The following is a 112,976-nucleotide window of genomic DNA, read 5'->3' on the forward strand; positions in this document are numbered from 1 at the left end:
CCAGTGGAGGTCGAGGCCGCCGAGCGTCAGCCAGACGACGTCCGTCTCGAACGCGATCGAGCCGCCCAGCAGGGCGTTCCCGCTCGCGTCGTACTGTGCCCACATCCAGAGGCTCCCGAGGATCGGGAGCGCGCTGAGTGCCGCCGCGAGTCGGCCGGCGTACTCGTCGGGGGCGACGAACACGACCAGCGCGGCGAGGAACGTGACTGCGATGAGCGCTTCGATTATCATACGAACCACCCTCCGAGAACTCCGAAGGCGAGAAGTAACGCGGTCAGGCCGAGCGTCAGGAGCGCCGCGTAGTTACTCACGACGCCGGTCTGGATCCGACGGACGCGCCCGCCGGTGAAGAGGCTGACACTCGAGACGCCGTTGACGACCCCGTCGACGATACCGCCGTCGAACTTGTTGGCCGCGCTGGCGACCGGTCGTGTGACGCCGTTGGCCAGCCAGACCTGGTACTCGTCCTGGTAGTAGTTGTTGTACAGCACCGTCTTGATGCGACCGAGCTCGTCGGTGTGCCGGACCGGCTCCGGGACGTTGTACAGCAGATACGCCAGTCCCGATCCGGCGAGCGCGAGCCCCAGCGAGAGCGCGGCTCCGACCGCCACCGTCGTCGCCTCAGAGCCGATGTACGACGAGCTGTACGGGATGAGGTCGGCGTAGTGGTGTGCGGTCAGTCCCTCGAAGCTGCCGTCGAGCCACTGGTGGAGGAAGTCGATTCCTCCGATCCCGAGGAGCTTCTCAATCGGAACCATATTGACGGCGCCGGCCACGGTGGCGAGGACCCCGAGGACCACGAGCGGTCCCTTGACGTTCCAGCGCACGCCGTGGGGATCTTCGGCCGTCTGCGTTCGGGGGTTCCCGTGGAACGTCAGGAAGACCATCCGGAAGGTGTAGAACCCGGTGAAGAAGACGGCGAGCAGCCCCATCGCGTACGCGCCGAACAGGAGCGGGCTTCCGCCGAGTCCGTGGATGAGCGTCTCGTAGAGCACCTCGTCTTTCGACCAGAAGCCGGCGAACGGGAAGATGCCCGCCAGCGCGAGCGACCCCGCGAGGAACGTGTAGTAAGTGACGGGCATCTTGTCTTTCAGCCCGCCCATATCCCACATATTCTCGTTGTGGTGCATCGCGATGATGACTGACCCCGCCCCCAGGAACAAGAGCGCCTTGAAGAAGGCGTGCGTCATCAGGTGGAAGGTCGCGGCGACGTAGCCGCCGCCGCCGAGGCCGAGCATCATATAGCCGTACTGGGAGATCGTCGAGTACGCGAGCACCTGCTTGATCTCGCGCTTGACGACGCCCATCGTCGCCGCGAACAGCGCCGTGAAGCCGCCGATGAACGCGATGATCGCGAGCGCGGTCGGCGAAATCGCGTAGAAGCCGTACATCCGCGCGACGAGGTAGACCCCTGCGGCGACCATCGTCGCGGCGTGGATGAGCGCCGAGACCGGCGTCGGGCCCTCCATCGCGTCCGGCAGCCACGTGTGCAGCGGGAACTGCGCGGACTTGCCGATCACGCCGCCCAGCACGAGGAGGCCGACGATCGTGAACCACGTCTGCGGCGCGAAGCCGAACGTGGTCACCGAGGCCTCACCGTTGAGCGCGGCCTCCGCGAGCGCGGGGAAGGACTCCGAGCCGGCGAACGCCGCCGTCCCGAACGTCGCGAAGACGGCGACGACGCCGACGAGGAAGAAGTAGTCCCCGAAGCGGGTGACGAGGAACGCCTTCTTCGCGGCGCTCGGCGGCCCCGGCTCCCGGAAGTGGAAGCCGATGAGTAGGTACGAGCAGAGCCCGACCAACTCGAAGAACATGAACGCCATCAGGAGGTTGTCGGCGACGACGAAACCGAGCATCGACGCCGTGAACAGCCCGAGACCGGCGTAGTAGCGCGGCAGGCCGGTCTCGCCCTCGTCGTTCATATAGCCGAGACTGAAGACGTGGACGAGGAAGGCGATCAGCGTGACGATGAGCAGCATCATCGCCGAGAGCGGGTCGATCAGGACGCCGAACGTCAGATCGACCGCCTCGAGTCCCTCCGCCCACGTGTAGACGGTCGCTTGGTACGTCTGTCCCCCGGCGACGGTCAGGACCGTCGCGATCGAGAGGACGAGTGAGCCCGCCGTCGCGGCGATGCCGGCGTACGCGCCGCCCTCCGGGAGGCGGTCGCCGACCGCGAGCGCGACGAGAAACGAGACGAACGGCAACAGTACGATCGCGGGTGCGAAGTCGAGTATCCCTGCCATCTTACCACCTCATCGTCGTCGCCTCGGTGACGTCGACGCCGTCGAAGTTGCGGTACAGCACCAGGATGATCCCGATACCGATCGCGACTTCGGCGGCGGCGAGCGCCATCACGAACAGCCCGAACGTCTGCCCCGTGACGTTCCCCCAGACGAAGGAGAACGCGACGAGGTTGATGTTCGCGGCGTTCAGCAACAGTTCGACCGACATCAGGAACAGCAGCGCGTTGCGCCGCGTCAGGATGCCGAACAGTCCGATACAGAAGACGGCCGCGGAGAGGAGCAGGTAGTACTCCGGCGGGACCATCACTCCTCACCTCCGCCGAACAGCGTGCGTTTGAGTTCACGACCGCCATCGGCGAGGAGCGTGCGTCCGTCGGCGTCCGCCTCGCGCGTCGCGAGGTGCACGGCGCCGTCGAGCGCGACGTCCAGCGTCACCGCGATCAGGAGGAAGGCGACGAGGAAGCTCTCCCCGGCGACGTCGCCCAGATCGAGGTTGAACATCGCGTAGCCGATACTGGCCGTGATGTTCGCGCCCTCGGCGAATCCCTGCGGTTCGGGGTACGACGCCGAGAGGATGGTCGCGGCCATCACGACGAACAGCGCCGCGGCGGCCAGACCGGGAACCAGGTGCGAACCCAGGTTCAGTTCCGGTTTCGTGGTCATGTGCTACTCACCTCCGGTTGTGTGCGCGTCAGCATCACGGCGAACGTGATGAGGATGAGAACCCCGCCGACGTAGACGAGGATCTGCATGGCGGCGAGAAACTCCGCCTGCAACATCACGTAGTGCACCGCGACGCTCAAGAGCGCGCCCCCGAGCAGGAGTGCGGAGTGCCAGATGTCCCGCACGAGGACGACGCCCAGGCTGCAGCCCACGGTCACGAGGGCGAACAGCGCGAACGCGATGGTCTCATAAACCATTGTATGTGTCTCCTTGAGGTATCCCTTTGAAGATTTCGAGAAGTCCCCGGCCGGATGCGCCCGGACCGAGCGGACTTTGATCGACTGTCTGTTCCGCGCTGTGAGGGATCACCTCACTGGTAGTCCACCTCGCCCTCTCCCTCGCCGATCCACGCGTCGCGATCGGGCTCTCTGGAGTTGAGCGGGTCGATGTCCTTGTACCACGGGACGTTCTTCAGCTGCTCTTTGTTGTACACGAAGTCGTCCTTCGTGTCGGCGGTGAACTCGAAGTTCTGCGTGAGCAGGATGGCGTCGACGGGACAGACCTCCTCGCAGAGCCGGCAGTAGATGCACTGCCCGATGTGGAGGTTGTACTGCTCGCCGTTGCGCTGGTCGTCCTGGACGATCTGGATCGTATCGTTCGGACAGACGTTCTCGCACTGTCGACACCAGATACAGCGCTCCTGGCTGAACTTGTGAACCCCGCGGAATCGCGGGCTCACTTCGGGCGCGACGTCCGGGTACTCGACCGTGAACGTCTCCCCGTCCAGTGCGTGTTTCATCGTCGTCGCCATCGATTTGAGTACGCCGATCATGCTATCACTCCCACGATTACGGCCGTGAGCACCAGGTTCGCGAAGGAGAGCACGAGCATCCCCTTCCAGCCGACGTCGAGGAACTGGTCGACGCGGAGGCGAGGGATCGCGGAACGCGCCCACTGGGTGAACAGGTAGAAGCCCCAGATCTTGATCAGGAACCACACGAAGCCCGGCAGGAACGGGCCGGCCGGGCCGCCGAGGAACAGCGTCGCCGCCAGCGCGCCGCCGAGGAAGATGTGGATGAACTCGCCGAGGTAGATGAGCACGAAGTACACCGAGGAGTACTCGGTCTGGTACCCGGCGACGATCTCGGTCGGCGCCTCGGGCACGTCGAATGGGTTCCGTCCGACTTCGGCGAGGTTCGCGATCACGAACAGCACGAACGCGAAGGGGTTGACGAACGCGAACCACTGCGGGATCGTGACGCCCGCGATCGACAGCAGCGGCTCGGTCTGCTGGGCGACGATCTCGCTCATCTGCAGCGTGCCGGTGAAGATGATCACCGACGCCGCGGTGACGATGAGCGGGATCTCGTAGGCGATGTTGGAGGCGATCGCCCGGAGGCCGCCGAGCAGCGAGTACTTGTTGTTCGACGCGTAGCCCATCATCACGAGGCCGAGCGAGGCGATCGACGAGGCCGCGAAGGCGAAGACGGCACCCGTCTCGGGGTCGGCGAGGTGGATGCCGTTACCCATCGGGATCACCGCGAACCCGAGCAGCGCCGAGAACGGCACCAGAAGCGGGCCGAGGTCGTACGCCGGTCGGTCGACGCCCTCGGGAATCACGAGTTCCTTCGAGAGCAGTCGGACGGCGTCGGTGACGATGGTGAGCAGTCCGAACGGGCCGATCCGGTTGACCGCGATGCGGTCAGTGAACGCCGCGGTGATCTTCCGCTTGGCCCACGGGCCGGCGACGGCCGTCTGGACGAGCAGCAGATTGGCGATCAGGAACGCGCCGAGCAGGCCGCCGACGATCTGGCCGACCGTTCCCGAGAGACCCAGGAGGCCGGCGATCCGCTCGGGCAGGAGGACCTGCGACTGCAGCGGTACCATCAGCGATCCACCTCGCCGAGCACGATGTCGAGGCTACCGAGCGACGCGACCATGTCCGGGATGTACTCGCCGGTGGACATCTCCGGCAGCGTCTGGAGGTTCGAGAAGCACGGACTGCGGATCTTGAACCGACCGGGCTTCTCGGTGCCGTCGGCGCGGATGTAGATACCGAGCTCGCCCTTGGCGGCCTCGACCGCGCGGTAGATTTCCGTGTCGTCGTCGGGGCGCAGCGTCCGCGGCACGTTCGCCTGGATGTTGCGCTCGTCCTCGGGCCAGTCTTCGAGCAGGTCGACGCACTGCTCGATGATCTTCGCGGACTCCTCGACCTCGCGAAGCCGAACGAGCAGGCGGCTGAAGTTGTCGCAGCCGTCCTCAGTGATGACGTCCCACTCGAGTTCCTCGTAGTAGCCGTAGGGGTCGTCGCGGCGCAGGTCGTAGTCGATGCCGGACCCGCGGGCGACGGGGCCCGTCGCGCCGTAGGACTTCGCGACCTCCGGCGGGAGCACGCCCGTGTCGATCGTCCGCGACTGCAGGATCTCGTTTCCGGTGATGAGGTCGTGGTACTCCTCGACGGCCTGCGGCAGCTCGTCGAGGTAGTCCCGGATCATCTCGAAGAAGTCCTCGCGCGGTTCGGGGAGGTCCCAGACCACGCCGCCGAGGCGGAAGTAGTTGAACATCATCCGCTGGCCGGTGAGTTCTTCGAGGACGCTCTGGACCTTCTCGCGGTCCCGCATCGCGTACATGAAGATCGCGGTGAAGTCGCCGTAGACGTCCAACGCGAACGTCCCGACGGCGAGCATATGCGAGGCGATGCGACAGAACTCCGCGCCCATCGTCCGGATGATTTGGGCATACTCCGGGACCTCGATGTCGTTCAGGTCCTCCGCCGCGCGGGCGTACGCCCACTCGTTGAGGAGGCCCGAAGAGGCGTAGTCCCAGCGGTCGGGGTACGGCATGATCTGGTGGCGGTACGTCTTCGTCTGACACATCTGCTCCTCGCAGCGGTGGAGGTAGCCGATGTCGGGGTCGACGTCCGCGACCTGCTCGCCGTCGAGCACCGTCTTGACGTGGAGGACGCCGTGCGTGGCGGGGTGGTGCGGCCCGATGTTGACGTACATCGTGTCGCCCTCCTCCTCGCGGTGGTCGTCGGCGAGGGGGTTCTCCCACTCTTTGAGCGTGACGATCTGCGGCCGGTCCTGGTCGTAGTTCTGCGAGAGCGGGTGTCCCTGCCACGTGTCCGGCAGGAGGATCCGACGCAGATCGGGATGGTCCTCGTAGTCGATGCCGATCAGGTCGTACGCCTCTCGCTCGTGCCAGTCGGCCGTCCGAAAGACCGGTTCGGCCGACTCGCTGACGGGGTCGTCCTTCGTCGTCGGCACGATGACGCTCACTTCGCGCTGTCGGTCGTCGAAGCTCGTGAGGTGGTAGATCGACTCGTAGCGGTCCTCGCGCTCCTCGGCGGTGACGCAGGAGAGGTGGTCGAAGCCGGCCTCGTCGCGGAGTCGACGCAGGGTCTCCTGGACCGTGTCCGGTCGGATGACGAACCCGGGCGCGTTGACGTGTTCCTCGCGGTCGACGACCAGGTCGCCGAGCAGTTCGGCGATCTCGTCGTCCGTCGTCGGCAGCACTTCGACGGCGCCCTCGTCCGGAGTCGGTTCTTCGAGGCTCATGGCGAATCAGCCCAGTTGTAGCGCATCACCAGATCGTCCTCGTCGATCTCCTCGGCGAGTTTCTCGACGATCTCGTCGCGTTCGAGGTCGTCGAACTGTTCGAGTTCGTACGGCTTGACCGTCACCGGACTCGACTCGCCCTCGGCGATGCGCTGCTGCAGCTTCGCGACGCCGTAGATGAGGGCTTCCGGACGCGGGGGACAGCCGGGGACGTGGATGTCCACGGGAATGACCTCCTCTGCGCCCTTGATGACGTTGTAGCCCTCTTGGAACGGGCCTCCGGAAATCGTACAGGAGCCCATCCCGACGACGAACTTCGGCTCGGGCATCTGGTCGTAGACGCGCTTCATCCGCGGGGCGAACTTCGAGACGATCGTCCCCGGGACGATGATGACGTCCGCCTGCCGCGGCGAGGCGCGCGGGACCCCGGCCGCGAAGCGGTCGAGGTCGTGTTTCACCGAGTAGGTGTGCATCATCTCGATGCTGCAGCAGGCGATTCCGAACTGCAGCATAAACATCGAGGAGCCGCGGACCCAGTTCATAAACTGGTCGAACTTGGTGAGGATGAACGGCGAGGAGCCGAACGCCTCCCGGAGTTTCGAGTTGAACCGGTTGTCCGCGCCGCCGCCCGTCATCCGGGCGTCTCGCGTCTCGGTCTGTACCTGCGTGTCGTCCGTGACAAATGGTGTGTCTCGTTCGCTGCTCATGCGTTTCTCTCCGTCTTCCGGCGGTTCGCCAGCGGGCTTTTGACCCACTTGACTGCGCCGTTGCGCCACGCCCAGACCAGTCCGACGACGAGGATGCCGACGAATGCGAGCATCGGCAGCAACACCGTCGAGAGGGCGACACCCTGGTCCAGCGCGGACCGGTAGATGACGGCCCACGGGAAGATGAGAACGGTTTCGACGTCGAACACGACGAACAGCAGCGCGACCATGTAGTACTGGATGTTGAACTGGACGCGCGCCGTGCCGGTCGGTACCTCACCGCTCTCGTAGGTGGCGCGTTTACCTTGTTCGGGTACCGACGGGCGAAGTAGCGCCGAGACGGCCATCATCCCCAGCGGGATGCCGACGGCGACGAGCCCAAGGGCCCCGATTGCGATCCATTCACTCATTCCGTAGTCTCCCTGACGTTCGAGGATTAGAAGCGCCCCCCCATAAGCGTTGATTTATACCGCGGCTGCGCCCTCGACGGCCCAGGCCGCTGTCAGTCGTCGTTTCGACTCTCGACGTAGGCGTCGACCCCCATATCGTGGAGGTCGCGGGAGTCGCGTGCGACCCCGCCGACGAGGCCCTCGTGGTACTCGACCAGACGCTCTCGAACCACGTCGTGCTCGCGCGAAAGTATCTGTGCGGCCGACAGCGCCGCGTTGAACGATTTGCCGGCGTCGACGGCGACGATGGGTGCGCCGGTCGGCATCCCGATCACCGAGTCGACGGATTTCTCCTGGACCGGGACGCCGACGACCGGGATCGGGTACGCGATGGAGGCGGTCATATTCGGCAGGTCGGCGGACTTCCCGCCCGCGCCCGCGATCAAGACGTCGAGGCCGCGCGCCTCGGCGGTCTCGCCGTAGGCGTACATCAGCTCGGGCGTTCGGTGCGCGGAGACGACGTACGTCTCGTAGGTGAAGCGCGCGTCGGGCGCGTCGCGGAAGTCGGTCTGTTCCGCGAAGCCGAGTTCCGCGAGCGCCTCGTGCGCGCCCGACATCGTCTCCAGATCCGAGTCCGACCCCATAATGATCCCCACGTCCGGCGTCGTCTCGGGATCCACGTCGGCGTCGGCCTCGTCGCGGAGTCGGTCGATCAGGTCCTGTACGGTCACGTCGGCGTCGTCGTCGGGCGTGTAGTCTGTCATCGTCGGTAATCCGGTCTCACTCGAACCGCAGCGCGTCCCGAACGTCTCTCGCGTGCGCGAGGAGGTCGTCCCCGTCGTGCTCCGCACCATCCGTTCCGTCGCCGGTCACCGTGACGTGGCCCATCTTCCGCAGCGGGCGCACCCGGTCCTTCCCGTACCAGTGCAGCGACGCGTCCGGGTCTTCGAGCACGGCTTCGACGTTGCCGAGCCTGGCTGGCCTGGGCTCCTCGACGGTCCCCAGGACGTTCGCCATCGCGGTCGGACAGCGCAGGCGGGTCGACCCCAGCGGCCACCCGAGCACCGCGCGGACGTGCTGTTCGAACTGGGAGGTCCGCGCGCCTTCGATAGTCCAGTGACCCGAGTTGTGCGGGCGCGGGGCGATCTCGTTGACCGAGATCTCGCCCTCGTCGGTCTCGAACAGTTCGATCCCGAAGACGCCGCGGCCCGAGAGCGTGTCGAGGACGTCGCGGGCGACCTCCTCAGCCCGGGCCAGCACCGCGTCGCTCGTGCGCGCCGGGAGCAGCGTCTCCCTGAGGATCTCCTCCTCGTGAACGTTCTCGCCGGCGGGGAACGTCCTGACTTCGCCGTCGCCCTGCACGGCGATCACCGAGAGTTCGCGCGCGAAGTCGACGAACGTCTCGGCCATCGCGGGGCCGCCGACGGCTGCCATCGCGTCTTCGGCGTCGGCGGGATCGGTCACGGGGACGTTGCCGCGGCCGTCGTAGCCGCCGGTGCGCGCCTTCAGCATCACGGAGCCGAACTCGTCGAGCGCGTCCCGGAGATCGTCGGCGTCGTCGACCCGTCGGAACGGCGGCACCGGGACGCCCGCGTCCGCCAGCGCGCGCTTCTGGACGAGTTTGTCCTCGATCATCGAAAGGGTCGCCGGGTCGGGGTTCACCGAGAGGTCGAACTCCTCGGCGACGTCGTCCAACAGCGTGGCGTCCGCGAGTTCGATCTCGAACGTCAGCGCGTCGACCTTCGAGGCCAGTTCGCGGAACGCCTCGGGGTCGTCGAAGTCGCCGACGATCTGTTCGCAGGCGACGGGCGAGGCGGGACACTCCGGCGTGGGATCGAGGACGATCATCTCGACGCCGAGCGGGGCGGCCGCCTCGGCGAGCATCCGGCCGAGTTGGCCGCCGCCGACGACGCCGAGCGTGGGTCCGGGTACGGTGACGGTCACGGGCGAGGATACCCGAGGATAGCGAATAAAGGTTGCCGAACGCGGCGGGACGTGTACGCGGGCGTGGCTATTCGGACGGAGAGGATTCGATCGCCACCCGACGCGGTTCGACGGCCGACCTCGGTTATTCGCCCGCCGCCCGCGTCTCGGAGACGCGATCGGGGGCGACGCGCTCTAAGTGGTCGTTCTCGACGAAGACCACGACGCTGTCGCCCCAGAGGCGGAACTCGTGCTCGAACGCGGAGTATCCCGAGAGCTCTCGGGAGACCGCGTTGCGGTCGTAGTCCTTCGCGATCACGACCGGCGGCGGGTCCGAGAGCGTCTCGCCCATATCGGCGTCGGGAGCGGAACTGGTCACGTTCGCTCCGTAGCGTTCGAGGTACCACGGGAGCGGCAGGCGGTCGTGCCACGAGGGGCCGCCCGGTGGAGCGGTCGACAGCGACGACTCGTTTCTGACGTAGAACACCTCGTCGTCGCCGCCCGGGGGTCTGCTGCCGACGAAGAGCACGTCCGGCCCGTCGTCGTTGGCGGCCGATACCTGGCCGACGACCTCTATCGTCGGTTTCAGGGAGTTGTCGGGTTGGGCCCACTGCAGCACCTGCTTGTCGGCCTCGTCGGTGGAGTTGAAGTACGCCGCGTTGGCGGCGAGCGCGCCGCTCAGGGCCGCGAGAACGACGAGCGCTGCGAGGCCGACGCTAACGGCGTCGCGGGCGCGGAGCGCCTCGCGAGCGGAGTCGATCACGAACGCGACGCCGACGGCCGCCGGGACGGCCAGCGGCACCACCACGTGGATTGCAGCCCACGGAGCCTGGATGTCCGTCGCGATCGGGTAGCCGAAGAGCGACGCGACGGCCCAGTACGTCGCGAACGTGACGATCTCGCGCGGCCCGTCGCCGCGAATGCCGTACCGGTCGACGACGAGGCCGACGAGGCCGAAGGCGATGACCGCCGGCGCACCGTACACGAGCGTCTCCGCGAGGTCACCGAGGTAGGGCAGATACGGGTGGTCCTGGTGACCCCCGCCGCCCCACGTGTCGAACAGTTTCTCGCCCGCGCCGACGGTCCCGGCGTCGACGACGCCCGGGAGCTGCGCGGGGTTCGCGAGTGCGCCCCAGAGGTCCGGCCGCGGCGCGTAGAAGAACACGGTGACGACGAGGAAGAGCGCGACCGCGCCGACGCCGGTGCCGAGCACGCGAGCCAGCGAGCCCTTCGGTGTCGGGCCGTGAGCGAGGAGCCGCTCCCGAATCGAGGCGCGCCACCGCGCGAGGACGGCGCGGCCGGACTCGCCGCGGGCCCGTGCGTCGAGCAGCCGGTGGTCCGCGAGCAGCGCGCCTGCGCCGAGGAAACAGAGCACGTAGAGCAGCGCGTTCGCCTTCGTCGTGAACGCGAGTGCGAGCGCGACCGTCGCGGGGAACGCGTAGCGGAGCCGACCGGTGTCGAATCCGCGGACGACGAATCCGAGCGCGACGACCGAGAACGCGGCCACGAGGACGTCGTTGCGCATAAACCGCGAGTAGTAGACGACCAGCGGGTTCAGCGCGAGCACCGCAGCGAGCGCGACCAGTTCGGTGTCGCGGAGTCGCTCGCGGAAGAGCCACGCGGCGAGCGGGAACAGGCCGCCGACGACCGCGACCGGCAGCCGCGCCGCGAAGTCCGAGATCGGCATCAGGGCGAACAGCCAGTCGTTGACGATCGGGAGGAAGGGACCGTGGACGATCGGTCGGTACGTGTGCACACCCGTCTCGTGGTACCGGAGGATCCAGTAGCCGACGCGTCCCTCGTCCCAGTGGAAGATCCGGCCGCCGAGCGCGACGAGGCGAAGGACGAGCGCGACGGCGGCGAATCCGACGACGCCCAGGAGTGCGTGCCGGCGAGCGCGACCTCGGGACGGATGAGGTTTCTCCGTCGAAAGCGTGTCTTCGTCGTCGGTGCGCGATCCCGGGGCCGGCTCTGCGGGCTCCTCGCCGGCGGCGCGTGAATCTGAAACCGAATTGGTGGGCTCCTCGCCGGCGACGCGCGCTCCGCTCGGGTCGCTATCGCTGGAATCGTCCGCGGCGTCGGCCGTCGGGTCGGCGTCGGGAGGGTCGGCAGCGCCGGGGTCGGGGGCCCCGTCTGTCTCACGCGGGCCCTCGTCAGGGCTCATTGGTGCTTTGTGTCCGCCAGGTGGTTACAACTCTTGTGTTTATCGACGAGGGGACCTCGTGCTGCCGCCGATCGTGTTGGGGAGCGGATATTTTATGCTTCGCCGCAGTGCCCCGTCGACGGGGGGCGTGCCGATACCTCTTTGACGCCGCCGCGGAACGGCTTCGGTATGGTAACGCTCGGATTAGTGGTGGCCGAATTCAACGCCTCGGTCACCGAACGGATGGCGTCGGCCGCGCGGGAGGCCGCCGCCGAACTGGACATCGAAATCGCAGCGGAACTGTCTGTCCCCGGCGCGTACGACTCGCCGCTGGCGGCCGACCGACTGGCACGACGGAGCGACGTCGACGCCGTCGCGGTCGTCGGCGCGATCGTCACGGGCGACACGGATCACGACCGCGTCATCGCCGACGCGACGGCGAAATCGCTCACCGAGGTCAGTCTCGATCGGGACGTTCCGGTGACGTTCGGCGTCTCAGGGCCGGGACAGAGCGGGGCCGAGGCGAGAGAGCGCATCGACAAAGGTGCGGAAGCGGTAAACGCCGCGGTCGATATGGTGGAGACGTTGGCATGAGTTTCGACTTCGCAGCCCGCGTCGAACGGGTGGAACCGAGCGCGACGCTGGCAATCAGCAACAAGGCGAGCGAACTGGAGGCGGAGGGCGTCGACGTCGTCGACCTCTCGGTCGGCGAACCCGACTTCCCGACGCCGGAGAACATCGTCGAGGCCGGACAGGACGCAATGGACGCCGGACACACCGGCTACACGTCCTCGAACGGAATCCCGGCGCTTCGCGAGGCGATCGCGAGCAAACTCCGCGACGACGGTATCGACGCCGCGAGCGAGGAAGTGATCGTCACCCCCGGCGGCAAGCAGGCGCTCTTCGAGACCTTCCAGACGCTGATCGACGACGGCGACGAGGTCGTCCTCCTCGATCCCGCGTGGGTCTCCTACGAGGCGATGGCGAAGCTCTCGGGCGGTTCGCTGAACCGCGTCGACCTCGCGCCCTACGACTTCCAGCTGGAGCCCGCTCTCGACGACCTTGCGGAAGCAGTCTCCGAGGACACCGAACTGCTCGTCGTCAACTCCCCGTCGAACCCGACGGGCGCGGTCTACTCGGACGAAGCCCTCGAAGGCGTCCGCGATCTAGCCGTCGAGCACGATATCACCGTCATCTCCGACGAGATCTACCAGCAGATCACCTACGGCGTCGAGCCGACGAGCCTCGCGACGCTCGACGGGATGGCCGAGCGAACGGTCACGATCAACGGCTTCTCGAAGGCGTACTCGATGACCGGCTGGCGGCTCGGCTACCTCCACGCCCCCGAGTCGCTGGTCTCGCAGGCGGCGAAACTGCACTCGCACTCGGTCTCCTGCGCCGTGAACTTCGTCCAGCACGCCGGCCTCGAAGCCATCCAGAACACCGACGAGGCCGTGGTCGAGATGCGGGACGCGTTCCGCGAGCGCCGCGATATGCTCGCGGACCTCTTCGAGGAGCACGGCGTCGACGTTCCGGTCGGCGACGGCGCGTTCTACATGATGCTTCCGGTCGCTGACGACGATCAGGAGTGGTGCGCCGGCGCGATCGAGGACGCCCACGTCGCGACCGTCCCCGGCTCGGCGTTCGGCTCGCCCGGCTACGCCCGGATCTCCTACGCCGCGAGCGAGGAGCGGCTCCGCGAGGCGGTCGACCGGCTCGCCGAGCACGACTACATCTGAGCGGCTGACCGCGCCGCTGTGCGCGGCTACATCTGAATCGGTCGACCGCGTCGCCACGGAGGGCTCCGTCCGAGAGCCGTCGACGGCGACGCATCGAACCGACGGAAACCTATTTCGTCCGGGCACGCGCAGGCCCAGTCGTTGCGCCTCCCACGTCGCGAACGCGTCCGCTCGGTCGGGAACCGAACGCTCGACCTCGGGTGGCCCGTCGCCGTCCAGCAGACGCTCAACACGTTGATGCGGACGGTCGACATCCTCGTCACCGGCTTCTTCTCCCCGGTCGCCGTCGCGGCGATCGGACTCGCGGACCTCTACTCGCGGATCCCGCTCCGGATCGGAATGGGCCTCGGCAGCGGGGCGATCTCCCTGTCCAGTCAGGAGACGGGCCGGGGATCGAGCGACACCCGCGATCGGGCCATCACCCAGGCGCTCCTCATCGGCCTCCTCTGTGGAATCCCGCTCATCGCCGTCGGCCTACTGTTCAGCGAGGCGCTGATCGGCCTGCTCGGCGCCAACGCCGCCGTCGCGCGGGAGGGCGGCCGCTATCTGGCGATCGTCTTCGCCGCCGCGCCGATGCGGATCGTCGGCTTCGTCGGCGCGCGGGCGCTGCAGGGAACCGGCGACACCCGCACGCCGATGGTGATCAACGGCGGGGCGACCGGACTGAACATCCTGCTCTCGATCGCGCTGGGACTGGGCGTCGCGGGCGCGCCCCGACTCGGAATCGTCGGCGTCGGCATCGCAACGGCGGTCGGTCGGACCGTCGAGGCGGTGCTCGTCGTCGTCGTGCTTCTCAGCGACCGCACGTCGCTGTCGCTCGCCCGACCGCGGGGGCTGCTCCTCACCCGGCAGTTGCTCGAAGTGAGCGTCCCCGACATCGTCGGGGGGCTGGGCACCGAAGTCGCGAACTTCCCGTTCAACTCGCTCGTGTTGCTGTTCGGCACCGAGGCGAACGCCGCCTACCACATCGGAAAGCGGATCTACCAGCAGTTCATGGCGCCGCTGTTCCGGGCGTTCCGGACCGTTTCGAGCATCCTGGTCGGGCAGGAGTTGGGAGCCGGGCAGCCGGACGACGCGCGCTCCACTGCCGGCGTCGTCGCCGGCATCAGTCTCACTACCCTGGGAGCCATCGGCGTCTTGCTCTTCGTCGCGGCCGAGCCGCTGGCGACGCTCTTCACCCGCGACGCGACAACGATCGGATTCGCGACCGAGTTCAACCGCGCGTTCGCCGTCGCGATGGTCTTCATCGGGATCTACTTCCCCCTCTCGGGCGCGCTGAAGGGTGCGGGCGACACGCGAACGCCGTTTTACGCCGGCATCGTCGGTTCGTACGTGTTTCTCATAGGGGCGTCGTACCTGCTCGCGGTCGTCCTCGACTTCGGGCTCACGGGCGTGTACGTCGGCATCGTCCTCTCGTACGTCTCGCGGGCCGCTATCGTCGGCGTCGCGATCCGGAGCGACGAGTGGACGGAACTGGCCGCGCGGATGATCGCCGGCCGGGAGTCGGCGGAGGAGTAGAACGCTCGGCCGGTCGGGACTGGCCTCGTCAGTCCGCGGCGGTGGACGTCGCGCCCGCTCCGACGTCGGGGACGACGCCGTCTTCGGTCCATCCGCGGGCCGCGTAGTAGTCGTCGAGCGCCGCTTCGAAGCCCTCGACCTCGTACGGGAGCCGATCGTCCGCCCGGTCGAAACCGCGTTGGTTGTTGAAGTGCCGCTCCAGTTCGACGACTCGCGAACCGACGTCGAGGAGGGCATCGTAGTCCGCGTCGAACAGCGCCTCGAAGCGGTCCGGCGTTATGAAGTCACGCGAGAACCGGCAGACGACCCCGCAGTCCTCTACCGCGCGCGTGTTCTCCAGTTCGACGAGTTTCTCGGCCTTCGCCGCGTCGAGACCCTCGGGGTCGAACGACTCCTGGCGGGGGACGAGCGGGTACTCGTAGGCGTAGAAGGTCGCGTACATATGGTCCGCACCGCGGTTGGCAGTCGCGAACGAGAGTCCCTGGCCGTTCAGCGCACGGCCGTCGTGCGCGGGGAACTCGAGTCCCTTGACGGTCCAGTTCTCGACCCCGAGTTCCTCGTGTGCGCGGTCGATCCCCTCCGCGAGCGTGTCGCCGACGCCCTCGCGCGCGGCGATCTTTTCGACGGTCTCGCGGACGAGGGCCGCGTCACCGAAGGCGTCCTCGCTGGCGAGGTAGCCGGCGACGGTGTCGCCGCAGGAGATCACGTCCAATCCGAGTCGGTCACACAGTTCGTTCGACCGCATCACGTCGACGATGTCGTCGACACCGCAGTTGCTGCCGAAGGACATCACCGTCTCGAACTCCGGGCCCTCCGTCTCGACGCCCGTGGCCTCGTCGCGGGTCGGGAGTTTGCAGGCGAACGCACACTGCGAGCAGGTCCCCTTCTTGTACTTTTTCTCCTCGACGCGGTCGCCGTTGATCCCCTCGGCACCCTCGAAGGACTGCTCGGCGAAGTAATAGGAGGGGAGGGCGTCGACCTCGTTGGCGAGGTCCGTCACCGACGTCGTCCCCTGTCGCTTCATAATGTGGTCGTCGGTCGCGGCCTCCCGGTGGACCTCCATCTGGACCGACGGGATCTCGACGCCCGGGTCGGCGTCGCCCTCGAACGTGAGGAGTTTGACGTTCTTCGCCCCCAACACCGCGCCGAGACCGCCGCGACCGAACGCGCGCGACTCGCTGGTCATAATCGACGCGAACCGGACCCGGTTCTCTCCCGCGGGGCCAATACAGGCCGTGTGTTCCGGTTCGAGTCCGTGTTCGTCGGCGGCGTAGGCGACGACCTCGGGGACCTCCGCCGCCGCCAGTTCCGGCACGTCCTCGAACTCGACGCCGTCCTCGCGGACGTGGACCGCCAGGAGTTCGTCGCTCTCGCCGGTCACTTCCACCGCCGCCTGCCCCGCGCCGACGAAGTTCCGCGAGAGGAAGCCGCCGGCGTTCGACGAGAAGAGCCCGTCGGTCAGCGGCGACACGCCCGTACAGTTCATCCGACCGGTGAACGACATCCGCGACGCCTGCATCGGGCCGGTCGTGAAAAACAGGCTGTTCTCGGGGCCGAACGGGTCCGCGTCGAACGGGATTCGGTCGTGTGCGAGCGCCGTCGCGACCCCCCGACCGCCGATGTACTCGGCGAGCGTCTCCTCGATCGGTTCGGTCGCGGTCTCGCGGGCGCCCACGTCGATCGTACGGAGCGGTCCCTGCGTGTGCAACATACGAAATTCAACTCGGGGCTCGGTAATAAAATGGTGGCATAGATATGCCGGCTTTTCAGACCACACCGACGGCCCTGACGGGAGCGCCGTCGCCGCCGAGCGCCAGGGGGTAGGCCCGGAGTTCGAAGCGGTCCTCGACCGCGCCGAGGCCGGTGAGGTTCTCCAGGACGAGGCAGTCGGCTTCGAGCAGCGCGTGGTGGGCGAGGAACCCCTCCGGTTCGTCGCCGTCGGCTGCCGGCGTCGGCGTCGGATCGGGGTTCAGCGTGTCGGAGGCGACGGCCAGCCCCTGATCGGCACACCGCTTCGCGGCCGCCGGCGAGAGGTAGGGGTGGTCGAGATAGCGATCGGAGCCCCAGTGGGCGTCCCAGCCGGTCCAGAGCACCAGACACTCCGCATCGGTCGTGGGAACGCGCTCCGCGGGGATTGCCTCGCGCGCGCCGAGGTCACGACAGTCGACGCGGACCGCGTCGAAGGCGAATCGGTCGAGCTGATAGTCGTCGAGCGTCTTCCCCTCCGGGACGACGTGCGACGGGGCATCGACGTGCGTTCCCGTGTGGCTGCCCAGATCGACGGCCGAGACGCGATAGCCGTCGGCGTCGTGCGACGCGTGAGCGCGCACCGTCACGTCCGGGTCCCCCGGATACGTCTGCATTCCCGTCTCGATCGGATGGGTGAGATCTGCGTGCATACGAGTCGCGGTTCGTGCTTCGGGTACGTAAGCCATGCCACTTGCCACCACAATTTTTATATGTGTCGTCTCACTCTGCTTCTCTTGATATGGTAATACATTACCACCATAGGTGTCGGACGGGCGATCGATTCTCCGGTCGGGGTGATCGGACGTGGTAACGCAACTCACTGGCGCCGGGCTGTTGGCAGCCTGGGGGCTCGCGATGATCGCGTTGAGCTACTACATCTTCCGGCGACAGTCGGTGAACGACACCGAGGAGTTCATCACTGCGGGCGGGCGGGCCCAGGTCGGCCTGACGACGGCTTCGTTCGCCGTGACCTGGATGTGGGCGGGCGACATCTTGGGCGTGCCCCAGTACGTCGGCATCACCGGCGTCGCGGGCACCTGGATGTACGCCGCCCCCGCCGTGCTCTCCTCGTTCGTGGTCATCCCCTTCGCGCTGCGGATGCGCAAACTCTTCCCGCAGGGGCTGACGTACAGCGAGTACTTCATCGAGCGATTCGGGAAGTGGGCCCATCTCGTCGTGATCTTCGTGATCCTGTACACGATGGTTCTCGGCGGGGTGATCCAGCTGTTCGTCGGTGGGACGGTCATCGGTGGACTGACCGGCATCGATCCTAACGTCGTGATGGCAGTCTTGATGGGCGTCATCGGGGTCTACATCCTCCTCGGCGGCCTCTGGGGGTCGATGACGACCGACTTCGTCCAGTTCGTCAGCGCACTGGTGTTGACCCTGGTCTTCGTCCCGCTGCTACTGTTCGAAACTGGCGGACCGGGGCAGGTGTACGAACAGATGGTCGCGAACCTCGGGTCGCAGGCGTCGTCGTTCCTCTCGATGGCGAACCTCAACGCCATCGAGGGGCTGTTCCTCCCCTACGCGCTCGGACTGGGGGTGTGGGGCGTCGTCTCGCTGGCAACCTGGCAGCGAGTGTTCGCGGTCCGCCGCGACAAGACCTCCCGGTTCCTCACGATCGGCGGCATCGGCGTGTTCACGACCATCGCGATGTACTCCGTCATCGGGTTCGTCGGCCTCGCGGCGTTCACCGACGTCGCACCGGGCAACCTCTCGATCGAGGCGCTCGGGCTGATGCCCGACTGGGCGGCGATCCTGTTCCTGCTCGTGGCGCTCATGGTCTTGGGGTCGTCCGTCGACTCGTATCTGACGGCGATCGCCAGCCTCACCTCGCGGGACATCTACTACCGGCACCTCAACACCGGGGCATCGGACGATCAGCAACTCCGGGTCGCCCGCGCCGCGTCGATCGGGTTCGCGGTCGTCATCTTCGTCGCCACGGTGTTCGCGCTCGGTTCGATCAGCTTCGTGCAACTCCTCCTCATCGGCGGCATCGGCGCGTCCGCACTCGTGGGTCCGTTCGCGCTCTCACTGTTTTGGAAGAAGACCTCGCAGGCCGGGTTCGTCTCCGGCGTCGTCGTCTCACAGCTCGTGACGGGGTACCTGCTCGCGGCGAGTTACGGCGTCGTGGTCAGCACGCCGGCGCTCAAACTGTGGGAGATAATGGCCGTCGGTCACCTGGTGTCGACGGGGCTCACGGCCGTTCTCAGCGCGGCCGCTCCCGACGACTTCCGGTTCGAGTCCATCGCGCAGGAGGGCTCGAAGATCGCCGCTGACGGAGGTGAGGAGCTATGATGAGCCAGGGCCTCTTCACCGGGATGATCGTCCTGTTCTGGGTGGCCGAGGCGCTCTTCGGCGCGCTCGTCGTGTACTGGTTCCTCACCCAGGGGTTCGACAGCGATCGAGACACCGCCGACACGGGACCGGTCGAACTCGAAGACAGCGCGGAGACGCTGCGATCGCTGGGGCTCTGGGCCGCGTTCTTCGGCGTGATCATCCTTGGGATCGTCGTCGGCGCGTAGTCACAGCCGTTCGCGGAGCGTCGGCGCCGGCTCGAACGCGGCCCGCGGTCGTACGCCGTCAAGCGATTCCCACTCTTGCAGCAAACCGTGTTCGTGCAACAGCGCGAACGCCGCCTCGCCGACGCCGCCGTACGTGAGCGAGGCGAACTCCCACCCGGACCGCCCGGCCGGTATCTGGCCGGTTTCCCGCGGGCGGCGGAAGTCGAGCACGCCGCCGAGTTGATCCCGCGCGGCCGTCGAGAGGTCCCGCGCCTCGTCGAACCGGGTCAGCGGGAACTCACGGCTGTCGACGATCAGAATGCCCTCGCGGTCGTCCAAGATCGCTCCGACGTCCGTCCGACCAGCCTCGACGAGCAGGCGTACGACGTCCATCGTCGACCCCTCCCCGCTGATGGCGTCGATGTAGCGATCGATTTCGCCGTCGTACTCGACGAGACCCCCGGTGACGAGCCGGGCGTTGATCCCGCGAGAGAGGAGGATCCCGTCCAGCGTGATACTCGACGGGACGGCGATTTCCACCTCGGAGTCGGAGTCGGTCTCGATCAGCGAGACGGGAACCGGACCGACGGACGACCGGTGGAGCGCGGTCAGCAACTCGAACGCGTCGTCGACCCGGTCGGCCGGCACCCGACCGGAGCCGAACACCACTTCGCCCCCGTCCTCGGCCGGGTCGTAGGTGACCTCGCTCGTCAGCGTCGCGATCCGTTCGCGGATCCGTTCGAACCGTCCGCTCACGTCCCCGCGCCGGAGTTCCTCGCGGCCCTCCGCCGTCAATCGCCGCCCCTTTCCGGTGACTTTCTCCGTGAGGTTCTCCTCGTCGAGTTCCGACAGCATCAGACGGATCGTCCGATCCTTGATCGAGTAGCCGCGCTGTTGCATCAAATCGACCAGCCGGATGCTCCCGATCGGTTCGTTCTCGCCGATGAGGCGGAGCAGATCGTACCGTCGCCTCTCTCCCCCGGTAGCCATTGCTTACCCGAAGCCACGACGGGCCCAAATAAAAAGCCTCGACAACCGCGCCGACAAGCGGCAATAAGTTACCATATCTCGATCCCATCAGTCTGCCACGTGGAGGCACGCCGAAAGTCGGTATTCAGATTCACTGCCCCTTTTTCAGGTGCGTTCGATCACCTCAAGATTTTTGAACGCATCGGTACAAGAGCCAATTAAGGTGGAATACGGGTTCCATATCCATTATGTCACAGCAAACAGACTCACCACCGTCGAACGAGCGGATCGAAGCGCAGTACGACGAGTATCTGATGCCCATCTGGAAGAATCTCAACGTCCCGATCAAGCGTGCCTCCGGGAGCACGGTCGAGGACTTCGAGGGCAACGAGTACCTCGACGTGTTCTCGGGAATCTCGGTGACCAACGCGGGCCACAACAACGAGGCCGTCGTCGAGGCGGCCAAGGCGCAGCTCGACGAGTTCGTCCACGGGTGCACGTACGTGCACCCGAACCAGCCGGCCGCGGCGCTGGCCGAGCGACTCGCGGAAGTCACGCCCGGCGACCTCCAGAAGACGTTCTTCTGTAACTCCGGCACGGAGGCGGTCGAGGGCGCGATCAAACTCGCACGGAAGTACACCGGCTCGAAGGAGGTGCTGGCTCTGGAGATGTCGTTCCACGGTCGCACCCTCGGGTCGCTGGCGCTGACCGGCAACAAGTCCTACAAGGCTGATATGGCCCCGACGATCAACGACGTCGCACACGTCGCGCCGCCGTACGCCTACCGCTGTCAGCTGTGCGACGGCGGGCCGTGTTCGTGCGCCTGCGCGGAGGACGTCGAACGCGTGATCGACACCCACACCGCCGGCGACCTGGCGGCGGTCGTCGTCGAGCCCGTGATGGGCGAGGGCGGAATCATCGTTCCGCCGGAGGGGTGGCTCTCTCGCGTCAAGGAGATCGCGCACGAGCACGGCGCGCTCCTCGTCGTCGACGAGGTGCAGGCCGGATACGGCCGGACCGGCGAGATGTGGGCCTCGGACCACTTCGACGTGGTCCCCGACATTATGCCGCAGGCGAAGGGCATCGCGAACGGCCTCCCGCTCGGCGCGTTCACGGCCAGCGCTGAGGTCGCTGACGCGTTCGAGGCCGGCGATCACCTGTCGACGTTCGGCGGGAACCCCGTCGCGTGCGCCGCGGCGCTGGCGACGATCGACGAACTCGAGGGCGGCTTGATCGAGAACGCGAGCGAGCAGGGCGCGTGGCTGAGCGACCGACTCGCGGAACTGGAGACGGAGTACGACGTCGTCGGCGACGCGCGGGGACTGGGGCTGATGCAGGGGATCGAACTGGTCGACCCCGACGAGACTGGGCCGATGGGCGTCGCGCCCGCCCCGGACGCCGAGCTGGCGAAGTCGGTCGGTACGCACCTCAGAGAACAGGGGATCATCATCGGCGTCGGCGGGTTCCACAAGAACGTGATGCGATTCCAGCCGCCGCTGTCGATCTCCCGCGACCAACTCGAACGCGCCGTCGAGGGGCTCCGGACGGCCATCGAGGCGGCTCGCGACGGGGGCGCGTGAGATGGAGCAAGCGCCGGGCACCAGCCGCGCCGCCGCGTTCCGCGAATCGAACCCGGGGAGCGCGGTCGAACTCCCGTACGAGGGCTTCGACACGTTCCTGAAGCGCGAGATCGCCGACGTCGAGGACGTCGCCGGCGCGGACGCCGCCGTCCTCGGCGCCCCGTACGACGGCGCGGTCAGCAACCGGCCGGGGACGCGCTACGGCCCCCGAGCCCTGCGCCGCGCCAGCGGGTGGCTGGCGTACCTCTCGGGGTACAAGGGCGGGTTGACGAACGTCCGGACCGGCCGCGAGGTCGACTTCGGCGCGCTCGAGCTGGTCGACTGCGGCGACGTCCCCGTCTTTCCGATGGACCGCGAGACGACGGCGGAGTCCATCTCCGCGCACGTCGCGACCGTGGCCGACCAGGGCGTGATGCCGGTCCTCCTCGGCGGCGACCACTACTGCACGTTCCCGTCGTTCAGGGGGTTCGCCGAGGGGAGCGACCACGAGACCGTCGGACTCGTCCAGATCGACGCCCACACCGATACGGTGGCCGAGAGCGCCGTCCTGGGCGAGCACTTCCACGGCTCTTCGACCCACCACATCGCCGAGTCGCCGCATACCGACTACGAGCACGTCTCGCAGGTCGGCATCCGCGGCTACGAGTCGCCCGGCTTCTTCGAGTTCGCCGAGGAGAGCGGGCTGTCGCTGTTCACCGTCCGCGACATCGAGACGCGCGGGATCCGGGACGTCGTCCGGGAGGCCATCACTGACGCGGCGGCCGACGCCGACGCCGTCTACGTCACCTTCGACATCGACTCGGTCGACCCGTCGGTCGCCCCGGGCACCGGCACCCCCGAACCCGGCGGACTGAGCGCGTCGCAGGCGCTGACCGTGATGGAAACTCTCGGCGAGCACGACTCGGTGGGGGCCGTCGATCTGATGGAAGTCTCCCCGCCGCTCGATCCGACCGATAACACCTCACGACTGGGCGCGTACCTGCTGACGACGCTGCTCGAACAGCAGTTCGCGTAGTCGGGCGCGACTTCCGATCCGTGCCACGCCGCGAGTTTTTATGTGATGACGGGCCCACTCGGAGGTGTGCACGTCAGCGACCTCCCCGTCCCCGCGGCCGTCCGCGAGCACTACCGCGCGTCGGGCATCGAGGAACTGTACCCGCCGCAGGCCGCCGCCGTCGACGCCGGGATCACCGAGGGCGAGAACGTAGTCGCCGCCATCCCGACGGCGTCGGGGAAGACGCTGATCGCCGAACTGGCGATGCTGACCGCCGACGGCCCGGCGCTGTACGCCGTCCCGCTCCGCGCGCTCGCTCGCGAGAAGTACGAGTCGTTCGCGGAGCTTCCGGGGGTGAGCGTCGGCATCTCGACGGGCGATTTCGACTCGCCGGACGAGGAACTCGGCGAGGCGGATGTCGTCGTCGCCACGGCCGAGAAGGTCGACTCCGCGATCCGGAACGGGGCGTCGTGGGTCGAAGACCTCGCCTGCGTCGTCGTCGACGAGGTCCACCTGCTCGGCCGGGAGCGCCGCGGCCCCACGCTGGAGGTCACGCTCGCGACGCTGCAGCGTCGCGCGCCGGGCGTCCAGATCGTCGCGCTGTCGGCGACGGTCGACAACCCCGAGGACGTGGCGTCGTGGCTCGACGCCGAGCTCGTCGAGTCGACGTGGCGGCCGGTGTCCCTCCGGACGGGCGTCTACGACGGCAGCGAGGTCCGCTTCGACGACGGATCGGCACTGGGCGTCGACGCCGAGGCGGCAGACCCCGCGGAGGAGCGAGCCACCGCGGTCACCGCCTCGCTGGTGGAGGGCGCGATCGACACGGGCGGACAGTGTCTCGCCTTCGTCCGCTCGCGCCGGGAGGCGGAGTCGCTGGCGACGCGACTCGCCGAGGCTGATCTGGCCCCCGACGGCGACGCCGCGGCCGACCTCGCCGACGAGATCCGGGCGGTCGACGGCACCGCGACGGCCCGACGGCTCGCCGACGCCGCCGAGTCGGGGATCGGATTCCACCACGCCGGGCTGGTCAACGAGCACCGCGCGCTCGTCGAGTCCGCGTTCCGGAGGCGCGAACTCGGCGTGATCTGCGCCACCCCGACGCTGGCGGCGGGCGTGAACGTCCCCGCGCGTCGCGTGGTCGTCCGCGACCTCGAACGCTACACCGGCGAAGAGATGTCGAAGCTCCCCGTCCTCGAAGTCCACCAGATGTGCGGCCGCGCGGGACGCCCCCATCTCGACCCCTACGGCGAGGCCGTGCTCGTCGGCGACGAACGCACGGCCGACGACCTCTGGGAGCGCTACGTCGACGCCGGCCCCGAGGCCGTCGAGTCGCAACTGGCCGCGCGGGAGGCGCTGCGTACCCACGTCCTCAGCGTGGTCGCCTCCGGGTTCGCCGACTCCACGGCGGGCGTGCTCGACCTGCTGGACGCGACGTTCTTCGCCCACCAGTCGCCCGACGTCGACCTCTCGGGGCTGCTCGCCACGGTCGCGGGCGAACTCGCGGAGATGGAACTGCTCGACGTGGGCGACGACGCTGGCGGCGTCGCGAGCGTCGACGCGACCCCGCATCGCGGGGCGGGTCCGGACGCCGCCGCGACCGCCTCGGACGCCCTGGCCGCGACGGATCTCGGCGAGACGGTGTCCCGACAGTACGTCCGCCCGGAGACGGGCGCACGCCTGATCGAGGGCATCCGAATCATCGAGAGGATGGCGGACGACGACGTCACCGCCCTCACGGCGCTGGGCGTCGTCTGCGCGACGCCGGACATGCGCGGGACGTACCTCGGGAACCGCGAGCGCGCCGACATCTACCGGTACGCGTCCAAGCACGCCGCGGAGTTCACGACCGCGCCCGACGAGGCCGAGGACTTCGAGTCGTGGCTCTGTGCGGTCAAACTGGCCCGCCTCGTCTTCGAGTGGAGCGAGGGCGCGTCCATCGAGGCGCTCGTCGATCGATACCGGATCGGGCCGGGGGACGTCGAGTCACACGTCGAGCGAGTGGTCTGGCTCCTCGGTGCCGGCGACGCCCTCGCGGCAACGCTCGACGCCGAGGTCGACGTCTTCGATCGGGTCCGACGGCGACTCGCCGACTCGGCCGACGAGTCGCCCGGCGGCGACGTGGAGCGACAACCGCGCTAGTCTCGGTCGCCGCCGTTCCGAGCGTCGAGGGGCTGCCGATCCGAACGACGACGGTCGACGCAGCGCGTGTCCGACGAACTTTATCACGATTCGGCGTGAAGCGCGTGTCCGACGAAACTTATCAGGGTTCGGCGTGAACTTCGACGGGTATGGCTGGAATCACCTACGAGGACTTCATCGACCTGTCGTTCGAGCCGGCCGACGCCGACCTGATCTGCACGTTCCGGATCGATCCCGCCGACGGGATGGACGTCGAATCGGCGGCCTCCCGCGTCGCCTCCGAGTCGTCGAACGGGACCTGGGCGGCGCTGCCGACGGGCGAGGGGTTCACCGATATGCGGGCGATGGCGTTCGAGATCGGCGAACTCGACGACGCTGCGGATGTGGACGGCACCGGCGACGCCGCCGAGATACGAGTGGCGTACCCGGAGGGGCTCTTCGAACCGGGAAGTATGCCGCAGATCCTCTCCTGCATCGCGGGCAACATCATGGGGATGAAGGCCGTCGACACGATCCGACTCGTCGACTGCGAGTGGCCCGAGGGGCTCGCGACCTCCTTCTCGGGCCCGCAGTTCGGGTCGGACGTGAGGAGCGAAATCTTCGACGTCGAGGACCGACCGATCCTCGCGACGGTCCCGAAGCCGAAAGTCGGCCTCTCGACCGAGCGGCACGCCGAGGTGGGCTACGAGGCCTGGACCGGAGGCGTCGACCTCCTGAAGGACGACGAGAACCTCACCGACCAGGATTTCAATCCGTTTCACGACCGTCTCGTCGAGAGCCTCGCGCAGCGCGATCGGGCCGAGGAGGAGACCGGCGAGCCGAAGTCGTACCTGATCAACGTCACTGCGGGCACGAACGAGATGCTCGAACGCGTCGACCAGGTGGCCGCCGAGGGCTGCGAGTACGTGATGGTCGACGTCATCACGACCGGGTGGGCCGCGGTGCAGACGGTCCGAGAGCGCTGCGAGGAACTGGGGCTCGCGATCCACGCCCACCGCGCGATGCACGCGGCGTTCGACCGCCTCCCCGAGCACGGCGTCTCGATGCGCGTGCTCGCGCAGATCGCCCGCCTCGTCGGCGTCGACCAGCTCCACACCGGGACCGCGGGCCTCGGGAAGCTGGCGAACGAGGACACCGTCGGTATCAACACGTGGCTCCGCGACGATCTCTACGGTCTCGGCGACGTCCTCCCGGTCGCCTCCGGCGGCCTGCACCCCGGACTGGTTCCGGATCTCCTGGACGCGACCGGCACCAACGTCTGCGTGCAGGCGGGGGGCGGCATCCACGGTCATCCCGACGGGACCCACGAGGGCGCGAAGGCGTTGCGCGCGGCCGTCGACGCCTACGCCGAAGATCGGTCGCTGGAGTCGAAGGCCGAGGAGAGTCCCGCGCTCCGGGCGGCGATCGACGAGTGGGGAACGGAGACGCCGCGGTAGGCGCGTGATCCGCGGCGCGACCGCGTGCGTGAGGGTCCGCCTCAGTCGGTGTCGGTCCCGACCGGGTCGCCGCCGGGATCGCCCGTCGTCGATTCCGACCGAACCCGACTCCGATAGACCGCTGTCGCGGCGGCGAACACGACCGCGCCGCTCGTGTTCAGAATGAGGTCGATTGCCGTGTCCTCGACGTAGAACTCCAGGGTCCAGTGGTGCCAGAAGGCCTTGAAGAGGAACTCGTAGACCTCGAAGCCCGCACCGATCGCGAGCACGGCCGGGACGAGCCAGAACGGTGACCGCAGCGTCGACCCGCGGAAGGTGAAGGCGAGAAGCGCCGCCACGCCGAGGCCGCCCATCGCGTGGGTCATCAGGTCCCACCACGGCATCGCGGTGTAGACGTTGTAGTAGACGCCGCCGAAGTGCAGCCCCGAGACGAGGACCGACCAGAGCGCGACCGCGACCCACGCGGCGGTGAGGTGGTCGCCGCGGGGGAGTTCGTCCCGCAGCCGTGACCCGAGCGTCTTTGGCCACGCGGGGAGCGACCGCTCAGAGGGGTAGCCCGACGTGCGCATCGTCGCCCACGTCGCGGCCAGCGTCAGGAGGAGGGAACCGATCCCCACGACGAGCTTCGGGGAGAGGTGCGGGGGAGTCGCCATCGCTCCCGGATCGCCGCCACGTCGATAAAACTCTTCTGTGGGAGATCCCCGTCGAGCCCGGAGGTTCGTCCGCGCGGGGCGACGAGCGTCGACAGTCGGCCTCGCAGGCGGCTCCTCGACAGCCCGGTCAGCGCTCCGCCCAGGGCTCCGTCGTGCTCTCGCCGAACAGCTCCCGCATCAGCGAGACGATGCTCTCGGGCGGGAACTGACCGCGTTCGGTAACGATGGCGTCGACGTACCGCGGCGGCGTCACGTCGAAGGCGGGGTTCAGCACTTCGGGATCGCCGATCTCGTCCGCGGTGTCGGCGTCGACCACCTCGCGCTCGTCGCGCATCTCGATGTCGACGGTGTGGCCGGTGAGGGTGTCGGGGTGGAGCTTGATCGTCTGTGCGGCGCAGACGATCGGGGTCCCCCGGTCGCGGGCGTTGACCGCGAGCCCGCTCGTGCCGATCTTGTTGATCACCGACCCGTCGGCGGCGATGCTGTCGGCTCCGACGAGGACGTGGTCGACGTCGTTGAGGTAGCGCCGCGCCGCGGAGTCGACGATCAGCGTCACGTCGACGCCCATCTCGTCGAGCGCCTCGGCGGTGATGTGGCCCTGATTCCTGGGTCGGGTCTCCTTGACGAACGCCGACAGCGACTTCCCCTGGTCGACGGCGGTCTCGACGCAGGCGAGGACGTCCGTCGAGTGGCAGTGCGTCATGATCGTGTCGCCGTCGCGGAGGCGGTTCGCGCCGACCCGCCCGAGGTCGTTCTGCGCCGTATCGAGCCGTCGACAGAACTCGGAGACGCTGGCGCGGACGCTGGTGCGCAGTCGTTCGACCGCCTCGCCCTCGACGTCGCGGAGGACGTACCGGAGCGCGTTCGGGAGGCTGACCGCCGTCGGACGGGTGTCGTAGAGCACGCGGGCGGCCGCTCGGAGTTCCGCGCGGAACGCCTCGGGGGAGTCGGCCTCGCTCGTCGCGGCCTGTTCGCCGAGCGCCTCCGCCGCTGCGGCGGCGATCGTCGCCGCACCGCGGATCTCCATCGAGCCGATGTCCTCGGCCGTTCGATGGACCGCCGGCGACACCTCGACGTCGGGTGTGGAATCGACCATAACGACCCTTCGCGACCCCGGCAGAAAAGCGCGCGCCCGGTTTCGCGCGACCCCACGTGTGGTCGGCCGCGACCGTGAGGCCCTAGCTGTACTGCTCGATCAGAGAGCGGAGCGTCGACTCGTCGCGGACGCCGACGACCTGTTCGACCGCCTGCCCGTCGCTGAACAGTTGGAGGGTCGGCACCCCGCGGACCTGATACTGCTGTGCCAGCTGCTGGTTTTGGTCGATGTCGACCTTTGCCACCGCGGCGTCCGTCGATTCGGCCAGCGACTCGACGGTCGGCTCAAGCATCTTGCACGGTCCGCACCAATCTGCGTAGAAGTCGACGAGGACGACATCGTACGTCGAAATCGCGTCCTGTAGCTCTTCGGATCCATTGACGTGGATCGGTTCAGCGGGTACAGTAGCCGCTTCGTCGGGTTCTTCGTCCGAATCGTCGTTCACTTGTGAAGCGAGTTCCTCGCGTTTCTGCGCGCGGATCTCGTCGATCTCGTTGGGAGATTCGCTCATCACCACCTCGTTGGAGCCCGTGGAATAAAATAGTTTTGCAAATACTGGACAATACAGATGGGTCGGGCGTGCGCCGACGGCGTCGGCTCGCGAGTCGCAATCACGGGAGAACGGTGGACACACCGACGGTCCGCATCGGGACCGTCGACAGGACGGCCGTCAGTCGGCGTACAGCGAGTAGGTGATGACCGCGAACCCGACGAAGGTGAGGATCGCGTCGATGAGGATCCCGGTGGCGAGGTTGACACCGAGGATGAAGTCCAACGTTCCACCCAGGAGCGCACCGAGTGTGATAATGCCGAACCCCATCGCGAGTGCTCGCAACGCTCTCGTGCCGGTCTTCCGATACGCCTTCAGCGAGAAGTACGTGATGAGGCCGCCGAGGATGAGTATCCCCGTCTTCACCACGATTATTCCGGTCGCGATGCTCGTCGTCGTCGTCGTGTGTACCATTATGTTTCCTCCCGTACTGCGGTCCAGATGTCCGCGAGCCGTTCTTCGGGCCCCTGTTCGAGCCGAGCGATCTCGACGTCCAGCTCCCGCGATTCGGTGAGCGCGATCCGAACTTCCTCGAACGCCACGGAGTACGTCGTCGTGTGGTGCCCGTCAGAGCGGATTTCGGTCCCCTCTTCGAGCAACTCCGCGTCGGTCAGCAGATCGAGCTTTCTGTACGTCGTCGACAGCGGGATGTCGCACTGTTCGGAGAGCTCGCTCGCCGTTCGCGGTTCGTCCAGCGCTCGGACGATAGCTCTCGCGTCCTCGTCGTCGAGCGCGTCGAGGACGGACTGCAGATCCGCCGACTCGTCCGCGGACGGCTCGCGCGCCATTATCAGATGCTGGAGTACCGGCCGTATTAATCCCTCGGGATAGGCCCGCCGTCGGGGTAGTCGAATCGTCTTCCAGGGCTGACACGAACCTACCTGGGACTATACGCCGTTCCCCCGAACGACCCACGTATGAGCGACCCGAAGCCGTTCAGATACGACACCGAGGTCCCGCCGGGGCAGACCCGACACCTCCGCTACGAGATCAGCGAGACGTACCTCGGCGACCCGGTCGAAATTCCGGTGACAATCATCAACGGCGAGCACGGCGGGCCCACGGCGTTTCTCTCGGCGGCGATCCACGGCGACGAACTCAACGGCGTGAAAGTCCTCCAGGAGGTGGCCGACCGGTACGATCCGGCCGCGGTCCACGGGACGGTCGTCTGCGTGCACGTCGCTAACGTGCCGGGCTACCTCGCACAGCAGCGGTACATCCCGATCTACGATCAGGATCTGAACCGCTCTTTCCCGGGCAACGCCCGCTCCAACACCGCCGAACGGATGGCGAACGTGATCTACGAGCGGTTCGTCCGCCCCTGCGACTTCGCGCTCGACTTCCACACCTCGACGCGCAACCGGACGACGATGTACCACGTGCGGGCGGACACGGCCAGACCGGAGGTCGACAGGCTCGCCCGCGCGTTCGGATCGAATCTCGTTCTCTCGGGCGAGGCCGAGGCGGGGTCGCTGCGCACCGTCGCGACGAACGACGGCATTCCGACGATCACCGTCGAAATGGGTCGAGCCCACCGGTTCCAGCCGGAATTGATCGACCGCGCGCTCGAGGGCGTCGAGAGCGTTTTCGCGGAGTACGGCCTGCTGCCCGACGCGGCCGTTCGCTGGCCGGGGTGGACCCGCGTCGTCGACGGCAACGGCGACAAGCGGTGGCTCCGCGCCGATACGGGCGGACTCGTCGAGATGCAGTACGGACCCGTCCCACTGGTGTACGAGGGCGATACGGTCTGTACTATTTCCGACCATTTCAAAGAGCGGGAGAAGCGCGTCGCTGCCCCCTTCACCGGCCTCATCATCGGCTCGTTGCAGAATCCCGTGGCGGCACCGGGACACCCGCTGTGTCACCTCGTCGGCGTCGACGACGCGACGCTCCGAGAGATCGAGCGCGAGATCGCGGCGGGAGAGTTCTCCGAACGGCCCTGGGTGTGAGGGGCAGGGCCGAGCCCCCGTCACCGCTCAGAACGCGAGATAGCCCGCGTTCGGGAGGAGTCCCGCGAGGTACAGCAGCGCGACGACGAACATCATCACGGCGATAGCCATCGCCGGCGGGTCGACGTGCGTCCCCGAGTGCGCGTAGAACACGCGCTGGGTCACCTCCCCCACGATTCCGGTGAGTCCGCCGACCGCGCCCGCGACGAGGAGGACCAGCGGATCGCTGCCGAGGACGGGGAGCGCGATCACCGCACCGACGCTGCCCAAGAGCGTGATGTGGTGGGTGACCGGGATCCGCTCGACGCCCAGATTGAGGAACAACAGGCTCATCGCCGAGACGGCGTAGCCCAGGAATATGCTCCCGGTTTCGAGCCAGATGTAGCCCGCGAGGACGCCGCCGACCAGTCCGATCGCCGTGACGCCGGTCCAGGTGTACTGGTGGGGGAGCCACGGCTCCGTCGCCGGTCGCCCCCCGATCGTCCCGCCGTCGGGTGCGGACCGCGACTCGTCGCGCTCGAACGGGGACATATCGAGGACGTTGCGGCCGGCGATCCGGCCGACGATCGGGTACCCGAAGGCGACGCGGGCGAGCAGTGCGGTCGCGACGACGGACAGCGCGATCGTGTCCGTCGGTGCCCCGAGACCGCTCGTGAGTCGGGTGATAAGCATCCCCAGGACGCCGAAGATTCCCCCGACCGCCAGGATGTCCGGTTTCGTCCCGAACGCGAAGCCGATGTTCTTCCCGAAGTGATAGCTCCAGCCGTCGGGCTCCATCTCGGGGTACCGCTTCGCGGCGTAGGCGGCCGCGGCGACGCCTCCCGCGAAGGAGACGTGCGGGCCGGTCACCATCCCGAAGCCGATCACGCTCGTCACCCCCGTTGCGAGGTCGCCCTGCGGGACGAGACCGACGGCCTCGATCTCCCGCTGGAGGATCCCGAGCCCCTCGCCGAGGAAGACGACGAACCCGGTGAAGATGAACGCCGGGAGCGCACCGAGCGCCGCACCGAACGCCCCGCCGGCGAGAGCAGCGATCACTAAGACGGCGAGCCCTTCGACGCCGATCCCGAGCAGCGGCACCTGAAGCGGCAGGTCCAGCACGGATCGCTACTCCTCTCTGGCCCAGTCGAGGGAGCGTTCGACGGCCTCACCCCATCGCCCGTAGCGTCGATCGGCGGTCGCGCTCGGCATCTCGGGGGCGAACTCCCTGTCGACCTGCCAGTTGTCGCGCAGTTCGTCGACGGTCTCCCAGTAGCCGACGGCCAACCCGGCGGCGTAGGCGGCCCCCAGCGCAGTCGTCTCGTCGACCTGCGGGCGAGCGATCTCGATCCCGAGGACGTCGGACTGGAGTTGGCACAGGAACGAGTTCTTGACCGCGCCGCCGTCGACGCGGAGCGAGGCGGTCTCGATCCCCGAGTCGGCCTCCATCGCTTCGGCGACGTCGCGCGTCTGATACGCGATCGATTCCAGGGCGGCGCGAACGATGTGCTCCTTTCTGGTCCCGCGGGTCATCCCCACGATGGTCCCACGGGCGCGGCCGTCCCAGTGCGGCGCGCCGAGCCCGGTGAACGCCGGGACCAGATACACGCCGTCTGTCGACTCCACGGACCGCGCGAGTTCTGCAGTCTGGGCGGCGTTGTTGATGAGATCCACGTCTTCGAGCCACTCGATCGCCGCGCCGGTGATGAAGATCGACCCTTCGAGCGCGTACTGGACGGGCTCACCGGACAGCTGGAACCCGATCGTCGTCAGCAGACCGTGATCCGAATCGACCGCTTCCGTGCCCGTGTTCATCAGGTAGAACGAGCCCGTTCCGTACGTGTTCTTCGCGTCGCCCTCGTCGAAGCAGGTCTGTCCGAACAGCGCGGCCTGCTGGTCGCCGAGCGCGCCCGCGACCGGGACCTCGGCACCCAGGAACCCGTCGCGGTCGGTGTGACCGTAGAGCGCCTCGTCGGAAGAGGGGCGTACTTCCGGGAGCATCGTCGCCGGTACGTCGAACTCCCCGAGGAGGTCCTCGTCCCACGTCAGATCGTGGATGTTGTACAGCATCGTCCGTGAGGCGTTCGTCACGTCTGTGACGTGGTTACCGGTGAGGTTGTAGATCAACCACGCGTCGATCGTCCCCATCAGCAGTTCGCCCGCCTCCGCTCGCGACCGGAGGTCGTCGTCGCGGACGCTCTGCATCTTCAGGGGTTCGGCGTTGTCGAGGAGCCACTCGGTCTTCGTCGCCGAGAAGTACGCGTCGGCTTCGAGGCCGGTCTTCCCGCGGATCCACTCGACCTTATCGGCTGACTCCAGTTCCTCGACGCGGTCGGTGGTGCGGCGGTCCTGCCACACCAGCGCGTTGTGGACCGGCCGTCCGCTTTCGGCGTCCCACACGACCGTCGTCTCGCGCTGGTTCGTGATTCCGAGGGCGTCCAGCTGCTCGGGAGCGATGCTCGCCTCCCGGAGGCCGCTTTCGACGACGGCTTGCGTGTTCTCCCAGATTTCGACGGCATCGTGTTCGACCCAGCCCGGTTCCGGGTAGATCTGTTCGTGCTTCTCGTAGGCGTTCGCGACGACCGTTCCGCTGTGATCGAACGCGATGAACCGCGTTCCGGTCGTCCCCTGATCGATCGAACCGACGTAGGTGTTCGTCATTGATAGCTCTCGGCCGGACGAGCGAGGTCGGCAGTTCCCGACTCTGTCCTACCCCATCGATGGTCCCCACCAGTATAATGATTGTCCGTCTAATTCCATCAGTTCAAATTATCTACGGAATCAGAAAAATTATACAATCAATCTCGGCGAAAAGTGATGTATTTGTCGGATATATTCACAGTCACGGATCCGAGATTGTATCAGCGGTCAGGCTCGGCCTGCGAGTGGGTGTGGTGGTAGAACCGGACTCGCGCCTCGCCGCCGACGAGGACGGGGTCGAAACAGACACGCCGGTACTGATCGTTGTCGAGGAGGTTCACCATCAACCCCGCGGCGTGTTCGGAGACCGAATCGTAGTCGGCGTCGCACACGGGACAGGTCGCCGGCGCATCGTCTGGAACGTTCATCGGTGGCAGTGGTCGCGCTTCACTCGCGAGTCGAACGGATCTCGTCGGCGACGCGCGAGACCGTCTCGTAGCCGGATCCGCTGTAGGCGATGAACCGGACGTCGCCGAGGGACCGGGGATCGTGCGCCTGAATCTCCTCGGCGATGATACGAGCGCCCTCGGCGAGGTCGAACCCGGCGACGCCGCAACCGAGCGCCGGGACCACGAGCGACTCGCAGTCGAGTTCCTCGGCGCGTTCGAGGCTGGCACGGGTCGCATCGCGGATGCTCTCGGCGGTCGCCTCGCCGTCGCCGTAGTGCGGCATCGCGGCCGCGTGGATCACGTATTCGGCGTCGAGGTCGTAGGCGTCGGTGACGGCGACGCCGCCGAGGTCGACCGGTCCCTTCCTCACGGCCGCCTGGTTCAATGCCTCGCCGCCGGCACGCCGGAGCGCGCCGGCGACTCCCGATCCCATCTGGAGGCTCGTCCCGGCGGCGTTGACCAGCGCGTCCGCCGACTGCTGTGCGATGTCCCCCTGTACGACGGTGAAGTCCATAGCGTCGGTTTGGTCGTCCGTCGACAAAAACCTCGGCCGCGAAGCCCTTGGGGGTCGATCGGCGAGGACCGACCCACATCGAACCGAACCGTTCTTTTCACGCACGACCTCTTTGGCGACTATGAACGCACGCTCCGTCGAGCCCCCGCTTCTGGAGGCGGTCGCCGCGCGAGCGGTCCGCGCGGGCGGCGACTACCTCGCCGACGCGTTCCGGGACGTCGATATCGAGGCCGAGTACGGGACCGACGACGTGAAGTCGGCGGCGGACCGGGTCGCCGAAGAACGCGCGCTCGCCGTGATCGAAGAGGCGTTCCCGGACCACGCCGTCCACGGCGAGGAGTCCGGCCGCGACGGCGACCACCGTTACGAGTGGGTCGTCGACCCCCTCGACGGGACGAACAACTTCGCCGCCGGCATCCCCGCGTTCGCGACGGCGGCGTGCGTCCTGGCGGACGGCCGCCCGCTCGTCTCGGCGATCTACGAACCGCTCCCGGACTCGCTGTATCTCGCGCGGCGCGGCGAGGGTGCGACCGCCGACGGCGAGTCGCTGGCCGCCGCGAGCGACCGCTCGCTGCCGCAGGGGACCGTCTCGTTCGTCGTCGGCCTCCCGGCGGTCCGAGACGACGACCACCGCGCGGTCGCCGGGACGATGGAGTCGGCCGTCGACGCCCGTTGCAAACGCGTCATCAACACCTGGTCGCCCTGCGTCGACTGGGGGCTCTTGGCCCGCGGCGGACTCGACGGACTCGTCGCCTACCGCCCGGACGTCTACGAGCAGTACGCCGGCGCGCTGCTTGCCGAGGAGAGCGGCGTGGTTCGTCGGGTGTTCGAGATCGACGGCGACGGCGACGACCTCACCGAAGTCACGGACGTGGGAGCGGCGACCGGCGTGGGCGGCCTCTACGTCGCGGCGCCGGACCGCCAGAAATGCGACCAGCTGGTCGAGGCGGCGAGCGAGGCGCTGTCGTAGGCGGCCGGTCGTATACGTAGACCAACTCCGATCGAAACCCGAGGCGGCCTCCGGACCCGTGCGGAGAAGTCGGAAGTGCCTCGGGGACTAAGGTTCTCCTATGGACGTCCTTCGAATGCGGTGGACCGACGCCCTGTTCGCACACTGGCCGGTCGACCCGGACGTCGTGTCGTCTCGGCTCCCCGATGACCTGCAGGTGGCGACCTACGACGGCGCGGCGTGGCTCGGCGTCGTCGGTTTCGTGATGGAAGACATCCGCCCCCGCGGGGCCCCGTTCGGCCTGTCGTTTCCGGAATTGAACCTGCGGACCTACGTGACACGACCGGATAGCGACGATCACGCGGTGTACTTTTTCAACCTCGACGCGGACGACCGGGTCGGCGTCGCCGTCGCTCGACGGCTCTTCCGACTCCCCTACTTCCGCGCCGAGATCAGCGTCCGCCGCGAGGACGACGCGGTGACGCTGCGGAGCCGACGGACCCATCCGGGGGCTCCGCCGGCGCGGTTCGCGGGGACGTACCGCCCGCGCGAGGAGCCGACGGCCCCCGAACCCGGGACGCTCGACCACTTCCTGACGGAGAATTACCGGTTCTACACCGCGGGGAACCGGCTGTACTACGGGGACATCTCTCACCCGCCGTGGCCGCTCGCAACGGCCGAGGTGGACATCGAGTCGAACACGCTGTTCGCGGCGAACGGGTTCGACCGCCCCGACGGCGACCCGATCGCCCACTACGCTCCCGGAACGGAAGTGACCGCGGGTCGACTCCGCCGCGTCCGATAGCGACGGGCGCGTCGGTCCGTTTCTGTTCGGCGTGCATCGGTTGGCATCCGTTGGACGTGCGTTGGTTCGTCTCTGCTCGGCCAGTCTCGGTCCGCACCTGATCCTCACGCGAATCCCACGACCGAACCGCGGGGTTTCAAGCGCCGTCGGTCCTTTCTGCCCGCTATGGTAGTCGACACAGTGATGACGACTCTACACGTCCTCCTGGGGGCGCTGTGGGTCGGCAGCGTCGTCTTCGTCGCCGGAGCGATTCTCCCCGCCGCAGTCGAGGGGGCGCTGGACGCCGCCCCGCTGGAAACGATCGCCGACCGGCTCGTCTATCTCTCCCGCGGCGCATCGGTCGTGATGTTGCTCACCGGCGGCCACCTCGCCGGCACGCGCTACACCGTCGAGAGCCTCACCGGCACCGGTCGCGGGCACCTCGTCCTCGCGATGCTCGCGCTCTGGCTGGTCCTCGCCGCGCTCGTCGAGGTCGGGCGGAGCCGCCTCGTCGACGGGCTGCAGGAGAAGCGCGTCCGGACGCCGGCGGCGGAGGTCACGACGATCTTCCGCGCGGCAGCCGTCGTCGGCATTCTCCTGCTGGTCGACGCGGGACTGCTCGCCTCGGGGCTCACGCTCTAGTGACCGATCAGATGAATCGACTCGATTCCCGCATCCGATGGCTCTGGATCGGCCGCGCCGTCCTGACGGCCGCGGTCCTCGCCGGCATCGTCTTCGGTGCCGGTCGCGTCGCCGACCCGGCGTGGCTCCCGGGGTGGGCACCCGCGGCCGTCTTCGTCGCGTTCGCCGGACTCGGGACGCTGTCCGCGGTGCTCCGGTACCGAGCGTGGCGCTTCGAGGTCCGCGAGGACTCGCTGTATCTCGAACGCGGCGTCCTCACGAAGGTCCGCACGGTCGTCCCGTTCGTTCGCATCCAGCACGTCGACACCGCCCGCTCGCCCACCGAGCGGCTCGCCGGCCTCGCGAGCACCGTGGTCTACACCGCCGGCTCGCGCGGGGCCGACGTCTCGGTGCCGGGACTCACGCCGAGCGACGCCGACGACCTCCGGGAGCGGCTGAAACGGCTGGCGATCCGCTCGGAGGGCGAGGACGCCGTCTGAGATGCCCCGCTCGCTCTCGCCGCTGTCGGTCCCCTACCGCGTGCTCCAGCGCGGCGGCGGCCTCGCCGTCGCGCTCGCCTTCCTGCTCGGAGGCGGCGTCAACCTCCCGTTCCTCGGTCCCGCGGGACCGCTGGCCCTGCTGTTCGTCGCCGGCGTGGCGGCGCTCGCACTCGTCGGCTACGAGACGGCGTACGTCCGACGGTTCGAGTACGAACTCACCGCCGACACCCTCGACATCGACTCCGGCGTCCTCTCGCGTCGGAGCCGCGAGATTCCGATCCGGCGGATCCAGAACGTCGACATCTCGCGAAACGTGATCCAGCGTCTGCTGGGCATCGCCGTCGTCTCGTTCGAGACCGCCGGTGGCGGCGAGACGGAGGCGCAGCTCCGGTACGTCACATTCGAGGAGGCAAAGCGCCTCCAGCGCGAACTCGCGCGACTGAAGCGGGGCGCGTCGGCGGACGCGGAAGGCGAAGACGCCGAGCGGGCGGCGGTCGAACCCGAGTCGACCGAACTGTTCGCGCTCGACCGGAGCGAACTGGCGATCCTCGGCGCCCTGTCGGTCGACCTCCGCGTTCCCGGTATTCTCTTCCTCCTGGTTTCGACGGTCGGATCGACCGTCATCTCGACGTATCTCTCGTCGATTCCCGGCGTCGCCCTGGTCGTCGTCGCCGGCGCGCTCCTCCTCGCCGTCGCGGTCGTCTCCTGGGTCGTCGGTGCCGCCGCCGCCATCGTCGAGTACTACGACTTCAGACTGGTCCGCTCCGGCGACGAACTCCAGTACGAGCGGGGGCTCCTCCAGCGCTACGACGGGTCGATCCCGTTCGACAAGATCCAGACGCTGACGGTCGCCGACAACCCGCTGAAACGGCACTTCGGCTACGCGACGCTGTACATCGAGACGGCGGGGTACACGCCCGGCAGTTCGACCGGATCGCGGGGCTCGGAGGCGGCGATCCCGCTGGCCGAACGCGAGCACGTCCTGGAGTTGGTCGAGGAACTCGAACCCGTCGGCGAGGTCGACTTCGAGCGCCCCCCGCGCCGGGCGCGGCGGCGGTACCTCGTCCGCTACTTCCTCGTGGTGGGCGTGCTGACGGGGATACTCGCCGCCGCGCGCTCGCTGTTGTCGCTGCCGGTACCGTGGTGGCCCCCGCTGCTCCTGGTTCCGCTCGCGGCCCTGTTCGCGCATCTGACGTGGCGTCACCGTGGACACTGGCTGGGTGATCACCACGTCGTCACGCGGAACGGCGTGCTGCGGCGCGAGACGAAGATCGTTCCCTACTACCGGATCCAGACGGTCATCGACTCCCGAAGCGTCTTCCAGCGTCGACTCGGCCTCGCGACCGTCACGGTCGACACCGCCGGCTCGCTCTCGCTGGGCGGACAGGACGCGGCCGCGGTCGACGTGTCGGATGCGACGGCCGACCGACTCCGGGACGAACTCGAGTCGCGCCTCGGGCAGGCCGTCGACGCCTACCGCGCCGGCCGCGCCGGGATCGGGTTCGAGGACGAGTACGCGCGGTCCGGAGCGGCCTCCGGAGGCGACGGCGACAGTTCGGCGGGAGGCGCCGACGGCGACGACGACCCGGCGGGACACGCCGACAGCGACGGCGATTCGGCGGGACATACTGACGACGACCCGGCGGGAGGCGCCGACGGCGACGCCAACGATGCACGGACCCCGCGCTCCGACGGGGACGCGGACGCTCCCTGACGGCGCTCGTGCTTTCGGACAGGATCGTGCTTTCGGACAGGAATCTGTGCGGAAGTCGGTCACCGTTCCGCAGCGAAGGTCTCGAAATACGGACGGCCGACAGGATCAGTCGTCAGCGGGCGGTGCCACTGCGGGCTGCGGGGAAGCGGGTTCCGCATCCGCTTCGAGCCCCGTCCACGAGAGTTCCTCCTCGTAGTGGAAGGCCTCGTGATCCCGGGTCGGATCGACGACCGTCAGCGACAGCCAGTCGTTGTCGAGGAGCGTGGTGAGTGTCGGGTGCTCGGAGAGGACGTCGGTCACGCGGTCGACCGGCGCGTGGATCACCGTGGAGAGCCGGAGCGGCTGGTGGTAGGGTTCGCCGTCCGTCCCCGTCACCGACTGGAGCGGGAGGCCGCGCATCAGGTCGCCGCCGTTGCCCTGATACACGCCGACGTTGCCGATCGGGTTGTGGGTCACCTTCGAGCCGCTCCCGTAGGCGGCCGTGTCGACAGTGGCGAAGTAGTACTGGGTGTTGATCCACTGCGTGACGACCATCGGGCCGGTGAGGATGCCCTCCAGGGCGTCGCCGTCGGGGTCCGCGCGCCAGTCGTAGGAGTGGAGGAAGGCGCGCCCGTTCAGATCGAGGTCGGCGGTGAGGTCCCGCGGCCCGATGACGAACCCCGCGTTGCCGGCGAGGCCCCACTCGGGGCGGGTTTCGGCCCAATCGCCGGCGCGACGCGCCGTCTCGCGCCCGGCGTTCGACGAGTCCGCGTTCAGCGATTCGGCGCGCTCTGCGGCCGCACCCTCGGCGGCGGTCGCGAGGTCGGCGCGCAACTGTTCGACGTCGTCCGCGTGGCTGGCGGGAACCGAATCGTCGTACAGCGACACCTCGTCGGTCGTGGTGTTGTGCTCGGCGGCGACGAAGACGGTGTCCTCGGGAATTTCGATGCCCCGCGCTGCAAGCGCCGTGCGCACCGCGTCGTCGTTGCAGATCGACGCGAGGACGCGGGCGTTCGGACCGCCGGGGTTGCCGGCGCAGGCCCCGCAGTCGAGGCTCGATCCGAACGCGTTGTTCGAGGTCTCGCTCGCGTGACCCGCGAACGCGACGACGCGGGCGAACTCGTCCCACCCCATCAGCTCGAAGGCCGTCGCGGCGTACTCGACGCGCTCCTCGAACGCCATCCCCAGCGGGAGGTCGCCGTGGGAGTCGTCGTCGCGTTCGAGCGTCTGGCGGCAGAACTCCCGAGCGTTCGGCACCCGCTCGTCGACCGCGTTCAGGAGGTTGCGGACGCCACCAGGGAGGAGCGTCCGGGCCGCGAGCGCCGCCCCGTACCCGCTTCCGGACGTCTCGACGAAACTGAACGCCGTCGCGGCATTCGACTTGAGCGAGTGGAGGAGCGCCTCGCCCGCCTCGACCGCGTGGGTCCACCGGTCGTGGCTCGCGTGGCGGTGATCTTGGCCGTCTGTCGGCCGCTCTTCGATCCGGTGGGCGGCGTCGACGATCGGCGGGCACGCGTCGGCCCCGACGTCGGAGCCGTATCCCTGGTAGCGCATCGGGACGCCGAAGAACCCGGCGTAGCCGTGCGTCTCGTAGTTGCCCGTGGCTTCGACGTGCCGGCGGATGACCTCCGAGCGCGTGTCGATGCAGAAGACCAACTGCGCGTCGGGGCGGTCGCCGTCGTCCGATCTCGCGCGGGTGGCGCTCTCCTCGGCGACGGCGTCGACCAACTCCTCGCGGTACGTCGCCTCCCAGGCGTTCAGCCAGACCTCGGCCAGCGGGACGCCGCCGTCGGCCTCGGCGCCGGCGGACGTGCCCGGAGCGTCCGCGGTCCCGTCCGAGACCGCTGCGGGCGCGATGGGCGCGCCGAACGCGTCGGCGAGCGTCAGCCTGACGGCCAGGTACCCGGGAAGCGTGATCGGGTGCGCCGACTGCCAGGAGTCGCCGTCTTCGACGCGCTGTCTGATCAGGCCGCTCCAGCCGGGGAGGGCGGTCAGGTGATGCTCGAAGATCGCCACCCACTCGTCCCGCCGGTGCCCGTCGAGGCGGTCGGCCAGGGTCTCGATCGGATCGTCCGGGAGGTCGCCGACTGCCGCGGCGTCTGGGATCTCCCGGTCGTGGCGTCCGACTGAACGGAACGCGCGGTAGAACCCCTCCGAGCGATCCGCCATCGGCCACTCCGCGCGGCCCTGATCGAGGAACGAGGCCAGCCACTTCGTCAGGACGCTGTCGACACGGTCCGACGGGGTCGTCTCGGACTCGGCGGGATCGGCGGACGAGTCGTCGGCGGCCGCCTCGGCGGACATCCGGTCGAGGGCCGTCTCGGGGTCGGCGTCGTGCCCGTTCCGTTCCAGTTCCTCCCGGAGAATCTCCGGGTCGATCTGGCCGCGCTCCCACGCGCGGCGGAAGACCGCGGCGCTCGGGTACCCGTCGCCCCCGAACAGCCGCTCGCCGTGCGCCACCGCCTCGTGGAAGGGCCGGTCCTCGAAGCCAGCGAGGGGGTTGGCCGTCACGAACGAGTGGAGCGGCCAGACGCGGCCCACGGCGGTCGACGCCTGTTCGATACTGTCGTGAATCGCAGTCTCAGTACTCATTGTAGTCCTCCGTGGAATTCAGCACCGTCGCGGTCGGCGGCTGGGACGCGTTCAGGAGCGTCACGTAGAGACGCCGGCTGCGACGGTGGACTCCCGTCTCGATCGCGAGGTACGCCAGGACGAACGCGGCGGCGACGAGGCCGTGTCCCAGGGTCAGCGGTACCGGCGCGGCGACGACTGGCAGCCCCGCCAGGACGGCTCCGACGGCCTGATAGACCACCCCGTAGACGGCGATCGCGGGGAGGAACACGAGCGGGACGGCGGCCGCCCGGGTCACCGGCGAGAGCTCGGCCTGTCCGATCGTCTCCCGCGTCGCGTGCAGCGTCGTCAACACGACGACGAGCGTCAGCAGGAGTCCGGTGTCGAGTCCCGCGCCCTTGCCGGTGAGCAACACGAACACCGCCCCGCCGGCCGCTGCCGACAGGACCGTCGCGACCGTGCCGACGACTCCGAGGGGGGCGCCGTGTGACTCCGCCGTGGGGCTCGTCCGTTCGACCCGGGCCCCCGACGAGAGGAACTTGTAGGCCTTGTAGAACCCGTGCAGAATGAGGTGGGTGATCGCCGCGCCGAAGAACCCCAGGCCGGCCTGCATAATCATAAAGCCCATCTGACCGGTCGTCGAGCAGCCGAGCCGGCGCTTGACGTCGGGTTGAACCGACTTCAGGAGCTTCCCGCCGAGCGCGCTGACGGCTCCGAGCACGACGATCCCGAGCAGTACCTCCGGGCTCACCGTCACGACGGGGGCGAACCGCACCAGCAGAATCCCGCCCGCGTTGACGAACCCCGCGTGCATCAACGCCGACGCGGGGGTGGGGGCGGTCATCGAGGCGAGGAGCCAGGTGTGGAACGGAAGCAGCGCCGACTGGATCATCGCCGCCAGGACGAGGAGTGCGGAGACGAGAAGCACCGTCGAGGTCGGGAGTGACCCGACCGACGCACCGATCCCGGCGACGGTCGTCGCGCCGGTCTGCCACCACGAGACCGCCAGGGCGAGACCCAGCAGGCCGCTGCTCGCGAGGAAGTACCGACGGGCGAGACTCGCCGCCGACCCCGCCTGCGGCCACTCGCGGACGTGCCCGATCAGATCGGCCATCACGAGGCCCATCGCCAGCCACGCGGCCGCGAAGAGCGCCGCGTGGTTCGCCGCGACGAGCACCATCACGACCAGCGTGAAGGCGAACACTCTGGTAAAGAACCGCACGAACCCGCTGTCACCGGCCATATACCGGCGCGAGTAGCTGTGGACGATCCCGCTGAAGAAAGTCACGACGACCCACAGCAACAGCGTCAGTCCGTCGACCGCGACGGCGTCGCCGAGTGCAACGGTCGCCGGCCACCATCCCAGCAGTCGCGCGCCGACCGCGACGAGACTCACAGCGCAGAGCCCCCACACGAGTCGCGTGAGCACGACCGGCACGAGCGTCGTCCGCTCCGGATTAGCGTTCGGCAACTCTCCGATCGTCGTCGACTGATTCTCTCCTGTCATACTCGAATTCGTCGCCGGTCAGACGCCGTGGGCTTCGATCCGAAGCTCCCTCGCACGGTATCCGACCGAATCAGCCTATCGTAGAACAGAACGTCTATTAAATCTGTTTATCTGAACAGATCGTTCTCTAATAGGACATTATAGAACATTATGTTCTTTGCGTTACGGACGGTCGCCGGTCAGTTCATCTCGGAAACCGATGAGAAACGGGTCCTCAACGCGCTGCGGACGGTTGCTGCGTTCCGCTCGTCGATTCGGGCGTTCTAGTGATCCCCGCCCCCAGTCGCCGGGACGGGACGACACCGGTCAGAATCAGTCGGGGTCGAACTCGCCGAACGGCTTCGTCTCGTGACTCCGGACGAGCACCTCGTCGGCGACGGTCAGGCCCATCTCCAACAGTTCCTGCGCGACGGGGGTGATGTCGTCGTCCGTGTGCCCGACGACGGTTACGAGGAGGTTCTGCTCGCCGGTGACCAACTCCTGGACCGAGACGACGCCGTCGATCTCCAGGATCTCCGGGATGAGCTCCCCGCGGTCGGGGATCGACGCGGTGCAGAAGAGCAGCATTCGGAGCGGATAGCCCGACGCCTGATAATCCACCTCGGCGCTGTAGCCCTTGACGACCCCGTCCTTCTCGAGTCGCTGAATCCGCTTGCGGACGGTGCTGTCTGACGTCCCCGTTCGCTCGGCGATGTCACCTGACGACATGTTCCGCGCGTCCTCCTGAAGCGCGTGGAGGATCGCCCTGTCGACGTCGTCGATCTCCCGTTCGGCCATACTCGACGTTCGCGGGGCGCAGACTAAGGTACTTCGCCTCGCTGGCCGTGACGGTAGCTATCGACCGCGGCGTGCCTCAGTGCTCACGCGCGTCGTCGATCGCTCGCCTGAACTCGCGAGCCGTCTCGGTGATCGCCTCGAAGTCGCCCGCGGCGATCGCCTCGCCGTCCATTATCGCGCTGCCCGCGCCGACGACCACCGCGCCGGCGTCGACGTAGTCGGCGACGTTGTCGAGGCCGATCCCGCCGGTCGGCATCAGCGGGATCTGCGGCAGCGGGCCGGCGATGCTCGACAGGTGCGACGGCCCCATCGACGACGCGGGGAAGATCTTCACGAGGTCCGCGCCCGCCTCGTAGGCGGTAATCGCCTCCGTTGGGGTGAGCGCGCCGGGTGCAACGAGCGTCCCGTACCGGTTGCAGGTCTCGACGACGCCCTCGTCGACCGTGGGACCGACGACGAACTCCGCGCCGCTGGCGATGGCCGAACGGGCGGTCTCGCTGTCGAGGACCGTGCCCGCGCCGACGATCGCCTCCCCCTCGGAGAACGACGCCGACACCTCCTCGATCAGGACCATCGCGTCCGGATTGTCTGCGGTGATCTCGTAGGCCGTGACGCCCCCCGCTTCGAGCGCGTCCGCCACCTGGATGATCGTGTCCGCGTCCGCGCCGCGCATCACCGCGACGACGCCGCTGTCCACCAGTCGCTGCATCTCCTGGCTCGCGTCGAGTGTGCCCATCTCCCCTCAGTGTGCGGGCCACGTCGGGATAAATCCGACCGTCAGTCCGTCCGCGGGACGGAGCGCGCGCCGGCGACGAAGAACGCGACGGCGAGGACCGCCACCACCAGGAGGTTCGGGAGCGCGGCCGTCGTCGCGTCGGCGTACGTCACCGCGCGGATCCCGCGGGCGACGTAGGTCAGCGGCGAGAGTTCGAGCGCGGGACGGAACCAGGCGGGCAGGAGATCCGGGGTGACGAACGTCTCAGAGAGGAACAGCAGCGGGAGCGCGATGGCGTTCGAGGCCGCGATAACGCCGTCCTGGGAGTCAGCGACCCGCCCGATGATCGCGCCGAGGCCGCAGAACAGCGCGACGCCGAGCGCGACGAACGGGACGACGAGCAGCGTCGCGGGCGTCGTCGGCAGCGCGGTCCCGGTGACGAGCACCGAGAGCGCCAAAAGCAGGAGCGCGGCGATGCCGATGACCACGACGTTGACGAGCGACTGGGCGAACAGCCACTCGCTCCGGGTCAGCGGCGTCGTCGCGAGTTTCTCGAATCGGCGACCCTCTCGGTATCGCGCCACGGTGCTCCCGATCCGCGAGAGCGGCGTGAACAGGACGACGACGGCGAGATAGCCCGCGACGTAGTAGCCCTTCGGCTCCGCGAAGAGCCCCCCGCCGGTCGGCTGGGTCTGTACCAACGCCCCGAATATCACCACGATGATCGCCGGGAAGAAGAACGTGAAGAAGACCGCCGTCCGGCGACGGAGGAACGCGTGCCAAGACGCCGTGAACTCCGCGCGAACGCGTCCGAGGCGGGTCATCGCCTCCCCTCCTCAGCCACGGCGGCGATGTCGCCGTTCCCGTCGAAGGACTCGCCGGTGAGTTCGAGATAGACGTCCTCGAGGTCGGGCTGTTTCCACGTCAGCGAGTCGAAGTCGACGCCGCGGGACTCGAACGCCTCGACGACGTCGCCGATCCTCCGGGGTCCGACGCCCTCGACGACGAGGTGACTCTCGGCCGCCGAGACGGCGAAGCCGAGTCCGGTGAGTTCGGTGGTGGACGCTTCGGCGTCGGTCTCGACGAGCAGCCGACTCCGACCGCCGTGCGTTTCGATCAAATCGCGGGGCGATCCGACCGCCACCAGTCGACCGCTCTTCAGGAAGCCCACGCGATCGGCGAGCCGTTCGACCTCGGCCATCGAGTGACTGGTGAGAAACACCGTGGTCCCGTCCGCGGCGAGTCCCTCCAGGAGTTCCCAGAGGTCGCGGCGGCCGGCCGGATCGATGCCGGTCGTCGGCTCGTCGAGGAAGAGCACCTCAGGGTCGTTCACGAGGGCGATGGCGACACAGACGCGGCGCTTCTGCCCACCCGAGAGCGTCTCGTACCACTGGGCCGCCGTCTCGTCGTCGATACCGACGTCCGCGAGGACGGCGTCCGGGTCGCGGGCGTCGTCGTAGAGACCGGCGTACTGCACGAGCAGTTCGCGCGCGGTGAGCCGCGCGGCCGGCGAGAACGACTGCGGCAGGAGTCCGATCCGGGATTTCGCGACCTCGGTCGGCCGCTCGCCTAGGACCGAAACGCTTCCCTCGGTCGTCGTGGTTCCCGTGAGCGCGCGGACCAGCGTCGTCTTGCCCGCGCCGTTCGGGCCGACCAGACCGAACACCTCGCCGGCGTCGACGGAGATCGAAACGCCGGCCAGCGCCGTCACGTCGCCGTAGGACTTCTCCACGCCGTCGGCGACGAGTGCCCCTGTCATACCTCCCTGTCGGGGCGGTCGGGTGGTAAGCCGTTCGGATCGGGTTCGTCGGCTCCGACCGCGAACCCGCTCGACGCCCGCCGGACGACTGCCCGACACGAACCCGGCGTCGGCCGAATCGCCCTTGTGCCCGGGGACCGTCGTGCGGATATGGACCGTCGCCGCCGCCGATTCCTCCGGACCGGCCTCGCCGCCGGGGTCGCCTCGCTCGCCGGGTGTACGACCTTCGAGAGACACGAAGCGACCGGGAGTCCGTCGGGATCGGAAACGCCCGATACGGAGATGAGGTCCGACTCCGAGTCCGGCGCCGACGACACAGGAACCGAACCGCGGATTCCGACGCCGCGCGAGACGGGCGGTCCCCGTCCCGAACTCGACGACGCTGCGGTCGCGCTCGAACCGGTGGCGTCCGGACTCGCGGCCCCGCTCGACTTCTTCGCGCCCGCCGGCACCGACCGGCGGTTCGTCGTCGACCGCGACGGACGAATCTGGGAAGTCACCGACGACGGCCGGCGCTCCTCGCCATTTCTCGACCTCACAGAGCGGATCGTCCTCGGCGGCGAACGCGGCCTCCTCGGCACCGCACCGCACCCCGACTTCGCCGACAACGGGCGCCTCTACGTCAGGTACAGCGCGCCCGCCCGGTCGGGAACGCCGAGCGGCTACAGTCACACGGCCGTCCTCGCGGAGTTCACCGTCGATCCGGACGCGGACGTCGCCGCCGACGCCGAGGAACGAACCCTCCTCGAAGTGCCGCAACCGCAGTCGAACCACAACGCCGGCGCGGTCGCGTTCGGTCCCGACGGCCATCTCTACGTCGCGTTCGGCGACGGCGGCGGGGCGAACGACGTCGGCACGGGCCACGTCGACGACTGGTACGACGCCGTCGAGGGCGGCAACGGGCAGGACGTGACCGAGAACCTCCTGGGGAGCGTGCTCCGAATCGACGTGGACGGCCGCAGCGGCGTCGACGGCGACGGAGAAGAACCGTACGCGATTCCCGACGACAACCCGCTGGTCGGCCGCGAGGGTCGCGACGAGCAGTACGCCTGGGGCTTCCGGAACCCCTGGCGGTTCTCCTTTCACGGCCGGGACTGCTACGTCGCCGACGTGGGACAGAACGCCTGGGAAGAGCTCAATCTGCTCGAACCGGGCGGCAACTACGGCTGGAACGTCCGCGAGGGCGCGCACTGCTTCCGCGCGGAGACGTGCCCGACGGCGACGCCCGCGGGCGAGCCGTTCGTCGACCCCGTCGCGGAGTACCCGCACGACGGCGACGACGTCAGCGGCATCTCGATCATCGGGGGCGTCGTCGTCGAAAGCGAAGCAGTCCCCGGCCTCGGGGGCGCGTACCTGTTCGCGGATTACGTGGCGCAGGGGCGACTGTTCGCCGTCGATCCCGGCGCGGAACCGCCGTGGACGATTCGCACCGTCCCGGTCGTCGGCGACGCCGACCTCGGGCGGTTCGTCCTCGGCTTCGGGCGCGACCCGAACGGCGACGTGTACGTCCTCACGACCGACGGGAGCGACGGCGAGGGGAACGCCGGACGGGTAGCCCGACTCGTCGCGCCCTGAGCCGGCCATCTGACCCGTTTTCCCGCCGCCTCGACACACTCAGCGTTCGACGTCAGTGGTTTCGTCCGCGCCGCCGGTGTCGTCAGTGTCGCCTTCGTCGTCGGTGTCTCCGGTATCGCCTTCGTCGTCGGTGTCGCCCTCGCCGTCGATACCGGTTTCGTCCTCCGAGTCGCCCTCGACCGCGTCGCCGGCGTCCTCGGCTGCGGCTTCGTTCCGGTCTCCGTCCCCGTCCGCGGTCTCCGCTGGTTCGTCTTCCGCGACCGCGTCGACCGCTCCGGAGCCCCCGCCCCGCGGCTCGACCTCCTCCTTGATCGACGCCAGCTCAGCCTCGACGTCGATCTCCGACGTGCCCGCGGACGCGTCCACGTCCGGAGCATCTGATTCGTTCCGGTCATCGCCCGCCGCGTCGGCCGGCGACGCCGAGTCGCCGGAGTCGGGTTCGCGCTCCGCTCCCGCCTCGGTGACGTCGATTTCGACGGGGCCGGAACCGTCGCTCCGGTCCGCGCTGGTCGACGCGCCGCCCCCGGAATCCACTCGGTGGTCCGAGGGACGCCGAGAGCCCCGGTCGCGGTCCACTTCTCCGGACGCCTCGGCGAGCCGGTCGGACACCTCCTCGGAGAGCCGACGCGCGTCTTCGAGCAGGTCCCTGGACGGATCGTCCTCCGGGAACTCGGACTCCGATAACGCCGTCTGGAGTTCCGAGAGGGCGCGTTCGACGCCGGTGACCGCACCGCGTCCGACGCCGGTGACCGCCTCTCGCCCGACGCCGGCCACCCCGTCCGTCAAGCGCGTCGCGGAGGATCGCTGGGACCGGCTGTCCGGACCGAACGCCGACCGCTCGGGGTCGGCGAGTCGGAGGACGCCGCGGAGCAACTCCAGGGACTGGATCGCCGCCTCGAGCGTCGAGATGAGCGTCGGCAGCGTGTACTGCTCGGTGAATCGGAACAGCTCCGAGAGCGACGGCGGCCGCGGTCGAGCGGGTGTCGAACGCGATCGCGCCTCCCCGGCGTCGCGGGCGCGCTCGCCGGCCGGCCTGCGACCGACGGGTCCTCGCCCCGTTCCGGCTCTGTCGTCGCGGTCCCCGTCTCGTCGACGGAGCTCCGACCTGAGTTCCGCGAGCGTCGCTTCGAGTTCTTCCACCTGATCACGGAGGTCGTCGTCGGCGTCGGAAGGGGGCATATCGGAGCCTTGGGGTCGTGCGGGCAAAAGGGTGTGCGCTGCGGTGGGATCGGTTCCCCGCGGCTCCGCGACCGCTCAGCGGAAGCGCCCGCGCTCGTACTGCTTCGGCCAGTCGACGTCGACGCCGAGTTCGTGCGCCGCCTCCAGCGTGAAGTACGGGTTCCGGAGGTGCTCGCGGCCGACGACCGCCAGGTCCGCGCGACCGTTTCGGATCAGCTGATCGGCCTGCTCGGCCGTCGTGATTCCGCCCACGGCACCGACCGCGGCGTCGGTGGCCTCGTTCACCCGTTCGGCGTACGGGACCTGGTAGCCGGGGCCGCTCTCGGGGACCCGCTGGTCGGGGTGGATGCCGCCCGAACTGACGTCGATCAGGTCCGCGCCCGCCTCGGCGAGCAGGGGCGCGAGCCGGGCGGAGTCGTCGAGATCCCACGACGGCCGGTCGGGCAGCCAGTCGGTCGCAGAGATCCGTGCGAACACCGGTTGGTCGTCCGGCCAGACCTCCCGGACCGCCTCGACGACTTCGAGCGGGAAGCGGGCGCGGTTCTCGAAGGAGCCGCCGTACTCGTCGTCCCGGTCGTTGGTGACGGGCGAGAGGAACTCGTGGAGGAGGTAACCGTGCGCCAGGTGGATCTCAGCGATTCCGAACCCGGCGTCCCGCGCGCGCTCCGCCGCGAGGCGGAACTGCGCGGTCACCCGATCCAGATCGTCTCGCGTCATCGCCCGGGTGGGAACCGTGTCTCCCTCCGGGTGCGGGTACGGGTTCGCGCTCGGCGCGAGCGTCTCCCAGCCGCCCGCTTCTTCGGGGATGGGACCGCCGCCGTCCCAAGGGCGCTCGACGCTGGCCTTGCGTCCGGCGTGGGCCAACTGGATTCCGGGGATCGCCCCCTGCTCGCGCACAAATTCGACCGTGTTCGACAGGGCGTCGGCGCGGTCCGCCGACCAGATTCCCAGGTCGCCCGGCGAGATTCTGCCGGTCGGCGAGACCGCCGTCGCCTCGGCCATCACGACCCCCGCGCCGCCCACCGCGCGACTCCCGAGGTGGACCCGATGCCACTCCGTCGCGAACCCGTCCTCGGCGGAGTACTGACACATCGGCGAGACCATCACGCGGTTCGGGATCTCCGTCCCGCGGAGTCGCAGCGGCGTGAAGAGCGAATCGGTCATCGTCGGCTCCTCGTCCCGAGCGAGTATACGCTTGGCGTCCCCGGAACGGCGAGGGGAGTTCTCCGACGACCCTCCGATTTTAGGTAGACCAAAAGCGTTTTATCCGACCCAGAGCCACACTCTCTCAATGGACGGAACGGATGTCGTCGATCGGGAACACACGAACCGACGGGCCGAAAGCGAGTCGCGGCCGGCAGCGCCGCCCGTCTCGGCCCTCCGATCGTCGCCGGACCGCGTTGTCTTCACGGAGGACGGAAACGCCGACGGCTGGATTTCTATCGACGCGGACCTGACGGCGTCGATAGAGCGGTAACGGCGGGAGCGACGACCGGTCGCCGTCGATCGGACTCGTCGCACCGCCGAGTCGACGGTCGGCGTGTCGCCTTCGAGGTAACCGCAGCGGTGACGGACTGTCTCGCCGAAGAACGAAGGCGGTGGGAGGACTCCGGGTCCCGACGCTCCTTCGACGTTCCTGCAACCGACGTCCCGAGGGGCTGTCGGTTCGCGATTCGACCAGCCCCGGCCGAGTTCAGTCGGTCGCGACCTCGACGCCGTCGACGGGACGGCTCAGTTCGACGACCGTGCCCTCGTGGCGACACGTTTCGAGCGCGTGTTTCGCGTCCATCCCGGCGGTGTGTGGGTCCGCGGCGATGCCGACGCCGACTTTGAGTTCGACGCCCGCCTCGGCTTCGACGTGATCGATGGCGTCGCGGTAGTCGGCGGCGTCCATCGCCGGACAGATCGAGATGATGTTGTCGCCGCCGACGAAAAAGGAAAGTGCGCCGTACTCCTCCCGGAGGTATCGCATCAGCGTCGCGTACCCCTGTTCGATCTGAATGAACGAATCGAACTCGTTGAGCTGATCGGTGTACTTCCCGGTCGCGTCGTTGACGTCGAAGTGGGCGATCTGAACGTCGGAACTCGTTCGTTCAGGTCCTGACAGGTAGCCTCCCGACAGCACCTCGCGGCGGTCGCCGTCCTGCGCCGATCCGGCGTGCTGGAGCCCCGCAGTGGCCGTTTCGAGCGCCTCGACGGGCGACGCGTCGATGCCGGTTCCCAGACTGATCGTGACGGGATAGCGGTTCCCGATCGACTCCTGGAGGAGCCTGTGATCGTCGGCGTCGAGGCCGTTGGTGATCGCGACCATATTGTCGAACCGGGTGAAAAAGACGTAGCCGTCGCGGCTCCCCACGAACTGGGCCAGATCGGCGAAGAGCCGAGACTGGAGCGTCTGGAGGTCCATCTCGCGTCGCGGTTCCGGCGTCACGGTCCACGGCCCATAATTGTCGATCTGAACGAGAGTGAGCTGGGAGTTCGTCACATCCATTCCCTGGGACCTCGCATATATGCCTCTTTCCGTATCAGATCAGTTTGCCTTCTCAGTTCTGTGATGGAAGACTGAACGCGGTCGATGAGCACTGGTCACACACCACGCTCGGGCGGACCGGGACGCGACCCCGCCCGCCACGTTCAACACCTCCTCGCCCCTAGGGGGTTCGATGGGTGTTCGCGGGGTCATTTTCGATGTGGACGGCACGCTGGTGCGCGGGGACGAACCGATCGGGGGCGCCGAGGCCGGCCTCAGCGCCGTCGACGCAGTCGGTCTTCGTCGACTTCTGGTCTCCAACAACCCGACGAAACCGCCCGAGGCGTACGAGCGCCGACTCCACCGGGCGGGGGTCGCCGTCGATCCGAGCGACGTGCTCACGGCCGGATCCGTGACCGCGCGCTACCTCTCGGAGCACCACTCGCAGGACCGGATCGCCGTCGTGGGCGAGTCCGGACTCGTCGACCTGCTCCGGTCGGCGGGCCTGTCGGTCGATCCACTCGGCGGCGACTCGTTCGATCTGCCGACCCCCGACGTGCTCGTCGCCTCCGTCGACAGAGCGTTCTCCTATCAGACCCTCCAGCGGTGCCTGCGAGTCCTCGACGATCGAACGGTCACCTTCCTCGGCACCGACCCCGACGTCGTCATCCCCGCGGCCGACGGCGACGCGCCGGGGTCGGGCGCGATCATCGACGCCATCGCGAACGTCGCGGGTCGCGACCCGGCCGTCGTCCTCGGCAAGCCCGGCGAGACCGCGCGGCGGATGGCCCTCGACCGACTCGGACTCCCGCCGGAGGACGTCCTCGTGGTCGGCGACCGACTCGACACCGATATCGCGCTCGGTGAACGCGCAGGGATGACGACGGCGCTCGTTCTGACCGGCGTGACCGGCGCGGCGGATCTGGACGCTTCGCCGATCGAACCGGACTACGTGCTCGACTCGCTGGCGGGACTCGAGTCCGTCCTCGACGACCTCCCGACGTCCTGATCGGCGAGACCCGACAGACTGTGAGCAACAATAGTTATTGATACGGCGACGAAGTGTTCAACGAGGTAAAACGATGGGTAAACAGATCCTGATGATCGTCGGCGACTTCGGCGAGGACTACGAGACGATGGTACCGTACCAGGCCCTGGAGATGGTCGGCCACGAGGTCGATACCGTCTGTCCGGACAAGGAGGCCGGAGACACGATCAAAACGGCGATCCACGACTTCCGCGGGGACCAAACGTACCTCGAAACCCGCGGGCACGACTTCGAGGTGAACGCGACGATGGAGGAGATCGATCCGGCCGCGTACGACGCGCTCGTCGTCCCCGGCGGTCGGGCCCCGGAGTACCTCCGCACGTACGACGAGGTCCTCGACGCGGTGAGGCACTTCTTCGAGGAGAACAAGCCGGTCGCGGCGGTCTGTCACGGCCCGCAGATCCTGGCTGCGGCGGGCGTCCTCGACGGGTACGAGATGACGGCGTACCCCGCGGTCCGCGCCGAGGTCGAGGCGGCGGGCTGTTCGTGGGTCGACGAGGTCACCGTCGACGGCAACCTCGTCACCGGACAGGCCTGGCCCGACCACCCCGAGTGGCTGGCGGCGTTCCTCGACCTGCTCGGGACCGAAATCGAGACGGGCGAGCCGGCCGTCGCCGACGATTAGGCGCCCCGCGACGCCCGCATCGTCGAACCGTGTCCTGAGATGTCGTCGCCGAGCACGCCCTGAGATGTCGTCGCTGAGCGTCGACCCGGCCGATAACTGCTGGTGGCTACCGAGTGCGAGCAGGGGACAAATCTAGTGGTGTGGTAACGTCTGACAAACCTTTATATACTATCGGCGCGTTCCTCCCTGTATGGAGAGTCAGCCGAACAGTCCGTACGTCTACTCCGAGGACGTCTCGGAGCCGGCCGAACCGTACGTCTCACACGACGAAGTCGAAGAAGATGCCTTGCCCGACCCCGAGGGCCGGGACGTGATCATCGCCGACGGGCAGGCGATGAGCTACCGGGCGTATCACCGGCGCTGAACTCTTCTCTCGAACCGCTCGACGCCGAACCGGCGACCGGTCGGTCTAGAACGCGTCGCCGTGGACCGTCGCGTCCGCGTGGAGTTCCTCGCGGAGCGCCGAGTGGACGTGGCAGATGCCCTCTGCTCGGTCGAGGATCTCTTCGAACGTCTCCCCGTCGAGGTCGGCCTCGACGTAGATGTCGAAGCTGATCGATTCGAGGTCGTCGTCGTCGTCGAGGTCGGCGTCGGCGTCGATCTGGATCTTGCCGAGGTCGTCGTGACCGCGCTGTTGGCCGCCGACGCGGAACGCCGGCAGGAAACAGGCGGCGTAGTCCGCGACGAGGACCGCGTTGGGGTTCGGCCCCTCCTCGTCGGTCGCGTCGATGGTGAGTTCGAAGTCGCCCACCTGGCTGGTGCTCGCGAAACCCGCGTCACTGACGGTCGAAGTCTGAATGTCGCTCATTCTGTCGGAACCGAGGGGCGGGACCGTCCTAAAGGTTGGCTACCGGGTCGTTTTCGCCCCGATCTACGAGGGGGACGGACGGCGCGGACGCTGACCGTTCGCTACTCCAAGGTGAACGATTCGTCGCCGTCGAGAACGTGGACTTCAGCCGACGAGCCGGTCGCCTTTACCTCGCGGACGAAGTCGTCGGTGTCGATCTCGATCGGCGGGAACGAGTCGTAGTGCATCGGGAAGACGTGATCCACGTTCAGCCAGTCCGTGGCGATGGCGGCCTGCACCGGCCCCATCGTGAAGTGATCGCCCACGGGTAGCGCCGCCGCGTCCGGTTCGAGATACGGCCCGATGACGTCCTTCATCTCGGACATCAGCCCGGTGTCGCCGGCGTGATAGAACGTCGTCGCGTCCGCGTCCGACTCCTGCGTCGGCTTTTTGTCGCTGAGGAGGAACCCGGTCGGCATACCGAGGCTGGTCTCGTAGCCCGTGTTGAGCCCGTTCGTGTGATCCGCGCGGTGCATCGTCACGAAGGCGTCGCCGCACTCGACGGTGCCGCCGATGTTCATCCCGATGCTGTCCTCGAAGCCGATCTCGGACTCCATATAGCCGGTCATCTCCGGGACGCCGACGACCGTCGCGTCCGTGAACGCGCCGGCGTCGCTGATGTGGTCGGCGTGACCGTGCGTGAGGAGCAGGTAGTCCGGCGTCTCGACGTCCGAGGCGGCGATCTCGGTCATCGGGTTGTCGAAGAACGGGTCGATCAGAAAGGTCGTACCGTCGACGTCGACGTGCCACGTGGAGTGGCCGTGCCAAGTGAGTTCCATCGTCATCGTCCGTTCGCACGTTCAACTGGAACGACAATAAAGCGTACTGTCGGCGGAGGGCAGGGGCAGCGGCCGCTGTGAGTTGGTCCGCACACGCATCTGCGCCCGTGCGAACGCGGCGACACCCACTGCATACGTATTTATTCTCAAACGACATTTTTCACCTATGGATTTCGAGATCGAGTATCAGCCGTCGTTCGCCCTCCTGACCGTCTCGCTCGACGTCGACGAATCGATACGCGCCGAGGCGGGGGCGATGGTGTCGCACGACACGACGATCGGAATGGAGACGGCCGCCACGGGCGGGTTCCTCTCGTCGATCAAGCGGTCCCTCGGCGGCGAGAGCTTCTTCCAGAACACGTTCACGGCCGAGGCCGCCGGCGACGTGCAGTTGGCGCCGCCGCTCCCGGGCGACGTCACGCACCTGGACTTGCAGGACGAGACCGTGTACGTCCAGTCCGGTTCGTATCTCGCCGGGACCACCGACCTCGATGTCGACACAGAGTTCGGCGGCGGGCGGACGTTCTTCGGCGGCGAGGGGCTGTTCCTCCTGAAGGTGAGCGGCACCGGACCGCTGTTCCTGTCGAGTTACGGCGCGATCCACGCCGTCGAGGTCTCCGAGGAGAAGCCGTTCGTCGTCGACACGGGTCACATCGTCGCGTTCGAGGACTCGCTGACGTTTTCGGTGCGCCGCGTCGGCGGCCTGCGGTCGACCCTCGCGAGCGGCGAGGGGCTGGTCTGCGAGTTCGACGGGTCGGGGACGGTCTGGCTCCAGTCGCGGAGCGCAGACGCGTTCATCTCTTGGCTCGCCCCGCAACTGCCGACGCAGTCGAGCAACTGACCGCCACCGCGGCGAGGATCCGAAACGCCCCCACGGCTCGATAGAAAGAACGAAGCGCCGCGCGGACGACACCCCGAGGTATGCACACGGTCAGATTCAGAGATCCCGCGGGATCGGTTCGAGCGGGCGAGTGGCACGGAGACAGCGTCTCCTTCGGCGGCGAGACCCACCACCTCGACGACGTCGATATCCTGCCGCCAGCCGAACCGACGAAGATCGTCTGTATCGGCCGCAACTACGCCGATCACGCCGCGGAGATGGACAACGAGATCCCCGACCGGCCGTTGCTCTTTCTGAAGCCGCCGAACGCCCTCTCCTCGCACGGCGACACGGTGACGCTGCCGGCCGGCAAAGAGCGAATCGACCACGAGGCGGAGATCGCGGTCGTGATCGGCGAGGCGGCGCGGAACGTCGCGGCCGACGAGGCGATGGACCACGTCGCGGGATTCACCTGTATGAACGACCTCTCGAACCGCGACGACCAGCGCCGAGAGACCAACTGGGTGCGCGGGAAGGCCTTCGACAACGCCGCCCCGCTGGGGCCGGTCGTCGCGACCCCCGACGAGGTCCCGATGGACGCCGACATCGAACTCCGCGTCAACGGCGAGACCAGACAATCTTCCTCGCGAGATCACCTCGCCTTCTCGGTCCCGGAACTCATCGAGGAGATCACGACGTATCTGACGCTGGAACCGGGCGACGTCGTCGCGACCGGGACGCCCGGCGGCGTCGGGCCGCTCGAAGACGGCGACACCGTCGAGGTCGAACTGGAAGGCGTCGGAACCCTCGAACACGACGTTCGCATTCCGGAACCGAGGTGAGTCCAGGCCGCGCCGGAACTGCAACGCGTCGGATCAGTGGTCTGCGGCCGTACTGCATTCGGCGATTCCGAAAGGGCAACCCCTAAGTTTAGGTTTGCCTAATCCGGGAACGTGGAACTGACTCGACGCGACGCCCTGGCGGCGCTGGCGGCCGCGGGCGCGACGATCGGCGGCGGCGTCCTCGCCGGGCGGATGGAGCCGCCGCGCGCGCGCACTGAGGGATCGACATCCCTCGACTCGGACTCCTCGGCAGCGCCGTCGCTGTCGACGGACCTCCTCGACCTCCTGGAGGCGCTCTCCGCAGTCCTCTATCCCGACGAGGTCGACGGCCGCCGCGAGTTCGTCGAGACGTACGTCCTCGGCCGGGTCTCGGACCGTCCCGACTACCGCGACGGAGTTCGGGAGGCGGCCGCCCAACTCGACGCCGTCGCCCGCGACTGGGAGGACTCAACGTACGCCGACCTCGACGCCGACGCTCGCGACCGACTACTCCGGAACCTCGGCGTCGAGACCGCCGACCCCGACCCCGAGGGACCGATCTCGGACCGGATCCGCTTCTTCCTCGTCGACGACCTGCTCTTCGCCTTCTACTCCTCGCCCGCGGGTGGCCGACTCGTCGGCATCGAGAACCCGATCGGTCACCCCGGGGGGATCGAGAGCTACCAGCGCGGGGCGATGCCGGGCGCGGAGAGCGACGCCGAAGGGGGTGCAAGCGATGGCTGAGGACGGCGGCGTCGGCGACGGCGTCGACCGCACGCCCGCATCCCACGCCGATGTCTGCGTGGTCGGCTCCGGGCCCGCCGGCGCGCTCGTCGCCCACCGACTCGCCGAGCAGGGGTCCGACGTCGTCGTCCTCGAAGCCGGCCCGCGGTTCGACTTCGCGAACCGACGCGAACAGCAGGAGCGACACATCCGGCCGGGGATGGAAGATCCCTGGGAGATGGGCGGCCCGCGGGACGCGTACACGACCGCCGGGCGGCACTACCCGCTGAACGCCGCCCGCGTGAAGGGCGTCGGCGGGTCGACCCTGCACTGGCAGGGGATGGTGATGCGTCTGCACGAGCGCGACTTCGAGATGGAGACGCGACACGGTGTCGGCGTCGACTGGCCGATCGACTACGAGGACCTGCGGCCCTACTACGTCGAGGCCGAGCGAGCGCTCGGCGTGGCGGGCGCGATGGACAATCCCTACGCGCCGCCGCGGGAGGAGCCCTTTCCCCTCTCTGCGTTTCCGCCCTCCTACTCCGACTCGCTCTTCGCCGAAGCCTGCGAACGCCTCGGGATCGATATGCACTCGGTGCCGAACGCCCGCAACTCCGAGCCGTACGACGGCCGCGCCGCCTGTCAGGGGTACGGGACGTGTCGGCCGGTCTGCCCCTCGGGCGCGAAGTACACCGCCGAATCCCACGTCGAAAAGGCCGAGTCGACCGGGGCGCGCCTGATCGACCGCGCACCCGTGCAACGACTCGAACACGACGCGGCGGGCGACGCGGTCGAGGCCGCGGTCTACGCGACGCCGGACGGCACCGAGCACCGCCAGCCCGCCCGGCGGTTCGTCCTCGCCTGCGGCGGCGTCGAGAACGCGCGCCTGCTGTTGCTCTCCGAATCCGAGCAGTACCCAGACGGCCTGGCGAACACCTCGAACGCAGTCGGTCGCTTCTTTATGGATCACCTGTTCGCCGGCGCGGGCGGTCGCCTTGACGAACCGACGCGGCAGAACCACGTCGGGTTCATCACCAGCGAGTGCCACCAGTTCTACGACGACGAGGATCCCGTCGAGGGGACGAAACTGGAGTTCCTCAACTACGCCGGACCCTCTCCCGTGATCGAGGCCCTCCACGCCGAGACGTGGGGCGACGAACTCTTAGAGCAGCTCCGGGAGTCCTACGGCACGCACATCGCGATGGGCGGACTCGTCGAGCAGTTACCCGACGCGGAGAACCGGATCACGCTGGACCTGAACCGCCGCGACGACCACGGGAACCCCGTGCCGCACGTCGAGTGGTCGCTCGCGGATCGAACGAAGCGCGCGATCCGACGGGCGAACGACGTCCAGCACGCGATTTTGGAAGAACTCGGCGTCGACATCGAGTGGACCGTCGGCCCGGACGCGACGGGCCCGGCGTACCACCAGATGGGCACCACGCGGATGGGGACGGACCCGACCTCCAGCGTCGTCGATGCCGAGTGCCGGACGCACGACCTCTCGAACCTCTGGATCGTCGGCTCCTCGGTGTTCCCCACCGGCGGTGCGATGAACCCGACGCTCACCATCGCCGCGCTCTCGCTTCGCGCGGCGGCGTCGCTGTCGGCGTCGCTGTAGACCCCAGCAGAGACCGGTGAATAGCGGTGGAAACCCGCCTCGGGCGAACCGGAGACGCACCCTTAAAGACCCGCGGGCGACAGGATACGCGTATGCAACCCAGGGACCTCTCCGCGCACGAGGCGTACGTACCCGGCCGCGGGGCCGAGGAGGTGGCCCGCGACCTCGGAATGGATCCCGAGGAACTGACGAAACTGTCCTCGAACGAGAACCCGCACGGGCCGAGTCCGGACGCGGTCGCAGCCGTCGAGGCCGCCGCGCCCGACGTGAACGTCTATCCGAAGGCCTCTCACACGGACCTCACCGAACGGATCGCTGAGAAGTGGGGGCTCGACGACTCCCAGGTGTGGGTCAGCGCCGGCGCTGACGGCTCGATCGACTACCTCTCTCGTGCCTTCCTGGAACCCAACGACGACATCCTCGTGCCGGCACCGGGATTCTCTTATTACTCGATGTCGGCGCGGTACCACCACGGCGACGCGTCGACGTACCCCATCTCGAAGGACGACGATTTCGAGCAGACCGCCGACTCGATCCTGTCGGCGTACGACGGCGAGCGAATTCTCTATGCGACCACACCGCACAATCCCACGGGGTCGGTGCTCGCACGCGACGAGATTCGGGAACTCGCAGAGCGCGTCGACGAACAGACCCTCGTCGTCGTCGACGAGGCGTACGCGGAGTACGCCGCGGAGCCCTCCGCGATCGATCTGCTCGCGGAGTACGATAACCTCGCCGTCCTCCGGACGTTCTCGAAGGCCTACGGACTCGCCGGGCTACGGATCGGCTACGCCGCCGTCCCGACGGCGTGGGCCGACGCCTACGCACGGGTGAACACCCCGTTCGCGGCCAACGAACTCGCCTGTCGCGCCGCGCTCGCCGCGCTCGACGACGAGGAGCACCTCGAACGCTCGATCGAGACCGCTCGCTGGGCCCGCGAGCACTACCGCGAGGAACTCGACGTCCCGACGTGGGACTCCGGCGGAAACTTCGTCCTCTGCGAGGTCGGTGACGCGACCGCCGTCGCCGAGGCGACCCAAGAGCGGGGCCTCATCGTCCGCGACACCACCAGTTTCGGGCTTCCCGAGTGCGTCCGGGTCTCCTGCGGGACGCGCGAGGAGACGCGCGAGGCGGTCGAAGTGCTCAACGACGTCGTCGCCGAACTCCGACCGGAGGCCACTGAACCGTGAGCCGCATCGCGCTCACCGGGACGCCGGGCACCGGGAAGACGACGGTCTCGGAACTGGTCGCCGAGGAGCTGGGAATCGAGGTCGTCCACCTGAACGAGGCGATCCGCGAGGCCGAACTCTTCGAAGACCGGGACGCCGAACGCGACTCGCTGGTCGCGGACCTCGACGCCGTCGAGGCGTGGCTCGCCGACCGGGAGCCGGACGGCGCCGGCGGAGCCGACGCTGACGGGGGAAGCGGCCGCGACGTCCTCGTCGAATCGCACCTCTCGCACCTCCTCGACGCCGACCGCGTGATCGTGCTTCGCTGTCAGCCGGACGAACTGCACCCGCGGCTCCGCGAGCGCGGCGAGTCCGAGGACTCGATCTCCGAGAACGCCGAGAGCGAGGCGCTCGACGTGATTCTCGCGGAGGCGGTCGACCGACACGGCGCGGCGTCGGTCTGGGAGATCGACACGACCGGACGCGATCCCGAAACCGTCGCCGACGACGTGGCGGCCGCTATCGAGGGCGAAATCGACCCCCGCGTCGGCGTCGTCGATTTCGTCGAATACCTATGACGCTGGATCAGTACCGCGAACTGGCGGACCGACTGCTCGGTCCGTTCGTCGCCGCCGCGGACCGCCTAGGATTGACTCCCGACGGCGTCAGCGTCGTCGCGTTCGGCTTCGCGGTCGCCGCCGGCGGCGCGTTCGCGGTCGCGACCCCGCTGTGGTACGTCACCGGCGCGCTGTTCGTCCTCTGTAACGGGTGGCTCGACCTCGTCGACGGCGCGCTCGCGCGGGCCCAGAACGTCGAAAGCGACGGCGGCGACCTCCTCGATCACGTCTTGGACCGCTACGCCGACATCGCGATGCTCGTCGGACTCGCGGCCGGCATCGACGCCTACGCGCTGGGGTTGGCGGCGGTCACTGGCGTCCTGATGACCTCCTACCTCGGGACGCAGATCCAGGCCGTCGGTCTCGGGCGCGCGTACGGCGGTCTCGTCGGGCGGGCGGACCGCCTCGCGATAATCGGCGTCGTCGCCTTCGCCGCGGCACTGTCACTCGCGCTGGCGGCCGTTCCCCCGCGACCGTTCGGCCTGTCGCTGGTCGGCTGGCTCCTCGTCTTCTTCGCCGTCGTCGGGCATTTCACCGCGCTGCAGCGGTTCTGGGGCGCGTGGTCGGATCTGTCGGCGTAGCCGGGTTAGAAGACCGATCTCGGGAAGATGCACGCTGGCGGACAGTCGGCACTCCGTTCGCGACGGCGTCCTGACAGCGCCGTCGCTTTCGGGCCCGCGCCGACGTGCCGAACAACCGCGACCCGGCGCGGGGTGGGTCTCAACTCACGGGGCGTCTGGTCACGGGATCGTATATAAACCTCCGTCGACGGAGCGGCCGCGCGGGACAAAACTGATACCGCTCTCCCGACTGCTGACACGTATGGTCCCCGAACCAGACGCAGACCGCGGATGCCCGAAGTGCGGTCACACCGAGACCGACGTCGGAACGATCTCGACGACCGGCGGCGGCCTCTCGAAGATGTTCGACATCCAGACGAACAGTTTCAAGGTCGTCTCGTGTACGAACTGCGGCTACTCGGAGCTGTACCGCGACGCGACGGCCGGCTCTAGCGACATCGTCGACGTGTTCCTGGGGTGATGATTGCCGGCCCGTTACTCCTCTTCCTCGTCCTGTTCGCGGTCGTGGCCCCGCTGGTCCTCTACCTACTTGTCCGAGCCGAACACGATCAGCGGTCGACGATGGACCGTCGCGACGCCGAGCGGGCGGCACGGCGGGATACGCGCGACGACCACGACTCCCGCGATCCCTGAGAGACTCCGGAGCACGGATAAGTCCCACCGCCGAAAAACGGCCACAGATGGACGACCGAACCCCGACGCGCAGACGGGTCCTCGAACTCGGCGGGGCGGCGTTCGTGGCTGCGCTCGCGGGCTGTAACACGGACGCGCCGCGAGCGGAGACGCAGCCGCCGGATTCGACGGCGGCGGTGAACGCGACACGTGAGGGCGCGTCCCCACCGTCGTCCGCCACGGAGGAACCGACCGGGTCGGAGACGCCGACGAGCCCGTACACCCGGGTGTACCGGCAGGCGGTAGACTCGGTGGTGCTGGTCAGGACCGACGGCGGGAGCGGTTCGGGGTTTCTCGTCGAACCCTCGTACGTCGTCACGAACGCCCACGTCGTCGGAGAGGCATCGACCGTCGACATCCGTTTCAGCCGCGCTCGGTGGAGCGGGGGCGACGTCCTCGGAACGGATGCCGAGAGCGATCTAGCGGTGATCGAACTCCCGGAATCGGCACCGAGTCCGGAACCGCTGTCGTTCGCCGCGTCCGAACCGGCCGTCGGACAGGAGGTCGTCGCGGTCGGCTCTCCGTTCGGTCTCGACGGGGCTGTCACGACCGGTGTCGTGAGCGGCGTCGACAGGTCCGCACCCGCCCCGACGGGCGCGCAGATTCCGGACGCGATCCAGACTGACGCCGCGATCAATCCCGGGAACAGCGGCGGACCGTTGCTGTCGCTGGACGGGCGCGTCGTCGCGGTGATCAACTCCGAGCGGGGAGAGAACGTCGCGTTCGGTATCTCGGCCGCGCTCGCCCGACGCGTAGTCCCGCGACTCATCGAAGACGGTTCCTACGACCACCCGTTCCTGGGCGTGGCGCTCGCGGCGATCACCCCCGACTTGGCTCGCGCGCTCGGACTGTCGAGCCCGCAGGGCGTGCTCGTGACGACTGTCCTCGATGGCGGGCCGGCGGCGGGACGCCTTCGAGGAGGCACCGAGACGCGGCTCGTCGGCGGTTCGCGCGTCAGCGTCGGTGGCGACGTGCTCCTGTCGATAGACGGCGAGACGCTCAGAACCGTCGAGGACCTCAGCAGTCACCTCGAACTCGAAACGCGGCCGGGAGACACGGTCGAGCTAACGGTCCTGCGGGACGGGTACGTGACAGTGGTCGAGGTCGAGCTCGGAACTCGACCCAAGCAGTGACCTCGGCGACCGCCCCAACAGTCTCGGCCGCACGAACGGTGACGTTCCGGTGCCGGCGGCGTGTGCTTTATATCGCCCCCTCGACTACGACGGAGTATGCCCCAGTGCGAGATGTGCGGCAGTGAGCGGCCGTCCCTGACGACGGTCAAGGTCGAGGGGGCCGAACTCGAACTGTGCGACGACTGCAAGGAGTTCGGCACCGAGGTCCGCACTGAGTCGAGTTCCTCCCAGTCGACGAAGTACTCGACGTCGAGCTCCTCCCAGTCCTCGGGATCGAGCGGCTCTTCGAGCACGTCCTCTTCGGCGGGGAGCGGCTCCTCCGGCGGTTCGACCCGCCGCCGCGATATGTTCGACGATATGGACGAAATCGCCGCCGACTACGATCGGCGGATCCGCGAGGCGCGGGAGGACCTCGGGCAGAGTCAGGAGGAACTCGCGCAGTCGCTCAACGAGAAGGCGAGTCTGATCCGCAAGCTCGAACGCGGTGACATCCTCCCTTCGGACGACGTCCAGAAGAAACTCGAACGGAAGCTCGAAATCACCCTCGTCGAGGGCGGTGACACCGACGACAGCGACTGGTCGAGCGGGTCCTCGACGACGACCACGCTCGGCGACGTGGTCAAGCGGAAGGACTGACTTTCGAACGCGACTCCCGAACGGAAATATCGGTATTGATTCCGAGCAGCAATTTATTTCGTTGCGGGCGTCTCTACACCGGACGTGTTCATCGTAGTCAATCTCAAGGCCTATCCCTGTGATCCGATCGAGGTAGCGACCGCTGCCCGGGACGTGGCCGACACCTCCGACGTTCGCATCGCCGTCTCGCCACAGGCGGCCGACATCGCCCGCGTGTCAGAGACCGGCGTCGAGACGTGGGCGCAGCACGTCGATCCGAACGGCTATGGGAGCCACACCGGGAGCACGCTCGCCGAGTCGGTCGCGGAGGCCGGCGCAGTCGGAACGCTCGTCAACCACTCCGAGAAGCGGCTGAAACTGGCCGACATCGACGGGGCCGTCCGCGCGGCGGAGCGCGCCGGACTCGAGACTTGCGTCTGTGCCAACAACCCGGCGCAGATCGGCGCGGTCGCGGCCCTCGGCCCCGACAGCGTCGCGGTCGAACCCCCGGAACTGATCGGCGGCGACGTGTCCGTCGCGACCGCCGACCCGGGCATCGTCGAGGACGCCGTCGCCGCCGCCGCGAACGTCGACGAATCCGTCGACGTCTACTGCGGTGCGGGAATCTCCTCGGGCGAGGACGTCGCCACCGCGGGTGACCTCGGTGCAACGGGGATCCTGCTCGCCTCCGGCGTCGCGAAAGCCGACGACCCCCGCGCAGCGCTCGAAAACTTGGTCGCGCCGCTCTGAACGGACCATCGATGTTGGACGATCACGTATGACACTCAGGCGATTCCTCGATCGAATCGATAACCCGGACCGGTCGCTCGTCGTGCTCAACAGGCAGGCACCGGACCCCGTCCAACAGATGCTGGGAAGCCTCTTCGCCAACCAGCCGGTTTCGATCGAGGAGGTCGAAGTCCCCGAGGGCGACGACGACGTGGTTCTCCTCGTCGAGGACGGATCGATCGTCGCGCAGTCGCCGCTCCAGAAACTCCAAGAGTCGATCCTGTTGATCAACTCCGATCTGTTCGTCACCGGCGCGCGAGCGTTGGAGGAGGTCGAACTGCCGTCGGTAATACAACGACTCGACGACGTGCCGTTCTTCCTCCGGGGCTATCCCCAATCACACTCCGAGAAACTGCTGTTGATCCTCCTGTCTCGGTACATCGAACGCAGGGCGTGGGAACGAGAGGCGGGGACGCTCCGAGCGTCGTTCCAGCAGCTCTCCCGGATCGAAGACGAGATCGGAACGAATCAGGTGTACCGCACGCTCGACGATACCCCGGTCGACGTGCACGTGTACGGGAAACCGGGATGGGAACCCCCGCGGGACTCGACGATCACGATTCACGCCGGCTACGAGGAGGACTTTCGGGACTCCTGGTTCGTGGTGTACACGCCGCCGGACGGAGACGGGCACATCGCACTGCTCGCGCTCGAAGAGGAGGCCGACAAGTGGTCCGGATTCTGGACCTACCGGCAGTCACTGGTCGAAGACATCAACGAGTACATCGTCCGCCAACTGTAGCCTGCGATCAGTCGTCTGCGGCCTCGGCGTCCCGTTCGCCGTCCTCGCCGCCGCTCCCGCCGACGCGATCCGATTTGGTCCCCCCGGTCGCGCCGTCACGCTCGCCCGTCTCGTCGCTGTCCCCGGGTCGGAAGGCGGCTTCGACGGCGGTGACGACCGCCCGCAATTCGTCGTCGTCGAGGCGGTCTGCGAACTCCTCGCGGACGAGTTTCGGCAGCGCGTAGGCGTAGCGCCCGCGACCGACGTGCTCGACGAACCCCGCACGTCGGAGGAGGCCGTTGCGGCTGTACGCGAGCTGTTTATCGCCGATTTCGCCGGCGGCGACGTGCGCGTCGACCGGATCGCAGGCGTCGATCTCGCGGTAGAACGCGAGCATTCGTCTCGCCGCGGGCGGCAGCGATCGGACGACGTCGCGGAGGCGCTCGATCACGTCCGAGCGGCCGTTCAGGACTGCCGTCTCCTCGTGGGTGCGCTCGGGGGCGACGTCGGGTTCGGGGCGGTCGTCCTCCGACTCGTCCGAGTCGTCGTCGAGCGCACCCTCGAGATCGATCTCGCCGTCGCTGCCGACGTCCATATCGAGGCCCGGATACGCGCCGGCGGCGGCCTCGCTGACGGCGACTTCCTCGTCGTCGACGGCGTCGTCTGACGGGGACGAGTCGCTGTCGGTGCCCTGACCGTCGGCCTCGGTGACGGGGACGTCCGGATCGTACTGGTCGAGCGCGGCCTGCTGCTCTTCGGGCCGGCTGAGGTTTCTCCCGCTCCCGCCGCGGTATGGCGACTCCGCCGTCTGGAACATCGCCTGCGTGAATTGCTCGGCCATCTGCGAGAGGTCGCGCGCCTCCTCGAGTTCGGCTTCGAGCTGTCTGATTTTCGTCTCTTTCTTCTCCAGTTCCTGCTTCAGATCCGCGATCTCGCTCTCCCGGCGCGCCTTCTCGTCGGAGATGTCCTGTAACTCGGAGACGAGGTCGCCGTCGATCGATTTCAGATCGGGTCGCTGGAAGTCGTCCAGCCCGGGCGTCGCGCCCGCGTCGAAGGTCCGCTTCTTGTGGAATTTGACCCGTCGGAGCGACTCCGACCAGTCCGTGACGAGGAACGCCTCGCCGTCGCCCATCTCCTCGATCGCGTCGGCGTATTCGGAGCCGAGGATGCGGCCGACGACTTTCGTGTCGTTGTTCCACGTCAACCGGTGCCAGACGAGCCAGTCGCATTGGGTGATGAAATCCTTCTTCACGTCGGCCGGACGCTGAGAGATGCCGACGATCCCCAGGCCGTGTTTCCGCCCGCGCTTGCCGATCTTGATGAGCATCTTGCCCGCTTCGGTCATCCCACCGCCCTCGGGGATGTACTCGTGGCACTCCTCGACGAGCATCAGGAACGGTTTCTTGAGTTTCTTCTCCTTGGCGAACAGTTTCTTCGCGACCTCCGTGAGCAACTCCTGGGCCTCGTCCTCTTCGAGATACCCCGAGACGTCGAGGATGATCGGAACGTTCTGTTCGAGCGCGAGGTGAGCGAGCTTCTCGGCGTGTTCGGGACTGACGACGATGTCGCACTCCTCGTCGGCCCCCGCGTGGAGGAGTTCGAACTGTTCTTTGAGGCCGTAGTATTCCCCGTCGGTGTCGACGATGAGCACGGGAAAGTTCTTCGAGAGGAGGTTCTCGATCATCACCGACGCGGTGTTCGACTTTCCGGACCCGGACTTGCCGGTGACGAACCCCCGCCCGGTGAGGATGTCGACGACGGGGAGTTCGACCTCCGTTCCCGGCTCCTGGCTCCCGTCGCCACCCGGCCCCTCGCTGACGGTCGCGACGCCGATGGTCTCGGTGTCCTCGGTCATCTATCGGGTGCTCGCCCCCGCGGGGCATAGTTCCTTCCCCGTCGACCGGCGTAGGACTCCGCTCGGTTCGGATTCGGCGTACGTTTATATGCCAGAAGGGGACCAGGGTCGCCGTGATCTGACAACTGCCCCGCGTCGGCGAGCGATCGCTCGGCACACCGACGTGGGAGCGGACGGACGAGCGTCCACTGCTGGTGTCGACTGTTCGCCAGACATAGCCTTCGAGCCCCGCGACCGCAACTCAGACGTTCTTCGACCTCTACGACCGCAACTCGGCCGTCTCTCCGTCGTGGTCCGGGTCTCACGCGCCGTCGCCGAGGTCGTCGAAGGAGAGTTGCCCCTCCGGCTCGGCGTTGACCGCGCCATCCTCGTCGATGGGAGCGGACCGCCTCTCAGCCCCCTCGCCGCCATCCACCTCGCCCCCCTCCCACCCGTCGAGCCGAGCCTGCTCGCCCGACGCGAACGACAGATTCGAGACGCGGACGCCGAGCTTGCGGACGGCCTCACCGTCGAACTCTGTGAGTAGTTCGAGCGCGACCTCCTCGACGAGTTCCGGGTCGTCGACCGGCCCCGGGAGCGACCGCTCTCGGGTGTTGACGTCGTAGGGCGGCACGACGGCCTTGATCCCGATCGTCCGGTAAGTCGCGTCTCGACTCCGAGCGCGGGCCGCCACGTCGGCCGCGAGCGCCGCGAGCGTCTCCCGCTTCTCTCCCCGGTCGTCGGTCGCCTCGGCGAACGCCGACTCCCGCGAGAGGCTCTTCGGTCGGCCGGTCGGCGTCACCTCACGGTCGTCGATCCCGCGCGCCCGGTCGTGCAGTTCCACCCCGCGGGATCCGAACGCCGAGCGGAGCGCCGTCGGGTCCGCCTCGGCGAGGTCGCCGGCGGTCTCGACGCCCATCTCCGCGAGCCGATCGGCCGTGACCGGTCCGACGCCGTGAACCGCATCGACGGGGAGCGGCGCGAGGAACTCCTCCACGTCCCCGGGTTCGACGACGACCAGGCCGTCGGGCTTGTCGTGATCGGAGGCGATCTTCGCTGCGGACATATTCGGAGCGACCCCCACGCTCGCCGGCACGCCCACCTCCCGGCCGATCCGCTGTTTCACGTGCCGTGCGTACCCCTCCGCGAGCGTCCGGTCGCCGTCTGGGACACGCCGCCAGCCGGTCTCCTCGGTGACGTCGAGGTACGCCTCGTCGATGCTCACCTCGCGGACGACGTCGGCGCACTCGTGGAGGATCTCCTTCACCGACGTCGCGACCGACTTGTAAAAGTCCAGGTCGACCGGTCGGTAGTGACCGACGTCGGCGTCGCGGTCCGCCTCCGTCGACGGCTCCGGCGTTCCGGCCTCCGCACGGGGAAGCCGTTCCAGCGCCTCCGAGATCGGCTGGGCGCTCTCGACGCCGTACTCCCGCGCCTCGTAGCTCGCGGTGGCGACCGCCCCGAAGGTTTCGCCGGACTCGTACCCCATCCCGACGACGACGGGCTCGCCGCGGAGTTCCGGCTCGCGCAGTCGCTCGCAGGAGGCGTAAAAGCAGTCCATATCGACGTGGAGGACGATTCGAGAGGGCGTCGACTCCTCGACGCCGGGGAGGGTTTCCCCGCTCATCGTCCGTCTGCCGTCTGGCCCGGGGGCCGGTCTGTGCGTGACATCGGTGCTCGTCCGCGGTCGGCGAACAGTCGTCCAGACGTGGAGCGGCCACTATAGCGTTCTCAAACCGGAGCGAAAGTGGAGCGGACCGAGTCGAACGAGACGGGCAGGCGCGACGGAACGGGTGGGATGACGGGACCTCGTGGCCGGAGCGAGCGGACTGTCGTCTTACTTCAGGCGTTCCTGCAGGAACGAGGGATGTGCCGCGGTGATGCCGTCGATCGAGAGCAACGTCTCCGAGATGACCTCGCCGAGGGCGTCGCCGTCGGGGGCTCGAACCTCGGCCATCAGCATGTGATCGCCCGACGACGTGTACAGCGACTCGACGGCGTCCAGGTCCTTGAGTTCGCGGGTCGCCTCGACGTATCGCTCCGAGGCCACGTCGAGGCCCACGAGCGCGATCGACGTCTCCGAGAGCTTCTTCGGATCGACGTCCGCGGAGTAGCCGACGATGATCCCCTCCTCTTCCATCTGTCTGATGTACTTCCGCACGGTCGGCTTCGAGACGTCCGCCCGCTCTGCGATCTCGGCGTACGACGCCTGGGCGTCCTCCTCGAGAACGTCGAGGATGCGCCCTTCCGTCGATGTGGCTTCCATACTCGTATCTTTCGGGTGGCGGAAAAAATACCTTCCGAATATGAAAACCGAACTCCCGACGACGAAACCGCCATCGGAACTGGGCGCTCGCGGCCCGGAGTCGACCCGGTTATCCAGTCGAACCGACGAATCACGCCGCGAAAGCGACCGATAATCTGCTGAAAATCCCGGGAGAGACGGGCCGCGGACGAACTCGGATAGCGCTTATTTGTGCTTGTCGAGGAACGTGTCGTAGACGCGTTCCCACTCGTAGTCGTCGTCGAAGTACCGCTCCGCGAGCGGTTCCTCGGGGATTTCGCCGATCCGCTGCTTCTCCTGTTGGTAGGACGGACGGTCCTCGTCGACGTAGTACCGACCGGTGAGGACGGTCCCCTCGTGGAGGACGTTCTCCGTCTCGTGCATCATCTCGGAGGCCTCCGAGCGATCGGTGTTGTCGAACTCGTAGTCCTCGGACTCGTTGATGTCGATGTACGGGACGTACTGCTTGGCGTCCTTGTTCCAGGTCGGACACTGCGTGAGGAAGTCGACGTGGGAGAACCCGTCGTGCTCGACGGCCTCGACGATGATGTCCTTCGCCTGGTTGGGGTTGACGGCGGCCGTCCGGGCGATGTAGGACGCGCCGGCCGTCAGCGACAGCGACAGCGGCCGGATCGGGTCCTTCGCCGACCCGTGCGGTTGGGTCTTCGACTTGTGGCCCTTCGGCGACGTCGGCGACGTCTGTCCCTTCGTCAGCCCGAAGATCTCGTTGTTGAACACGATGTAGGTCATATCGTGGTTCTCGCGGGCCGTGTGGGTGAAGTGGTTGCCGCCGATCCCGTAGCCGTCGCCGTCGCCGCCGGCGGCGACGACCGTCAGGCCGGGGTTGGCCAGTTTGGCCGCGCGGGCGACCGGCAGCGACCGGCCGTGGATCGTGTGGAAGCCGTAGCTCTCGAAGTAGCTGTTCAACTTGCCCGAGCAGCCGATGCCCGTGCAGACGAGCATCTCCTCGGGGGAAAGGCCCAGTTCGGCCGCGGCCCCTTTCAGGGCCTTCAGGACCCCGAAGTCGCCACAGCCCGGACACCACGTCGGCTGCGGTTCGAGGCCCGGCGTGTACTCGTTACGGTCGCGTTCGGCGTCTTCGCCGATTGCACTGAATGCGCTCATTGTTAATCACTCGCTGCGGGGACGAACTTGGTCTCGTGGCCGGGCAGCGTCCCGTCCTCGACGATGCTGGTGACGAACCCGTCGACGATCTCTTCGGGCTCGAAGGGGTTGCCGTTGTACTTCAGGAGGCTCGAGAGCTTCTCGCCGAAGCGACCGAGCTCCTTCTGCGTCAGACCGCGGAACTGCGCCGACGCGTTCATCTCGATGACGAGCACCTCGTCGACGCTCTGGATGAACTCGGTGACCTCCTCGACCGGATACGGTGCGAGTTCGGAGACGCCGAGCATCTTCACAGAATGGCCCGACTCGTTCAGCCGGTCGACGGCCTCTTCGGCGGTCCCCTGCTGGGAGCCGAACGTCATAATCCCGTACTCGGCCTCTTCGGGGCCGTAGTGGGTGTTCGTTCCCTCGTCGCCGTCGAGGTCGGCGCGGATCGCGTCCATCTTCTGCATCCGCCGGTCGACCTGATTGACGCGGTTGTCGGGGTCCTCCGAGATGTGACCGGCGGGCATGTGTTCGTTACCGGTCGCGAGGTACCGTCCGCCCTTCTGTCCGGGGATCGACCGCGGGCTCACGCCGTCGTCGACGTCGTACTGGAAGCGGTTGTACTTCCCGGAGGGATCGTGCGGCGCGTCCGCCAGATCGGCCTCGGCGATGACCGAACCGAGGTCCGGGTTCGGCTCCTCGTCGAAGACGCTCGCGGGGATGTTCCGCATCTCGCCGCCGTTCTTCTGGTCGTAGAGGACGATCGACGGGATCTGGTACTCGTAGGCGATCTGGAACGCCCGCCGCGTCTGCCTGTACGCTTCCTCCGCGTCCGCCGGTGCGAAGACGACCCGATGAGAGTCCCCCTGAGACGTGTACAAGACGTGTTCGAGGTCGGCCTGTTCCGGCTTCGTCGGCATTCCGGTCGATGGACCGGCGCGCATCGCCTCGACGAGGACGACCGGCGTTTCGGTCATCTCAGCGAGGCCGAGCGGTTCCGACATCAGCGCGAAGCCGCCGCCTGAGGACCCCGACATCGCCTTGACGCCGGCGTGAGAGGCACCGACCGCGAGCGCCGCTGCCGCGATCTCGTCTTCGACCTGCTCGGAGATCCCGCCGACCTCCGGGAGGTTCTGCGACATAATCGTGAAGACCTCCGTCCACGGCGTCATCGGGTAGCCGGCGATGAAGCGACAGCCCTCGTCGAGCGCGCCGTAGGCGATGGAGTCGGAGCCGGAGATGAGCACCTGTTCCTCGTCGTGCTCGCCCTCCGGCACCGATACGTCGGGGGCGTCGGCGTCGTACTCTTCGAGGACGGTCTCGTAGGCGTCGTCGAACACCGACATATTCGGCTCGAACACCTTCTCCGGCATCGAGTCCTCCATCAGGCTCTTGATGACGTCGGGTTCGATCCCGGCGATGGCACAGGTGACCGCGACGCCCGCGGTGTTCCGCATCACTTCGCGGCCGTGTTCGCGGGCCATCGTTCGGAGGTCGATATCGTAGACGTGCCACCCGTTCTCCTCGACCCGCTCGTCGAAGTCCGGGATGTCGTCGGTGTCGAGCAGCCCCGAGTCGTAGACGATGACGCCGCCCTCGTCGAGGTCCGCGAGGTTCTCCGACAGGGGTTTTACCTCCTCGTTGCCGTAATAGGCGTTCTCCTGGGGATTCCGAGCGAAGGAGTCGCCCAGCGCGAGGAGGAAGTTGTACCCGTCGCCGCGCGACTTGACTGGGTCCGACGAGACCCGAACCTCCGTGTAGGTGTGGCCGCCGCGGATGCGTGACGGGTAGTGACGATGCGTGAATACGTGTAGGCCCGCTCGCATCAGGGCCTTCGCGAAATTCTGGCTCGTCGAGGCGATTCCGTCGCCGGAACCACCCGCGATTCGCCAGATGAGTTCGTCGTCAGTCATATCTGAGCTCACGGCCCGTGTGGGCCACTACCGAAAACTTTCGGAAGGAATCGATTAAAGCCTTTGCTATAAGTTACCAAGGAAAGATGATGATGTTCCTAATATGTGTCCACAACACACGAAATATTTGTATTTAGTATTCATACGACCAGCTTCACCCCTCATATTTTAACGCGTTCGAATCACAGCCACAAAGCTTACGTATAACAGCACAACGGGCGCTGCGATACTCGCGGCTTTCTCGGTTGTTTTTGAGATTATCGGAGGGGCGTCCGATATATCCGCACTGCGCTGTTCACCCGCGAGTAGCGAAGATAGCCCCCCGTTGTGGGTACCTACTCGTTGTCGGGACTCGACGGATGGTAGTCGGTGTCGTACTCGCCGGGTTCGTCGTCGAGGCGGTCGGGGTTTATCCGTCCGCCCAGGAGCATAAAGTCGAGGATCGTGAGGTTGAGCATCGCCTCGACGACCGGCACCGCGCGCGGCGGAAGTACGGGGTCGTGGCGACCGACGACCTGGATCTCCTTCTCCTCGCCGGTCTCCCAGTCGACCGTCTTCTGCTTCTTCGGGATCGAGGTCGGCGCGTGCCAGGTGACCTCGCCGTAGATCGGCTGCCCGGTCGTGATGCCGCCCTGGAGGCCACCGTGTTTGTTGCCCTCGGGGACCGGGTCGCCGTCGGAGTCGAACTCCCAGTCCTCGTTTCTGTCCTTGCCGGCCCACTCGCGGGCCTCCTTCCCGAGCCCGAACTCGAAGGCGGTCGTCGCCGGGATCGACATCATCGCCTGGCCGAGTCGGGACGGGAACGAGTCGAACCGCGGTGCGCCGAGTCCGCGGGGGACGCCCCGCGCCTCGAAGTAGATCGATCCGCCGATGGAGTCGCCGGCCTCCTGGTACTCGTCGATCAGCTCGCGCATCTCCTCGGCGGTCTCGGGGTCGGCGCATCGAACCGGGTTCTCCTCGCTGTGTTCGAGCATCTGCTCGAAACTGACGTCGGGTGCTTCGATGTCGTCTATCTGATTCACGTGCGCCTTCACCCGAACGTCCTCGGTCTCCAAGATCTTCTTCGCGATGGCGCCCGCGGCGACCCAGTTCACCGTCTCGCGCGCCGAGGAGCGCCCGCCGCCGCCCCAGTTGCGCGTGCCGAACTTCGCCGAGTAGGTGAAGTCGCCGTGACTCGGGCGCGGGGCCGTCACGTACGGTTCGTACTTCCCCGAACGGGCGTCCTTGTTCTCGATGACCATCCCGATCGGGGTCCCAGTCGTGTACCCGTCCTGCGTCCCGGAGTTGATCGAGACCGCGTCGGGTTCGCCCCTCGAAGTCGTGATCATCGACTGGCCCGGCTTTCGTCTGTCCAGTTCCGCCTGGACGTCGTCCTCGTCGAGTTCGAGCCCGGCCGGACAGCCCGACACCGTCACGCCCATCGCGTCGCCGTGGCTCTCGCCGTAGGTGGTGACCTGGAAGAGCCGGCCGAATCGGTTCCCGTTCATTACCTCGCCGTCGTGGTTCCGGGCATATATACGTTGCAGAAAGCCGCAATCGGCGGGCGTCGAGACGAACGTACGCCCCGACTGGGGGAACGAATATGCGGCGCGCCCACGAAAGACACGTTACGGGACCTCCCGGAGCCTCGCATGGACAACATCGAATACGCGTACACTCTCGGAATGGACGACGCGGCGGTCGAAGAGCGACTGGAGACGGCCGAGACGGGCGTGCTCGCCCTCTCGGACGGGGACGACAGCTACGCGATTCCGCTCGCGCACTACTACGACGGCGAACGGCTCTACTTCCGACTCGGCGTCACCGACGGGAGTCGGAAACAGCAGTACCTCGAGACGACGGACACCGCGTCCTACGTCCTCTACGGGACCGAGGACACCGACGATCCGCGCGGGATCGACTCCTGGAGCGTCCTCGTCACCGGCCACCTCACCGAACTCCCGGAATCCGAATACGAGCGGTTCGACACCGCCGAAATAAACCGCGCGTTCTCGCCGATCCGGGTATTCGACGAGGACGTCGAAGAGATGGACATCGTCATCGTCGAACTCGAAATCGAGTCGATCACCGGACGACACACCTCGGACGCGTAGTCGGCGGGAACGCCGGCCGAACCGTTCGGCGAGACCGCCGGCCGGACCGTTCGGCGAGACCGCCAGTCGAACTACTCGGCGGGAACGCCTGCCGAACTACTCGGTGCGCTCGACGTCGACGCCGAGCGACGCCATCGCGTCGAAGAAGTCGGGGAACGACACGTCGACGTGCTCGCCGCCCTCGATGACGGTCTCGCCGTCGGCGACGAGGCCGGCGACCGCGAGCGACATCACGATCCGATGGTCCGCGCGGCCATCGACGCGGGCCCCGACGAGATCGGTCTCGCTGCCGTGGATCGTCAGGCGGTCCGCCTCTTCGGTGACCGACGCGCCCATCTTCGTCAGCTCCTCGGCCATCGCGCTCACGCGGTCGGTCTCCTTGTAGCGGACGTGCTCGCAGTTCTCGATGACGGTGTCGCCGTCGGCGACGGCCCCGAGCGCGGCGATGGTCGGGAGCAGGTCGGGCGTGTCGCCGACGTCGACGGTCGTCCCCGACAGCGACGACCGCGGAACGGTGATCTCGCCGGCCTCGCGGTCCCACTCGATCGACGCCCCCATCGATTCGAGGATTGCCACGATGGCGCTGTCGCCCTGCGCGCTCGGTCGCGCGCCCTCGACGACCACGGATTTACCGTCCGCCGCGGCGACCGCGCCCGCGGCGAGCAGATACGACATCGACGAGAAGTCCCCGGGGACGGCGTACTCGCCGCCGACCGGGTCGTAGGACTGTCCGCCGGGAACGGCAAAGCCTTCGGCCGTCCGCTCGGCCTCGATGCCGAAGTCCCGGAGGACTTCCAGCGTGATGTCGACGTACGGCGCGGACTTCAGCTCCGTCTCCAGATCGATCTCGATCCCCTCGTCGGTGACCGCGCCGGCCATCAGCAACGCGGTGATGTACTGCGAGGAGACGTCCCCCGGGATCGACACCCTTCCGCCGCCGGTGTCGCCGCCGACCACGAGGGGCGCCTGCCCGTTGCCGCGCGTCGACTCCGCGCGCCCGCCGAGCTGGTCGATGGCGTCGAGCAGGGGCCCTTGCGGTCGCGAACGGAGGGAGTCGTCGCCGGTGAAGACGCAGAGGCCGTCGGCGAGCGCGCCGCACGCGGTGACGAGGCGCGTCGTCGTCCCGGAGTTCGCGCAGTCGACGACGTCGTCCGGGACGCCCGGTCGACCGTCGAAGCCCGAGATTTCGAGCCGCGAGTCGTCGCCGGAGCGGTCGACTGACCCGCCGAAGGCTTCCACCGCGCGCATCGTCGCGCGGGTGTCGGCGCTCACGAGCGGGTCGGACACGACGGCCTCGCCGCCGTAGCCGGCCGCGAGGATCGCTCGGTGCGTGTAGCTCTTCGAGGGCGGCGCGCGGACCCGCCCCTCGACGCGCGACTGCGAGATGGTGACGTCCATACGGGTCGTTCTCGGTGGCGGGGGTATGATACTTACTGTCGGCGGCCTCGTCGCGGCCGCGCGGGAATCGCTCGTCGCGTCAGCGACGCGTCGCCAGCAGCGCGGCCGCCGCGAGGGCGGCGAGCGTCACAACCGGGCCGAACCCGGGCGAGTCGGCCGCGGTCGTCGGCGACGGCTCGGTGACCGTCTCGACTGTCGTCTGCGGTTCCGACGTCTGCTCCGCGCCGGCAGTCGCCGTCGATTCCTCGGACTGGAGCCTCCGGTACTCCGCGTAGGCCTCGGGGTGGACGTTCTCTAGGATCGTCTCGGCGGCTTGCACTGACCGCGGTGCGGGCTGCTGGAGCAGGTTCGTGTCGATGCGGATCACGTTGTCCTCCTGCACTGCGGTCGTACGCTCGTAGGCCGGCGTGTCGGGGATCGAACTCCCCGTCGGCGCGACGATCCACTCGGGGTTGATCCGAACGACCGCCTCGTCGTTGATCATCTGGAAGCCGGTGAAATCCTCCGCAGCGCCGTTCTGCAGGCCACCGGTGGTCATCACGTCGCCGATGAAGGTGTTCGCGCCGGAAGTGTAGCCGTAGAAGACGTTGAGTCCGACCGGTCGATCCGTCCCGTCGAGCGCCCGTTCCATATCGTCCACCGACTGGCGGATCTCCGCGGCGCGCTCGACGCCCGCGTCGCAGTTTCCGGTGAGTCGGCCGATCCGCTCGGTCTTGTCGGCGACGAACTCGAGCGACTCCGGCTGGCCGAATACGTACACGGGGACGCCGGTATCCCGGATCTGCTCGACCCGTTCGGCGGCAGCGCCGTAGGAACTGTTCGGGACGAGAACGAGGTCGGGGCTGGCGTTCAGCACCGTCTCCACGCTCGGCCCGCCGGCCCCGGAGACGTTCGCCCGCTTGTCTGCCCCCTCCAGGTACGAGGCGTACTGGGAGACGCCGACAACCTCGTCTCGCGCGCCAATCTCCCACATCGTCTGGGCGGCGCTCGGGTTGAGGGTCACGACCCGGTCGGGGTCGGATTCGATCGCCACGTCGGCCCCCGTGGCGTCAGTCGTCTCGTACGGGAACGTGCAGGTCGCGGTGCTGGAGTCGGTACCGGAGTCGGACCCGGAGTCCGACTGGTGATCCTGCGGCGGTGCGTCGTTGAGGGCGTCGACGCCGCTCTCCGGAGTCGTGACGTCGCCGGCGGCGACTGCTGCGGAACCACCGGACGGGTCGACCGTCGCGCCCGCGGTAGGTGCGACCGCCGTACCGAGCGCGGCGACGACCAGTAGCACCGAGAGAACGACTGCGCTGCGTTGCATACACCCCGATCCACGCTATTGCAACAAGTATTTGCCTAATCCAACTGAGGTTGAGATACTCGTGGGCATTCGAACACGCACCGTCGGCTGGTCGGGAGCCCTCCTTGGCGCACTCGTAGCCGTCGTCGTCGCCAGCGCCGGCATCGGCCCGGTGTCGATCCCGCCGGCGACGGTCGCGAAGGCGCTGCTCTCGGCGGACCCGCTCCCGTTCGCCTTCGACGTGGGACGGACGCAGCGGATCATCGTCCGCGACGTCCGCCTCCCGCGGATCGCGCTGGCGGCGTTCGTCGGGTTCGCGCTCGCGACCGCCGGGACCGTGATGCAGGGGTTCTTCCGGAACCCGATGGCCGATCCGTCGATCATCGGCGTCTCCTCTGGCGCGGCCGTCGGGGCCGTCGCGACCATCGTCCTCCCGTACGCGCTCCCGTTCGGGCTCGAACTCCAGAGCGCGGCGTTCGTCTCGGCGGTCCTCACCGCGTTCGGCGTCTACCTCATCGGGACCCGGGACGGCCGGACGCCGACCGCGACGCTGCTCCTGGCCGGCGTGGCGGTCCAGACCTTCCTGGGCGCGATCATCTCGCTCCTGCTCCTTCAGAGCGGGCAGAGCATTCGGCGCGTCGTCTACTGGCTGATGGGTCACCTCGGGGGAACGACCTGGGCCGAAGTGCGGGTGATCGCGGTCGTCCTCCCGCCGCTGTTCCTCCTCTTGCTTCTGTACGCCCGCGACCTGAACGTCCTGTTGCTCGGCGAGGAGGACGCCCACGCGCTCGGGATCGAGGTCGAGCGGACGAAGCGGCTGTTGCTCGCGGCCTCCAGCGTCGTCACCGCGGCGGCGGTCGCCGTGACCGGCGTGATCGGCTTCGTCGGGCTGATCGTCCCGCACGCGATGCGCCTCCTGGTCGGACCAGACCACCGGATCCTGCTCCCGACGAGCGCGCTCGCCGGGGCCTCCTTCCTCGTCGCGACCGACACGCTGGCGCGCTCCGGTCCCACGGAGATCCCGGTCGGCATCGTGACTGCTGCCCTCGGCGCGCCCTTCTTCCTCTATCTCCTCCGCTCGCGGGAGGTGACGGGGCTGTGAGCGATCGGGTCGGCATCGGCGGCGACGCACGAAACGGCGCCGACGACGTTCCCAACGGCACCGGCGATGCGAACGACGGACTTGGCGATGCGAACAACGTCGACGGCGACAGCCGGATCAACGCGGACGACCCACTCGTCGGCGTCGACGGTCTACAGGTCGATCTCGGCGGAAAGACGGTCCTCGACGGCGTCGACGCCGCGATCGATTCCGGCTCCTTCGTCGGCCTCGTCGGTCCCAACGGCGCCGGAAAGACCACGCTGCTCCGCACGCTCAACGGGGCGCTATCGCCGGCCTCGGGAACGGTCACCGTCGCGGGCGAACGGGTCCACGACCTCTCTTCGAAGGCCGCCAGCCGGCTCGTCGCGACGGTCCCGCAGGACACGACCGTCGCCTTCGACTTCGACGTCAGGACCGTCGTCGAAATGGGCCGAAACCCGCACCGCTCGCGGATCGGCGGGTGGGACGAGGCGGACACCGAGGCCGTCGAGCGCGCGTTCGAGTGGACTGACACCGATCAGTTCGCCGACCGCGGGATCGGGACTCTCTCCGGCGGGGAGCGCCAGCGCGTCCTCCTCGCGCGGGCGCTCGCTCAGGAGAGCCCGCTGCTCCTCCTGGACGAACCCACCGCGAGCCTCGACATCAACCACCAGGTCCGGACGCTGGAACTGGTCAGGGAACTCGTCTCCCGCGGGAAGACCGCGGTCGCGGCGATCCACGACCTGAATCTCGCGGCGCAGTACTGCGACGAACTCCTCCTGCTCTCCGACGGCGACGTCGCCGCTTCCGGGCCCCCCGAGGCGGTGCTCACCGAAGAGACGCTGAGCGGGGCTTTCGACGCCAACGCCGTCGTCTCCAGCCATCCAGTCACCGGGTCGGTGTACGTCACCGCCCTCCCGGATGGACGCCGGTCCGGGTCCGCAGCGCCGACCGGACGCGTCCACGTCGTCGGTGGCGGCGGGACCGCCGCGCGGTACCTCCACGTCCTCGATGCCGCGGGCTACGAGGTGACGGCCGGCGCGCTGAACGAGGGCGACACCGACACCGAGGCGGCGAGAAGCCTCGCGCTGGACGTCGTGACGGTCGACCCCTTCGCCGGCGTCGACAGCGAGGCCCGCGAGGCGGTCGATGAACGGATCGCCGCCGCCGATTGCGTCCTCGTCGCCGACGTGGAGGTCGGGGCGGGCAACCTCCCGAATCTCCGCGCCGCGACGAACGCCGACAGCGTCGTCCTCGTCGAGGAGCGCCCGTTCGCGGACCGAAATTTCGTCGGACCGGAGGCGACACGGGTGTACGAGGCGCTTCGCGCCCGAGGGCGCGTCGTCGAGCCGTCAGCGGTCCCCGCGGCCGTCGCTGCCGCAGTTTCGGAGTCAGCGCCCGCCGAGTCGTCGACCACCCGGCCGCACCCACCGTCGACGGACGGCGGACGCGGCACTGACGACGGTGATCGATAGTACTCCTCGGACGGCGCTTTTGTCCCCCATCGACATACGTCAGTTGGTGAGCACATCCGAACTGTCGTGGCACTGTATCACACGCGTACCGCCCTCATCGCGAGTTGACGCGTGTCGAGAGACGTATCGCCTCGGTATTGTGTTCGCACATGGCCGACACATTTTTTTAGGCGCGCCTACAAATACCGTATTGAGAGCGAGGCGGTGGTACGGTTCTCACCGTCCTCACGTGAAACAAAATGAGTGACGCCCTTCACACGCGCGCGCGAGACGGAACTGAGCGAAAACGAGAGTGGCGCGACCACGACGCGGACGCAGCGGAGAACGCCCAAACGGAGTCCGAGAAAGGGACCGAAGAGTCGAACGAAGAGGAGACGCTTCGGTGCCCCGAATGCGGTTCGACGGACCTCCAGACCGACGACGAACGGGGCGAGACCGTCTGTGGTGCCTGCGGCCTCGTCGTCGACGAGGACTCGATCGACCGCGGGCCGGAGTGGCGCGCCTTCGACAGCGCCGAACGCGACGAGAAGTCCCGCGTCGGTGCGCCGACGACGAACCTGATGCACGACAAGGGGCTGTCGACGAACATCGGCTGGCAGAACAAGGACGCCTACGGCAACTCCCTGTCGTCGACCCAGCGCCAGAAGATGCAGCGGCTGCGCACCTGGAACGAGCGCTTCCGGACGCGCGACTCCAAAGAGCGCAACCTCAAGCAGGCGCTCGGCGAGATCGATCGGATGGCCTCCGCGCTCGGCCTCCCCGAGAACGTCCGCGAGACCGCCTCGGTCATCTACCGCCGCGCCCTCGACGAGGACCTGCTCCCCGGCCGCTCCATCGAGGGGATCGCGACCGCCTCGCTGCACGCCGCCGCCCGGATGGCACAGGTCCCTCGGAGCATCGACGAGGTCGCGCGCGTCTCCCGCGTCGACGAGGACGAGTTCGAACGTGCCTACCGCTACGTGGTCCGGGAGCTCTCCCTGGAGATCCAACCGGCAGACCCCGAGGAGTACGTCCCCCGGTTCGCCTCCGACCTCGAAATCCCCAAAGAGACCGAGCGGACGGCCCGGGAACTGCTCGAAAACGCCAAGCGGAAGAACGTCCACTCGGGGAAGTCCCCGGTCGGACTCGCCGCCGCCGCCCTCTACGCCGCGGCGCAGTTGACGAACGTGGAACTGACCCAGGCGGAGGTGAGCGACGTGACTGACATCTCGGAAGTCACGATCCGCAACCGCTATCAGGAACTGCTCGAAGCCTGGGACCTCGACTCGCCGCGCGGCGGCCGGCAGAGCGCCGCCGAAGCCTGATTACGCGTCCCGCGGGGCTCGCGGAGCTACTTTTAACTGTCCGCCGCGACCCCTTAGAGCCGTATGCTCGACCGCGACGTCGACAGGATCAGAGCCGATCGCCTGCGGACCTTCGTCGAGCGTCGGACGCGTGAGGCCGAGCAGGATCGGATCGAGGCTGTCGAACGGGACAGTCCCGACGCCGCGTTCGAGGCGACGAGCAAGATCGCGGCGTACGAAGAAGTCCTGCAGTACCTCGATGCACGTACCGGTGACGACGACCTGATCGAGCGAAAATAGTCCGTCGCCGCTTCGCTGCGCCTCCCGATCGTTCGGCGGCAACGCCGAGAGCGACTGCCGGCTATCCCTCGACGATCACGACGCCCTTCATCCCGATCGTCGCGTGCGGCGTACAGTAGTACTTGACCGTTCCCGCCTCCTCGAACGGCTGGGAGAACGTGTGGCCGGCCTCCTGCACCTGTTCGGACTCGAAGGAGCCGTCCTCGGCGACGACGTTGTGGAGACTACCCTTGCCGTTCCACTCCCAGACGACCGTCGTTCCCGAGGAGACCCGTACTGCCGCCGGTCCGAATCCGAAGTTGCCGCCGTTGGCCTCCGCGCCGACGGTCACGGTCACCTCGTCGGTCCCCGTGCGGTCGACGACGCCGTCGTAGTTCGAGGTGCCCGAGAGGTAGCCGTCGAACGAGGGCGTCGATCCGCCGTTGCCGGATCCGCCGCCGGACCCGTCGCCGCTGGAACTGTCGGACCCGCCGCCATCGCCGTCGCCGCCGTCGGTTGTGCCGCCGCTGGAACCGCCCGAACACCCGGCGAGGGCGGCAGTGAGCGCGGCGGTCGCGCCGAGAACCGTCCGACGTGTGAGATTGGGTCGTGACATCAATCGCGTTAGGGTCCTCAGCCATTAAGCGGGATCGAATCGTTCCCAATCTCCGAAAACGGGCGGAACTCGTTCGGGGGTCGACCTACCCGTATGGAACGATGACGGACTCGAAGAGAATGCGCGTGACCGAACCGCGGGGCGATACGACGCCGGAGTGGGAAGTGTTCCTCCGCGCGGACCGGAGCGAGTCGCTGCGACACGTCGGGAGCGTCTCGGCGCCGAGCGCGGCCGTCGCCCGAGAGCAGGCAGCCGACCTCTTCGGGTGGACCGCACACACCCTGTGGGTCTGTCGGGCCGACGACGTCGCGCGGTTCACGGAGCGGGAACTGGGCGGAGGGCGGTCGTCGGGCGGATCGACGAGCGAAGGGGAGACGAACGCTGAAGCGGAGGCGAATGCTGAAGCGGAGGAGGGCGGCACCGTGGACGAGACGGCCGTGGCCGGCGGTTCGGGGGGGTCGTCGCGATGATCTCGATCAGCAAACTCCTCTGCGACCTCGACGCCGAGGGCGACGGCCTCCGGTACGACGACGGTCGCGACTCCGCCCGCGAGCAGATCACGGAGGACCGGACGACGAAGCCGGTGGTCGTCTGGAACCTCACGCGGCGCTGCAACCTCTACTGCCAGCACTGCTACGCCGGCGCGGACCTCGACGCCGCCCCGGGTGAACTGACGACCGCCGAAGGCAAGCAACTGCTCGACGAACTCGCCGACTACGGCGTCCCGGTCGTGCTCTTCTCGGGCGGGGAACCGCTCGTCCGCGACGACCTCGAAGAACTGGTCGCCCACGCGTCGGACGCCGGCATCCGTCCGGTGCTCTCGACGAACGGCACGCTCGCGACGCCGGAGCGCGCGGCCGCCCTCCGCGACGCGGGGCTGAAGTACGCCGGGGTCTCCGTCGACGGGATGCCCGAGCGAAACGACGCGTTCCGCGGCGAGGAGGGCGCGTTCGACGCCGCCGTCCGGGGCATCGAGAACTTCCTCGACGCGGGGTTGAAGACCGGGCTCCGCTACACGATCACTGAAAAGAACGCCGCGGACATGGAACCCGTCGTCGACCTGCTCTCGGAGGTCGGCGTCGACCGCTTCTGTTTTTACCACCTCGACTACGGCGGCCGCGGCGGAGAGATCGCCGACGCCGACCTCTCGCCCTCGGAGCGCCGGGAGGCGGTCGAACGGCTCTGTGAGACCACGCTCGACTACCACGACGCGGGCGAGGAGATCGAGACGCTGCTCGTCGGCAACTACTGCGACGCCGCGTTCCTCGTCGAGTACGCCAGAGAGCGGTTCGGCGCGGCGAAGGCCGACGCGGTGCGTCGCTATCTCGAAGTCAACGGCGGCGACCCGACGGGCGAGCGCGTCGCCGACGTCGACTACCAGGGCAACGTCCACCTGACGCAGTTCTGGCAGGGCTACAGTCTCGGGAACGTTCGCGATCGACCGTTCGGCGCGATCTGGGAGGACGAGTCGAACCCGCTGCTGGGGGCGCTCCGGAACCGCGAGGAGCACCTGACGGGCAAGTGCGCGGCGTGTCGGTACCAGGACATCTGCCGCGGCGGGTCGCGCCTTCGAGCGCTCGCGGGGAGCGGCGACGTCTTCGGCCCCGACCCGCAGTGTTATCTGACTCGCGACGAACGGCTCGAGGGCGCCGTCGAGTCGTCCGGGTCCGCGGCCGACTGAGTCGCCCTCGATACGATTCCCGCCGATTGAGAACCGATTTCCATTTATATGTCTTCTCGACACGTATCTGAAATCGAGATGAGCCACTCCCGTTTAACCCGTTCCGTCGGCATCGATCCCCTCAAGATCGCTCTCGGCGTCTTCGTCGTCCTCGGTCTCGTCCTGACGGCGGTCGCCGGGTACGCGATCCTGGACTCCTTCGGCAGCCTGAGCGCGCTGACGCCCGAACTGGCGATGACCGTCGTGTTCGGCGCGGCGCTCCTCCTGACGGGCGCCGCCGCGCGCCGCGCCGTCCCCAAGCGTCACTGACGCCGTGCGAACGCTCGTCGCGGCGTAAGGCTTACTTACTGAGTCGTGGTACCAAGCACCAACCAATGGCGAGTGCCGACCTTCCCTTCCCGCAGTGCTGTGCGGCCTGTCCTCACCGCAGTTCTTTCACGGCGTCCTGCACGCACGACTTCCGGCAGTCCGTCATCCAGAGCCTCGACGAAACCCGACCGTGTCCCGTCTACGTCGACGAGAAGACGGAAGCGATGCGCACCCTGGCCCGGTCGCTGGATCGGACCTGAGAGCGCTGAGCGCCGACACGGGAGCGGTACGCGCAGAAACGGTCGTGTCGGAACTCTCGGTGCGGGGAGCGTCGGTGCCGAGAGAATCAGCGTATGAGCGTCGGTGCCGGGTGGACACTCACCGGAGCGTCGCCCACAGCGCGGCGACCGTGAGAACGAACAGCCCCGTCGAGAGGTCGTAGGCGTACGCGCCGGTCGTCACCCCGAGCACCGTCGTCGACGCGCCCGCGGCCGCCGTCGACGCCCCCCCGAGGACGCCCGAGACCACCGCGGCGACGACCGGTCCAACGCAACTCACGCACGTCACGAGCCCGACGAGTCCCGAGAGGACGCCGGCCGCCGCGCGGGCGACGCCGACGTAGACGAGCGTCGCGAGCCCGGCGTATCCGATAGTCTCGAATGGAACGAGTGCGAGCGACACCGGACCGTCGACGAGCAGTACCGGTCCCCAGCCGGGCATCGCCGGAGCGAGGCGAACGGAGAGGGGACCGCCCGAGCCGACGGCGAGCAGCCCGCTCGTCCACGCGAGAACGAGTAGGTACCCCACGGCGACGACCGCCGCGCCGCCGGAGCGACGGTCGGTCGGGAGGGGAACGTCGACGGCGCGAACCGTCACCACTGCGAGGTTGATCCAGACGAACGGATAGACGAGGTAGCGAACCGACAGGACCGCGGCGTCGGTCAGGAGGAGATACCCGCCCACGAGCAGCGACTCGACGGCGATCAGGGCGAGCAACGCGCGCTTCGTCCCCGCGCTCGGAGACGGGCGGAAACGCCGGATCGAGCGGTGTGACATCTGAGGAGTTGTGTCCGCGGACGGCGGCTTACGGCGTCGCCGCCCCGTCTTCGTCTTCGTCCGGTGTGAGCCGGCCCATAACGTAGATCGCGACGAGTACGGCGAGCAGCACGACCTCGACGACGACGACCGCCACGAACGGGAGGTCGACGCCGAAGAACCCGGCCACGGTCCGCAGCTCGATGGCGACGGGGATCGTGAAGGCCACGAGCACCAGGAACAGCGCCGGCGAGAGTCGGCGCATCAGCGGATCACCTCGAGCAGCCGCTCAGACACGGCGTCGACCGGCCGAACCCCCGCGAGTGCGTCGGGCGAAAGGCTCGCCAGCGCAGACCGCGTCGCCTCGATCACGGACTGGACGGAGACGCTGACCGGGAAGCCCGGGCTCTGGCCGAGGAGCCCCGCGTCGCTAACGATCCCAGCGAGCGGCAGCGTGTAGGCGAGGACGACCAGAACGATCGCGATGCCGGTCCACAGCGCGAGGTTGTCGAGGACGAGCGGGGCGCCGCTCGGCGGCGACAGCGGCTCCGGAATCCGGTCGTCGACGGGTGTGTCGACGCGGTCGTCCGCCCACGTCGCGGCGACGTTGAACAGGAAGAGGACGACGCTGAGGAACAGCAGCAGTCCCCCGAGCGCGATCTGCATCTGTATCTCGCCGACGCTCCCGACCGCGGTGGCGAAGTCGAAGTTCTGATACTGCGGTTCGGCGGTCCGCCGCGGGATGCCCAGCAGGCCGCCGCGGTGCATCGCGTTGGACATGAAGACCATCCCGATGAACCAGAGCACGACCTGCAGGAGCCCGATCGGTCGGCTGTACACCGTCTTTCCGGTGAGTTGCGGGAGCAGCCAGTAGGTGCCGGCCATCATCGTCAGCGCGACTGCGGTGCCGACGGTCATGTGGAAGTGGCCCGGCACCCACAGCGTGTTGTGGATGAGATAGTTGATGTTCATCCCGGCGTTGACCATCCCCGAGAAGCCGCCGGCAGCGAACATCAGGCCGGCGAGCGCCATCCCGGCGAAGGCCGGGTCGCGCCACGGGAGCGCCCCCAGCCACCGGAGGTACCCTTCGCCGCCGCGCTGGCGCGCCCCGTGTTCGACGCTCGCGACGACGGTGAACGCCGTCAGCAGCGACGGGAGCAGGAGGAACATCGTGTTCGTCATCGCGATGAATTTGAAGCCCTCCGCGATGCCGGGGTCCAGATACTGGTGGTGGATGCCAACCGGCGTCGACAGCAGGACGAACAGGACGAACACGACGCGGGCGAGCGGGTCGCTGAAGAGGCGGCCGCCCGAGAGCTTCGGGAGCACCGTGTACCACAGCAGGTACGCGGGCATCAGCCAGAAGTAGACGACGGGGTGGCCGAAGTACCAGAACAGCGTCCGCGTGAGTAGCGGATTGACGCTCTCGACGAGACCGAGCGACCACGGGATGAGGAAGAACACGACCGAGACGGCGACCCCGATCGTCGAGACGAACCACATAATCATCGTCGTCAGGACCATAAAGGCCTGCAACGGGATGCGGTCGTTCGGGTGTTCGCTCCGCCAGCCGCGGTAGGCGAGGAACCAGTCCGCGCCGGCCATCCACGTGCCGATGATGAACATCGCCAGCCCGATGTAGAATATCGGGTGGGCCTGCAGCGGCGCGTAGAACGTGTACAGCACGTCCGCGCTCATCGGAATCTCGGGGAACAGTCCGGCGAGGATCGCAATCGCGGCCAGCGTCGCGCCGGTCGTCATCAGTCCGAACCACGCCCACGTCAGCCGGATGTCCGGCACTGGTCTGTCGAAACTCCGGGTGACCGCCCAGGTGAACAGCCCGACGAGGAAGAAGATGGTGAACACCAGCGCGAGCAGGACCCCGTGGGCCGTCAGGAGCGTGTAGTAGTCGACCGAGTCGATCACGCGGAGGACGTCCGTGCGGTGGAGCGCCTGGATCAGCCCGAACAGCGCACCGATTCCCAGTGCGATGAACGAAACCGCGAACGACGCCTGTACGACTTTCGCTTCGTCCGGATATCTATCGACGAACGTGGCCATCTCAGTTCACCGCCATACTCTCGTTCCATTCGCTCTGTGGGACGACTTCGAGGCTGCCCTCCATCGCGTGGTGGGCGCTCCCGCAGTACTCGTTACAGAGGAGTCCGTACTCCGTCGGTTCGCCGAACTCGACGGTGATCGTCGCCACCTGCCCGGGAATCGCCATCGTGTTGGCGTTCGTGCCGACCACCTCGTACCCGTGGATCACGTCGGCGGAGGTCACGTGGAACGTCACCGTCGAGTGCGCGGGGACGCGGATCGGCTCGGACGTCCCCGGCTCGAAGAGGAACTGCCTGGCGACGACGTAGACGTCGTACTCGTTCTCGCCGGTCTGGTAGGTCCCGGGTTCTCCGAACTTCGGATGCTCTTCCAGGGACGCCGGATCCACCTGTCCCCCCTCGTCGTCGACCATCGCGATCCCCGCCCCGACCGCGCCGTAGGAGACCGTTGCGATGAAGCCGACGATGAGGAGCAATGCGCCCGCGAGCCAGATTTTCTCGTACCTGTGAATGTCCATTATATCACCCGATTACCGTGAGATCGCCGCCCAGGAACTCGACGAAGTACATAAAGATCCACATCGCGCCGACGATCACCATATAGATCGCGATGAGGACGAGCGTCCCGACGGGATCGAAGTCGTCGTGGTCGATCCGTCTGACGATTCCGGACCGTCCAGAACCGATGACGTATCCCTCGTCGTCGACCGACTCGGGGTCTGGAACCGGTGGTCCGTTCTCGCTGGTCGCGTCCCCCGACGGGGTCGCAACCTCGCCTGCGTCCGTATCCGACTCCGCTGTCATACTGCTGGCTATCGACCGGACCTTCTTTAACGAGCAGAGAGATTCCTACGAGATGGGAATCGGCGAAATGTGGAATCAAACTGGGGCAAACGTGCAGGTATGGAAGTGACGCCACGACGCGCTGGAATGGTCGCGCTATTGGCGCTTTTGCCGGTCCTCGCCTTCGGGATCTTTCGGACCTGGTGGGCGGGCGCGATCACGCTGATCAACGTCCTCATCATCGCCGTGAGCCTGTACCTCCTGATGTCGCCGACGGAGGAGGAGGCGCACGAAGCCCACGCCGACAACGGCGTCGAGAACGCGAGCGACGAGGCCCTCTGAACGGTCGTGACTCCGCTCCCGCTTCTCGATGACGTCGCGGCCGCCGCCCCGCTCTCCGCGGTCGACGTCGGCGCCCTCGCCGCGTCGAACGTTGAGGCGGGCGTCTTTCTGATCATCGGCGCGCTCGGGGGCGCGCACTGTCTGGGAATGTGCGGGCCGCTGGTGAGCGTCTACGCCGACCGTCTCGAGGCGACCGAGGAGCGCGACGTCGGACTGTCGCTCCGCCAGGTCAGACAACACGCCCTGTTCAACCTCGGGCGCGCCGGCGGCTACGCGATCGTCGGTGCCGCGCTCGCACTCGTGGGCGCGGTCACCGTGGGTGCGGTCGATGCGGTCGTCGCCTTCGGCAACAGCATCAGGGCGGCGACCGGCATCCTCGTCGGGAGTCTGATTATGGTGACGGGCGTCTCGTACCTCCGCGGGGGGACGGGCGGGACGGTTCGCCTCCCCGGACGGCTCTCGGCCGTGTTCACCCGAGTTAGCACCGCGCTCACCAGCCGCGTCGACGCTCTCGTCGGCGACGTCCGAATCGCCGGGCTCGGCTTCGGACACGCCTTTCTCCCGTGTCCGATCACCTTCCCCGCCTACCTGTACGCGTTCGTGATCGGTGATCCGATCCGCGCGGCGTTCCTGCTGTCGCTCCTGGGGCTGGGCACCTTCCCGACGCTGTTCGTCTACGGGACGGCGCTCGGGTCGCTGTCGGCGGGGCGTCGCCGGTCGCTGCACCGCGTTCTCGGCGCGGCGTTTCTGCTCCTGGGGTATCTGCCCCTGGCGCACGGACTGATGCTCGTCGGGATCCACATCCCCCATCCGATGGTCCCGATCTACCAGCCGCTGGGGTAACACTATGACGCTCGGCGTAGACGGTCCCGTGGGGCAGGGCGCGTTCGCCGGAGGACGCGTCCGGACGACGCCGAGATCGCGCCGGTGCGCGCGATCGAGCCCAGGGATCACACAGGAGCGGGAATGGGACACCGAGGACACGCGGCCTGCGGGTGCGCATCGATGACCGCAGAGAGCGGCGACACCGAGACCTGTTCGCTCTGCGACCTGCCGACGCCGGACCCGCCCGTGAGCGACGACGGCGTCGACGGGACGTACTGCTGTCGCGGGTGCCTAGAGGTGTCGCGCGCGCTCGGCGGTCCCGACGCAGTCGACGACGCCGACGTCGAGACCGAACTGGGTTCGGAGAGTGGCGACGGCGACAGCGCGGGCGACGGCGACGAACCGCCGGACGACGCCGAACAGACGTACCTCTCGGTCGACGGGATGCACTGTGCGACCTGCGAGACGTTCATCGAATCCACCGCGGCGAACGACGACGGCGTCTACGCCGCCGAGGCGTCGTATGCCACGGATATGCTTTCGGTCACGTACGATCCCGAACGGACCGACGTCGACGAACTCGGCTCGCACCTCGGCCGGTACGGCTACGACGTCGACGACCCGGAGGCGACGCGAGAGGACGACCGGGCGGGCCTGGCGACGTTCCTCATCGGCGGCGGCGTCTTCGGGATGATGGTGATGGTCTGGTACGCCGTCTTCCTGTATCCGACCTATCTCGGCTTCGAGCCGATGGTGGACCTCGGGGGCTTCGACGGCCTCTACGTCCTCGGGAACGTCTGGGTGATGTCCTCGATCGTGCTGTTTTACACCGGCTACCCGCTGCTCCGCGGGGCGTACGTCAGCCTCCGCGCGGGCCAGCCGAATATGGATCTCCTCGTCGCGCTCGCGGCCGTCTCGGCGTACGTCTTCAGCGTCGGTTCGATGATCGCCGGACGGACGCACGTCTACTTCGACGTCAGCGTCGCCATCGTGCTCGTGGTCACGGTCGGCAACTACTACGAGGACCGAATCAAGCGCGGCGCGGCGAGTCGGCTGACGGACCTGACGAGCGCCCGGGTCGAGGACGCGACGCGACTCGCGGCGGACGGCTCGACCGAGACGGTCTCCGTCGAGGACTTGTCGCCAGGCGACCGGGTGCTCGTCAGGCCGGGCGAGCGGATTCCCGTCGACGGCGTCGTCGTCGACGGGAGCGCGGCCGTCGATGAGTCGCTCGTCACGGGCGAGTCGCTCCCGGACCGCCGATCCCCCGGCGACGAGGTCCTCGGCGGCACCGTCGTCACCGACGACCCGATCACCGTCGAGGTGGGAGATTCCGCGGCGAGCACGCTCGATCGGCTCGTCGAGCGCCTCTGGCAGATCCAATCCTCACGGTCCGGGGCCCAGCGGCTCGCGGACAAACTCGCGACGGTGTTCGTCCCGCTCGTCCTCACGCTCGCGGTGCTCACCACTGTCGGCTTCCTCGCGACCGGCGCGCCCCTCGCCCAGTCGATTCTGACGGGGCTCACGGTGCTCGTCGTCTCGTGTCCCTGCGCGCTGGGGCTCGCGACGCCGCTCGCCGTCGCCGCGGGCGTCCGCGACGCCGCCGATTCGGGGATCGTCGTCGGTTCCGACGCGGTCTTCGAGGACGCTCCCGACGCCGACGTCGTAGTCTTCGACAAGACCGGGACGCTGACCGACGGTCGAATGCAGGTCGTCGACGTGGTCACGGGCGGGGCCAACGGGTCGAAGCCCTCGCCGTCGGCCGGCGCTGCGCCCGACGGCGGACAGGTCGCTGGCGGCGTTGGCGTCGACGACGGCCGTTTCGTCGGAACCGTCGCTCACGACGACGGGGACGGTGCGGTCGCGCTCGAACTCGCCGCGGCGGTCGAGCGATACGACTCGCACCCGATCGCCGCGGCCGTCGTCGACGCCGCTCCCGGGGCGCTTCCCGAGGTGAGCGACGCCGAGACGCACCCGAAGGGCGTGACTGGAGACGTCGATCTGACTGACTACGGCGGTCCGGCGGCGGACGTCGACGGCGAGCGGCAGATCGTCGTCGGGCACCCCGAACTCCTCAAATCGCACGGGCTATCGATCCCTGCGGGGCTCGCGTCGTCGTCGGCCGAGGTCCGCGACGGCGGGGGCGTCCCGACGTTCGTCGGTTGGGACGGACGCGCACGCGCCCTCGTCGCCGTCGGCGACGCCCCGCGGACGGAGTGGGACGCCGTCGTCGCCGACCTCGGGGAAGAGCGGGATATCGTCGTGCTCACGGGCGACGACGAGCGGGCGACGGCGCGGTTCCGACGCCACGACGCCGTCGACGAGGTGTTCGCCGGCGTGCCGCCGGACGCGAAGGCCGAGACGGTTCGGCGGCTCCGCTCTCGCGGCACCGTCGCGATGGTCGGGGACGGTTCGAACGACGCGCCGGCGCTCGCGACGGCGGACGTGGGGATCGCGCTCGGCTCCGGCACCGACCTCGCCGGCAGCGCGGCCGACGCCGTGATCGTCGACCGCGGCCTCGACGCGGTCCCCGACGTGTTCGCCGTCGCCGGCGGGACCCATCGTCGCATTCGGGAGAACCTCGGGTGGGCGTTCGTGTACAACCTGGTCGCCGTCCCGCTGGCGATCGCCGGCGTGCTCAACCCGCTCTTGGCCGCGGTTGCGATGGGCGCGAGCAGCCTCCTCGTCGTGGCCAACTCCTCGCGGTCGATCGTCCGCCCGCCAGCCGAGGCGGACGGCGAACCGAGAGCTACAAATTCCGAGGGCGACACGGACACGTATCCCCGATGAACGACGAGCAGGGTCCGGTCGACGGTGCGGACCGTCGAGCCGGCGCCGAAGATCGTTCAGTCGACGTCGAGAACCGCTTCGGACGCGATGAGAGCGACGCGGACTCCGCGGACCCCTACGACGTGGACCTCCCCGCGGGGTGGACGGCTCGCTGCAGCGACCGGACGACGGTGTACGAAAACGACGCGGGAGACCACCGCGTCCGCGTCGTCGAGTTCTCGAAGGGGCTGTCGCTGTACTGGTGGGTCGACGTTTTCGACCGCGACGACGGCGAGTGGCGGCGGCGGGAGGTCGGCCTCGGTGACAGTTACACCGATCCCGACCGGGCGGCCGCCGAAGTCGAAGCCTATCTGAGTGCCGTCGCCGGCGGGGCAGCCGCCGGTTCGGGGTGACCGTCCGGGGCCCACCGCCACCGATGGCCGGATTTTTTCTCGCCGCCTCCCGAATCCACGGGTATGAGCCAACACCCGTCCGTCGAACTCGGACGAATCCTGGTCCCGACCGACGGCAGCCAGAGCGCGGATGCGGCGCTCGATCACGCGATCTCACTCGCGGCGGCGGCGGACGCTGAGATTCACCTGCTGTCGGTGGTGAACCCGTACGTCCTCTCGACCGTGACCGAACGGAAGGAGGTCGAAGCGGAATTCGAAGCAGTCGTCGAAGACGCGGCGACACGGGTGCGCGAGGCGGGCGTCGACGTCCGGACGACCGTGGAAGCGGGCTTCCCGCACGAGGAGATCCTCAATGCCGTCGAGGACGGCGGTATCGACCTCGTCGCGATGGGCACCCACGGTCGGAGCGGGCTCCAGCGGTACGTCATCGGCAGTGTCGCCGAGAAGACCGTCCGACTCTCGCCGGTCCCGGTCCTCACCGTGAGGACCGACGCGACCGGTACCCGCCCCTACGACGACGTCGTCGTGCCGACGGACGGAAGCGACGCCGCCGCACCCGCCGAACGCTGGGGCGTGGACCTGGCGGGCCAGTCCGACGCCGTCGTTCACGCGCTGTCTGTCGTCCCGAAGGCTCGCATTCGGTCGAGCGAGACGGTCGACGCCCAAGAGGAAGCGGCCCGGAAGGCGGTCGACCGGGTCGTCGCGCTGGGCGACTCGGCGGGCGTCCGGGTCTCCGACACGATCGAGCACGGCGTCCCGCATCGAGTCATCCTCGACTATTGCGAGGATACCGACGCCGATCTCGTGGTGCTCGGCACGCACGGGCGAACCGGCGTCGAACGGTTCGTTCTGGGCAGCGTCGCGGAGAAGGTCGTCCGCCTCTCCGAGACGCCGGTGCTCGTCGTCCCCGCCCGGTGAGACGCGTTTGGGACGGACGCGTCCGACTCTCGCACCGCGCCGCCCCCGGAACGGAAACGTCACGCTTACTCCCGTCGCTCGCCAGGCCCGGGTATGGGAGTCCCCTGCGTCCGCGTCCCGACCGACGAGGGCGAAGCGACCCGCACGACGCTGGCGGATCGCGACCTCGTCGACCGCGAGCACGAGATCACGGTCGAGTCCGGCGACCTCTACATTCCGATCGTCGACCCGGCGGCGGTCCCGAGCGAGTACGTGATCGTCGAGCGCGACGCCCCCGCCAGGGAGACGCAGACGGCACCCGCGGACGTACTCGGGTTCGAGCCCTCCTACGAGCGACTCGGCGACGTGGTGATCCTCGACGAGGACGACGCCGAGCGAGCGCGCCGGATCGCCGACGCCATCGTCGAGTCGGACCTCCGAGCGCGAACGGTGGTCAACCGGGCCTCGAAGGTGAAGGGCGAACTCAGGGTGCGCGAGTGGGACGTGCTGATCGGGGAGTCGACGGAGACGGTCCACCGAGAGTACGGCCACGAGTTCGCGCTCGACATCGCCGAGGTGTACTTCTCGCCGCGGCTCGCGACCGAGCGCCACCGCGTGATCTCGCAGGTCGAGACCGGCGAACGCGTGATCGATATGTTCGCCGGCGTCGGACCCTTTGCCGTCCCGATGGCCGGCCGCGGCGCGGCGGTCGTCGGCTGCGACCTCAACCCGGTTGCCGTGGCGTACCTCCGGGAGAACGCCCGACGGAACGGCGTCGAAGACCGCGTGACGGCAGTCGAGGGCGACGTGCGAGACCTCGTGGGCGAGTACGCCGGCTGGGCTGACCGGCTGGTGATGAACCTCCCGCACAGCGCCGGCGACTTCCTCGACACGGCCGTCGAACTCGCTGGCCAGGAGTGCGTCCTCCACTACTACGACATTCAGCACGAAGACGACCCGTTCGGCCCCGGCGAGCGGGCCATTCGCGAGGCCGTCGCCGACGCCGACGCGGACTACGACGTCGCCGTCGAGACCGAGCGCGTCGTGCGTTCGTACGCCCCGCACGAGTACAACGTCTGTCTCGACGTCCGTCTGACCGAACGCTGATTCGGAAGCCTTTTCTTACTCATCGCAGTACGAACGAGTGCGTCTCGACGACCGCGCCGGGGTAGCTCAGCTGGCAGAGCGATTCCTTCGTAAGGAATAGGTCGAGGGTTCAAATCCCTCCTCCGGCTTTGAACCGGAAAATTAAATCCGGGCGTATTCTTCCGATTTTCTGAAACGTTCAACTACTGGGTCCACCCGACTATTGACCGTCCCGCTGGCGATTCGTGGGTGTCGCACGGTGTGGTGACTTCCCGTTCCACGTCCGGCGGGACGCGGTGGTGGTTCAACGCGAGCGGCGAGGGCGTCTACCGCCGCACTATTCGTCGTCGGACTGTGGGGCAACCTCGGCGCGGTAGGCCGCTTTAGCGATTCGCTTCACTGCTTCGTACTGGTTGACTTCCTCTCCGTCGCTAATTCGACGGGGAAGTTCCCTGATTTCACGAACTGTTTCCTCACGCATATCACGGCTAATCCTTCCCAACGCTACGACCCCTAGAACGACGATCATAACGGCTGTTTGGCCGAGAATCCAGTAATTCCACGCCCACATATTCTTCAACCGCGTCCTGTCTTTCGTTCCGGGGTCAGTGAACGCAAGCAGGTCCATCACAGCAACGCGGAGGCTCACAGCAGCAACCAGAACCCCTGCTAGAAGCAGGAATAGCAGGCTCAACCCTGCCGACAGAATCTGACCAACCGGAACGAAAGCCAGCGGAACGGCGATAGCTGCGAGACACAGGCTGGCAATTGTTTCACCCTTGTTGAGGGTTTCTTCGTGATCTTGAGCAACCGCGTTGATAGCCAAATGCCATTGACCCCAACTACCGTATTCCGGCCTTTGAGGCGATTTGTAATCTTCCACGACCAGATGAAAATCTCCAAGAATTTCCTCACGGACCTTTTCTGCCTCTTTCGGGTCAATAACCCGTCTAATCAGGCCGATATACGCAATACCGACTCCCTCGGTTTTCGCCCCCAGTTTCCCCAGATACTTCGAGACTTGCGACAACGTAGCAAGAAAAAGACTGATTCCGATAATTCTCGCACCGCTGGCGTATCGCTTCAGCGTAGCGACGCGACCTCTCATAACCAGCTATTTTCAACTTGTCATCATAGTTCTCCCGCTCTAAGCGCAATTACGCCGAGATTCTTATACCGCACCAAATCACATTATACTACTTCTGAACGAATCTAATCTGCTGCATAGAAAATATAAGAGAAGTAATCTGCGACTTTTCACCCGTGAGTCTCGCCTATGTGGACCAAGCAACCGCTGGCGGCGCTCGCGGTCTGGCACATTGACGTTGGGCACCTTCGAACGGCGCATCGCGGCGACGGACGCAGACGATCTTCGCGTGGACACGCTGAGTCCGGCGAGGCGGCGTGGTGACATCCACAGCGAAGGCCTATGCTGGGGAAATCCTGAAAACCAACCGAATTGACGAGTATCTGGGCCAGAATTCCGACCAGTAGCGCCGGAGAAATTCGACGTTCAGTTTCTTTTGATGGAACGACGGGGTTACTCCGATTCCGCACCCTCCACGTCCGCTCCGGACAACTACCCTCCTTCGCCGGACGATTGGCTGTCCTCGGAGACGTCAGTCGTCTCAGTGTCGGCGTCGTCTCCGGACGCGTCGCCGTCGGTCGGAGTCTGAGTGTCGCTGTCCTCACTCTCCTCGCTTTCCTGGTTCTCAGTCGGCGGTTCGGGGGTGGTGTCTGATGCCTCTGACTCGGCGGTTTCTTGCTCTTGGGACTCGGTGCCGTCGCTGTCCTCCGTTCCGGTGTCGGCGGGATCACCGGACGCGGTGCCGTCGTTACCTTCCGATCCGGCGGCGTCAGGTTGCTCGGGCCCCGACTCCGCGCCGTCGGTTCCCTCGGGTTCGGCGTCCTCCGAATCCTCTGCGGGGGCCGTTTCCGGTACCGTGTCGTTCTCGGCTTCCGCCCCCTCGTCGGCGCCCTCGATATCGCTGAGGCCGGAGACGGTCAGATCGCCGATGAGCTTCATATTCGATTCGGTCTCCGCAAACTCGATCGAGTACGGTCCGACCCCGTCGTCGGTACCCGACTCCACGGCGATGTAGTACGTACCCCCGGCTAACGTTCCGGAGATGGGTTCGACACCGCCGACAGCGACCGGGAAGACGCCGATCGGCTGTCCCTGCCCGTTAAGGAACAGGAAGTCGAGCGTCCCGGACCCCTCACCGGCGGGCCTGGTCAGTTGGAACTGGACCGCGCCCGGATCCGTCTGGAAGACGAACCAGTCTGGATCGTCCGGGGTCGAGATCACGCCGGTCACCGGGACGCCGCTCTGGAGTGCGGTGGCCTGCGAGGGGTCGTCGTTCGGCTCGTTCGAATCGCCGTCCGGAACGTCCGATTCGACGTACGTCAGTTCGTACGGGCCGACGCCGTCGTCGGACCCGGAGCCCACGAGAACGTAGTACGTGCCCGCGGGGAGCGTTCCGGCGATCGAGTCGAACTCGTCGGGCAGGAACGGGATGTCGTCCGAGATGGGCTGACCCTGCGCGTCCAAGAACGTCACCGTGAGCGTTCCCGTTCCGCCACCGGTCCGGGCGAAGTCGAACTCCACTGGACCGTCCGCTTGAACCTCGAACGCGAACCAGTCGGGATCGTTCGGGTCTGCGACCTCACCGGTCACGGTCTCCCCGATCGGTAGCGCGGTCGCCTGCGAGGGGTCGTCGTTCGGCTCGTTCGGGTCTGCGCCCGGCGGCTCTGGTTCGGGCGGTTGTGGCCCTTCCAGGTCGACGTACGTCAGGTCGTACGGGCCGACGCCGTCGTCGGATCCGGACCCCACGAGGACGTAGTACGTGTCCGCGGGGAGCGTTCCGGTGATCGTGTCGGACTCGCCCGACAGGAACGGGATGTCGCTCGAAATGGGCTGTCCCTGCGCGTCGAGGAACGTCACCGTGAGCGTTCCCGTTCCGTCACCGGTCCGGGCGAAGTCGAACTCGATCGGGCCCTCCGTCTGAACCTCGAAGACGAACCAATCCGGATCGTCCGGGTCCGATACCTCACCGGTCACGGTCTCTCCGATCGGAAGCGCGGTGGCCTGCGAGGGGTCGTCGTTCGGCTCGTTCGAGTCTCCCGCCGGCGGGTCGGGCGGCGTCAGCCCGCTCCCGTCGACCCGCACCGTGTACGTCCCGACGCCGTCTTCGACGTTCACGACCTGGACGTAGTACGGTCCGGCGACGTCCGCCGTCGCCGAGAGTTCGACCGGCGCACTGCCCCCGACGAACTCGAACGCAATCATCTCGCGGTCCGGCCCGTACAGCGCGACGGCGGTGACGCCGGGCGCGGGGACGTAGCTGACGGTCATCTCCCCGGGTTGCGCCTGGACGACGAAGACGTCGACGTCGGCGACGTCGAGGTCGGTCGTGACGGGCGCACCGAACGAGAGGGGGCTCGCGGTGTCGAAGTCGTCGTTCGGTTCGACGACAGTCGCCCCATCGACGAGCAGCTCGGCGGCCGCGAGGGCGTCGACGATGCCCGCGCCGTATCGCGGGTCGGGCTCGGTCGGCGCACCGACCGGCTTCGTGGCGGTCGTGGCGAGCACGTCCCTGATCTCGGCGGGCGACGGACTGCCGGTCGAGACCGGGTCGTCGCGGGTCGAGGCGATGAGGAGCGCGCTCACCCCGCTGACGTGCGGGGTCGCCATACTCGTGCCCTGGAGTTCGGCGTAGTCGCCGCCCGGTTGCGCGCTGAGAACTGGCTGCCCGGGGGCGGCCACACGCGGGACGACGTACTGTTCGGGCCAGTCGCTGGGGGCGTTCCCCCAGCTGGCGCTGGTGGTGATTACCTCGCCCGAAGAGAAACTGGCGATCCCGTCGTTCGGGTCGGACGCGCCGACGCTGAGCGCCTCGTAGACGTTCCCGGGCGACCCGCTCGTGCCGGGGCCAGTGTTACCGATGGCGGCGACGACGAGCACGCCCGCCGCCTCGGCGTTCCTCACCTCGACGAGGTCGCCGGCCCAGTAGCCGAGACCGCCGAGGCTCAACGAGATGATGTCGGCCCCCTGGAGCACGGCCCACTGCATCCCGGCGTACTGCTGGGTTGCGGATCCCGCGACGTCGACGGCGGTGCCAGTATCGTCGTAGATGGGGACGTTGAGGACGCTTCCGTGAAGCAGCGCCACGCCCGGCGCGACGCCGATGGCCGTCCCGCTCGCAGCACCACCCGCGACCGTCCCGCTCACGTGGGTCCCGTGACCGTACCAGAGATCGGCGTCGTAGGGCTCCGAGTCGGCGACCCGGAACCCCGCCGCATCGAACTCCGCCCACCCGCCGGGGTAGGTCGGGTCAGTCGGATCGGTCGTGTAGAGGTCGATGTCCGGATGGCTGGCGTCGATACCGGTGTCCAGAACGGCGACGACGACGCCCTCGCCGGTGGTCCCGTACTGGTCCCAGACTGCTGGGGCGTTCACCCGTTCGACGCCCCACGTGGTCTCGGTCGTGGTTCCAATCACCTGCAGGTCGGCGGCGGGCTGAGCCGTGTCGGCGCTCCTCACTGCGTCGACGCTCACCGTCTCGGCCCGGTCGATGGATACTGGTTCGGCTCGGGTGACGCCCCCGCGGTAGATGGCGTAGTTCGGGTGGATTTCACGGACCTCCGGGAGGTTCGCCACCGTCCGGAGCGGAACTCGGCTCGTGTCGACCTCGACCAATACGGCGTTAGTGAGCCAGAACTGGTTCACCACCCTGATTCCGGGACGGTCCTCGGCGAACGCGACGATGGGTTCCTGTGTCTCCTCGGCGTGTGCCTGGAGCAGTTCGATCACTTCCTCACGGTCCGCTCCGGACGGGATGTCCGCCTCCTGTAGCCGGACGATCACCTCGACCGATCCCTGGTCTCCGGACAGCGTCGGGTGGATCGTCGCGATCCCGTCGCCGGGACCCGCACCGCCGCCGGGGACGGACGTGGCCCCGGCACCGATGGTCACTGCGCCCGATGAGAGTATCAGGAGCAGACTCATCACCACCACTGCGAATCGAGGTCTCACGTTCTCCACAACGAGGGGAATAGACAACGTGAGACAGCATAAACATATCTAATATTATACATATTCTCAGTTACGTGACTGTCACGTCGGCCGCAAGTCACTATTCCCCGACGAAAGCGGTCCTGAGGATGGGTCTACGCGGACGACTCGGGCGACTGCTCCCGTGAACCGACGCTTCCGAGATCCCCTGTTTCTCCGGCGGCGATGGGGCCGGTCCGGCAGGCGCTCCCGGATGCGTCGGTTCGAAGAACGCAGGCCAGGTGTGGTGGGAGGGGACCTCGCCGTCGACGGCGTCAGGCCCCCTTCAACACCCGCGGCACGACCACCAGTTCGACGGCGGCGACGCCGAGCAGCAGCCAGCGGGTCGTCCCCTCGAAGAAGGTGAACGCGACGAACGCGATGATCAGCGCGCTCCCGATACCCATTCCGTTGCGTATCTCCGGGCGTTCGAAGGGGGAACTCATACCGGAACCAGGGCGCCGAGCGCGGAAAATCGTTGCCCCCGGCGTCGACCGTGGTGCGAGGTTCGTCCCCGCGTCGTCTCTGCTACGCGTCGTCTGAGGCCCTGCGAACCGTCGGCGTCTCGTCGAGCGGTCCCTCGATCGCGAACACGCCGACCGTTCCGATGGCCACCGTGGAATCGGAATCTGCCCCTTCGTCGCCACCGACGGACTCCGGCCGGTCGACGCCTCCGACCAAGTTCGTCGAGGCGATTGCGGCCGGCAGGTCCACGAGGAGCGGTTCGGCCTCGAAGTTGAGGACGACCAGCACTCGTTCGGGGTCGGCGTCCCCGACCTCGGTCGCGTCCCGGACGAAGAGCGTCGCGGCCGCGTCGGTCGGGCGGTCCAGCGGTTCGAGCGCGGCGTCGGTATGCAGCGCGTCGAGGTCGTGGTAGCGATCGATCAGGCCCTCGTAGAACGCCAGGTGGGCCGCGTCGTATTCCGTCCAGTTCATCAACGCCCGCTGCCGGCCGCCGGGGCGGACGTCGGCGTCCGGGTCGATGTCGCCGTTCGATTTCAGCCCCCGATCGTCGGCGTCGCCCGTCGCGTCGACGCGTCCCGTGCCGTACCGGCTGATTCCCCGCTCCGCGCCGTAGTAGACGGTCGGGATCCCCGGAAGCGTCACCGCGGCGGCGAAGCACGCCCGTTGGAGCGCCGCGGCCCGTTCCCACTCCGCGTCGGCGACGTCGTCGTGGTCGGGATCCGACAGATCGACCGCCGCGGCGTTGAGCAAACGGTGCTCGTCGTGGTTCTCGACGCTGTTGAGCAGCAGCGAGTAGTCCGGGTGTCCCTGCTCTCGACGTTCGAGGACCGCCTCGACGAGGTCCTGCGGGTGCGGACGGTCGGCTGAATCGAGGTGTGAGTCGCGGGCGGCCTCGAACGCGGTCTCGGCGGTGGCATCGGGAGATCGAGCCGACGCGGCGGACGCCGATTCGGCCACACGAGGCGAGAGCGACCGAGCGAGGTCCCCTGCGGCGTTCGTGAACCCGGTCGTATCGAAGTGGGCGTCGAACTCCGACTCCGAGAAGGCCGGATCGTTCGGAATCGCCTCGTCGAGCAGGAGGAACTCGCCGTCGTTCGCCTTGACCAGTTCCCTGAGCTCTTTCCAGAAACTGTGTTGGACGCCGAAGGCGATGTCGCACCGGAAGCCGTCGACGCCGACCTCGCGCGACCAGAAGTCAGCGACCGTGAGGACGTACTCCCGCACTGTGACGTTCTCGTAGTTCCAGTTGGGCATCCAGCGGCTGCCGGCGAAGCCGGTGGAGCGGGGGGCCGCTTCGCGGACCCGGCCGTCGCGTGCGAACCGCGGGACTGCCGCGCGGTCCCACCAGTCGAACGTCCGGGCGTCCTCGTCCCACCGCAGGATCCGAAACCGATCGAGGTCGCCGTCGGACGGACTCCCCCCCGTCGACCACGCGACCGGCGCCGTGAACGCGTCGAATTCCACTCCAGCGTGGCTGACGACGAGGTCGAAGACGACCCTGATCCCGCGCTCGTGGCAGGCGTCGACGAACGCACCGAATGCCTCGACGGGGTCCGTCCCCGGCGGCACGAGGTCGGGCGCGATCCCGAAGTAATCGCTCGTGCCGTAGCCGTGGGGGCCGCCGTGCGGGTACTTCTGCCCGGGGCTCGCCGCCGGGACGACCGGCGTGAGCCACACGACGTCGACGCCGAGGGCCGAGAGATACTCGACGCCTCGGGCGCCGGTCGCCGCGTCGCCCGCGATCAGGGTCTCGAAAGTCGTTTTCCCCCGTTTCCCCGCCCACGAACGCGGAAATATCTGATACAGAACGGCGTCCCGTAGCCACGCCGGCGGGCGGTTCGGCAGCGCGACGGCTCCCTCCGGCGACAGTTCGATCACGTCCTGGGCGCTCGCGGAACGGCCGTCGTACGCCGCCGCGTGGACGCGACCCCGTTCCCCGTCGAGCGCGCCGACCGGGACCGTCGCTGACAGGCCGTCGGCCGCGACCTCGATCGCCCCGGTCGGGAGCGCGTCGCGATCGTCGGCCACGAAGGCCGTTTCGAGCGTCCCTCGTGTCGCGTCGCTTCGCGGGGCGAGCGCGGCGTTGGACTCAATCCGGAACCGACCCGTCGCGGGATCGAACGCGCCGTCGAGTTCGAGTCGGGGCCGCGACGCCTTCGCCTCCCGTTCGGGAAACGCGTGGACGGTCAGTTCGTGCCGCCCGTCGGGGGCGTCGAGCGCGAGCGCGTATCGCCCGGGCGCGTCCGCCTCGAACTCGGCCACGTGATCGAGACCGGCGTCGTGCCTGGGGACCTCCGTCGTCGACGTGGCGAAGGAGAGCACGTCGCCGTGGCTGTCGGCGGGTGCGGAGACGACTGTCCACTCGAAGGCGTCGGCGTCGAACGGTTCGGGGGTCCGGCGCAGCTCCGGGATTCGCGGCGCGAGACCGTCTCGATCCCGGGGATCGACCGCCGCGTTCACGCCGAGGCCGGTGGTGTCGGCTCCGAGGACGAAGATCGGGTCGCGAATCGGTTCGTCGACGTGGACGAACCGCGGCGGACCGGGATGGTGGGAGTCGACGGGCGTCTGGGGGTCGAATTCGGCGGTCATCGGTCTGGGACGGGTGGGAGTGACGCGAGTCCGTCCGAGCCCGAACCAGTTCGAACGGACAACAGTGTCTGTCTGCCAGTGAGGCCTGGCGAACGTAAGGATTTCGGGCACCGTCCGAGGAGAGCGCGACGCGCGACCGAAGCGACGTACTCCGCGTCCTTTATCTCGAAGCCGCGGTCACGGGACAGGTATGGCATCATCCGGTCCGGACCGGGCGACCCTTCGCGGGCTGCTCGAACTCACGCGTCTCGGGAACGCGGTCGCCGCGGGCGTGCTCACGTTCACCGGCGCGTTCGTCGCCGCCGGCCTCGATTCGGACCCGGTCGCCGTCGTCGCGGCCGTCGCCGCGACGCTCTTCGCGACGGCCGCGGGCAACGCGGTCAACGACTACTTCGACCGCGACATCGATCGCATCAACCGCCCCGACAGACCGATCCCGCGGGGGGCGGTCTCCGCCCGCGGCGCGCTCGCATTCAGCGTCGCGCTCTTTCTCGGAGCGGTGGTCTCCGCACTCGCCCTTCCGCTCGCGGCGATCGCGATCGCCGTGGTGAACCTCCTCGCGCTCGTCGCCTACACGGAGTTCTTCAAGGGACTGCCGGGCGTCGGGAACGCGGTCGTGTCGTATCTGACCGGATCGACGTTCCTCTTCGGTGCCGCGGCGGTCGGCCGACTCGCCGATCCCGCCGTGCTCGTGTTGTTCGCGCTCGCCGCGCTGGCGACGCTGACGCGCGAGATCGTCAAAGACGTCGAGGACCTCGCGGGCGACCGCGAGGAGGGCCTCAGGACGCTCCCGATCGTCGTCGGCGAGCGGACGGCGCTCCGGCTTGGTGCCGCCGTGATGGGTGTTGCCGTGATCGCGAGCGCTGTTCCGTTCCTGATGGGCACCTTCGGCGTCGTCTATCTGGCGCTCGTGCTCCCGGCCGACGCCGTGATGCTCGCCGCGGTTCGGCGGTCCTTTTCGACCCCGTCGGCCGCCCAGCGACGGCTGAAACACGGGATGTTCCTGGCCGCGGCCGCGTTCGTCGCCGGTCGAGCCGTCGGGACTATCGGCTTCCTGTGAGTATCGACGCTGAGTGCGCCACCAGACCGCGCATCGGATGCCCGTTCGGGGAAGAAACTGTCCAGCGGAAGCGGGGAGCCGGTGTCGGTTTTTCTCCGACTGGGACTCAACACAATCAAAAAGAATATTATGTGCACCCAGTATGGTATACTCGTCAAATGACTCCCGGCGAGTCGATCCATCGAACGACCATTGTCGTCCTTGCAGCCGGCCCGACGCCGAGGAGCCCGGATGTATGACCTCGGCCCGGACCTCGATAGAGAGGTCCCTCCGGGGACGAACATCCTGGTGAGCGGCCCGCCGCTGTCGGGAAAGCGATCCCTCTGTCTGGACATCCTGGCTTCGGGAACCGATCAAGGGGAGGGTGCGATCATCGTCACCACGAAGGATGGAGCCGACCGCGTGCTGAGCGACTTCGCGAAGCGGACCGCATACGAGGACCGCCCGGTGGCCGTCGTCGACTGCGTCACGCGCCAGCAGGGCGTCGGCGACACCCGGGACGACGACCGGATCAAGTACACCTCCTCGCCGGTGGATATGACCGGGATCGGAATCAAACTCTCGGAGTTCCTCCAGGCGTTCTACCAGGACCGCGGCATCGAGCGGAACCGCGTGATGGTGCACTCGCTGTCGACGCTGCTGATGTACGCCGACCTGCAGACGGTGTTCCGGTTCCTCCACGTGTTCACCGGGCGGATCCAGAGCGTCGACGGCCTCGGCGTGTTCGCCATCGACGCGAGCGCGCACGACGACCAGACGATGAACACGCTGAAACAGCTGTTCGACGGCATCGTGACGACCTACGAGGACGGCGAACCCACGGTGCGTCTGGCCGGCGACTGATACTGATTACTCTCACTTTTTACCGCCGAGCGCCGTCAGCGGGAGTGGCGTTCGGCGGTAAGAGACGAGAGTAATCAGTATGAGAGCGCCGCGGCACCACGGCACTGCGATAGCACCGCATCGGCACCGCAGTATTTTACCTCTGTCGCACGTCCGTTCGGGTATGGTCGTGACCGACGACGACGAACTTCGAGCGGTACTGGACGCCGAGACTGTCGCAGTGGTCGGCTGTTCGACCACGGCCGGGAAGGCCGCCCACGACATCCCCGCGTACCTCCAGCGCAACGGCTATCGAATCGTCCCCGTGAACCCCTTCGCCGACGAGATCCTCGGCGAAACCGCCTACGACTCGCTCGCCGACGTGCCGGACGACGTCGCGATCGACGTCGTCGACGTGTTCAGGCCGAGCGAGGAGGCCGGCGGCATCGTCGACGAGGCCATCGAACGGCACGAGTCGGTCGACGACGTCGAGTCGGTGTGGCTCCAACTCGGAATCACCGACGACGAGGCCGGCGAGCGGGCGGAGAACGCGGGGCTCGCATTCGTCCAGGACAAGTGTATGAAGGTCGAACACGCGCGTCTGTCCGGATAGTCACACGCGCGGTCCGGCAGAGAACCGGGTTTCCAGGGCGCACTCGCCGAGGATCCTCGGAATCGACTATTCGCTGGCGTCGGTCGTCGTCGAAGACGAGTCGGCCGCGGTTTCGTCCGCGGCCGTTCCCTCGTCGGCGGCGGATCCCTCGTCCGACGCCTCGGCCTCGAAGATGTGGGCGTCCGCGGAGACGCTCTCGACGTCGATGCCCTGCTCCTCCGCGAGCGCTTCGAGGAGCGCGCGCATCTCCGCGCTCTCGCGTTCGAGGCGGTCCACGCGCTCTTTTGTCTCCTGTGTCGTCTCACGCATCTCGATGACCTGATCGCGGAGGTCGTTGAGCCGCGTGTAGACGTCCTCGGCCATCTCCGTCACTTTCTGGAGCTTCTTCGCCGTTCCTCCGAGTCCCATACGCCCACATTCTGGACCGGCCTTTGTGTGCGTTCCGGCTTCGGTCCGGCGGGGCAGACGAACCGCCGTCTCCGAGGAGACTGACTGGCTGAACTGCCGACCGACCGACAGTCCGTTCACAGCGGGTCGACCGCTCACGTCAGGTCGTCGGCGTCGAGTCGGGACACGAGGCGACGGAGCCCGCCGTAGACGACGACCGACCCGACGACGACGGCGGCGACGGAGAGGTACTCGGCGAGACCGCCGCTGCCGATCGCCAGCCGCGCGGCGGCGTTGATCGGCCCGTTCGGGAGCAGCGCCGTGCCGCCGAAGACGAAGAGCACGCCGATCGAGTAGAGGAACTGCGCAGCGCGCCGCTCGGGCGTCAGGAGCGCGAGCGCGGCCCCGAGTCCGCAGATCAGGAGCGCGAGCGCCGCGACCAGCGCGAGGAGCGCGGGGACGTTCGCGACGCTCGTGCCGTTGAGTTCGAGCAAACCGATCCACAGGGCGGCCTGCACCGGCGCGAGTCCGGCCGCCGCGAGGAGTTTCCCGTCGACGACGTCGGTCAGCGAGGCGGGGGCGACCCGGAGCAGTTCGAGCGTGCCGCGGTCGATCTCCTCGGTCAGGGAGTCGACGGCGACCGAGCCCGAGATGAAGACGGGTAAGAAGAGCAACAGCGGGAGCAACACGGTGTACGTGAAGCCGAAGTACGGGCTCGACGAGGCCTCCGGCGGCAGTTCGAGCGGAAGCGAGTCCAGATACGCCGCTCTGTCGGCCCGTTCGGCCCGCTCGAACGAACGGATCACGTCGCGTAACTGGACGACGACGATGGTCGTCTGGACGTTCGAGTCGGGGGCGACCGCCCTGACGAATACCCGGTCGTCGCGCGTCTCCGCGATGAGCACCGCGTCGACGCCGGTCGCCCGGTACTCGTGGAACGCCCGCATCGCCGTCTCCTCGGAGCGGTAGAACTGCGCGTCGACGCCGCGGACCGCCCGCGAGGCGCGGATCAGGTCCTCGGAGGCGTCGCCGGTCACGGCGACGTCGACCTCGTAGCCCTCGACCTGCCCCGGGTCGTACAGCGAGACGAGGCCGACGACGAGGAACGAGGAGAACGCCGCGATGAACAGCTGTAGCGCAAGCGCCAGCAGGATCGTCTTCTCCTTCCGGAGGCTGCCGAACTCGCGGCCGGCGATCGTGAGGCGCGGATCCGTCCGCGTCCGTCCGCTCGCACCGGGCTGCGGAGCGGGTCGGTCGCTTTCGGGGCTCAACGCCTCTGTGCCGGAACCATCGCTTCCGTCCGTGCCCTCTCGGGCGTCGGATCCGTCACCCAAAGTAACTCACCACCGTGAGGTTGTAGGCGGTGTGAACGAGCACGCTACCGACGAACGCGACGGCGTACCACCGGACGTCGCGCATCGCCCCCAGGGCACTCAGTCCCGCCGTGACGACGTGGAGTGCGAGCGGTGCGAACAGCAGCCCGACCGCCGAGAACACGCCGATCCCCGAGGTTGCGAACGCGGCCTGCCCGAGCGCCAACTCGGGGAGCCCCACGACCTGGGAGACGGCGGTGAACTTCTCGCCGACGAAGAACCCGAGCCCCGAGAGCGCGCCGAGAACGAGCGCGACCCGTCCGACCCGCGGGAAGGTGCCGCTCTCGAAGGCGGCGTAGACGTGCAGGCTCTTCGCGACCTCCTCGACGAGCGCGACGACGAAGAGCAAAAGCGGCACGGTGAGCGAGACCGGCAACGCGAACAGCACGGCGACCGCGAGCAGTTCCGCGACGAAGACGAACGGGATCGACAGCCCCGAGAGGACCGCGACGTCCCGCGGCCGCGAGATCCGGGCGTCGAGCGCGTCGAGGAGCTTCAGCGGCACCGCCCGCTGGGTGAAGAGGTCCTCCTCGCGGTAGATGCCGATCCCGAGCAGGAACAGGACGCCCGCACAGAGGACGAACGGGGCGGTCGCGAAGGCGAACGCGCCGGGCGTCACCGACGCCAGCGGCTGGAGGTCCCGGACCACGAGCGTCAGCGGCGAGATGAGCGCGATCGGCGTGACGTTCGCGAAGATGGCCGGGACGAACGTGTAGGCCGTCAGGAAGACCGAGACCGTGACCGTGACGAACGTGAGTTCCTTGAACGACCGGGCGAACATCGCGCCGGCGAACGTCGCCGCGAGGAAGACCAGCGCGATCGGCAGCACGGCCGCGACGGCGACGACGCTCCCGCCGACGCCGAGCGCGATGAGGGCGGTGAGCGCGACCATCGCGGCCAGATACGGCAGCGTCTTGCCGGCCACGATGTCGCCCGGAGAGACCGGCGCGACGAGCAGCAGTTCGCCGCGGCGGTTGATGCGCTCGTTGAGCATCGTGCTGCCGTACGCCTGGACGACGAAGTTCATCGGAACGAGGAAGACGAACGCGAGCACGAGCGAGCCGAAGGGGAACGGCGGCTGGATCTCCGCCGGCGACCCGGAGCTTCCGCCGTTCAGCGGATTGATCCCGGAGAGCGCGGGCACGCCCAGGGGGCCGCCCCCGCCGGTCGTCGACGCGTCGCCGCCGTCGCCGGAGCCGTCGGCACCCCCGTCGCTGCCGCCGCCGGAGCCGTCGGAACCCCCGCTCTCGGCACCGACCACGCCGTCGGCGCCCCCGTCATCGCCGTCGGCGAGCGCCTCCGCCGGCAGCGTGTCGTCCCGGGAGACGTATTGGAGAACGGTCACGACGGGGAAGGCCGCCGAACCGTTCTCCGCTCCCCGCATCCGTTCGTAGTTGTACCGTCGCACCGACGAGCGGAGTTCCGAGAGCGCCGCACGGCCTTTTGGCGTGTCCACGGCGCGGAACGCTCCGTCGCGGACCAACACGTCGAGGTCGCCGTCGCGGAGCGCCTCGGGATCGGGTTCGCGGGCGTCGAGGGCGACGCTTCGCTCGACGGGTTCGTAGTACGGGCTCTCCCGATCGACGCCCACGCGGTAGACGTCTCGGTCGAGCGCGACGCCGCCCCCGAGCAGGCCGGCACCGAGGATCGATCCGGCCAGCAGGAGCGCCAGCACGCCGAGCGCGGCCGTCCGCCTGTCGACGACGCCCGCCGACCGCGACACCTCCCAGCGGGCGATTCGACGGATCGACGAGAGGTGGTCCCGAAGCGAGCGCTTCACCGCTCGCGTCCCCCGTCGGCGCGGCCCGCTTCCGACGCGTCAGTCGGCTGCCGTCCCCGCGCCGAACCCGTCTCCGGCGTCGCCCCGCTGGCGAGGTCGAGAAAGATGTCTTCGAGGCTCTGCTCTCGCGTGCGGATGTCGACCACCTCGCCGCCGTTCGCAGCGGCGCGCTCGCGGACGCGCTCGACGGCGTCCATATCGGGAACGACGCTCCGGTGGCGCTCGCTCCCGACGGCGTCGCTGTCGGTCGACCGCTCGGGGGCAGACCCCTCGACTGCGACGGTCGTGAACACGTGGTACGTCGTCTCGCCGTGTTCGGCGCGGATCTCCGGGACGGTTCCGCGGGCGATGATCTCGCCGCGGTTCATGATCACGATCCGGTCGCAGACGCTTTCGACGTGATAGAGGTTGTGCGCACTGAAGATGACGGTCTTGCCCCGGTCGGCGAGTTCGCGGGTGAACTCCAAGACGTAGTTCGTCGTCAGCGGGTCGAGCCCGGAGGCGGGCTCGTCGTAGATCAGGAGGTCGGGGTCGTTGACGAGCGAGCGGGCGATGGCGACCTTCCGCTTCATCCCCTTCGACATATCGCCGAGGCGTCGCTCCCTGTGTTCCAGTTCGAGGCGGTCCAGCGTGCGCTCGGTCCGCTCGCTCGCCTCCGACCGCGGCACGTCGTAGAGATCGGCGAAGAACCGAAGATATGACCGCGGCGTCATATCCTCGTAGAGGGGCGACTCTTCGGGAAGAAAACCCAGATTCCGGCGCATCTCCGGATCGCCGGCATCGCGACCGTCCACCTCGGCGACCCCGTCCGTGGGCTCGACGAGGCCCGAGAGCATCTTCAGCGTCGTCGTCTTGCCGGCGCCGTTCGGCCCGACGATGCCGAATATCTCCCCGCGATCGACGGCGAAGTCGCTGCCGACGACGGCGGGGAAATCGCCGTAGGTCTTGCGGAGGCCCTCGGCGCGTATCATCGTCATTGTCGAGCGCCAGGAATCCGGCGGAGATAAAACCTGACCACCGGGTATCGATTCTGATACGACCGCCTCTCCGGTGCCGCGGGAAACTGTGTTGCTTGTTGTCAAGACACAGTCGACAGTATCAAGTTCTCGACCGTGGAGATACAACCGAACGGAGGAAAGCGTGACCGAGGACGAGGGGGCCGACGAAGTGCCGAGGGCGGGCGAAAGCGACGCGACCGCGGACCGCCGCTCCGACTGGTCGGCCGTTCCTCAGGGGAGCGGGGGCGACGAACTCGACATCCCGCTCCCGTGGAACACCGTCTCCACGGCCGACCCCGACGCCGACGCGGCGGCGAGCGGCGAGGGAAGCGAGGAACCCCTCGACGACGCGGCATCGGACGGCGAGGCGGGGGCGACGGACGACAGTACCGCAGCGGACACTGCGTCTACGGGAGACGAGACACCCGCCCCCGACGGCTTCGAGGATCTGCGGTTCGTCGGGCCGAAGAGCGCGGCCGTCCTTCGCGACTCCGACGTGTCGCTGTCCGATCTCGTCGAGAAGCGGATCGGCTACCGCGACCTGACGGACGCGGGCGTCAACCCGGGTGTCGCCGCCAAGATCAGGCGCGAGCACTCGCTGTCGTGGTCGCTCGACGGCGGGGGATCGGACCTCGATCGCCGATCCACACAGGTCCGCGGGCTCGACGACGACGAGCGGGCGTGGATCGCGGCGTCGTCGGGGTGGTCCGAGGAGGAGACCGCTACCGAAACCGACGGCTCCGGAGAGGCGACGGACGCGGAGGCGGCCTGGCGAGCGCGGACCGGCGCGGACGCCCCCGCGACGACCGACGAAGAGAGTGTCGAAACGGACGGTGAGGCGGCGTGGCGGGAACAGGCCGGAGACCCCGCCGGGGCGGCTGCCACCGGCGGAGCGAATGCGTCTGAACGTGACGCGGAGACGGCCTGGCGCGAACAGAGCGTACCGACGCCGGTTACCGCGCTCGACGGGATCGACGACAGAGACGCCGCGGCGCTCCACCGGGCGGGAATCGGATCGATCCGACGACTCGCGACGGCCGACCCCGAGAGCGTCGCGGACGCGCTCGAACTCCGAGTCGGTCGCGTCGAAACGTGGTGCGAGCTCGCACGCGAACACGAATCCTGAGGGTCGCTGCTCGGGTATCCTGATTCGATCGCTCGACCAAAGAGAACTATTTACTCTTCGAGTAAATTTCCTGCCACTGAGAAAATGAGCTACTGAGCAGATAACTCACTGGTTTTCCGCGATCTGGTCGAACGCGTCGGATTTTACGTCAACAAAGATTTTATATAGATAGTCACCGCATACGAAACTATCGACGTTCCCCGTTACTGGCACGAGTACTCCGATGGCTACGAAAGAAAACTCCGCGCCGACCGACGCTGAATCGATCCAAAAGACCGTCAACGCCGTCCTCGACGCAGTCGCACGCACAGCCCCCGATGTCCGGAGCGGGCTTCCCGGCCGCCGCATCGCCGTCGAGGGCAAGAACCCCTCCGGCGAGGAGCAGAAGGCGGCGGACGTCTACGCCGACGAGCTCCTCTGTGAGCGCATCGGTTCGATCTCGAACGTCGGCGTCTACGCGAGCGAGGAGCGGGCCTCGGGCGTGGACGTCGGCACCGGACTCTCGGTCTGCGTCGACCCGCTCGACGGCTCGTCGAACCTCGAACCCAACGCCGCGATGGGGACTATCGTCGCCATCTACGACGACGACCTGCCGGCGTCGGGACGGGACATCGTCGCCGCCGCGTACGTCCTCTACGGCGCGACGACGACGATGATCGTCGCCCGGGCGAACAAGGAGACCGTCACCGAGTACGTCATCCACGACACCGGGGACTACCAGGTCGTCCGCGAGGAGTTGACGCTCCCCGAGGATCCCTCGGTGTACGGGTTCGGCGGGCGCGTCCCCCACTGGGTCGAGGAGTTCGAGGAATACGTCTCGGAGATCGAGTCGGACCCGTCGATGAAACTCCGGTACGGCGGCGCGATGATCGGCGACGTGAACCAGGTGCTCACCTACGGCGGCGTGTTCGGCTACCCGACGCTCACGAACGCCTCGGAGGGGAAACTCAGAGTCCAGTTCGAGGGCTACCCGGTCGGCTACATCCTCGAAAAAGCGGGGGGAGCCTCCTCCGACGGCCGGCAGTCGCTGCTCGACGTGGAGAAGGACGACCTCCACGCGCGGACGCCCGTCTACGTCGGCAACGAGGAACTGATCGACGACCTCGAAGCGGCGCTCGCGGACCGGTACTGACGCGCCCGGCACCCGCGTTCTGCACGGCTCTCTCAGACACCAATCCGACGCATACAACGAATATATAGTTTCTTCTCATTTTATATTAGGCTACAAAAAATACACACAGCGTCGTTTGGGGCCGACAGAATTGCACTCAGAAATTTTTGCACCTATATAGTTGTGTGATAAACAAACGGTTGTTTGGTCCCGGAACTACTCCAGCACGTGTGCCGTCTCGTAGTGCGTCCGGAACGCGAACCAGAGGCCGTGTCGGCCGGGGATCCGCTCCCGCGAGTCGCCGTCCGCAGAGCGCAGTTCGTTCCGGGACAGTTGCCACTCGAAGCCCTCGCCGTCGACGAGGGCGACGTCTCCCTCGTCGGTCTCGACGCGCTCGACGGGGCCCGGCGGCGCGTCGTAGACGGCGACGTCGTCCGTCGCGTCCAGCAGGGCGACGACGTCTCGATCTCCGATCTCGGCTTCGAGGACGCCGCTGTCGCTCTCGCGGAGGTCGTCGATGGAGACGACCCAGACCTCGTCGGGGTCGTCGGCGACGATGCCGTAGACCGAGGCCTTCTCCGGGAGCGGCCCCTCCTCGCGCCGGACTCCGGGCTGGACGATCTCCTCGCGGTTCCAGTAGTGCTCGAAGAAGTCGACGTTGCCGTCGTAGTAGGAGTAGTCGTACCCGTAGCCGGTGTCGGCGTCGAGCGCGAGGGTGTCCGGGTACTCGGCCTTCCAGTCGCCCCACTCGGTCTGGGTGACGGCGAACTGATCGAGGAACAGGTCGGGGTCCGATTCGAGCGTCTCCCCGCCGATCGGCGTCCCGGCGTGTTGGTCCCACAGCGTCTCGGTCTCCTCGTCGTACATCACCTTGTTGCCCGAGGCCAACAGCCCGGTGCTGCCGAACGTGCGGACGTCGACGTCGCCGCCGTCGGCTTCGTCCGCCCCCGACTCGTCGGCGTCTGCGTCCCCGCCGGTCGGGACCCGCCGATCGTAGAGGATCGGCGCGTTGCAGAGCGTGCAGTAGGTGAGACTCACGGGAACGCCGTCGAGTTCGGCGTTCAAAAGCTCGTGCGGGAACAGCACCCACCGCGGGACGGCGTAGGCCGTCCCGTCGATCTCGAAGCCGAAGACGACGTGGTCGTCTTCGAGGTAGGGCTCGGGCGTCTCGCCGTCGGATTCGCCGTCTCTTCGTGCCTCGGCATCCTCCGACGTCCCGCTCGCGTCGACGGCGTCGCCGGGCACGAACGTCGGCCCGTTCAGCGCGGCGAGGAACGAGCGGTCGCAGTTGCCCCACCGCATCCCCTGCATATCGAACTCCCGGGGCTCGCAGTCCAGCAGCCCGCCGACCGGCGGGAGGTAGGATCGGTACAACTGTAGCTTCCACTCCTCGAACCCGTCGAGCGGGTCGATCTCCTGCTGGGAGTACCACGTCTCCCACTCCACCCACGCGTGATCGGAGTCGAAGTCAGGATCCGCGAGGCTTGCCAGCGCGTCGCGGACGCCCGGCCAGCGGACCTCCGGAAGTTCCAGGTAGCGCGGGGGATCCCGGCTCCGCAGGACCGCCGGGAAGCCGAACTGCTCCCAGTCGTTCGCGATGCTGTCGATCACCAGCAGTTCGACGAGGTGCGGCACGACGCGCTCGTCGCCCTCCTCGGCCAGCGCCGCCACCGCCGTCGCGTGCACGTCGGCGTCGCGGACGAGCAGTTGGCTCGTCAACCACCGGAGCCGTTCCGCCTCGGTTTGGTCAGTCTGTGTCACGGTACCATATCTGACTGAAGCGATCGTGAAAACGGTTCCTCATCGTGGGCCCACCCACTCGCTCGGATGACCGACAACGGCGGCTATAAGTGATAGTCACACACAGTGGTATGCATATGCCTGACCGCGACAGCGATGCCGTTCCCGACGGCGGCGTAGCCCGCGCCGCACCGGCGAGAGACGCCCGGTCGGACTACCAGTACGTCTCCGAATCGGT

General features: G+C 67.9%; 113 protein-coding genes and 1 tRNA gene (2 of these 114 only partly in view). 55 read left to right on the forward strand and 59 right to left on the reverse strand.

The window, feature by feature from the left end:
* The 13 genes from NO360_RS08395 to NO360_RS08455 form a co-directional block, all read right to left on the reverse strand.
* Positions 1-231: the start of a complex I subunit 4 family protein gene (locus NO360_RS08395; protein ID WP_256307342.1), read on the reverse strand. Its footprint begins 1,296 nt before the window's first position; 231 of the gene's 1,527 nt are visible here — the first part of the coding sequence; it begins with the start codon at positions 229-231; its stop codon lies off the left edge, out of view.
* Positions 228-2,246, reverse strand: a complete 2,019-nt coding sequence (gene nuoL, locus NO360_RS08400) for an NADH-quinone oxidoreductase subunit L (RefSeq protein WP_256307343.1) — start codon at positions 2,244-2,246, stop codon at positions 228-230. The genes NO360_RS08395 and nuoL overlap by 4 nt, the downstream gene beginning before the upstream one ends.
* Before the next feature lies 1 nt (position 2,247).
* Positions 2,248-2,550, reverse strand: a complete 303-nt coding sequence (gene nuoK, locus NO360_RS08405) for an NADH-quinone oxidoreductase subunit NuoK (RefSeq protein WP_256307344.1) — start codon at positions 2,548-2,550, stop codon at positions 2,248-2,250.
* Positions 2,550-2,909, reverse strand: coding sequence for a proton-conducting membrane transporter (locus NO360_RS08410; protein ID WP_256307345.1), 360 nt, complete (start codon positions 2,907-2,909; stop codon positions 2,550-2,552). Before NO360_RS08410 ends, nuoK begins: the two co-directional genes overlap by 1 nt.
* Positions 2,906-3,166 (reverse strand): NADH-quinone oxidoreductase subunit J, encoded by a 261-nt coding sequence (locus NO360_RS08415; RefSeq protein ID WP_089768442.1) that lies wholly within the window; start codon positions 3,164-3,166, stop codon positions 2,906-2,908. The genes NO360_RS08410 and NO360_RS08415 overlap by 4 nt, the downstream gene beginning before the upstream one ends.
* A gap of 113 nt (positions 3,167-3,279) precedes the next feature.
* Positions 3,280-3,741 (reverse strand): NuoI/complex I 23 kDa subunit family protein, encoded by a 462-nt coding sequence (locus NO360_RS08420; RefSeq protein ID WP_103992160.1) that lies wholly within the window; start codon positions 3,739-3,741, stop codon positions 3,280-3,282.
* Positions 3,738-4,796: a complex I subunit 1/NuoH family protein gene (locus tag NO360_RS08425; RefSeq protein ID WP_256307346.1), complete on the reverse strand. Its 1,059-nt coding sequence runs from the start codon at positions 4,794-4,796 to the stop codon at positions 3,738-3,740. Before NO360_RS08425 ends, NO360_RS08420 begins: the two co-directional genes overlap by 4 nt.
* Positions 4,796-6,466, reverse strand: coding sequence for an NADH-quinone oxidoreductase subunit D (locus tag NO360_RS08430; RefSeq protein ID WP_256307347.1), 1,671 nt, complete (start codon positions 6,464-6,466; stop codon positions 4,796-4,798). Before NO360_RS08430 ends, NO360_RS08425 begins: the two co-directional genes overlap by 1 nt.
* Positions 6,463-7,173 (reverse strand): NADH-quinone oxidoreductase subunit B, encoded by a 711-nt coding sequence (locus tag NO360_RS08435; RefSeq protein ID WP_256307348.1) that lies wholly within the window; start codon positions 7,171-7,173, stop codon positions 6,463-6,465. The genes NO360_RS08430 and NO360_RS08435 overlap by 4 nt, the downstream gene beginning before the upstream one ends.
* Positions 7,170-7,583, reverse strand: a complete 414-nt coding sequence (locus tag NO360_RS08440) for an NADH-quinone oxidoreductase subunit A (protein WP_256307349.1) — start codon at positions 7,581-7,583, stop codon at positions 7,170-7,172. Before NO360_RS08440 ends, NO360_RS08435 begins: the two co-directional genes overlap by 4 nt.
* A 92-nt stretch (positions 7,584-7,675) precedes the next feature.
* Positions 7,676-8,326 carry a 5-(carboxyamino)imidazole ribonucleotide mutase gene (gene purE / locus NO360_RS08445; RefSeq protein WP_256307350.1) on the reverse strand — a complete coding sequence of 217 codons (651 nt, stop codon included), beginning with the start codon at positions 8,324-8,326 and terminating at the stop codon, positions 7,676-7,678.
* A 16-nt stretch (positions 8,327-8,342) separates the two neighbouring features.
* On the reverse strand, positions 8,343-9,506 hold the full coding sequence (locus NO360_RS08450) for a 5-(carboxyamino)imidazole ribonucleotide synthase (protein ID WP_256307351.1): 1,164 nt from the start codon (positions 9,504-9,506) through the stop codon (positions 8,343-8,345).
* Between the two features lie 124 nt (positions 9,507-9,630).
* On the reverse strand, positions 9,631-11,649 hold the full coding sequence (locus NO360_RS08455; protein WP_256307352.1) for a flippase activity-associated protein Agl23: 2,019 nt from the start codon (positions 11,647-11,649) through the stop codon (positions 9,631-9,633).
* A 168-nt stretch (positions 11,650-11,817) separates the two neighbouring features.
* Here NO360_RS08455 and ribH point away from each other — a divergent pair, with 168 nt between their 5' ends.
* The 3 genes from ribH to NO360_RS08470 all read left to right on the forward strand — a co-directional run bounded on the left by ribH (position 11,818) and on the right by NO360_RS08470 (position 14,885).
* Positions 11,818-12,222 carry a 6,7-dimethyl-8-ribityllumazine synthase gene (ribH, locus tag NO360_RS08460; RefSeq protein WP_256307353.1) on the forward strand — a complete coding sequence of 135 codons (405 nt, stop codon included), beginning with the start codon at positions 11,818-11,820 and terminating at the stop codon, positions 12,220-12,222.
* Positions 12,219-13,367 (forward strand): pyridoxal phosphate-dependent aminotransferase, encoded by a 1,149-nt coding sequence (locus NO360_RS08465; RefSeq protein WP_256307354.1) that lies wholly within the window; start codon positions 12,219-12,221, stop codon positions 13,365-13,367. The genes ribH and NO360_RS08465 overlap by 4 nt, the downstream gene beginning before the upstream one ends.
* A gap of 141 nt (positions 13,368-13,508) precedes the next feature.
* A complete protein-coding gene (locus NO360_RS08470) occupies positions 13,509-14,885 on the forward strand; it encodes an MATE family efflux transporter (protein ID WP_256307355.1) in 1,377 nt (458 codons plus the stop codon).
* A 28-nt stretch (positions 14,886-14,913) separates the two neighbouring features.
* Here the strand turns inward: NO360_RS08470 and NO360_RS08475 are convergent, their stop codons facing one another.
* Positions 14,914-16,596, reverse strand: a complete 1,683-nt coding sequence (locus tag NO360_RS08475; protein ID WP_256307356.1) for an aldehyde ferredoxin oxidoreductase family protein — start codon at positions 16,594-16,596, stop codon at positions 14,914-14,916.
* Between the two features lie 55 nt (positions 16,597-16,651).
* Entirely contained in the window at positions 16,652-17,284 is a 633-nt protein-coding gene (locus tag NO360_RS08480; protein ID WP_256307357.1) for a cyclase family protein, read from the reverse strand.
* A gap of 154 nt (positions 17,285-17,438) precedes the next feature.
* Here NO360_RS08480 and NO360_RS08485 point away from each other — a divergent pair, with 154 nt between their 5' ends.
* Both NO360_RS08485 and NO360_RS08490 read left to right on the forward strand, forming a co-directional pair.
* Entirely contained in the window at positions 17,439-18,935 is a 1,497-nt protein-coding gene (locus NO360_RS08485; RefSeq protein WP_256307358.1) for a sodium:solute symporter family transporter, read from the forward strand.
* On the forward strand, positions 18,932-19,162 hold the full coding sequence (locus NO360_RS08490) for a hypothetical protein (RefSeq protein ID WP_256307359.1): 231 nt from the start codon (positions 18,932-18,934) through the stop codon (positions 19,160-19,162). The genes NO360_RS08485 and NO360_RS08490 overlap by 4 nt, the downstream gene beginning before the upstream one ends.
* Here NO360_RS08490 and NO360_RS08495 read toward each other — a convergent pair whose 3' ends face one another.
* Entirely contained in the window at positions 19,163-20,131 is a 969-nt protein-coding gene (locus NO360_RS08495; RefSeq protein ID WP_256307360.1) for an NrpR regulatory domain-containing protein, read from the reverse strand.
* A 227-nt stretch (positions 20,132-20,358) separates the two neighbouring features.
* On the opposite strand from NO360_RS08495, the gene NO360_RS08500 reads away from it, so the two are divergent.
* The 4 genes from NO360_RS08500 (at position 20,359) to rbcL (ending at position 26,259) form a co-directional block, all read left to right on the forward strand.
* Positions 20,359-21,690, forward strand: coding sequence for an aspartate aminotransferase family protein (locus NO360_RS08500; RefSeq protein WP_256307361.1), 1,332 nt, complete (start codon positions 20,359-20,361; stop codon positions 21,688-21,690).
* Between the two features lies 1 nt (position 21,691).
* Positions 21,692-22,705, forward strand: a complete 1,014-nt coding sequence (locus NO360_RS08505) for an agmatinase family protein (protein ID WP_256307362.1) — start codon at positions 21,692-21,694, stop codon at positions 22,703-22,705.
* 66 nt (positions 22,706-22,771) lie between these two features.
* Positions 22,772-24,823, forward strand: coding sequence for a DEAD/DEAH box helicase (locus NO360_RS08510; RefSeq protein WP_256308508.1), 2,052 nt, complete (start codon positions 22,772-22,774; stop codon positions 24,821-24,823).
* A gap of 149 nt (positions 24,824-24,972) precedes the next feature.
* On the forward strand, positions 24,973-26,259 hold the full coding sequence (gene rbcL / locus NO360_RS08515) for a type III ribulose-bisphosphate carboxylase (protein ID WP_256307363.1): 1,287 nt from the start codon (positions 24,973-24,975) through the stop codon (positions 26,257-26,259).
* Between the two features lie 41 nt (positions 26,260-26,300).
* Here the strand turns inward: rbcL and NO360_RS08520 are convergent, their stop codons facing one another.
* The 5 genes from NO360_RS08520 to NO360_RS08540 all read right to left on the reverse strand — a co-directional run bounded on the left by NO360_RS08520 (position 26,301) and on the right by NO360_RS08540 (position 29,346).
* Positions 26,301-26,912, reverse strand: coding sequence for a DUF2238 domain-containing protein (locus NO360_RS08520; protein ID WP_256307364.1), 612 nt, complete (start codon positions 26,910-26,912; stop codon positions 26,301-26,303).
* A 127-nt stretch (positions 26,913-27,039) separates the two neighbouring features.
* Entirely contained in the window at positions 27,040-28,008 is a 969-nt protein-coding gene (locus NO360_RS08525; RefSeq protein ID WP_256307365.1) for a ribose 1,5-bisphosphate isomerase, read from the reverse strand.
* Positions 28,009-28,090: 82 nt separating this feature from the next.
* Complete coding sequence (trxA, locus tag NO360_RS08530; protein WP_256307366.1) at positions 28,091-28,519, reverse strand: thioredoxin; 429 nt, start codon at positions 28,517-28,519, stop codon at positions 28,091-28,093.
* Between the two features lie 159 nt (positions 28,520-28,678).
* Positions 28,679-28,972, reverse strand: a complete 294-nt coding sequence (locus tag NO360_RS08535; protein WP_256307367.1) for a DUF7521 family protein — start codon at positions 28,970-28,972, stop codon at positions 28,679-28,681.
* Positions 28,972-29,346, reverse strand: coding sequence for a winged helix-turn-helix domain-containing protein (locus NO360_RS08540; protein WP_256307368.1), 375 nt, complete (start codon positions 29,344-29,346; stop codon positions 28,972-28,974). The genes NO360_RS08535 and NO360_RS08540 overlap by 1 nt, the downstream gene beginning before the upstream one ends.
* Positions 29,347-29,475: 129 nt before the next feature.
* Between NO360_RS08540 and NO360_RS08545 the strand changes: the two genes are divergently transcribed.
* Positions 29,476-30,507, forward strand: a complete 1,032-nt coding sequence (locus NO360_RS08545; RefSeq protein ID WP_256307369.1) for a succinylglutamate desuccinylase/aspartoacylase family protein — start codon at positions 29,476-29,478, stop codon at positions 30,505-30,507.
* 27 nt (positions 30,508-30,534) lie between these two features.
* Here NO360_RS08545 and NO360_RS08550 read toward each other — a convergent pair whose 3' ends face one another.
* The 4 genes from NO360_RS08550 to NO360_RS08565 form a co-directional block, all read right to left on the reverse strand.
* Entirely contained in the window at positions 30,535-31,608 is a 1,074-nt protein-coding gene (locus tag NO360_RS08550; protein ID WP_256307370.1) for a DUF7973 family transport facilitator, read from the reverse strand.
* A gap of 6 nt (positions 31,609-31,614) precedes the next feature.
* A complete protein-coding gene (gene glpK, locus NO360_RS08555) occupies positions 31,615-33,147 on the reverse strand; it encodes a glycerol kinase GlpK (RefSeq protein ID WP_256307371.1) in 1,533 nt (510 codons plus the stop codon).
* A gap of 200 nt (positions 33,148-33,347) precedes the next feature.
* Positions 33,348-33,554: a DUF8145 family protein gene (locus tag NO360_RS08560; RefSeq protein ID WP_256307372.1), complete on the reverse strand. Its 207-nt coding sequence runs from the start codon at positions 33,552-33,554 to the stop codon at positions 33,348-33,350.
* Between the two features lie 19 nt (positions 33,555-33,573).
* Positions 33,574-34,089 (reverse strand): macro domain-containing protein, encoded by a 516-nt coding sequence (locus NO360_RS08565; protein WP_256307373.1) that lies wholly within the window; start codon positions 34,087-34,089, stop codon positions 33,574-33,576.
* Positions 34,090-34,210: 121 nt separating this feature from the next.
* On the opposite strand from NO360_RS08565, the gene NO360_RS08570 reads away from it, so the two are divergent.
* The 5 genes from NO360_RS08570 to NO360_RS08590 all read left to right on the forward strand — a co-directional run bounded on the left by NO360_RS08570 (position 34,211) and on the right by NO360_RS08590 (position 38,657).
* Positions 34,211-35,059: an inositol monophosphatase family protein gene (locus NO360_RS08570; protein WP_256307374.1), complete on the forward strand. Its 849-nt coding sequence runs from the start codon at positions 34,211-34,213 to the stop codon at positions 35,057-35,059.
* 100 nt (positions 35,060-35,159) lie between these two features.
* Positions 35,160-35,843 (forward strand): YqjF family protein, encoded by a 684-nt coding sequence (locus NO360_RS08575; RefSeq protein WP_256307375.1) that lies wholly within the window; start codon positions 35,160-35,162, stop codon positions 35,841-35,843.
* A 165-nt stretch (positions 35,844-36,008) separates the two neighbouring features.
* Entirely contained in the window at positions 36,009-36,464 is a 456-nt protein-coding gene (locus tag NO360_RS08580; protein WP_256307376.1) for a CopD family protein, read from the forward strand.
* 11 nt (positions 36,465-36,475) lie between these two features.
* Positions 36,476-36,943 carry a PH domain-containing protein gene (locus NO360_RS08585; protein ID WP_256307377.1) on the forward strand — a complete coding sequence of 156 codons (468 nt, stop codon included), beginning with the start codon at positions 36,476-36,478 and terminating at the stop codon, positions 36,941-36,943.
* A 1-nt stretch (position 36,944) separates the two neighbouring features.
* On the forward strand, positions 36,945-38,657 hold the full coding sequence (locus NO360_RS08590) for a PH domain-containing protein (protein ID WP_256307378.1): 1,713 nt from the start codon (positions 36,945-36,947) through the stop codon (positions 38,655-38,657).
* Positions 38,658-38,762: 105 nt separating this feature from the next.
* Here the strand turns inward: NO360_RS08590 and NO360_RS08595 are convergent, their stop codons facing one another.
* The 6 genes from NO360_RS08595 to NO360_RS08620 all read right to left on the reverse strand — a co-directional run bounded on the left by NO360_RS08595 (position 38,763) and on the right by NO360_RS08620 (position 45,965).
* Complete coding sequence (locus NO360_RS08595) at positions 38,763-41,228, reverse strand: DUF2309 domain-containing protein (RefSeq protein ID WP_256307379.1); 2,466 nt, start codon at positions 41,226-41,228, stop codon at positions 38,763-38,765.
* Positions 41,218-42,714: a proton-conducting transporter transmembrane domain-containing protein gene (locus NO360_RS08600; RefSeq protein WP_256307380.1), complete on the reverse strand. Its 1,497-nt coding sequence runs from the start codon at positions 42,712-42,714 to the stop codon at positions 41,218-41,220. Before NO360_RS08600 ends, NO360_RS08595 begins: the two co-directional genes overlap by 11 nt.
* Before the next feature lie 312 nt (positions 42,715-43,026).
* Positions 43,027-43,491, reverse strand: coding sequence for an Lrp/AsnC family transcriptional regulator (locus NO360_RS08605; RefSeq protein WP_256307381.1), 465 nt, complete (start codon positions 43,489-43,491; stop codon positions 43,027-43,029).
* 76 nt (positions 43,492-43,567) lie between these two features.
* Positions 43,568-44,227: a bifunctional 4-hydroxy-2-oxoglutarate aldolase/2-dehydro-3-deoxy-phosphogluconate aldolase gene (locus tag NO360_RS08610; RefSeq protein ID WP_256307382.1), complete on the reverse strand. Its 660-nt coding sequence runs from the start codon at positions 44,225-44,227 to the stop codon at positions 43,568-43,570.
* A gap of 41 nt (positions 44,228-44,268) precedes the next feature.
* Positions 44,269-45,030, reverse strand: coding sequence for an ABC transporter permease (locus NO360_RS08615; RefSeq protein ID WP_256307383.1), 762 nt, complete (start codon positions 45,028-45,030; stop codon positions 44,269-44,271).
* Complete coding sequence (locus NO360_RS08620) at positions 45,027-45,965, reverse strand: ABC transporter ATP-binding protein (RefSeq protein ID WP_256307384.1); 939 nt, start codon at positions 45,963-45,965, stop codon at positions 45,027-45,029. The genes NO360_RS08615 and NO360_RS08620 overlap by 4 nt, the downstream gene beginning before the upstream one ends.
* Before the next feature lie 150 nt (positions 45,966-46,115).
* On the opposite strand from NO360_RS08620, the gene NO360_RS08625 reads away from it, so the two are divergent.
* Positions 46,116-47,540, forward strand: coding sequence for a PQQ-dependent sugar dehydrogenase (locus NO360_RS08625; protein WP_256307385.1), 1,425 nt, complete (start codon positions 46,116-46,118; stop codon positions 47,538-47,540).
* 39 nt (positions 47,541-47,579) lie between these two features.
* On the opposite strand, the gene NO360_RS08630 is transcribed toward NO360_RS08625, so the two are convergent.
* Positions 47,580-48,719, reverse strand: coding sequence for a DUF7547 family protein (locus NO360_RS08630; protein WP_256307386.1), 1,140 nt, complete (start codon positions 48,717-48,719; stop codon positions 47,580-47,582).
* 75 nt (positions 48,720-48,794) lie between these two features.
* Entirely contained in the window at positions 48,795-49,883 is a 1,089-nt protein-coding gene (locus NO360_RS08635; RefSeq protein WP_256307387.1) for an NADH:flavin oxidoreductase/NADH oxidase, read from the reverse strand.
* 127 nt (positions 49,884-50,010) lie between these two features.
* Between NO360_RS08635 and NO360_RS08640 the strand changes: the two genes are divergently transcribed.
* Positions 50,011-50,196: a hypothetical protein gene (locus tag NO360_RS08640; RefSeq protein ID WP_256307388.1), complete on the forward strand. Its 186-nt coding sequence runs from the start codon at positions 50,011-50,013 to the stop codon at positions 50,194-50,196.
* Between the two features lie 216 nt (positions 50,197-50,412).
* On the opposite strand, the gene NO360_RS08645 is transcribed toward NO360_RS08640, so the two are convergent.
* Positions 50,413-51,204 (reverse strand): GTP cyclohydrolase III, encoded by a 792-nt coding sequence (locus NO360_RS08645; RefSeq protein ID WP_256307389.1) that lies wholly within the window; start codon positions 51,202-51,204, stop codon positions 50,413-50,415.
* 178 nt (positions 51,205-51,382) lie between these two features.
* On the opposite strand from NO360_RS08645, the gene NO360_RS08650 reads away from it, so the two are divergent.
* The 3 genes from NO360_RS08650 to NO360_RS08660 all read left to right on the forward strand — a co-directional run bounded on the left by NO360_RS08650 (position 51,383) and on the right by NO360_RS08660 (position 53,226).
* Positions 51,383-52,198: an HAD-IIA family hydrolase gene (locus NO360_RS08650; RefSeq protein ID WP_256307390.1), complete on the forward strand. Its 816-nt coding sequence runs from the start codon at positions 51,383-51,385 to the stop codon at positions 52,196-52,198.
* A 73-nt stretch (positions 52,199-52,271) separates the two neighbouring features.
* On the forward strand, positions 52,272-52,862 hold the full coding sequence (locus NO360_RS08655; protein ID WP_256307391.1) for a DJ-1/PfpI family protein: 591 nt from the start codon (positions 52,272-52,274) through the stop codon (positions 52,860-52,862).
* A 190-nt stretch (positions 52,863-53,052) separates the two neighbouring features.
* A complete protein-coding gene (locus NO360_RS08660) occupies positions 53,053-53,226 on the forward strand; it encodes a hypothetical protein (protein ID WP_256307392.1) in 174 nt (57 codons plus the stop codon).
* Between the two features lie 45 nt (positions 53,227-53,271).
* Here NO360_RS08660 and NO360_RS08665 read toward each other — a convergent pair whose 3' ends face one another.
* Positions 53,272-53,670, reverse strand: coding sequence for an OsmC family protein (locus NO360_RS08665; RefSeq protein ID WP_256307393.1), 399 nt, complete (start codon positions 53,668-53,670; stop codon positions 53,272-53,274).
* A 101-nt stretch (positions 53,671-53,771) separates the two neighbouring features.
* A complete protein-coding gene (locus NO360_RS08670) occupies positions 53,772-54,488 on the reverse strand; it encodes a metal-dependent hydrolase (protein ID WP_256308509.1) in 717 nt (238 codons plus the stop codon).
* Positions 54,489-54,654: 166 nt separating this feature from the next.
* Here NO360_RS08670 and NO360_RS08675 point away from each other — a divergent pair, with 166 nt between their 5' ends.
* The 13 genes from NO360_RS08675 (at position 54,655) to NO360_RS08735 (ending at position 64,791) form a co-directional block, all read left to right on the forward strand.
* Positions 54,655-55,329 (forward strand): TIGR00266 family protein, encoded by a 675-nt coding sequence (locus NO360_RS08675; RefSeq protein WP_256307394.1) that lies wholly within the window; start codon positions 54,655-54,657, stop codon positions 55,327-55,329.
* Between the two features lie 80 nt (positions 55,330-55,409).
* Positions 55,410-56,150 (forward strand): fumarylacetoacetate hydrolase family protein, encoded by a 741-nt coding sequence (locus NO360_RS08680; protein ID WP_256307395.1) that lies wholly within the window; start codon positions 55,410-55,412, stop codon positions 56,148-56,150.
* 111 nt (positions 56,151-56,261) lie between these two features.
* Entirely contained in the window at positions 56,262-56,873 is a 612-nt protein-coding gene (locus NO360_RS08685; RefSeq protein ID WP_256307396.1) for a gluconate 2-dehydrogenase subunit 3 family protein, read from the forward strand.
* Positions 56,866-58,473 carry a GMC family oxidoreductase gene (locus NO360_RS08690; RefSeq protein WP_256307397.1) on the forward strand — a complete coding sequence of 536 codons (1,608 nt, stop codon included), beginning with the start codon at positions 56,866-56,868 and terminating at the stop codon, positions 58,471-58,473. Before NO360_RS08685 ends, NO360_RS08690 begins: the two co-directional genes overlap by 8 nt.
* Positions 58,474-58,565: 92 nt before the next feature.
* Positions 58,566-59,663: a histidinol-phosphate transaminase gene (gene hisC, locus NO360_RS08695; RefSeq protein WP_256307398.1), complete on the forward strand. Its 1,098-nt coding sequence runs from the start codon at positions 58,566-58,568 to the stop codon at positions 59,661-59,663.
* Positions 59,660-60,220 (forward strand): adenylate kinase family protein, encoded by a 561-nt coding sequence (locus NO360_RS08700; protein ID WP_256307399.1) that lies wholly within the window; start codon positions 59,660-59,662, stop codon positions 60,218-60,220. The genes hisC and NO360_RS08700 overlap by 4 nt, the downstream gene beginning before the upstream one ends.
* The gene (locus NO360_RS08705; protein ID WP_256307400.1) at positions 60,217-60,840 is read left to right on the forward strand and encodes a CDP-alcohol phosphatidyltransferase family protein; all 624 of its coding nucleotides are present in this window, start codon (positions 60,217-60,219) and stop codon (positions 60,838-60,840) included. Before NO360_RS08700 ends, NO360_RS08705 begins: the two co-directional genes overlap by 4 nt.
* 241 nt (positions 60,841-61,081) lie before the next feature.
* Complete coding sequence (locus tag NO360_RS08710) at positions 61,082-61,300, forward strand: zinc ribbon domain-containing protein (RefSeq protein WP_256307401.1); 219 nt, start codon at positions 61,082-61,084, stop codon at positions 61,298-61,300.
* A complete protein-coding gene (locus NO360_RS08715) occupies positions 61,300-61,473 on the forward strand; it encodes a DUF8143 family protein (RefSeq protein WP_256307402.1) in 174 nt (57 codons plus the stop codon). Before NO360_RS08710 ends, NO360_RS08715 begins: the two co-directional genes overlap by 1 nt.
* 47 nt (positions 61,474-61,520) lie before the next feature.
* The gene (locus NO360_RS08720) at positions 61,521-62,645 is read left to right on the forward strand and encodes a S1C family serine protease (protein WP_256307403.1); all 1,125 of its coding nucleotides are present in this window, start codon (positions 61,521-61,523) and stop codon (positions 62,643-62,645) included.
* A 96-nt stretch (positions 62,646-62,741) separates the two neighbouring features.
* On the forward strand, positions 62,742-63,281 hold the full coding sequence (locus tag NO360_RS08725; RefSeq protein WP_256307404.1) for a multiprotein bridging factor aMBF1: 540 nt from the start codon (positions 62,742-62,744) through the stop codon (positions 63,279-63,281).
* Between the two features lie 84 nt (positions 63,282-63,365).
* On the forward strand, positions 63,366-64,010 hold the full coding sequence (gene tpiA / locus NO360_RS08730) for a triose-phosphate isomerase (RefSeq protein ID WP_256307405.1): 645 nt from the start codon (positions 63,366-63,368) through the stop codon (positions 64,008-64,010).
* Between the two features lie 28 nt (positions 64,011-64,038).
* Positions 64,039-64,791 (forward strand): DICT sensory domain-containing protein, encoded by a 753-nt coding sequence (locus tag NO360_RS08735; protein WP_256307406.1) that lies wholly within the window; start codon positions 64,039-64,041, stop codon positions 64,789-64,791.
* A 7-nt stretch (positions 64,792-64,798) separates the two neighbouring features.
* Here NO360_RS08735 and NO360_RS08740 read toward each other — a convergent pair whose 3' ends face one another.
* The 6 genes from NO360_RS08740 to aroC all read right to left on the reverse strand — a co-directional run bounded on the left by NO360_RS08740 (position 64,799) and on the right by aroC (position 73,398).
* A complete protein-coding gene (locus NO360_RS08740; protein ID WP_256307407.1) occupies positions 64,799-66,625 on the reverse strand; it encodes an ATP-binding protein in 1,827 nt (608 codons plus the stop codon).
* Between the two features lie 301 nt (positions 66,626-66,926).
* Positions 66,927-68,231 (reverse strand): DNA polymerase IV, encoded by a 1,305-nt coding sequence (gene dinB, locus NO360_RS08745; protein ID WP_256307408.1) that lies wholly within the window; start codon positions 68,229-68,231, stop codon positions 66,927-66,929.
* Between the two features lie 210 nt (positions 68,232-68,441).
* Entirely contained in the window at positions 68,442-68,870 is a 429-nt protein-coding gene (gene lrpA1, locus NO360_RS08750; RefSeq protein ID WP_256307409.1) for an HTH-type transcriptional regulator LrpA1, read from the reverse strand.
* Positions 68,871-69,074: 204 nt separating this feature from the next.
* On the reverse strand, positions 69,075-70,013 hold the full coding sequence (locus NO360_RS08755) for a thiamine pyrophosphate-dependent enzyme (protein WP_256307410.1): 939 nt from the start codon (positions 70,011-70,013) through the stop codon (positions 69,075-69,077).
* A gap of 2 nt (positions 70,014-70,015) precedes the next feature.
* On the reverse strand, positions 70,016-71,911 hold the full coding sequence (locus NO360_RS08760) for a 2-oxoacid:acceptor oxidoreductase subunit alpha (protein ID WP_256307411.1): 1,896 nt from the start codon (positions 71,909-71,911) through the stop codon (positions 70,016-70,018).
* A gap of 335 nt (positions 71,912-72,246) precedes the next feature.
* Positions 72,247-73,398 carry a chorismate synthase gene (gene aroC / locus NO360_RS08765; RefSeq protein WP_256307412.1) on the reverse strand — a complete coding sequence of 384 codons (1,152 nt, stop codon included), beginning with the start codon at positions 73,396-73,398 and terminating at the stop codon, positions 72,247-72,249.
* A gap of 144 nt (positions 73,399-73,542) precedes the next feature.
* On the opposite strand from aroC, the gene NO360_RS08770 reads away from it, so the two are divergent.
* On the forward strand, positions 73,543-74,004 hold the full coding sequence (locus NO360_RS08770) for a pyridoxamine 5'-phosphate oxidase family protein (protein ID WP_256307413.1): 462 nt from the start codon (positions 73,543-73,545) through the stop codon (positions 74,002-74,004).
* Positions 74,005-74,100: 96 nt separating this feature from the next.
* On the opposite strand, the gene aroA is transcribed toward NO360_RS08770, so the two are convergent.
* Both aroA and NO360_RS08780 read right to left on the reverse strand, forming a co-directional pair.
* Complete coding sequence (gene aroA, locus NO360_RS08775) at positions 74,101-75,402, reverse strand: 3-phosphoshikimate 1-carboxyvinyltransferase (RefSeq protein ID WP_256307414.1); 1,302 nt, start codon at positions 75,400-75,402, stop codon at positions 74,101-74,103.
* A 79-nt stretch (positions 75,403-75,481) separates the two neighbouring features.
* Positions 75,482-76,708: a PGF-CTERM-anchored ABC transporter substrate-binding protein gene (locus tag NO360_RS08780; protein ID WP_256307415.1), complete on the reverse strand. Its 1,227-nt coding sequence runs from the start codon at positions 76,706-76,708 to the stop codon at positions 75,482-75,484.
* A 61-nt stretch (positions 76,709-76,769) separates the two neighbouring features.
* On the opposite strand from NO360_RS08780, the gene btuC reads away from it, so the two are divergent.
* The 4 genes from btuC (at position 76,770) to NO360_RS08800 (ending at position 80,826) form a co-directional block, all read left to right on the forward strand.
* Complete coding sequence (gene btuC / locus NO360_RS08785; RefSeq protein ID WP_256307417.1) at positions 76,770-77,789, forward strand: vitamin B12 ABC transporter permease BtuC; 1,020 nt, start codon at positions 76,770-76,772, stop codon at positions 77,787-77,789.
* 116 nt (positions 77,790-77,905) lie between these two features.
* On the forward strand, positions 77,906-79,243 hold the full coding sequence (locus tag NO360_RS08790; protein WP_256308510.1) for a heme ABC transporter ATP-binding protein: 1,338 nt from the start codon (positions 77,906-77,908) through the stop codon (positions 79,241-79,243).
* Positions 79,244-79,482: 239 nt separating this feature from the next.
* Positions 79,483-80,547, forward strand: coding sequence for a transcription initiation factor IIB (locus NO360_RS08795; RefSeq protein ID WP_256307418.1), 1,065 nt, complete (start codon positions 79,483-79,485; stop codon positions 80,545-80,547).
* Between the two features lie 63 nt (positions 80,548-80,610).
* Positions 80,611-80,826, forward strand: a complete 216-nt coding sequence (locus NO360_RS08800) for a hypothetical protein (RefSeq protein ID WP_256307419.1) — start codon at positions 80,611-80,613, stop codon at positions 80,824-80,826.
* 61 nt (positions 80,827-80,887) lie between these two features.
* Here the strand turns inward: NO360_RS08800 and NO360_RS08805 are convergent, their stop codons facing one another.
* A complete protein-coding gene (locus NO360_RS08805) occupies positions 80,888-81,421 on the reverse strand; it encodes a halocyanin domain-containing protein (protein WP_256307420.1) in 534 nt (177 codons plus the stop codon).
* Positions 81,422-81,522: 101 nt separating this feature from the next.
* Here NO360_RS08805 and NO360_RS08810 point away from each other — a divergent pair, with 101 nt between their 5' ends.
* From NO360_RS08810 to NO360_RS08825, 4 genes are all read left to right on the forward strand, one after another.
* Complete coding sequence (locus NO360_RS08810) at positions 81,523-81,891, forward strand: Htur_1727 family rSAM-partnered candidate RiPP (protein ID WP_256307421.1); 369 nt, start codon at positions 81,523-81,525, stop codon at positions 81,889-81,891.
* Entirely contained in the window at positions 81,888-83,102 is a 1,215-nt protein-coding gene (locus tag NO360_RS08815; protein WP_256307422.1) for a TIGR04347 family pseudo-SAM/SPASM protein, read from the forward strand. The genes NO360_RS08810 and NO360_RS08815 overlap by 4 nt, the downstream gene beginning before the upstream one ends.
* Before the next feature lie 78 nt (positions 83,103-83,180).
* Positions 83,181-83,411: a hypothetical protein gene (locus tag NO360_RS08820; protein WP_256307423.1), complete on the forward strand. Its 231-nt coding sequence runs from the start codon at positions 83,181-83,183 to the stop codon at positions 83,409-83,411.
* A 65-nt stretch (positions 83,412-83,476) separates the two neighbouring features.
* Positions 83,477-83,671: a hypothetical protein gene (locus tag NO360_RS08825; RefSeq protein WP_256307424.1), complete on the forward strand. Its 195-nt coding sequence runs from the start codon at positions 83,477-83,479 to the stop codon at positions 83,669-83,671.
* A 118-nt stretch (positions 83,672-83,789) separates the two neighbouring features.
* Here NO360_RS08825 and NO360_RS08830 read toward each other — a convergent pair whose 3' ends face one another.
* The 5 genes from NO360_RS08830 to NO360_RS08850 are packed head-to-tail and all read right to left on the reverse strand — an operon-like array spanning position 83,790 to position 87,310.
* Complete coding sequence (locus tag NO360_RS08830) at positions 83,790-84,467, reverse strand: DUF7546 family protein (RefSeq protein WP_256307425.1); 678 nt, start codon at positions 84,465-84,467, stop codon at positions 83,790-83,792.
* A gap of 28 nt (positions 84,468-84,495) precedes the next feature.
* A complete protein-coding gene (locus NO360_RS08835; RefSeq protein WP_256307426.1) occupies positions 84,496-84,711 on the reverse strand; it encodes a CbaC protein in 216 nt (71 codons plus the stop codon).
* Positions 84,711-86,507, reverse strand: a complete 1,797-nt coding sequence (locus NO360_RS08840) for a b(o/a)3-type cytochrome-c oxidase subunit 1 (RefSeq protein WP_256307427.1) — start codon at positions 86,505-86,507, stop codon at positions 84,711-84,713. The genes NO360_RS08835 and NO360_RS08840 overlap by 1 nt, the downstream gene beginning before the upstream one ends.
* 1 nt (position 86,508) lies before the next feature.
* On the reverse strand, positions 86,509-87,024 hold the full coding sequence (locus NO360_RS08845; RefSeq protein ID WP_256307428.1) for a cytochrome c oxidase subunit II: 516 nt from the start codon (positions 87,022-87,024) through the stop codon (positions 86,509-86,511).
* 4 nt (positions 87,025-87,028) lie between these two features.
* The gene (locus NO360_RS08850) at positions 87,029-87,310 is read right to left on the reverse strand and encodes a ba3-type terminal oxidase subunit CbaD (RefSeq protein ID WP_256307429.1); all 282 of its coding nucleotides are present in this window, start codon (positions 87,308-87,310) and stop codon (positions 87,029-87,031) included.
* Between the two features lie 99 nt (positions 87,311-87,409).
* Between NO360_RS08850 and NO360_RS08855 the strand changes: the two genes are divergently transcribed.
* From NO360_RS08855 to NO360_RS08885, 7 genes are all read left to right on the forward strand, one after another.
* Positions 87,410-87,631, forward strand: coding sequence for a DUF8131 family protein (locus NO360_RS08855; RefSeq protein WP_256307431.1), 222 nt, complete (start codon positions 87,410-87,412; stop codon positions 87,629-87,631).
* A gap of 108 nt (positions 87,632-87,739) precedes the next feature.
* Positions 87,740-88,474, forward strand: coding sequence for a sulfite exporter TauE/SafE family protein (locus NO360_RS08860; RefSeq protein ID WP_305149186.1), 735 nt, complete (start codon positions 87,740-87,742; stop codon positions 88,472-88,474).
* A 162-nt stretch (positions 88,475-88,636) separates the two neighbouring features.
* On the forward strand, positions 88,637-91,246 hold the full coding sequence (locus NO360_RS08865) for a heavy metal translocating P-type ATPase (RefSeq protein WP_256307433.1): 2,610 nt from the start codon (positions 88,637-88,639) through the stop codon (positions 91,244-91,246).
* Positions 91,243-91,638 carry a hypothetical protein gene (locus NO360_RS08870; protein ID WP_256307434.1) on the forward strand — a complete coding sequence of 132 codons (396 nt, stop codon included), beginning with the start codon at positions 91,243-91,245 and terminating at the stop codon, positions 91,636-91,638. The genes NO360_RS08865 and NO360_RS08870 overlap by 4 nt, the downstream gene beginning before the upstream one ends.
* Before the next feature lie 63 nt (positions 91,639-91,701).
* Positions 91,702-92,556 (forward strand): universal stress protein, encoded by an 855-nt coding sequence (locus NO360_RS08875; RefSeq protein WP_256307435.1) that lies wholly within the window; start codon positions 91,702-91,704, stop codon positions 92,554-92,556.
* 93 nt (positions 92,557-92,649) lie between these two features.
* Entirely contained in the window at positions 92,650-93,642 is a 993-nt protein-coding gene (locus NO360_RS08880; protein WP_256307436.1) for a class I SAM-dependent methyltransferase, read from the forward strand.
* A gap of 55 nt (positions 93,643-93,697) precedes the next feature.
* Positions 93,698-93,770 (forward strand) — tRNA-Thr (locus NO360_RS08885).
* 188 nt (positions 93,771-93,958) lie between these two features.
* On the opposite strand, the gene NO360_RS08890 is transcribed toward NO360_RS08885, so the two are convergent.
* From NO360_RS08890 to NO360_RS08905, 4 genes are all read right to left on the reverse strand, one after another.
* Entirely contained in the window at positions 93,959-94,729 is a 771-nt protein-coding gene (locus NO360_RS08890) for a hypothetical protein (RefSeq protein ID WP_256307437.1), read from the reverse strand.
* A gap of 471 nt (positions 94,730-95,200) precedes the next feature.
* Positions 95,201-98,629 (reverse strand): S8 family serine peptidase, encoded by a 3,429-nt coding sequence (locus NO360_RS08895; protein WP_256307438.1) that lies wholly within the window; start codon positions 98,627-98,629, stop codon positions 95,201-95,203.
* 320 nt (positions 98,630-98,949) lie between these two features.
* Positions 98,950-99,120: a hypothetical protein gene (locus NO360_RS08900; RefSeq protein WP_256307439.1), complete on the reverse strand. Its 171-nt coding sequence runs from the start codon at positions 99,118-99,120 to the stop codon at positions 98,950-98,952.
* An 82-nt stretch (positions 99,121-99,202) separates the two neighbouring features.
* Entirely contained in the window at positions 99,203-101,728 is a 2,526-nt protein-coding gene (locus NO360_RS08905; protein ID WP_256307440.1) for an alpha-amylase family glycosyl hydrolase, read from the reverse strand.
* 190 nt (positions 101,729-101,918) lie between these two features.
* On the opposite strand from NO360_RS08905, the gene NO360_RS08910 reads away from it, so the two are divergent.
* From NO360_RS08910 to NO360_RS08920, 3 genes are all read left to right on the forward strand, one after another.
* A complete protein-coding gene (locus NO360_RS08910; protein WP_256307441.1) occupies positions 101,919-102,788 on the forward strand; it encodes a geranylgeranylglycerol-phosphate geranylgeranyltransferase in 870 nt (289 codons plus the stop codon).
* A 231-nt stretch (positions 102,789-103,019) separates the two neighbouring features.
* A complete protein-coding gene (locus tag NO360_RS08915; protein ID WP_256307442.1) occupies positions 103,020-103,631 on the forward strand; it encodes an RAD55 family ATPase in 612 nt (203 codons plus the stop codon).
* 163 nt (positions 103,632-103,794) lie between these two features.
* On the forward strand, positions 103,795-104,223 hold the full coding sequence (locus tag NO360_RS08920) for a CoA-binding protein (RefSeq protein ID WP_256307443.1): 429 nt from the start codon (positions 103,795-103,797) through the stop codon (positions 104,221-104,223).
* Positions 104,224-104,289: 66 nt separating this feature from the next.
* Here the strand turns inward: NO360_RS08920 and NO360_RS08925 are convergent, their stop codons facing one another.
* The 4 genes from NO360_RS08925 to NO360_RS08940 all read right to left on the reverse strand — a co-directional run bounded on the left by NO360_RS08925 (position 104,290) and on the right by NO360_RS08940 (position 108,734).
* The gene (locus NO360_RS08925) at positions 104,290-104,631 is read right to left on the reverse strand and encodes a DUF5798 family protein (RefSeq protein WP_256307445.1); all 342 of its coding nucleotides are present in this window, start codon (positions 104,629-104,631) and stop codon (positions 104,290-104,292) included.
* A 134-nt stretch (positions 104,632-104,765) separates the two neighbouring features.
* On the reverse strand, positions 104,766-105,881 hold the full coding sequence (locus tag NO360_RS08930) for an ABC transporter permease (protein WP_305149187.1): 1,116 nt from the start codon (positions 105,879-105,881) through the stop codon (positions 104,766-104,768).
* A gap of 55 nt (positions 105,882-105,936) precedes the next feature.
* On the reverse strand, positions 105,937-107,763 hold the full coding sequence (locus tag NO360_RS08935; RefSeq protein WP_256307446.1) for an ABC transporter permease family protein: 1,827 nt from the start codon (positions 107,761-107,763) through the stop codon (positions 105,937-105,939).
* Entirely contained in the window at positions 107,760-108,734 is a 975-nt protein-coding gene (locus NO360_RS08940; RefSeq protein ID WP_256308512.1) for an ABC transporter ATP-binding protein, read from the reverse strand. Before NO360_RS08940 ends, NO360_RS08935 begins: the two co-directional genes overlap by 4 nt.
* A gap of 169 nt (positions 108,735-108,903) precedes the next feature.
* Between NO360_RS08940 and NO360_RS08945 the strand changes: the two genes are divergently transcribed.
* Together NO360_RS08945 and NO360_RS08950 are read left to right on the forward strand one after the other, a co-directional pair.
* Positions 108,904-109,887, forward strand: a complete 984-nt coding sequence (locus tag NO360_RS08945; RefSeq protein WP_256307447.1) for a DUF7409 domain-containing protein — start codon at positions 108,904-108,906, stop codon at positions 109,885-109,887.
* A gap of 223 nt (positions 109,888-110,110) precedes the next feature.
* Positions 110,111-111,019 carry a class 1 fructose-bisphosphatase gene (locus NO360_RS08950; RefSeq protein ID WP_256307448.1) on the forward strand — a complete coding sequence of 303 codons (909 nt, stop codon included), beginning with the start codon at positions 110,111-110,113 and terminating at the stop codon, positions 111,017-111,019.
* Positions 111,020-111,214: 195 nt separating this feature from the next.
* Here the strand turns inward: NO360_RS08950 and NO360_RS08955 are convergent, their stop codons facing one another.
* Complete coding sequence (locus NO360_RS08955) at positions 111,215-112,759, reverse strand: DUF3179 domain-containing (seleno)protein (RefSeq protein WP_256307449.1); 1,545 nt, start codon at positions 112,757-112,759, stop codon at positions 111,215-111,217.
* A gap of 116 nt (positions 112,760-112,875) precedes the next feature.
* Between NO360_RS08955 and NO360_RS08960 the strand changes: the two genes are divergently transcribed.
* A protein-coding gene (locus NO360_RS08960; protein WP_256307450.1) for an FAD-binding and (Fe-S)-binding domain-containing protein crosses the window boundary here: on the forward strand, positions 112,876-112,976 show its start. It continues 3,007 nt past the right edge of the window; the window shows 101 of its 3,108 coding nt (coding positions 1-101); the start codon lies at positions 112,876-112,878; the stop codon falls past the right edge of the window.

Origin of the sequence: Halobellus litoreus (assembly GCF_024464595.1) — an archaeon.
GTDB classification, from domain to species: Archaea; Halobacteriota; Halobacteria; order Halobacteriales; family Haloferacaceae; genus Haloquadratum; species Haloquadratum litoreum.

Bases quoted from the DNA above. Each gene is read 5' to 3' on its own strand.
- trxA (WP_256307366.1), bottom strand. From the start codon at position 28,519: ATGAGCGAATCTCCCAACGAGATCGACGAGATCCGCGCGCAGAAACGC.
- rbcL (WP_256307363.1), top strand. From the start codon at position 24,973: ATGGCTGGAATCACCTACGAGGACTTCATCGACCTGTCGTTCGAGCCG.
- hisC (WP_256307398.1), top strand. From the start codon at position 58,566: ATGCAACCCAGGGACCTCTCCGCGCACGAGGCGTACGTACCCGGCCGC.
- NO360_RS08725 (WP_256307404.1), top strand. From the start codon at position 62,742: ATGCCCCAGTGCGAGATGTGCGGCAGTGAGCGGCCGTCCCTGACGACG.
- NO360_RS08905 (WP_256307440.1), bottom strand. From the start codon at position 101,728: ATGACCGCCGAATTCGACCCCCAGACGCCCGTCGACTCCCACCATCCC.
- NO360_RS08735 (WP_256307406.1), top strand. From the start codon at position 64,039: ATGACACTCAGGCGATTCCTCGATCGAATCGATAACCCGGACCGGTCG.
- NO360_RS08495 (WP_256307360.1), bottom strand. From the start codon at position 20,131: ATGGCTACCGGGGGAGAGAGGCGACGGTACGATCTGCTCCGCCTCATC.
- NO360_RS08950 (WP_256307448.1), top strand. From the start codon at position 110,111: ATGGCTACGAAAGAAAACTCCGCGCCGACCGACGCTGAATCGATCCAA.
- NO360_RS08540 (WP_256307368.1), bottom strand. From the start codon at position 29,346: ATGGCGCGCGAGCCGTCCGCGGACGAGTCGGCGGATCTGCAGTCCGTC.
- lrpA1 (WP_256307409.1), bottom strand. From the start codon at position 68,870: ATGGAAGCCACATCGACGGAAGGGCGCATCCTCGACGTTCTCGAGGAG.
- NO360_RS08815 (WP_256307422.1), top strand. From the start codon at position 81,888: ATGATCTCGATCAGCAAACTCCTCTGCGACCTCGACGCCGAGGGCGAC.
- NO360_RS08780 (WP_256307415.1), bottom strand. From the start codon at position 76,708: ATGCAACGCAGCGCAGTCGTTCTCTCGGTGCTACTGGTCGTCGCCGCG.
- NO360_RS08880 (WP_256307436.1), top strand. From the start codon at position 92,650: ATGGGAGTCCCCTGCGTCCGCGTCCCGACCGACGAGGGCGAAGCGACC.
- NO360_RS08585 (WP_256307377.1), top strand. From the start codon at position 36,476: ATGAATCGACTCGATTCCCGCATCCGATGGCTCTGGATCGGCCGCGCC.
- NO360_RS08655 (WP_256307391.1), top strand. From the start codon at position 52,272: ATGGGTAAACAGATCCTGATGATCGTCGGCGACTTCGGCGAGGACTAC.
- NO360_RS08465 (WP_256307354.1), top strand. From the start codon at position 12,219: ATGAGTTTCGACTTCGCAGCCCGCGTCGAACGGGTGGAACCGAGCGCG.
- NO360_RS08570 (WP_256307374.1), top strand. From the start codon at position 34,211: ATGAACGCACGCTCCGTCGAGCCCCCGCTTCTGGAGGCGGTCGCCGCG.
- NO360_RS08910 (WP_256307441.1), top strand. From the start codon at position 101,919: ATGGCATCATCCGGTCCGGACCGGGCGACCCTTCGCGGGCTGCTCGAA.
- NO360_RS08535 (WP_256307367.1), bottom strand. From the start codon at position 28,972: ATGGTACACACGACGACGACGACGAGCATCGCGACCGGAATAATCGTG.
- NO360_RS08850 (WP_256307429.1), bottom strand. From the start codon at position 87,310: ATGACAGCGGAGTCGGATACGGACGCAGGCGAGGTTGCGACCCCGTCG.
- NO360_RS08520 (WP_256307364.1), bottom strand. From the start codon at position 26,912: ATGGCGACTCCCCCGCACCTCTCCCCGAAGCTCGTCGTGGGGATCGGT.
- NO360_RS08710 (WP_256307401.1), top strand. From the start codon at position 61,082: ATGGTCCCCGAACCAGACGCAGACCGCGGATGCCCGAAGTGCGGTCAC.
- NO360_RS08590 (WP_256307378.1), top strand. From the start codon at position 36,945: ATGCCCCGCTCGCTCTCGCCGCTGTCGGTCCCCTACCGCGTGCTCCAG.
- NO360_RS08525 (WP_256307365.1), bottom strand. From the start codon at position 28,008: ATGGTCGATTCCACACCCGACGTCGAGGTGTCGCCGGCGGTCCATCGA.
- NO360_RS08875 (WP_256307435.1), top strand. From the start codon at position 91,702: ATGAGCCAACACCCGTCCGTCGAACTCGGACGAATCCTGGTCCCGACC.
- NO360_RS08605 (WP_256307381.1), bottom strand. From the start codon at position 43,491: ATGGCCGAACGGGAGATCGACGACGTCGACAGGGCGATCCTCCACGCG.
- NO360_RS08720 (WP_256307403.1), top strand. From the start codon at position 61,521: ATGGACGACCGAACCCCGACGCGCAGACGGGTCCTCGAACTCGGCGGG.
- NO360_RS08620 (WP_256307384.1), bottom strand. From the start codon at position 45,965: ATGACAGGGGCACTCGTCGCCGACGGCGTGGAGAAGTCCTACGGCGAC.
- NO360_RS08560 (WP_256307372.1), bottom strand. From the start codon at position 33,554: ATGAACGTTCCAGACGATGCGCCGGCGACCTGTCCCGTGTGCGACGCC.
- NO360_RS08635 (WP_256307387.1), bottom strand. From the start codon at position 49,883: ATGACCGATTCGCTCTTCACGCCGCTGCGACTCCGCGGGACGGAGATC.
- NO360_RS08810 (WP_256307421.1), top strand. From the start codon at position 81,523: ATGACGGACTCGAAGAGAATGCGCGTGACCGAACCGCGGGGCGATACG.
- NO360_RS08440 (WP_256307349.1), bottom strand. From the start codon at position 7,583: ATGAGTGAATGGATCGCAATCGGGGCCCTTGGGCTCGTCGCCGTCGGC.
- NO360_RS08795 (WP_256307418.1), top strand. From the start codon at position 79,483: ATGAGTGACGCCCTTCACACGCGCGCGCGAGACGGAACTGAGCGAAAA.
- NO360_RS08940 (WP_256308512.1), bottom strand. From the start codon at position 108,734: ATGATACGCGCCGAGGGCCTCCGCAAGACCTACGGCGATTTCCCCGCC.
- NO360_RS08900 (WP_256307439.1), bottom strand. From the start codon at position 99,120: ATGAGTTCCCCCTTCGAACGCCCGGAGATACGCAACGGAATGGGTATC.
- aroA (WP_256307414.1), bottom strand. From the start codon at position 75,402: ATGGACGTCACCATCTCGCAGTCGCGCGTCGAGGGGCGGGTCCGCGCG.
- NO360_RS08870 (WP_256307434.1), top strand. From the start codon at position 91,243: ATGAACGACGAGCAGGGTCCGGTCGACGGTGCGGACCGTCGAGCCGGC.
- NO360_RS08770 (WP_256307413.1), top strand. From the start codon at position 73,543: ATGGACAACATCGAATACGCGTACACTCTCGGAATGGACGACGCGGCG.
- nuoK (WP_256307344.1), bottom strand. From the start codon at position 2,550: ATGGTCCCGCCGGAGTACTACCTGCTCCTCTCCGCGGCCGTCTTCTGT.
- NO360_RS08660 (WP_256307392.1), top strand. From the start codon at position 53,053: ATGGAGAGTCAGCCGAACAGTCCGTACGTCTACTCCGAGGACGTCTCG.
- NO360_RS08715 (WP_256307402.1), top strand. From the start codon at position 61,300: ATGATTGCCGGCCCGTTACTCCTCTTCCTCGTCCTGTTCGCGGTCGTG.
- NO360_RS08615 (WP_256307383.1), bottom strand. From the start codon at position 45,030: ATGACCCGCCTCGGACGCGTTCGCGCGGAGTTCACGGCGTCTTGGCAC.
- NO360_RS08800 (WP_256307419.1), top strand. From the start codon at position 80,611: ATGCTCGACCGCGACGTCGACAGGATCAGAGCCGATCGCCTGCGGACC.
- NO360_RS08500 (WP_256307361.1), top strand. From the start codon at position 20,359: ATGTCACAGCAAACAGACTCACCACCGTCGAACGAGCGGATCGAAGCG.
- NO360_RS08830 (WP_256307425.1), bottom strand. From the start codon at position 84,467: ATGTCACACCGCTCGATCCGGCGTTTCCGCCCGTCTCCGAGCGCGGGG.
- NO360_RS08760 (WP_256307411.1), bottom strand. From the start codon at position 71,911: ATGACTGACGACGAACTCATCTGGCGAATCGCGGGTGGTTCCGGCGAC.
- NO360_RS08575 (WP_256307375.1), top strand. From the start codon at position 35,160: ATGGACGTCCTTCGAATGCGGTGGACCGACGCCCTGTTCGCACACTGG.
- NO360_RS08920 (WP_256307443.1), top strand. From the start codon at position 103,795: ATGGTCGTGACCGACGACGACGAACTTCGAGCGGTACTGGACGCCGAG.
- NO360_RS08855 (WP_256307431.1), top strand. From the start codon at position 87,410: ATGGAAGTGACGCCACGACGCGCTGGAATGGTCGCGCTATTGGCGCTT.
- aroC (WP_256307412.1), bottom strand. From the start codon at position 73,398: ATGAACGGGAACCGATTCGGCCGGCTCTTCCAGGTCACCACCTACGGC.
- NO360_RS08915 (WP_256307442.1), top strand. From the start codon at position 103,020: ATGTATGACCTCGGCCCGGACCTCGATAGAGAGGTCCCTCCGGGGACG.
- NO360_RS08425 (WP_256307346.1), bottom strand. From the start codon at position 4,796: ATGGTACCGCTGCAGTCGCAGGTCCTCCTGCCCGAGCGGATCGCCGGC.
- NO360_RS08650 (WP_256307390.1), top strand. From the start codon at position 51,383: ATGGGTGTTCGCGGGGTCATTTTCGATGTGGACGGCACGCTGGTGCGC.
- dinB (WP_256307408.1), bottom strand. From the start codon at position 68,231: ATGAGCGGGGAAACCCTCCCCGGCGTCGAGGAGTCGACGCCCTCTCGA.
- NO360_RS08430 (WP_256307347.1), bottom strand. From the start codon at position 6,466: ATGAGCCTCGAAGAACCGACTCCGGACGAGGGCGCCGTCGAAGTGCTG.
- NO360_RS08565 (WP_256307373.1), bottom strand. From the start codon at position 34,089: ATGGACTTCACCGTCGTACAGGGGGACATCGCACAGCAGTCGGCGGAC.
- NO360_RS08865 (WP_256307433.1), top strand. From the start codon at position 88,637: ATGACCGCAGAGAGCGGCGACACCGAGACCTGTTCGCTCTGCGACCTG.
- NO360_RS08415 (WP_089768442.1), bottom strand. From the start codon at position 3,166: ATGGTTTATGAGACCATCGCGTTCGCGCTGTTCGCCCTCGTGACCGTG.
- NO360_RS08755 (WP_256307410.1), bottom strand. From the start codon at position 70,013: ATGAGCGCATTCAGTGCAATCGGCGAAGACGCCGAACGCGACCGTAAC.
- NO360_RS08630 (WP_256307386.1), bottom strand. From the start codon at position 48,719: ATGCCCCCTTCCGACGCCGACGACGACCTCCGTGATCAGGTGGAAGAA.
- NO360_RS08895 (WP_256307438.1), bottom strand. From the start codon at position 98,629: ATGAGTCTGCTCCTGATACTCTCATCGGGCGCAGTGACCATCGGTGCC.
- NO360_RS08580 (WP_256307376.1), top strand. From the start codon at position 36,009: ATGGTAGTCGACACAGTGATGACGACTCTACACGTCCTCCTGGGGGCG.
- NO360_RS08845 (WP_256307428.1), bottom strand. From the start codon at position 87,024: ATGGACATTCACAGGTACGAGAAAATCTGGCTCGCGGGCGCATTGCTC.
- NO360_RS08820 (WP_256307423.1), top strand. From the start codon at position 83,181: ATGAGCCACTCCCGTTTAACCCGTTCCGTCGGCATCGATCCCCTCAAG.
- NO360_RS08600 (WP_256307380.1), bottom strand. From the start codon at position 42,714: ATGACAGGAGAGAATCAGTCGACGACGATCGGAGAGTTGCCGAACGCT.
- NO360_RS08625 (WP_256307385.1), top strand. From the start codon at position 46,116: ATGGACCGTCGCCGCCGCCGATTCCTCCGGACCGGCCTCGCCGCCGGG.
- NO360_RS08505 (WP_256307362.1), top strand. From the start codon at position 21,692: ATGGAGCAAGCGCCGGGCACCAGCCGCGCCGCCGCGTTCCGCGAATCG.
- NO360_RS08835 (WP_256307426.1), bottom strand. From the start codon at position 84,711: ATGCGCCGACTCTCGCCGGCGCTGTTCCTGGTGCTCGTGGCCTTCACG.
- NO360_RS08475 (WP_256307356.1), bottom strand. From the start codon at position 16,596: ATGTTGCACACGCAGGGACCGCTCCGTACGATCGACGTGGGCGCCCGC.
- NO360_RS08640 (WP_256307388.1), top strand. From the start codon at position 50,011: ATGGACGGAACGGATGTCGTCGATCGGGAACACACGAACCGACGGGCC.
- NO360_RS08925 (WP_256307445.1), bottom strand. From the start codon at position 104,631: ATGGGACTCGGAGGAACGGCGAAGAAGCTCCAGAAAGTGACGGAGATG.
- NO360_RS08490 (WP_256307359.1), top strand. From the start codon at position 18,932: ATGATGAGCCAGGGCCTCTTCACCGGGATGATCGTCCTGTTCTGGGTG.
- NO360_RS08595 (WP_256307379.1), bottom strand. From the start codon at position 41,228: ATGAGTACTGAGACTGCGATTCACGACAGTATCGAACAGGCGTCGACC.
- NO360_RS08435 (WP_256307348.1), bottom strand. From the start codon at position 7,173: ATGAGCAGCGAACGAGACACACCATTTGTCACGGACGACACGCAGGTA.
- NO360_RS08740 (WP_256307407.1), bottom strand. From the start codon at position 66,625: ATGACCGAGGACACCGAGACCATCGGCGTCGCGACCGTCAGCGAGGGG.
- NO360_RS08480 (WP_256307357.1), bottom strand. From the start codon at position 17,284: ATGCACGCAGATCTCACCCATCCGATCGAGACGGGAATGCAGACGTAT.
- NO360_RS08610 (WP_256307382.1), bottom strand. From the start codon at position 44,227: ATGGGCACACTCGACGCGAGCCAGGAGATGCAGCGACTGGTGGACAGC.
- NO360_RS08410 (WP_256307345.1), bottom strand. From the start codon at position 2,909: ATGACCACGAAACCGGAACTGAACCTGGGTTCGCACCTGGTTCCCGGT.
- nuoL (WP_256307343.1), bottom strand. From the start codon at position 2,246: ATGGCAGGGATACTCGACTTCGCACCCGCGATCGTACTGTTGCCGTTC.
- NO360_RS08805 (WP_256307420.1), bottom strand. From the start codon at position 81,421: ATGTCACGACCCAATCTCACACGTCGGACGGTTCTCGGCGCGACCGCC.
- ribH (WP_256307353.1), top strand. From the start codon at position 11,818: ATGGTAACGCTCGGATTAGTGGTGGCCGAATTCAACGCCTCGGTCACC.
- purE (WP_256307350.1), bottom strand. From the start codon at position 8,326: ATGACAGACTACACGCCCGACGACGACGCCGACGTGACCGTACAGGAC.
- NO360_RS08825 (WP_256307424.1), top strand. From the start codon at position 83,477: ATGGCGAGTGCCGACCTTCCCTTCCCGCAGTGCTGTGCGGCCTGTCCT.
- NO360_RS08545 (WP_256307369.1), top strand. From the start codon at position 29,476: ATGAGCGACCCGAAGCCGTTCAGATACGACACCGAGGTCCCGCCGGGG.
- NO360_RS08675 (WP_256307394.1), top strand. From the start codon at position 54,655: ATGGATTTCGAGATCGAGTATCAGCCGTCGTTCGCCCTCCTGACCGTC.
- NO360_RS08665 (WP_256307393.1), bottom strand. From the start codon at position 53,670: ATGAGCGACATTCAGACTTCGACCGTCAGTGACGCGGGTTTCGCGAGC.
- NO360_RS08670 (WP_256308509.1), bottom strand. From the start codon at position 54,488: ATGGAACTCACTTGGCACGGCCACTCCACGTGGCACGTCGACGTCGAC.
- NO360_RS08705 (WP_256307400.1), top strand. From the start codon at position 60,217: ATGACGCTGGATCAGTACCGCGAACTGGCGGACCGACTGCTCGGTCCG.
- NO360_RS08455 (WP_256307352.1), bottom strand. From the start codon at position 11,649: ATGAGCCCTGACGAGGGCCCGCGTGAGACAGACGGGGCCCCCGACCCC.
- glpK (WP_256307371.1), bottom strand. From the start codon at position 33,147: ATGACGAACACCTACGTCGGTTCGATCGATCAGGGGACGACCGGAACG.
- NO360_RS08840 (WP_256307427.1), bottom strand. From the start codon at position 86,507: ATGGCCACGTTCGTCGATAGATATCCGGACGAAGCGAAAGTCGTACAG.
- NO360_RS08890 (WP_256307437.1), bottom strand. From the start codon at position 94,729: ATGAGAGGTCGCGTCGCTACGCTGAAGCGATACGCCAGCGGTGCGAGA.
- NO360_RS08680 (WP_256307395.1), top strand. From the start codon at position 55,410: ATGCACACGGTCAGATTCAGAGATCCCGCGGGATCGGTTCGAGCGGGC.
- NO360_RS08690 (WP_256307397.1), top strand. From the start codon at position 56,866: ATGGCTGAGGACGGCGGCGTCGGCGACGGCGTCGACCGCACGCCCGCA.
- NO360_RS08420 (WP_103992160.1), bottom strand. From the start codon at position 3,741: ATGATCGGCGTACTCAAATCGATGGCGACGACGATGAAACACGCACTG.